This window comes from Aeromicrobium sp. (assembly GCF_037719875.1).
GTDB lineage: Bacteria > Actinomycetota > Actinomycetes > Propionibacteriales > Nocardioidaceae > Aeromicrobium.
Genome location: NZ_JBBJMJ010000013.1, coordinates 1 through 82,271, shown reverse-complemented (window position 1 = coordinate 82,271; position 82,271 = coordinate 1). Strand labels below are relative to the sequence as shown.

The 82,271-nt window shown below is 66.5% G+C and carries 90 protein-coding genes, 1 tRNA gene and 1 riboswitch; of the genes, 26 read left to right on the top strand and 65 right to left on the bottom strand.

All coding sequences use genetic code 11. The annotated features are described in order from the left end of the window. The 3 genes from cysD to cobA form a co-directional block, all read left to right on the top strand. The coding region (gene cysD, locus WKF39_RS12605) for a sulfate adenylyltransferase subunit CysD (protein WP_340388910.1) at positions 1 to 838 on the top strand (838 nt) is incomplete at its 5' end. Then, the gene (locus WKF39_RS12600; protein WP_340388908.1) at positions 838 to 2,148 is read left to right on the top strand and encodes a GTP-binding protein; all 1,311 of its coding nucleotides are present in this window, start codon (positions 838 to 840) and stop codon (positions 2,146 to 2,148) included. The genes cysD and WKF39_RS12600, both read left to right, overlap by 1 nt. After that, positions 2,145 to 3,350, top strand: coding sequence for a uroporphyrinogen-III C-methyltransferase (gene cobA, locus WKF39_RS12595; RefSeq protein ID WP_340388906.1), 1,206 nt, complete (start codon positions 2,145 to 2,147; stop codon positions 3,348 to 3,350). The genes WKF39_RS12600 and cobA overlap by 4 nt, the downstream gene beginning before the upstream one ends. Positions 3,351 to 3,406: 56 nt before the next feature. Here cobA and WKF39_RS12590 read toward each other — a convergent pair whose 3' ends face one another. Continuing rightward, on the bottom strand, positions 3,407 to 4,579 hold the full coding sequence (locus WKF39_RS12590; protein ID WP_340388904.1) for an RtcB family protein: 1,173 nt from the start codon (positions 4,577 to 4,579) through the stop codon (positions 3,407 to 3,409). Positions 4,580 to 4,887: 308 nt separating this feature from the next. On the opposite strand from WKF39_RS12590, the gene WKF39_RS12585 reads away from it, so the two are divergent. Then, entirely contained in the window at positions 4,888 to 5,724 is an 837-nt protein-coding gene (locus WKF39_RS12585; protein ID WP_340388902.1) for a hypothetical protein, read from the top strand. Position 5,725: 1 nt separating this feature from the next. Here the strand turns inward: WKF39_RS12585 and WKF39_RS12580 are convergent, their stop codons facing one another. From WKF39_RS12580 to WKF39_RS12565, 4 genes are all read right to left on the bottom strand, one after another. Further along, positions 5,726 to 6,181, bottom strand: coding sequence for a hypothetical protein (locus tag WKF39_RS12580; RefSeq protein ID WP_340388900.1), 456 nt, complete (start codon positions 6,179 to 6,181; stop codon positions 5,726 to 5,728). A gap of 86 nt (positions 6,182 to 6,267) precedes the next feature. After that, entirely contained in the window at positions 6,268 to 6,657 is a 390-nt protein-coding gene (locus tag WKF39_RS12575; protein ID WP_340388899.1) for a hypothetical protein, read from the bottom strand. Then, the gene (locus WKF39_RS12570; protein WP_340388897.1) at positions 6,650 to 7,015 is read right to left on the bottom strand and encodes a hypothetical protein; all 366 of its coding nucleotides are present in this window, start codon (positions 7,013 to 7,015) and stop codon (positions 6,650 to 6,652) included. The genes WKF39_RS12575 and WKF39_RS12570 overlap by 8 nt, the downstream gene beginning before the upstream one ends. Continuing rightward, positions 7,012 to 7,671, bottom strand: a complete 660-nt coding sequence (locus WKF39_RS12565) for an alpha/beta fold hydrolase (protein ID WP_340388895.1) — start codon at positions 7,669 to 7,671, stop codon at positions 7,012 to 7,014. Before WKF39_RS12565 ends, WKF39_RS12570 begins: the two co-directional genes overlap by 4 nt. Before the next feature lie 352 nt (positions 7,672 to 8,023). On the opposite strand from WKF39_RS12565, the gene sigK reads away from it, so the two are divergent. Together sigK and WKF39_RS12555 are read left to right on the top strand one after the other, a co-directional pair. Continuing rightward, on the top strand, positions 8,024 to 8,620 hold the full coding sequence (gene sigK / locus WKF39_RS12560; RefSeq protein ID WP_340388893.1) for an ECF RNA polymerase sigma factor SigK: 597 nt from the start codon (positions 8,024 to 8,026) through the stop codon (positions 8,618 to 8,620). Further along, positions 8,617 to 9,318: an anti-sigma factor gene (locus tag WKF39_RS12555; protein ID WP_340388891.1), complete on the top strand. Its 702-nt coding sequence runs from the start codon at positions 8,617 to 8,619 to the stop codon at positions 9,316 to 9,318. Before sigK ends, WKF39_RS12555 begins: the two co-directional genes overlap by 4 nt. Positions 9,319 to 9,351: 33 nt before the next feature. On the opposite strand, the gene gcvP is transcribed toward WKF39_RS12555, so the two are convergent. The 10 genes from gcvP to WKF39_RS12505 all read right to left on the bottom strand — a co-directional run bounded on the left by gcvP (position 9,352) and on the right by WKF39_RS12505 (position 17,870). After that, the gene (gene gcvP / locus WKF39_RS12550) at positions 9,352 to 12,180 is read right to left on the bottom strand and encodes an aminomethyl-transferring glycine dehydrogenase (protein WP_340388889.1); all 2,829 of its coding nucleotides are present in this window, start codon (positions 12,178 to 12,180) and stop codon (positions 9,352 to 9,354) included. An 83-nt stretch (positions 12,181 to 12,263) separates the two neighbouring features. Continuing rightward, positions 12,264 to 12,352, bottom strand: a riboswitch (glycine riboswitch). Between the two features lie 150 nt (positions 12,353 to 12,502). Next, the gene (locus tag WKF39_RS12545; protein WP_340388888.1) at positions 12,503 to 13,084 is read right to left on the bottom strand and encodes a MerR family transcriptional regulator; all 582 of its coding nucleotides are present in this window, start codon (positions 13,082 to 13,084) and stop codon (positions 12,503 to 12,505) included. A 181-nt stretch (positions 13,085 to 13,265) separates the two neighbouring features. Beyond that, the gene (locus tag WKF39_RS12540) at positions 13,266 to 13,742 is read right to left on the bottom strand and encodes a bifunctional nuclease family protein (RefSeq protein WP_340388886.1); all 477 of its coding nucleotides are present in this window, start codon (positions 13,740 to 13,742) and stop codon (positions 13,266 to 13,268) included. A 4-nt stretch (positions 13,743 to 13,746) separates the two neighbouring features. Further along, entirely contained in the window at positions 13,747 to 14,466 is a 720-nt protein-coding gene (locus WKF39_RS12535) for a MerR family transcriptional regulator (protein ID WP_340388884.1), read from the bottom strand. 28 nt (positions 14,467 to 14,494) lie between these two features. Next, a complete protein-coding gene (locus tag WKF39_RS12530) occupies positions 14,495 to 14,971 on the bottom strand; it encodes an FHA domain-containing protein (protein WP_340388882.1) in 477 nt (158 codons plus the stop codon). A 102-nt stretch (positions 14,972 to 15,073) separates the two neighbouring features. Next, entirely contained in the window at positions 15,074 to 15,451 is a 378-nt protein-coding gene (gene gcvH / locus WKF39_RS12525; protein WP_340388880.1) for a glycine cleavage system protein GcvH, read from the bottom strand. Between the two features lie 18 nt (positions 15,452 to 15,469). Next, complete coding sequence (locus WKF39_RS12520; RefSeq protein ID WP_340388878.1) at positions 15,470 to 16,174, bottom strand: DUF881 domain-containing protein; 705 nt, start codon at positions 16,172 to 16,174, stop codon at positions 15,470 to 15,472. Then, positions 16,167 to 16,499 carry a small basic family protein gene (locus WKF39_RS12515; protein WP_340388876.1) on the bottom strand — a complete coding sequence of 111 codons (333 nt, stop codon included), beginning with the start codon at positions 16,497 to 16,499 and terminating at the stop codon, positions 16,167 to 16,169. Before WKF39_RS12515 ends, WKF39_RS12520 begins: the two co-directional genes overlap by 8 nt. Continuing rightward, entirely contained in the window at positions 16,496 to 17,293 is a 798-nt protein-coding gene (locus tag WKF39_RS12510; RefSeq protein ID WP_340388874.1) for a DUF881 domain-containing protein, read from the bottom strand. Before WKF39_RS12510 ends, WKF39_RS12515 begins: the two co-directional genes overlap by 4 nt. 1 nt (position 17,294) lies before the next feature. Next, positions 17,295 to 17,870 (bottom strand): CDP-alcohol phosphatidyltransferase family protein, encoded by a 576-nt coding sequence (locus WKF39_RS12505; protein WP_340388872.1) that lies wholly within the window; start codon positions 17,868 to 17,870, stop codon positions 17,295 to 17,297. A 210-nt stretch (positions 17,871 to 18,080) separates the two neighbouring features. On the opposite strand from WKF39_RS12505, the gene WKF39_RS12500 reads away from it, so the two are divergent. Next, complete coding sequence (locus WKF39_RS12500) at positions 18,081 to 18,698, top strand: superoxide dismutase (protein ID WP_340388870.1); 618 nt, start codon at positions 18,081 to 18,083, stop codon at positions 18,696 to 18,698. Positions 18,699 to 18,737: 39 nt separating this feature from the next. On the opposite strand, the gene WKF39_RS12495 is transcribed toward WKF39_RS12500, so the two are convergent. Genes WKF39_RS12495 through WKF39_RS12480 form a run of 4 tightly spaced genes read right to left on the bottom strand, consistent with a single transcriptional unit; the run spans position 18,738 to position 22,443 of the window. After that, complete coding sequence (locus tag WKF39_RS12495; RefSeq protein ID WP_340388869.1) at positions 18,738 to 20,699, bottom strand: cytochrome c oxidase assembly protein; 1,962 nt, start codon at positions 20,697 to 20,699, stop codon at positions 18,738 to 18,740. Next, complete coding sequence (locus WKF39_RS12490; RefSeq protein ID WP_340388867.1) at positions 20,680 to 21,192, bottom strand: copper resistance CopC family protein; 513 nt, start codon at positions 21,190 to 21,192, stop codon at positions 20,680 to 20,682. The genes WKF39_RS12495 and WKF39_RS12490 overlap by 20 nt, the downstream gene beginning before the upstream one ends. Beyond that, positions 21,185 to 21,877 carry a YcnI family protein gene (locus WKF39_RS12485; protein ID WP_340388865.1) on the bottom strand — a complete coding sequence of 231 codons (693 nt, stop codon included), beginning with the start codon at positions 21,875 to 21,877 and terminating at the stop codon, positions 21,185 to 21,187. Before WKF39_RS12485 ends, WKF39_RS12490 begins: the two co-directional genes overlap by 8 nt. A 38-nt stretch (positions 21,878 to 21,915) precedes the next feature. Further along, positions 21,916 to 22,443 (bottom strand): hypothetical protein, encoded by a 528-nt coding sequence (locus WKF39_RS12480; RefSeq protein ID WP_340388863.1) that lies wholly within the window; start codon positions 22,441 to 22,443, stop codon positions 21,916 to 21,918. 108 nt (positions 22,444 to 22,551) lie between these two features. Here WKF39_RS12480 and rocD point away from each other — a divergent pair, with 108 nt between their 5' ends. After that, positions 22,552 to 23,766 carry an ornithine--oxo-acid transaminase gene (rocD, locus tag WKF39_RS12475; protein WP_340388861.1) on the top strand — a complete coding sequence of 405 codons (1,215 nt, stop codon included), beginning with the start codon at positions 22,552 to 22,554 and terminating at the stop codon, positions 23,764 to 23,766. Between the two features lie 23 nt (positions 23,767 to 23,789). Here the strand turns inward: rocD and WKF39_RS12470 are convergent, their stop codons facing one another. Then, a complete protein-coding gene (locus WKF39_RS12470) occupies positions 23,790 to 24,605 on the bottom strand; it encodes a fused MFS/spermidine synthase (RefSeq protein ID WP_340388859.1) in 816 nt (271 codons plus the stop codon). Positions 24,606 to 24,687: 82 nt separating this feature from the next. Between WKF39_RS12470 and WKF39_RS12465 the strand changes: the two genes are divergently transcribed. Next, positions 24,688 to 25,080 (top strand): hypothetical protein, encoded by a 393-nt coding sequence (locus WKF39_RS12465; protein WP_340388857.1) that lies wholly within the window; start codon positions 24,688 to 24,690, stop codon positions 25,078 to 25,080. A gap of 10 nt (positions 25,081 to 25,090) precedes the next feature. Here the strand turns inward: WKF39_RS12465 and WKF39_RS12460 are convergent, their stop codons facing one another. From WKF39_RS12460 to WKF39_RS12450, 3 genes are read right to left on the bottom strand one after another with little or no spacing between them, the layout of a single operon-like run. Next, complete coding sequence (locus WKF39_RS12460; RefSeq protein WP_340388855.1) at positions 25,091 to 26,140, bottom strand: Gfo/Idh/MocA family oxidoreductase; 1,050 nt, start codon at positions 26,138 to 26,140, stop codon at positions 25,091 to 25,093. A gap of 10 nt (positions 26,141 to 26,150) precedes the next feature. Beyond that, a complete protein-coding gene (locus WKF39_RS12455; RefSeq protein WP_340388853.1) occupies positions 26,151 to 27,182 on the bottom strand; it encodes an LLM class flavin-dependent oxidoreductase in 1,032 nt (343 codons plus the stop codon). A 3-nt stretch (positions 27,183 to 27,185) separates the two neighbouring features. Beyond that, positions 27,186 to 27,419, bottom strand: coding sequence for an RNA-binding S4 domain-containing protein (locus WKF39_RS12450; protein ID WP_340388851.1), 234 nt, complete (start codon positions 27,417 to 27,419; stop codon positions 27,186 to 27,188). A gap of 22 nt (positions 27,420 to 27,441) precedes the next feature. Here WKF39_RS12450 and WKF39_RS12445 point away from each other — a divergent pair, with 22 nt between their 5' ends. Further along, positions 27,442 to 27,807: an RNA-binding S4 domain-containing protein gene (locus tag WKF39_RS12445; RefSeq protein WP_340388849.1), complete on the top strand. Its 366-nt coding sequence runs from the start codon at positions 27,442 to 27,444 to the stop codon at positions 27,805 to 27,807. On the opposite strand, the gene WKF39_RS12440 is transcribed toward WKF39_RS12445, so the two are convergent. The 4 genes from WKF39_RS12440 to WKF39_RS12425 all read right to left on the bottom strand — a co-directional run bounded on the left by WKF39_RS12440 (position 27,804) and on the right by WKF39_RS12425 (position 29,911). Then, positions 27,804 to 28,217: an NUDIX domain-containing protein gene (locus WKF39_RS12440; protein ID WP_340388847.1), complete on the bottom strand. Its 414-nt coding sequence runs from the start codon at positions 28,215 to 28,217 to the stop codon at positions 27,804 to 27,806. The two genes, WKF39_RS12445 and WKF39_RS12440, sit on opposite strands and share 4 nt — an antisense overlap. Further along, positions 28,214 to 28,837, bottom strand: a complete 624-nt coding sequence (locus WKF39_RS12435) for a TIGR00730 family Rossman fold protein (RefSeq protein ID WP_340388845.1) — start codon at positions 28,835 to 28,837, stop codon at positions 28,214 to 28,216. The genes WKF39_RS12440 and WKF39_RS12435 overlap by 4 nt, the downstream gene beginning before the upstream one ends. Beyond that, the gene (locus WKF39_RS12430) at positions 28,819 to 29,178 is read right to left on the bottom strand and encodes a hypothetical protein (RefSeq protein WP_340388843.1); all 360 of its coding nucleotides are present in this window, start codon (positions 29,176 to 29,178) and stop codon (positions 28,819 to 28,821) included. The genes WKF39_RS12435 and WKF39_RS12430 overlap by 19 nt, the downstream gene beginning before the upstream one ends. 61 nt (positions 29,179 to 29,239) lie before the next feature. Beyond that, positions 29,240 to 29,911, bottom strand: coding sequence for a putative glycolipid-binding domain-containing protein (locus WKF39_RS12425; protein WP_340388841.1), 672 nt, complete (start codon positions 29,909 to 29,911; stop codon positions 29,240 to 29,242). 21 nt (positions 29,912 to 29,932) lie between these two features. Between WKF39_RS12425 and WKF39_RS12420 the strand changes: the two genes are divergently transcribed. The 4 genes from WKF39_RS12420 (at position 29,933) to WKF39_RS12405 (ending at position 33,041) form a co-directional block, all read left to right on the top strand. After that, the gene (locus WKF39_RS12420; protein WP_340388839.1) at positions 29,933 to 30,241 is read left to right on the top strand and encodes a metalloregulator ArsR/SmtB family transcription factor; all 309 of its coding nucleotides are present in this window, start codon (positions 29,933 to 29,935) and stop codon (positions 30,239 to 30,241) included. Then, on the top strand, positions 30,238 to 30,711 hold the full coding sequence (locus WKF39_RS12415; RefSeq protein WP_340388837.1) for an SRPBCC family protein: 474 nt from the start codon (positions 30,238 to 30,240) through the stop codon (positions 30,709 to 30,711). The genes WKF39_RS12420 and WKF39_RS12415 overlap by 4 nt, the downstream gene beginning before the upstream one ends. Then, entirely contained in the window at positions 30,708 to 31,343 is a 636-nt protein-coding gene (locus WKF39_RS12410; RefSeq protein ID WP_340388836.1) for a maleylpyruvate isomerase family mycothiol-dependent enzyme, read from the top strand. Before WKF39_RS12415 ends, WKF39_RS12410 begins: the two co-directional genes overlap by 4 nt. Before the next feature lie 462 nt (positions 31,344 to 31,805). Further along, on the top strand, positions 31,806 to 33,041 hold the full coding sequence (locus WKF39_RS12405; protein WP_340388834.1) for an IS256 family transposase: 1,236 nt from the start codon (positions 31,806 to 31,808) through the stop codon (positions 33,039 to 33,041). A 136-nt stretch (positions 33,042 to 33,177) separates the two neighbouring features. Here the strand turns inward: WKF39_RS12405 and WKF39_RS12400 are convergent, their stop codons facing one another. Both WKF39_RS12400 and WKF39_RS12395 read right to left on the bottom strand, forming a co-directional pair. Beyond that, positions 33,178 to 33,597, bottom strand: a complete 420-nt coding sequence (locus tag WKF39_RS12400) for a type II toxin-antitoxin system VapC family toxin (RefSeq protein WP_340388832.1) — start codon at positions 33,595 to 33,597, stop codon at positions 33,178 to 33,180. 31 nt (positions 33,598 to 33,628) lie between these two features. Further along, positions 33,629 to 33,856, bottom strand: coding sequence for an Arc family DNA-binding protein (locus tag WKF39_RS12395; protein WP_340388830.1), 228 nt, complete (start codon positions 33,854 to 33,856; stop codon positions 33,629 to 33,631). Between the two features lie 127 nt (positions 33,857 to 33,983). On the opposite strand from WKF39_RS12395, the gene WKF39_RS12390 reads away from it, so the two are divergent. Then, positions 33,984 to 35,432, top strand: coding sequence for a plasmid pRiA4b ORF-3 family protein (locus WKF39_RS12390; RefSeq protein WP_340388828.1), 1,449 nt, complete (start codon positions 33,984 to 33,986; stop codon positions 35,430 to 35,432). Between the two features lie 315 nt (positions 35,433 to 35,747). Then, positions 35,748 to 36,185 carry an alpha/beta hydrolase gene (locus WKF39_RS12385; RefSeq protein WP_340388826.1) on the top strand — a complete coding sequence of 146 codons (438 nt, stop codon included), beginning with the start codon at positions 35,748 to 35,750 and terminating at the stop codon, positions 36,183 to 36,185. Positions 36,186 to 36,241: 56 nt separating this feature from the next. On the opposite strand, the gene WKF39_RS12380 is transcribed toward WKF39_RS12385, so the two are convergent. The 5 genes from WKF39_RS12380 to WKF39_RS12360 form a co-directional block, all read right to left on the bottom strand. After that, positions 36,242 to 37,021, bottom strand: a complete 780-nt coding sequence (locus tag WKF39_RS12380) for an SDR family NAD(P)-dependent oxidoreductase (RefSeq protein ID WP_340388824.1) — start codon at positions 37,019 to 37,021, stop codon at positions 36,242 to 36,244. 1,031 nt (positions 37,022 to 38,052) lie between these two features. Continuing rightward, a complete protein-coding gene (locus tag WKF39_RS12375; protein ID WP_340388822.1) occupies positions 38,053 to 38,889 on the bottom strand; it encodes an SDR family oxidoreductase in 837 nt (278 codons plus the stop codon). Then, entirely contained in the window at positions 38,886 to 40,415 is a 1,530-nt protein-coding gene (locus WKF39_RS12370; RefSeq protein WP_340388820.1) for an aldehyde dehydrogenase family protein, read from the bottom strand. The genes WKF39_RS12375 and WKF39_RS12370 overlap by 4 nt, the downstream gene beginning before the upstream one ends. 277 nt (positions 40,416 to 40,692) lie before the next feature. Continuing rightward, the gene (locus tag WKF39_RS12365; protein WP_340388818.1) at positions 40,693 to 41,313 is read right to left on the bottom strand and encodes a TetR family transcriptional regulator; all 621 of its coding nucleotides are present in this window, start codon (positions 41,311 to 41,313) and stop codon (positions 40,693 to 40,695) included. A gap of 56 nt (positions 41,314 to 41,369) precedes the next feature. Beyond that, positions 41,370 to 42,380: a helix-turn-helix transcriptional regulator gene (locus tag WKF39_RS12360; RefSeq protein ID WP_340388816.1), complete on the bottom strand. Its 1,011-nt coding sequence runs from the start codon at positions 42,378 to 42,380 to the stop codon at positions 41,370 to 41,372. Between the two features lie 124 nt (positions 42,381 to 42,504). Between WKF39_RS12360 and WKF39_RS12355 the strand changes: the two genes are divergently transcribed. From WKF39_RS12355 to WKF39_RS12345, 3 genes are read left to right on the top strand one after another with little or no spacing between them, the layout of a single operon-like run. Further along, on the top strand, positions 42,505 to 42,825 hold the full coding sequence (locus WKF39_RS12355; protein ID WP_340388814.1) for a 2Fe-2S iron-sulfur cluster-binding protein: 321 nt from the start codon (positions 42,505 to 42,507) through the stop codon (positions 42,823 to 42,825). A gap of 22 nt (positions 42,826 to 42,847) precedes the next feature. Further along, positions 42,848 to 44,236 carry a cytochrome P450 gene (locus tag WKF39_RS12350; RefSeq protein WP_340388813.1) on the top strand — a complete coding sequence of 463 codons (1,389 nt, stop codon included), beginning with the start codon at positions 42,848 to 42,850 and terminating at the stop codon, positions 44,234 to 44,236. After that, on the top strand, positions 44,233 to 45,429 hold the full coding sequence (locus tag WKF39_RS12345; RefSeq protein ID WP_340388811.1) for an FAD-dependent oxidoreductase: 1,197 nt from the start codon (positions 44,233 to 44,235) through the stop codon (positions 45,427 to 45,429). Before WKF39_RS12350 ends, WKF39_RS12345 begins: the two co-directional genes overlap by 4 nt. Positions 45,430 to 45,715: 286 nt before the next feature. Here the strand turns inward: WKF39_RS12345 and WKF39_RS12340 are convergent, their stop codons facing one another. The 7 genes from WKF39_RS12340 to WKF39_RS12310 are packed head-to-tail and all read right to left on the bottom strand — an operon-like array spanning position 45,716 to position 54,678. Further along, positions 45,716 to 45,928 carry a cupin domain-containing protein gene (locus tag WKF39_RS12340; RefSeq protein WP_340388809.1) on the bottom strand — a complete coding sequence of 71 codons (213 nt, stop codon included), beginning with the start codon at positions 45,926 to 45,928 and terminating at the stop codon, positions 45,716 to 45,718. Between the two features lie 40 nt (positions 45,929 to 45,968). Further along, on the bottom strand, positions 45,969 to 46,562 hold the full coding sequence (locus WKF39_RS12335) for a CBS domain-containing protein (protein WP_340388807.1): 594 nt from the start codon (positions 46,560 to 46,562) through the stop codon (positions 45,969 to 45,971). Between the two features lie 26 nt (positions 46,563 to 46,588). Continuing rightward, entirely contained in the window at positions 46,589 to 47,317 is a 729-nt protein-coding gene (gene narI, locus WKF39_RS12330) for a respiratory nitrate reductase subunit gamma (protein ID WP_340388805.1), read from the bottom strand. Further along, a complete protein-coding gene (gene narJ / locus WKF39_RS12325) occupies positions 47,314 to 48,024 on the bottom strand; it encodes a nitrate reductase molybdenum cofactor assembly chaperone (RefSeq protein WP_340388803.1) in 711 nt (236 codons plus the stop codon). The genes narI and narJ overlap by 4 nt, the downstream gene beginning before the upstream one ends. Then, a complete protein-coding gene (narH, locus tag WKF39_RS12320) occupies positions 48,021 to 49,670 on the bottom strand; it encodes a nitrate reductase subunit beta (protein WP_340388801.1) in 1,650 nt (549 codons plus the stop codon). Before narH ends, narJ begins: the two co-directional genes overlap by 4 nt. Further along, entirely contained in the window at positions 49,670 to 53,434 is a 3,765-nt protein-coding gene (locus WKF39_RS12315) for a nitrate reductase subunit alpha (protein ID WP_340388799.1), read from the bottom strand. The genes narH and WKF39_RS12315 overlap by 1 nt, the downstream gene beginning before the upstream one ends. Beyond that, entirely contained in the window at positions 53,431 to 54,678 is a 1,248-nt protein-coding gene (locus WKF39_RS12310) for an MFS transporter (protein ID WP_340388797.1), read from the bottom strand. The genes WKF39_RS12315 and WKF39_RS12310 overlap by 4 nt, the downstream gene beginning before the upstream one ends. Positions 54,679 to 54,944: 266 nt before the next feature. On the opposite strand from WKF39_RS12310, the gene WKF39_RS12305 reads away from it, so the two are divergent. Both WKF39_RS12305 and WKF39_RS12300 read left to right on the top strand, forming a co-directional pair. Further along, positions 54,945 to 55,682 (top strand): hypothetical protein, encoded by a 738-nt coding sequence (locus tag WKF39_RS12305; RefSeq protein WP_340388795.1) that lies wholly within the window; start codon positions 54,945 to 54,947, stop codon positions 55,680 to 55,682. Positions 55,683 to 55,690: 8 nt separating this feature from the next. Further along, a complete protein-coding gene (locus tag WKF39_RS12300) occupies positions 55,691 to 56,209 on the top strand; it encodes an SRPBCC family protein (protein WP_340388793.1) in 519 nt (172 codons plus the stop codon). 290 nt (positions 56,210 to 56,499) lie between these two features. Here WKF39_RS12300 and WKF39_RS12295 read toward each other — a convergent pair whose 3' ends face one another. Both WKF39_RS12295 and WKF39_RS12290 read right to left on the bottom strand, forming a co-directional pair. Beyond that, positions 56,500 to 57,375: an alpha/beta hydrolase gene (locus WKF39_RS12295; RefSeq protein ID WP_340388791.1), complete on the bottom strand. Its 876-nt coding sequence runs from the start codon at positions 57,373 to 57,375 to the stop codon at positions 56,500 to 56,502. Between the two features lie 341 nt (positions 57,376 to 57,716). Further along, positions 57,717 to 58,598: a haloalkane dehalogenase gene (locus WKF39_RS12290; protein ID WP_340388789.1), complete on the bottom strand. Its 882-nt coding sequence runs from the start codon at positions 58,596 to 58,598 to the stop codon at positions 57,717 to 57,719. Between the two features lie 2 nt (positions 58,599 to 58,600). Between WKF39_RS12290 and WKF39_RS12285 the strand changes: the two genes are divergently transcribed. After that, a complete protein-coding gene (locus WKF39_RS12285; protein ID WP_340388787.1) occupies positions 58,601 to 58,783 on the top strand; it encodes a hypothetical protein in 183 nt (60 codons plus the stop codon). Between the two features lie 19 nt (positions 58,784 to 58,802). On the opposite strand, the gene WKF39_RS12280 is transcribed toward WKF39_RS12285, so the two are convergent. Together WKF39_RS12280 and WKF39_RS12275 are read right to left on the bottom strand one after the other, a co-directional pair. Next, a complete protein-coding gene (locus WKF39_RS12280) occupies positions 58,803 to 59,066 on the bottom strand; it encodes a metal-sensitive transcriptional regulator (protein ID WP_340388786.1) in 264 nt (87 codons plus the stop codon). Further along, entirely contained in the window at positions 59,066 to 59,374 is a 309-nt protein-coding gene (locus WKF39_RS12275) for a DUF302 domain-containing protein (RefSeq protein ID WP_340388784.1), read from the bottom strand. Before WKF39_RS12275 ends, WKF39_RS12280 begins: the two co-directional genes overlap by 1 nt. Before the next feature lie 259 nt (positions 59,375 to 59,633). Here WKF39_RS12275 and WKF39_RS12270 point away from each other — a divergent pair, with 259 nt between their 5' ends. The 4 genes from WKF39_RS12270 to WKF39_RS12255 are packed head-to-tail and all read left to right on the top strand — an operon-like array spanning position 59,634 to position 64,052. Then, positions 59,634 to 60,572, top strand: coding sequence for an MBL fold metallo-hydrolase (locus WKF39_RS12270; RefSeq protein WP_340388782.1), 939 nt, complete (start codon positions 59,634 to 59,636; stop codon positions 60,570 to 60,572). Then, the gene (locus WKF39_RS12265; protein ID WP_340388780.1) at positions 60,560 to 61,033 is read left to right on the top strand and encodes a rhodanese-like domain-containing protein; all 474 of its coding nucleotides are present in this window, start codon (positions 60,560 to 60,562) and stop codon (positions 61,031 to 61,033) included. Before WKF39_RS12270 ends, WKF39_RS12265 begins: the two co-directional genes overlap by 13 nt. Further along, complete coding sequence (locus WKF39_RS12260) at positions 61,030 to 61,851, top strand: sulfite exporter TauE/SafE family protein (protein WP_340388778.1); 822 nt, start codon at positions 61,030 to 61,032, stop codon at positions 61,849 to 61,851. The genes WKF39_RS12265 and WKF39_RS12260 overlap by 4 nt, the downstream gene beginning before the upstream one ends. A gap of 32 nt (positions 61,852 to 61,883) precedes the next feature. Continuing rightward, positions 61,884 to 64,052, top strand: coding sequence for an MMPL family transporter (locus WKF39_RS12255; RefSeq protein ID WP_340388777.1), 2,169 nt, complete (start codon positions 61,884 to 61,886; stop codon positions 64,050 to 64,052). Positions 64,053 to 64,748: 696 nt separating this feature from the next. Here WKF39_RS12255 and WKF39_RS12250 read toward each other — a convergent pair. From WKF39_RS12250 to WKF39_RS12155, 20 genes are all read right to left on the bottom strand, one after another. Continuing rightward, positions 64,749 to 64,822, bottom strand: a tRNA-Pro gene (locus WKF39_RS12250). Positions 64,823 to 64,931: 109 nt separating this feature from the next. Further along, positions 64,932 to 66,257, bottom strand: a complete 1,326-nt coding sequence (der, locus tag WKF39_RS12245; protein ID WP_340388775.1) for a ribosome biogenesis GTPase Der — start codon at positions 66,255 to 66,257, stop codon at positions 64,932 to 64,934. Continuing rightward, positions 66,250 to 66,942 (bottom strand): lysophospholipid acyltransferase family protein, encoded by a 693-nt coding sequence (locus WKF39_RS12240; RefSeq protein WP_340388773.1) that lies wholly within the window; start codon positions 66,940 to 66,942, stop codon positions 66,250 to 66,252. Before WKF39_RS12240 ends, der begins: the two co-directional genes overlap by 8 nt. Continuing rightward, positions 66,939 to 67,601: a (d)CMP kinase gene (gene cmk, locus WKF39_RS12235; RefSeq protein WP_340388771.1), complete on the bottom strand. Its 663-nt coding sequence runs from the start codon at positions 67,599 to 67,601 to the stop codon at positions 66,939 to 66,941. The genes WKF39_RS12240 and cmk overlap by 4 nt, the downstream gene beginning before the upstream one ends. 34 nt (positions 67,602 to 67,635) lie before the next feature. After that, entirely contained in the window at positions 67,636 to 68,709 is a 1,074-nt protein-coding gene (locus tag WKF39_RS12230) for a prephenate dehydrogenase (RefSeq protein WP_340388769.1), read from the bottom strand. Beyond that, complete coding sequence (locus WKF39_RS12225; RefSeq protein ID WP_340388767.1) at positions 68,706 to 69,440, bottom strand: pseudouridine synthase; 735 nt, start codon at positions 69,438 to 69,440, stop codon at positions 68,706 to 68,708. Before WKF39_RS12225 ends, WKF39_RS12230 begins: the two co-directional genes overlap by 4 nt. Then, positions 69,433 to 70,119, bottom strand: coding sequence for an SMC-Scp complex subunit ScpB (gene scpB, locus WKF39_RS12220; RefSeq protein WP_340388765.1), 687 nt, complete (start codon positions 70,117 to 70,119; stop codon positions 69,433 to 69,435). The genes WKF39_RS12225 and scpB overlap by 8 nt, the downstream gene beginning before the upstream one ends. After that, complete coding sequence (locus WKF39_RS12215) at positions 70,112 to 70,993, bottom strand: segregation/condensation protein A (RefSeq protein ID WP_340388763.1); 882 nt, start codon at positions 70,991 to 70,993, stop codon at positions 70,112 to 70,114. The genes scpB and WKF39_RS12215 overlap by 8 nt, the downstream gene beginning before the upstream one ends. Continuing rightward, positions 70,990 to 71,337 (bottom strand): hypothetical protein, encoded by a 348-nt coding sequence (locus WKF39_RS12210; protein ID WP_340388761.1) that lies wholly within the window; start codon positions 71,335 to 71,337, stop codon positions 70,990 to 70,992. Before WKF39_RS12210 ends, WKF39_RS12215 begins: the two co-directional genes overlap by 4 nt. Beyond that, complete coding sequence (locus WKF39_RS12205) at positions 71,322 to 72,170, bottom strand: AAA family ATPase (protein ID WP_340388759.1); 849 nt, start codon at positions 72,168 to 72,170, stop codon at positions 71,322 to 71,324. The genes WKF39_RS12210 and WKF39_RS12205 overlap by 16 nt, the downstream gene beginning before the upstream one ends. A gap of 55 nt (positions 72,171 to 72,225) precedes the next feature. Next, entirely contained in the window at positions 72,226 to 73,152 is a 927-nt protein-coding gene (gene xerD, locus WKF39_RS12200; RefSeq protein ID WP_340388757.1) for a site-specific tyrosine recombinase XerD, read from the bottom strand. Further along, positions 73,149 to 73,772: an NUDIX hydrolase gene (locus WKF39_RS12195; protein WP_340388755.1), complete on the bottom strand. Its 624-nt coding sequence runs from the start codon at positions 73,770 to 73,772 to the stop codon at positions 73,149 to 73,151. Before WKF39_RS12195 ends, xerD begins: the two co-directional genes overlap by 4 nt. Next, positions 73,769 to 75,445 carry a CTP synthase gene (locus WKF39_RS12190; RefSeq protein ID WP_340388753.1) on the bottom strand — a complete coding sequence of 559 codons (1,677 nt, stop codon included), beginning with the start codon at positions 75,443 to 75,445 and terminating at the stop codon, positions 73,769 to 73,771. The genes WKF39_RS12195 and WKF39_RS12190 overlap by 4 nt, the downstream gene beginning before the upstream one ends. Positions 75,446 to 75,581: 136 nt before the next feature. Next, complete coding sequence (locus tag WKF39_RS12185; protein ID WP_340388752.1) at positions 75,582 to 76,463, bottom strand: copper transporter; 882 nt, start codon at positions 76,461 to 76,463, stop codon at positions 75,582 to 75,584. Beyond that, positions 76,460 to 77,635, bottom strand: a complete 1,176-nt coding sequence (gene steA / locus WKF39_RS12180) for a putative cytokinetic ring protein SteA (RefSeq protein ID WP_340388750.1) — start codon at positions 77,633 to 77,635, stop codon at positions 76,460 to 76,462. The genes WKF39_RS12185 and steA overlap by 4 nt, the downstream gene beginning before the upstream one ends. An 89-nt stretch (positions 77,636 to 77,724) precedes the next feature. Next, the gene (recN, locus tag WKF39_RS12175; protein ID WP_340388748.1) at positions 77,725 to 79,410 is read right to left on the bottom strand and encodes a DNA repair protein RecN; all 1,686 of its coding nucleotides are present in this window, start codon (positions 79,408 to 79,410) and stop codon (positions 77,725 to 77,727) included. Next, the gene (locus tag WKF39_RS12170) at positions 79,410 to 80,324 is read right to left on the bottom strand and encodes an NAD kinase (RefSeq protein WP_340388745.1); all 915 of its coding nucleotides are present in this window, start codon (positions 80,322 to 80,324) and stop codon (positions 79,410 to 79,412) included. The genes recN and WKF39_RS12170 overlap by 1 nt, the downstream gene beginning before the upstream one ends. After that, positions 80,321 to 81,172: a TlyA family RNA methyltransferase gene (locus WKF39_RS12165; protein WP_340388743.1), complete on the bottom strand. Its 852-nt coding sequence runs from the start codon at positions 81,170 to 81,172 to the stop codon at positions 80,321 to 80,323. Before WKF39_RS12165 ends, WKF39_RS12170 begins: the two co-directional genes overlap by 4 nt. Further along, the gene (locus WKF39_RS12160; RefSeq protein ID WP_340388741.1) at positions 81,169 to 81,429 is read right to left on the bottom strand and encodes a hypothetical protein; all 261 of its coding nucleotides are present in this window, start codon (positions 81,427 to 81,429) and stop codon (positions 81,169 to 81,171) included. The genes WKF39_RS12165 and WKF39_RS12160 overlap by 4 nt, the downstream gene beginning before the upstream one ends. Continuing rightward, the coding region (locus tag WKF39_RS12155; RefSeq protein WP_340388739.1) for an HAD hydrolase-like protein at positions 81,426 to 82,271 on the bottom strand (846 nt) is incomplete at its 5' end. The genes WKF39_RS12155 and WKF39_RS12160, both read right to left, overlap by 4 nt.

The window sequence follows — 82,271 nt, the reverse complement described above, 5'->3', positions numbered from 1 at the left end:
GGTCGCGGCGGAGTTCGAGAAGCCGGTACTGATGTTCTCCGGCGGCAAGGACTCGGTCGTGATGTTGCACCTCGCGGTCAAGGCATTCTGGCCATCGCCCGTGCCGTTCCCGGTGCTGCACGTCGACACCGGCCACAACTTCCCCGAGGTCCTCGCCTATCGCGATGCCACGGTCGAGCGACTCGGTCTGCGGCTCGAGGTCGCCAGCGTGCAGGACTACATCGACGACGGCCGTCTGCGAGAGCGCAGCGACGGCACCCGCAACCCCTTGCAGACCCAGCCACTGCTCGACGCGATCACCGATCACAAGTTCGATGCCGTCTTCGGCGGCGGCCGTCGCGACGAGGAGAAGGCTCGCGCCAAGGAGCGCGTCTTCTCCCTTCGCGACGAGTTCGGCCAGTGGGATCCCCGGAACCAGCGTCCGGAGCTGTGGAATCTCTACAACGGACGCCACGCCCCCGGCGAGCACGTCCGCGTCTTCCCGCTCAGCAACTGGACCGAGCTGGACGTCTGGCAATACATCGGCGCGGAGGACATCCAGCTCCCCGAGCTCTACTACGCCCACCAGCGCGACGTCTACGAGCGCGACGGCATGCTGCTGGCCGTCGGCCCGGTCTCGATGCCCCGAGACGGCGAGAGGGTCGAGAAGCGGCAAGTCCGCTATCGCACGGTGGGCGACATGTCCTGCACCGGTGCCGTCATGAGCGAAGCGGTCACGGTCGACGAGGTCATCACCGAGGTCGCCGCGACCCGCCTCACCGAGCGCGGCGCGACTCGCGCCGACGACCGGATGTCCGAGGCGGCGATGGAAGACCGCAAGAAGGAAGGCTACTTCTGATGGCGACTCTCCTGCGCCTCGCGACGGCCGGTTCGGTCGACGACGGCAAGTCGACCCTGGTGGGCCGGCTGCTCTATGACTCCAAGTCCGTGCTGGCCGATCAGTTCGACGCGGTCGAGCGGGTGTCGCTCGACCGTGGCCTCGCGAGCGCCGACCTCGCCCTGCTGACCGACGGCCTGCGCTCGGAGCGCGAGCAGGGCATCACGATCGACGTGGCCTACCGCTACTTCGCCACTGCCGAGCGGTCGTTCATCCTGGCCGACTGTCCCGGGCACGTGCAATACACCCGCAACACCGTGACCGGGGCCAGCACGGCCGACGTCGTGGTGCTGCTCGTCGACGTCCGCCATGGCATCCAGGAGCAGACCCGACGTCACCTCGCGGTGGCCTCGCTGCTCCGTGTCCCCCACGTCGTCGTCGTGGTCAACAAGATCGATCTCGTGGACTTCGACGAGGAGACATACAACCGGGTCTCCGACTCGGTCCTCGAGTCCGCCCGAAGCCTCGGCCTCTACGACGTCGCGACGATCCCGGTGTCGGCCCTCGACGGCGACAACGTCGTCGACCGATCGATCCGTACGCCTTGGTATGACGGGCCGAGTCTGTTGACGTTCCTCGAACAGCTCTCCCCCGTCGGTGAGCCGCAGTCCGAGCCTCTGCGCTTCCCCGTGCAGCTCGTCATCCGACCCCAGTCAGCCGCCGACGAGCGCTACCGTGACTATCGCGGCTACGCCGGTCAGATCGCCTCCGGGCTGGTCCGTGTCGGCGACCCCGTCACGGTGCTGCCGAGCGGTCGTATCAGCGTGATCTCCAGCATTGACACCGCTGCTGGTGAGCTCGCGGAGGCCTTCGCTCCCCAGTCCGTTACTCTGCGGCTCGAGGACGACATCGACGTCTCGCGCGGCGACCTGATCGTGACCTCCCGCAGCGTGCCTCCCGTGACCCAGGACATCGACGGCACCGTCGCCTGGCTCACCGAGCAGAGCCTGGCGCCGGGAGCCAAGGTGCTGCTCAAGCACGGCACCCGCACCGTGCAGGCCGTGGTCAAGGCGATCGGCGGCAAGCTCGACCTCGACGCCGCACGCCTGCTCCCGGCCGAGTCCCTGTCGCTCAACGACATCGGGCACGTCACCTTGCGGCTCGCCGCTCCGATCCCCGCCGAGGAATATCTCCACTCCCGAGGCACGGGCGCCTTCCTCCTGATCGACCCGCAGGGCGGTGGGACCCTCGCAGCCGGCATGGTCGGTGACGCATTGCTCGACACGAAGGCCACCGTGGACGCGATTGCCGAGGCTACAGTTCTCGCATGAGCTCGGGTGAAGGAAGCCTCCCACTCACCCTGCGCGTGACCGGCCGCAAGGTCGTGGTCGTCGGCGGCGGACACGTCGCCACCCGGCGTACGCTCTCGCTGCTCGACGCCGGCGCGCAGGTCGTCGTGATCTCCCCCAGCATCTCGGACTCGCTCGCCTCCTCGATCGGTCGCGGGGATGTCGCATGGATCCAGCGGACCTACGAGTCCGGTGACCTCGATGGAGCCTGGCTCGTGCAGACCGCCACCGCCGATCCGGAGGTCGACGGGCGAGTTGCCGATGACGCCGAGGCCCACCAGATCTGGTGCCTCAAGGGCGGCGCTCACGATCACGCAACCGCCTGGTCGCCCGCCGTTGCCCGCGTCGCCGACGTCACGGTCGCGGTCAGTGGCGGCGGTGACGCCGGACGTGCGGCAGCGCTGCGGGACGGAGTCGCGGCCGCCCTGCAGTCCGGTGACCTGCCGCTGCGTCATCGCACGCATCACCCTGACGGCTTCGTCGCGCTCGTCGGCGGCGGCCCGGGCGATCCAGGCCTGCTGACGACCCGCGGCAGACGGCTGCTCGCCGAGGCCGATGTCGTCGTGATCGACCGGCTCGCCCCCCACAGTGTGCTCGCCGAGCTCCCACCCGACGTCGAGGTCATCGATGTGGGCAAGATGCCCGACCACCATCCGATTCCCCAGGACGAGATCAACGCGATCCTGATCGACCGGGCCAAGCAGGGCAAGATCGTCGTACGACTCAAGGGCGGCGATCCCTATGTCTTCGGCCGCGGCGGCGAGGAGCTCATCGCGTGTCGGGAGGCTGGCATCCCGGTCGAGGTGGTCCCGGGTGTGACCAGTGCAATCGCCGTCGCGGCGGCCGCAGGCATACCGGTCACGCATCGTGGCGTCTCCCGCGGCTTCAGCGTCGTGACGGGGCACGAGTCGCTCGCCGACGTGCCACACAACCGCGCACACACCCTCGTGATGCTGATGGGAGTCAAACGGCTGGCAGAGACCGCAGCAGAGCTGATCGCCGCCGGCCACGACCCCGAGACACCCTCGGCGCTCATCGAGAGCGGGTGCACCGAAGATCAACGTGTCACGGTCGGCACCCTCGCCACGATCGCCGATCGCGCTGAGGCTGTCGGAGCCCGGCCTCCGGCGATCACCGTGATCGGCGATGTCGTGGCGCTGTCACCAGGCTGGCCGCCTGCCTGACCAGCCACCACGACGGTCAAAGCGGGGGCCAGGCATGATCCAGCCCCCGCTCGCCGTCAATCGCCCTTCACGTTGACGATCTGCCGCAACGTGTGCCGCACCTCGACGAGGTCCTTCGCGTCCTCCATGACCACGTCAATGTCCTTGTACGCCGCCGGTATTTCGTCGATGAACGCCGCCGTGTCCCGGTACTCGATGTCGCCCATCGCGACCCGGAGGTCGTCCTGTGTGAACGTCTTCCGAGCCCTCGACCGGCTGTACTCCCGACCCGCCCCGTGCGGGGACAAGTTGAGCGAGACCGGGTTGCCCTTTCCCACGACGACATACGACCGTGTGCCCATCGAGCCAGGAATCAGGCCCGGTGTTCCAAGCGAAGCATCGATCGCACCCTTTCGGGAGAGCCACACATCCTTGCCGAAATGCTTCTCCTTGGACGTGTAGTTGTGGTGGCAGTTGATCTCTTCGATTCGCTCCACCTCATCAACTTCGAGCCAATCCCCAAAGCACGTTGCGACCCGGTCCATCATCTCCTCGCGATTGAGCAGGGCAAACTTCTGCGCCCACCGCAGCTCTCGAATGTAGGAGTAGAATTCCTCCGTCCCGTCCACGAGGTAGGCCAGGTCAGGATCGGGCAGGTCGATCCACCACTGCTTGCACAGCCGTTGGGCGACCGCGATGTGACGCTGAGCGATCTTGTTGCCGACGCCCCGCGAACCCGAGTGCAGGAATAGCCAGACCCGGTCCTCCTCGTCGAGGCTGACCTCAATGAAGTGATTCCCGGATCCGAGGGTGCCGAGCTGCAGCTCCCACGTCGCCGCCCGCGCCGCTGGATCGAAACCCAGCCGCACGGCGTCGGCCGTGAGCTCGTCCAGCCGCGCCCGGGTGTGGTCCCGGGTGATGTCCGCATTGTAGTGACCGGCCGAGAGGGGTATCGCGGCCTCGATCGATTCACGCAGAGCACGCCGGTCAGCGGGCAGGTCCTTTCGCCCGTACGTCGTCCGGACCGCGATCATGCCGCAGCCGATGTCGACGCCGACTGCTGCCGGGATGATCGCACCGAGCGTCGGGATGACCGATCCAACGGTCGCTCCCTTGCCCAGGTGTGCGTCCGGCATTAGTGCGATGTGCGGGTAAACGAAGGGCATCGTGCTGGCTACCTCGGCCTGGGTGCGCGTGTTCGCCTCCAGAATCGAGGCCCAGTTGACAAGCCGCTTCGAGATCTTCTCCATGGTTCTTTCTTTCTCGTGAGTGGATGGAACATACAAAAAGCCCCGGCCGCAGGACGCGGTCGAGGCTCGTGTGCCGGAGCAGGTGGCTAGAAGGCCAGGCCTGTCTCCGGGTACGGGGCGTCGTCCGCGGCGGGCTCGAAACGGCCGTTCTGGCGGCGTTCGGGCATGACGAGGTAGTAGCTCCTGATCGATGCGTTTGACATCTTGAGCCCTTTCCGGTCGTCTGCCCGCGAGGTTCGCGGTACGTGCGAGTGTGGACGATACGCAGGTTCCAGGCGCCGTGTCCACCGTGACGGCACAATGAATCCATGATCCGTGCGTTGGCCGTGCTGAGTGCCACTGCCCTCACGAGCGGCATGGTCGCGTGTGGGGCCGACGCACCCGAGAGGCAGCCGCTGCCGTCCGACGTCACGATGCAGGTCGACCAGACGCGGCTCGAGCGCAAGACCCGCAACGCCTTCGTCCGCGTCGACAACGACTCGGGCCAGACGATGGTGGTCAGCCGATTCGTTCTCTCCTCACCGCGATTCGACGATGTGCAATGGCAGGGCGACGAGACGCTCGAGCCCGGCCAACAGGCAGACCTGGAGTTCGTGATGCCACCCTCACGGTGCGGGAAGGGCGTGGAGGCATCGGTGAAACTGACCTATCGCCTCGGGGACTCTGGCGCTCGGGAGTCCGAGGCCGCGGCCGACGACCCGTTCCAGTCCATCGGGCTCCTGATGGATCGGGACTGCGCCAGGAACACCTTGGCCGAGGCCGCAGATCTCCGCGTCGGCACACCGACAGTGGTGGGATCGGGCGGCACCTCCTTGCTCAACCTGCCCATCACGTTGACCCCGACCGGCAAGCGCGATGACATCCGGTTCGGTGGATTCGAGTCGACACCGCTGTTCCGCCAGGCAGGAGACTCCCCGGTCGACGTCGACACACACATTGACCCCTCCTCCCCGACCGAGATCGTGATGTCGGTCGCCCCGGCACGCTGCGACCCGCATGCGCTCGCCGAGGACAAGGTCGGCAGGCTGTTCGGCATACGGGTCCTGGCCCCCGAGCTCCCTCGTGGGTCGTCGTTCTACCTCCCGTTGGACCGCGATCAACGCCTCGCCTTCTATGACTACATCCGGGCGCGCTGCGGACTCTGAGTCAGTTGTTGCGCGCCGCCAGCCACCGGTTGAAGTGCCTGCCCCCTCGACGCATCACGACGTGGTGTCCGGCGACGAACACTGGGCGCAGGAGCCACGCACTCCAGCGCATCCAGCGCCGGTCGGTGGCGACCCGCCAGTCGATCTCCATCATGGTCCTGTCGTCGTCGAGCTCGACGAAGGTGACCGCTCCCCGACCCCGCAGGTCACCTCGCGAGCTGAACGTCAGCCGGTCGGGCCGGCTGAGCTCAAGGTCCGCCAGCACGAACGACACGGAATACCCCAACCCGCTCGACGCCCGCATCTTGAGGTCGTCGCCGTGATAGTCGGTGACCTGCACCGATGGCCACCACACGAGCGGATCGGTGGTCTCGAGCAACGCCTCCACCACGTCCCACAGCGGCTCACGTCCGAGCTCGACATGCCACCGCGAGACGAGCACGTAGTCCGAATTCATGTGTGCTTCTCCGTGTCGCTACCGGGTCCGGAGGGAGCCCCGGGTTTGAATGGTTCTGGCCCTACGCGGTATGAGTGCGTAGGGCCTTAGCTCTGCCTTGACGAGGCGGTTCGACGCAGCCACCAGAGTCCGAGGATCGGCAGCACGAGCGGGATGAATCCGTAGCCTTCGCCGAATCCGGACCACACCGTCTGGTCCTGGAACAGCGATTCGTCGAGCAGTGACAACACGCCGGTCACCAGCACGCCGATCAGCTCGACACTGATCGTGATCAGGGCCAGCCCACGGTGGCTGCGGGCCAGGGCGATCGTCGCGATGACGTAGACAAGGCCGGCGAGCGCCGACATCGAGTAGGCGAACGGCGCCTCACCAGCCTTGGTCGCCAGCTGGAAGATCGAGCGTGCCGAGGCGGCGAGCGCGAAGACCGCATAGATCGCGACGAGCACTCGGCCGAATCCGTGCGAAGTCTCAGACATACGTGCCCTCCCAGATGCCGAGCAGTCGCACGGACAGCACAGCGACGGTCAGCATCGCGATCACGACGACGCCGGTCCCCCAGCGCGACTTCTCCGCGATGCCCCACAGCACCGCGGCAGGCGGGATCACGACGAGCGTCACCAGGTAGGAGACGAACAGCACCCCATCGACGTCGCGTGAGGTCGAGGCCAGGGCGATCGAGCCACCGACCAGCAGGGCTATCAGCACGACCTCGAGGACGCCGACCGCATAGAACAGCGGGTTGCCGAACGGGAGGCGACGGATCGTGTGCCAGCCGGCGAAGCCGGCGACCAGGACACACGTGATGGCGACGACGTATGCCACGAGGTCGGTCACACAGTGCCTTTGTTCGGGGCCTCCTCGTGCGAGGTGGCATTCAGGATCTCCACGAGCGAGTCTTCCACGAACCTTCTCCACGTCGACGAGCGGCGGAACATGAAGTGCCCGGCACCCTGCAACGCCACCCATGACGCACTCCCCGCGATGGCTCGGCTGCGCTCGACATAGGCCCGACTGGCAGCTGCTGAGGTCCATCTGTCGGCGGTGCCGTGCATGACTCGCAGATGGCGGCCGCTGATCGTCCGTTCGGGCTCACCCGGTGGCAGCCACGGCGCGAGACCAACGACGCCGATGACGTCGGGCGCGTCGGCGGCGCGACATGCCGTCCGCCCGCCCATCGAGTGGCCCACCAGCACGACCGGTGTACCCGGGTGGGCCGTGGTCAGCTGATCCAACGCCCAACGCGCGTCGCGCACGGGCGCGGGATCGGTGTGGGAGTTCCATCCCCGCTCGCGATACTGCAGCAGACTCAGTGCAAGGTCGTTCTTGCGCGCGAAGTGCCTCAGCGAGCTCGCCATCAGTGCCATGCGCCACCAGCTGGCGTGCTTGTCCTCCACCGGCTCGAGATTGCGCTCCTGGCCGCCGTGCAGCATCAGCACGATCGCCCGGGGTGAGTCCGGGGTGCTGTAGTGGTCGAGACGTGGACCTGACATGGGATTGATGCTGACACGCGGCCTGTGAGTCTGCAGGACGAAAGACTGCGGTTTCGGTCACATACGCGGACGGCGGCCGCTTTCGTTCGAGCAGGCGAAGAGCTCGTCCGATGCGGGCCTCGCGGGGTGCGCCACAGCTTGACCGTCGAACTCAACGAGACGCCCGAGCGCCGCGACCAGGTCGCACGTGTGGATCAGCGACTCGGCAACAGGCTCTCCATGAAGCGTGATGGGGCGGGGCACACACTACGATGAGACCGGGAACACGCCGGAAATTCTGGTGGTATGGACCCATCCAGACCAGGAGCAGCGCCGAATGGTTCGTAGAAGATTCCTAGGGCGGGAGAACGACGTGGCATCGAGCGACGCGAGGCTGCGACTGGCCGGCACCGGCGAGACAGCCGATGCCGTCGACCTCAGCGGCCTCTTGGGCCGTGTCGCCCGAGGAGACGAAGCAGCCTTCGCCGCGATCTATGACGCGCTCGGCGCCTCGGTCTACGGATTGGCCCGCCGGGTCGTACGCGATCCTTCACGTGCCGAGGAGATCTCGCAAGAGGTCTTCATCCAGATCTGGCAGTCGGCCGTGCGATTCGACCCGCAGCGCGGCAGCGCCAAGAGCTGGGTGCTGACGCTGGCCCACCGACGGGCGGTCGATGCCGTGCGCCACGACCAGGCCGCGACCAATCGCGAGAACAAGTACGACTGGTCCAACGGCCCCGATTTCGACGAGGTCGAGGAAGCCGTGACGATCAACCTCGAGCACGAGCAGGTGCGGCGTTGTCTGGATGGCCTCACCGCGCTGCAACGCGAAGCCGTCAACCTGGCCTACTACCAGGGCTATACCTACGCCGAGGTTGCTGACGCCCTCGAGGCCAACCCGGCGACGATCAAGACTCGTATGCGCGACGGAATCGTCCGTCTGCGCGACTGCATGGGAGTAGAAGCATGACCACGACCGACCTGCACTCCCTGATAGCGCCCTTTGCGCTCGATGCCCTGGACCCGGACGAACGGTCGCGGTTCGCGGCCCACCTCGACCAGTGCGTGACCTGTCAGGCCGAGCTCGCCGGATTCCAGGCGACCGCCTCGCGCCTCGGCGACGCCGAGACCCTCACTCCACCCGACGGCCTGCGCGACCGCCTGCTCTCGGAGATCTCGCAGACCAAGCAGGAGCGACCCGTCATCGCACTTGCGCAACGCAGTGCCCTGCGGCGTACGCTCCCCCGACTCGCGATGGCAGCGGCGTTCCTCGTGGGCACGGTTGGAGTCGGTGGTTATGCCGTCGAGCATCAGAACGCCGGCGCCGAGCAGGACCGCAATGCCGCGATCACCCGGGTGCTCAGCTCGGCTGACGCCGAGACGGTGGCCAAGTCCATCCCCACTGGCGGCAATGTCCGGATGGTGATGTCCGCATCGAAGGACTCGGCCGTCATCTTCGCCAATGACCTCCCGAGCCCCGGCGACGGCAAGGTCTACCAGGTGTGGATGATCGACGACTCCGGTCCGACCGACCAGGGCACGTTCGTCGAGGACGGCGACATGGTCATGGATGGCATCACCAAGGCCGATCGCATCGCCGTGACGGTCGAGCCAGAGGGCGGCTCTGAGCGGCCCACGACCCCGCCGGTCGCGACGATCCCAGTCTGACCTTCCCCAGCGTGGCTGAGGAGGCCGTTCCCGTCAGCGGGGGGTGGCGAAGGCTTCGAGCGGGGGGCAGGAGCAGGTGAGATTGCGGTCGCCGTACGCCTGGTCGATGCGGCCAACCGGCGGCCAATACTTGTCATCGACCGTCCCGGCGGGGAACGCGCCCGCCTCGATCGAATAGGCGTGCTTCCAGTCGAGCAGCTCTCGCATCGTGTGAGGGGCATGCGCCAGCGGGTTGTCGCCGCTCGGGTAGTCCCCCGCCGTCACGGCATCGATCTCCGCGCGGATCGCCAACATCGCGTCGCAGAAGCGATCCAGCTCGGCCAGGTCCTCGGACTCAGTCGGCTCCACCATCAGCGTCCCGGGCACCGGGAAGCTCATCGTGGGCGCATGGAAGCCGTAGTCGATCAGCCGCTTGGCGACATCGTCGATGCTGAGTCCCGACGCCTTGGAGAGCGGCCGGACGTCGAGGATGCACTCGTGCGCCACCAACCCGTTGTCGCCGGTGTAGAGCACTGGGAACGCGCTCTCGAGCCGCTTGGCGATGTAGTTGGCCGACAGCACCGCGACCGATGTCGCGTCCGTCAGCCCATCGGCGCCCATCATCGCGATGTACGCATAGGGGATCGGCAGGATGCCCGCTGACCCATAGGGGGCCGCGCTGATCGCGCCGACGCCATCACGCTTGGACTCCACAGGATGCAGCGGATGGGTCGGCAGGAACGGCACGAGGTGCTCGGCGACCGCGACCGGGCCGACCCCGGGGCCGCCTCCACCGTGCGGGATGCAGAACGTCTTGTGCAGGTTGAGGTGCGACACATCACCACCGAACTGTCCCGGCGCGGCGTGCCCGAGCAGCGCGTTGAGATTGGCGCCATCGACGTAGACCTGCCCGCCGTGGCTGTGCACGATCTCGCACAGCTCGGTGATGCCGTGCTCGTAGACGCCGTGCGTCGACGGATAGGTCACCATGATCGCCGCCAGGTCGTCGGCGTGCGCGTCGCACTGTGCCTGCAGGTCTGCCAGGTCCACCTCGCCCTGCGCCGTCGACTTGACGATGACGACTCGCATGCCGGCCATGACGGCAGATGCAGCGTTCGTGCCGTGCGCCGAGCTCGGGATCAGACATACGTCGCGATGGTCGTCGCCGCGACTCAGGTGGTAGGCACGGATGGCCAGCAGGCCGGCGAACTCACCCTGCGACCCGGCATTGGGCTGGATCGACACGGCGGCATAGCCCGTGACCTCCGCGAGCCACGACTCGAGTGTCTCGACGAGCTCGATCATGCCGCTGGCGTCCTCGGCGGGCACGAAGGGGTGCAGATCGGCGAAACCGGGCCAGCTGATCGGCTCCATCTCGGCGGTTGCATTGAGCTTCATGGTGCATGAGCCCAGCGGGATCATGCCGCGATCGAGGGCATAGTCGCGGTCGCTGAGCTTGCGCAGGTAGCGCAGCATCTGCGTCTCGCTGCGGTGTTCGTGGAAAACCGGGTGCGTCAGGATCTCATCGGTGCGCAGGAGCGATTCGGGCAAGGACGCCGCCTCTTCACGACCTTCCCCGCCTACGCCGAACGCTTCCCAGACGAGGCGCACGTGCCCGTCAGTCGTGGTCTCGTTGGTCGTCACGCCCACGTGGTCGGCGTCGACCAGCCTCAGGTGGACGCCCGCGGCCCGGGCCCTCTTGACCACATCGGCAGCGCCACCGGGCACGTGCGCGATCACGGTGTCGAAGAATGAGTCTCCGACCAGCTCGATCCCTCCGGCCTTGAGTCCCGCGGCCAGCTGGGTCGCTCTGGAGTTGACGTCTGAGGCGATCTCCCGCAACCCGTCGGGCCCGTGGTAGACGGCATACATCGATGCGGCGACCGCCAGCAGGACCTGCGCGGTGCAGATGTTGGATGTCGCCTTCTCGCGACGGATGTGCTGCTCACGCGTCTGGAGGGCCAGCCGGTATGCCGGTCGGCCTGCGCTGTCGACGGAGACCCCGACCAGGCGGCCGGGAAGGTGCCGCTCGAGGCCGGCACGCACGGCCATGAAGCCGGCGTGGGGTCCCCCATAGAACATCGGCACGCCGAAGCGCTGGCTCGAACCGACCACGACGTCGGCGCCGAGCGAGCCGGGAGAGGCCAGCAGGACCAGCGCGAGCGGATCGGCAACCACGACGGCCAGGCCGCCTGCCGCGTGCGCGGCGTCGATCGCCGGACGTGGGTCGATGATCTGGCCGTCGGTGCGGGGATAGGCGATGATCGTGCCGGCGGCTTCGACCTCGGGCACGCCTGCGGCGAGATCGGCCTCGACCAGCTCGATGCCGAGCGCCTCGGCGCGTGTGTGGGTCACCGCGAGCGTCTGCGGCAGCAGACCCGAGTCGATGATGATCGGGAGCGCGTCCTTGCCCTTGGTCGCACGGCGGATCAGCGTCATCGACTCGGCCACCGCGGTGCCCTCGTCGAGGAGCGAGGAGTTGGCGGTCTTGAGCCCGGTGAGATCGGCAATCACGGTCTGGAAGTTGATCAAAGCCTCGAGCCGCCCCTGCGAGATCTCCGGCTGGTAGGGCGTGTAGGCGGTGTACCAGGACGGATCCTCCAGCACGTTGCGGCGGATCACGGCCGGGGTGACGGTCGGGTGGTAGCCGAGCCCGATCATCGCGACGCCGGGGTTGTTGCGCTCGGACAGTGCCCGCAGCGTCGCGAGCGCCTGGGTCTCGGACTGCGCCTCGGGAAGGTTCAGCGCCGCGCTGCTGCGTATCCCCGAGGGGACGGCAGCGGCCATCAGGTCATCGAGCGAGTCATAGCCGACCCGGCGCACCATGGCATCCTGGTCGGTCGAGGTCGGCCCGATGTGGCGGCTGGCGAAGGCAGATGGCACGAGGATCTCCGGGGGTAGAGGCGTCGAACTACGCCTCCCCTTCTGTCACCCCCGACCGGCATGGTCGAGTGCTTCAGAATCGCCTCGGTCGCGTGGTCCTTGGTGCCTGAGAGGTTCCGGGGAGGAATTGCCCCTTCGGCGCCGCCTGGGCGATCTCTCCCACGCGCGTTCGACAGCTCCCTCAGCCTACCAAGCCCACCCCACCCCCGCTGACGGGTCACTACTTGCGCGCCGGCGGGTCGCTTTTGGTCCTCGTCAGATGGCGTTGTCCGGGAGGAAGTGACCCCTCGGCACGCAAGAAGTGACCCCTCAGCGTTGGGGTTTAGGAGGTGAGGCGGGCACGACGACGGGCGGAGAGCTCGTCGTCGGCGAGCTCGATCTCAACAGCACGCTCGCTCGGGAGCTCGTGGAGCGAGCCCTCGATCTCCTTCCACACACCGCCGATCGCGATGCCGAAGACACCCTGACCACCCTGGAGGAGGTCGATGACCTCATCGGCGGAACGGCATTCATAGACGCTGGCGCCGTCGCTCATGAGCGTGACCTGCGTCAGGTCGTCGGTGCCCCGCACACGCAGATGGTCGATCGCGATCCGGATCTGCTGCAACGAGACACCGGCGTCGAGCAGACGCTTGATGATCTTGAGCAGCAGGATGTCCTTGAATGAGTAGAGACGTTGCGTGCCGGACCCGGTGGCCGAACGAACCGTGGGGTCGACAAGTCCGGTGCGCGCCCAGTAGTCGAGCTGGCGGTAGGTGATGCCAGCGGCACTGCACGCGGTCGGCCCGCGAAATCCGGCGTCCTGCGGAAGCGGGGAGACATCGTCGGTGAACAGCAGGCCCTGGTCGCTGGCCTCAGCCGCCGCCTCGGTGGCGGCTGTGACGTCGTCGCGTGGCTCGATCATCCGGAATGCCTTCCAATGCTGGTATGTAGGGAAGACTACCTCCACGGAACTACATCCGTGTACCTTCGGTAGTTCTCTCAAGGTAAGGGTGAGACTTTGCCGGGTCAACGACCCAGCGTGAGCCTCGGCGTGTCGCGAGCGTCCGCCGACCAAGGGTGAACCCTCAACCTTCACGTAAGACTTAGGGTCCGGCAGGCCCTTCGAAGTCCTCTGGACTGACCTCGTCGAGGAACTCCCGGAACTTCTCGATCTCGTCGTCCTCATCGGTCGTGGCGTGTATGCCCGCAGCATCGAGCACGTCCTCGGTGCACACGATCCGGGCGCCGGAGCGCAGGGCAAGGGCGATCGAGTCCGACGGGCGGGCCTCGACCTCGGCACCTGAGGCGAAGACCAGCAACGCATAGAAGATCCCGTCGCGGACGTCGATGATGCGGACCTCGTCGAGCTCGTCACCGAGTGCCTCGACGAGGTGCTGCATCAGCTCGTGGGTCAGCGGGCGGGCCGTCTCGGTGCCCTGCTGGGCGTACGCGATCGCCGACGCCTCGACCGCGCCGATCCAGATCGGCAGGTATCGGCTGCCCTCGGTCTCCCGCAACAGGACCAGTGGTTGGTTGGTCGGCATCTCGACCCGCACTCCGACAACCTCGACCTCGCGCACGGGTCTAACCGCGCATTCGGCTTCTGACCAGCACGGTCTGCAACCGGATCGAGAGCGCAGCGAGCGATGACACCGTCTGCTCGGCGGCGTCCTTGTCGAGCTGGCGGGCCCGAGGCGTCACGACCTGCTCGAAGAGGGCGACCTCCCGGTCCGCCGCCGCGCGGAAGATCCGCAGATGGCGGGGCTCCAGACCGAGCTCGGCGAACTCCCCGACCAACGACGCGATCTGAAGCGCCTCACCGTCATAGTAGGTCTGCTTGGGGCGGCGCACGATCAGACCGAACTCCTCGATCGCCTCGAGCGTTGCGGAGTCGATGCCGGCCGACGCGAGCAGGTCCTCGCGGGACAGGCGCGCACTGCTCCTGGGCTCAGCGAAGGTCTCATCGGTTGGCAGACCGTCAGCTGCGAGGCTCAGGTGCGGCACCCGGGTGGTCGAGCCCTGTTGGGTGTCGGGGACCACGCCCCGGTCCATGTCGTCGAGGACCTGACGGATGTGGCCGAGTGGCCAGAACTTGTCACGCTGCTGACGCAGGATGAACCGCAGTCGCTCGACATCGCCGAACGAGAACTTGCGGTAGCCCGACGACGTACGTTCGGGCTCCAGCAGTCCCTCGGACTCCAGATAGCGGATCTTGGTGATCGTGAGGTCCGGAAACTCCGGCAGCAGCTCATCGAGCACCTTGCCGATGCCGAGCCGCGAGAGCTCCGGCATGGACTCGGTCACGCCATACCTCGGTTCCCTCGCTGCTGCGTCACGCCTCGCCCCTCGAAGCACCGGCGAAGTAGATCAGGCGGTACTTGCCGATCTGCACCTCGTCGCCGCCTGCGAGGACCACGTCGTTGTCGATACGGTCCCGGTTGACGTAGCTGCCATTGAGACTGCCAAGGTCCGCGATCGCGTAGCCGGACCCGCTGCGGGTGAACGTCGCATGGCGACGCGACACGCTGATGTCGTCGAGGAAGATGTCGCTCTCGGGGTGCCGGCCGACGGTCACCACATCGCTGTCGAGCAGGAACCGGGCACCCGAGTCTGGGCCACGCTGCACCAGCAGCATCGCGCTCCCAGCGGGGAGGTTCTCGACCGCGGACACGTCGGAAGCGGTCATCTCCTCGGTGTCGGCATCGAGGATCGGGATGTGGGTCGTGTCGTCACTCGGCGGCCGGGGGGCCGGTGCACCGCCGCCAACCGCTCCGGCGGTTCCGTCGGGCTCGTGGTCCGGCGTTGACATCGGGTTCACTCCTCGTGGTCGTGGGGCCTTGAGTGCGGGTTGAGACTCCATGGCCAACTTAGCACCCGGCGGTTCACGACACGCCGGGATCTCACGGCTGGATCAGTCGGCGACGAGAGCCGAGTACGCCTCAGCCTCGAGGAGCGAGGCAGTCGGGTCCTCCTCGGTCGGTCGCAGCTTGATCAACCAACCCTCGCCATAGGGATCGGAGTTGATGACCTCGGGCCCGCCGTCGAGGGAATCGTTGCGCGACACGATCTCGCCCGAGAGCGGCGAGAAGATGTCGGAGACCGACTTGGTTGACTCGAGCTCTCCGATGACGGCGCCGGCTTCAACCTTGTCGCCCACGGCAGGCAGCTCGACATAGACGATGTCACCGAGCTGATCCTGGGCGAAGTCGGTGATGCCGATCGTCGCAATGTCCTCATCGAGACGCACCCACTCGTGCTCTTCGCTGTAATAGAGGTCCTCAGGGATCACTGCGTGCTCCTAGCCGGTTCAGGATGTGGGTCGAGCGTACTCGGGGGTCTTGACGTCGGCGAGTGCTGTGATGGCCACCTTTTCCACCTCGGTCACAAATGCTGAGCCGCCTCGCGTCGAGACCCGATCGACGAGTCCGCCGGGAAAGCGTACCGCCCCGGCCAGCGTCGAGGAGTCACCTATCGCTTCGATGCGATAGGGCCGCTTGATCTCGCGGCCGCCCACGAGGATCTTGTCCTCCTCATCGAGGAAGTAGGTCTGCGCGACGACCCGCGCAACACCGTTGATCACGATGGCCTCGGCGCCAGCGTCGCGCAGCTCCTCGACCGCGTCGAGGATTGCAGCAGCGTCGAGGTCATCCTGCGGATCGTTGATGACCACCTCGACGCCAGGGCCTGTGGCGCCCCTGGTGCCGGCGAGGATGCCGAGCTCCTCAGCTCGCTTCTTGGCCTCCTTCTTGGCCTTGTCGGACAGCTGGGTGCTGCTGAGGAGGCCGTTGCGAGTCGCCGTCAGCTCCTCGATCTGGGTGCTGAGGCGCTCGTTGGCCGAGTCGAGCGACTTGAGCAGCTCGACGAGGTCCTCACCGCGTACGCCGGAGTAGTCGTCAGTGCCGTCGTCACGGACCTGCACCGTGATGGCGAAGGCGAGACCGCCGATCAGGAGCGCTACCGCGATCTGCGAGACCGTCGGTCGCAGCAGCGAGCGCCAACCTTGCTCAGGCATGGAAGATCCGCCGCCTGATCGCCGCTGCGTTGGCGAAGATCCGGATCCCGAGCACGACCACGACACCGGTCGAGAGCTGCGATCCCACGCCCAGCTGGTCTCCGAGGTAGACCATGAAGGCCGCGATCACGACATTGGAGATGAACGACACGACGAAGACCCGGTCGTTGAACCGCCGCTCCCCCAAGGCCCTCAGAGCACCGATGACGGCATCGAGCGCCGCCACGATCGCGATCGGCAGATAGGGCTGGAGCTCGCTCGGTACGGTCGGCTGGAGTATCAGACCGGCAAAGATGCCGACCACAAGCCCGATGACCGGGATCATTCTTCCCCCTCGATGGCTGTCGCATGCCGAATGTTCACGCGCCCCTTGGGGGCGGGATCGACGGACAGGTCAGACGATGCTGTCACGCCGAACCCCACTCCTGCTTCCTTTTGGCGTGCCGCCCAGTATCGTCCCGCCGGATTGTCCTCGAACCGCTGCTGGAGCGACTCGCTCGAGCCGATCGCGATGACTCTGAAGGGCGGCGCGATGTCGCGGTAGTTGACGTTGATCACGCCGTTCGCCGCGTGGATCGCGGTGAGTGTGCCGATGCGTTGATCGTTGAGCGACACAGCTTCCGCACCGGCGTACCAGAGCCCATTGATCAGCAGCTGCAGGTCGCTGTCGGTGATGCGGCCCTTGTCGTTGCCGAACTGATTCGGGCTCACGACGACCTTGATCCCCGGGCCCGAGGCGCCTTCGTCCGCTGCCTGGAGACGGAGGTTCTCATAGGCCGGATCGAACCGGTCGACCGACGCCGACAGCGTCTCGACCTCAGCGCGGAGCTTGGCCGCACTCGCCTCGCGATCAGCCTGGAGCTCCTTGCGCGCAGCAACGTCGCTGATGAGAGTGCTGCGCTCGCGCTCCGTCGCCGGCCGGTCGTTGCGGGTCTGAAGGGCCGCGATCGTCACGAGCAACGCGAACACCGCCATCACGAGCGCCGTCAGCACGGTGTTGAACTTGCGGGACGGCGCGAGCTCTCCGGCGCGTACGACGTAGTAGTCGTCGTCAAGCGCGGTGTTGGCGATCTGTTCGAGCAGCCCCTCGGCCCGCTGCGGCGCACCTGGCTCGACCATGTCAGCTCCGGACGACCGGCGACGTCGAGGTCATGAGCCGGCGCACCTGGAAGGCATACAGGACGCCGCCCCACCAATACAGCGCCACGCCCCACACCGTGAACGCCCAGCCGAACACATTGGCGAGGTCGGCGACCGTGCCGGTGGCATCGCCGAGGAGGAGGAGCGGGAACGCATACAGGAGGCTTGCCGTGGCCGCCTTGCCGAGGAAGTGGACCGGCAACGAGCTGTAACCGCGAGTGCGCAGGAATGGGACGAGGCTGAACAAGAAGACATCACGCAGAGGCAGGATGATCGCGAGCCACCACGGGATGATGTCGCGGTAGCCGAGCCCGATCACCACCGCAAGGATGAAGAACCGGTCGGCGACGGGATCGAGGATCGCACCGATCTTGGAGGTCTGGTTGAACTTGCGGGCGAGCTTGCCGTCGAGGTAGTCGGTGATGCCGGACACCATGAGCACGGCAAGTGCGAGCTCGTCGTGCTTCGGGCCCAGCACGAGCCACAGGAAGACCGGGACCAGCAGCAGCCGTACGAAGCTCAGCGCATTGGGGATCGTGAGGATGCGATCCTCCATCTCCAACCGCCTCCTCGCATGTCGTCGTCCCCCGGAATGCCCACAGACAGAGTAGGACATCGCGGTTGTGTCGCCGGGGTCGGACACGGGCCCGGCCGCTCACGAGGTGGCGCCGCCGTTGCGCATGGGAACAGGACTGACAGACTGGCGGTTGAAACCCTCACAACTACACACCGGGCATCAAGAGGTGCCCACGTCCCGAGGAGGATCGTGGCTGACTACACACTTCCGGATCTGCCGTACGACTATGGCGCACTGGATCCGCACATCTCAGGCAAGATCATGGAGCTGCACCACTCCAAGCATCATCAGGCTTATGTCACAGGGATCAACCAGGCGCTCGAGCAGCTCGAGGAGGCTCGTGCCAACGAGTCCTTCGGCAACATCAATCTGCTGGAGAAGAACCTGGCGTTCCATCTGGGTGGTCACATCAACCACTCGATCTTCTGGAAGAACCTTTCCCCCGAGGGCGGCGACAAGCCCACGGGCGAGCTGGCCGCGGCGATCGATGAGCACTTCGGCTCCTACGACGCATTCCGTGCGCAGTTCGAGGCAACCGCGCTGGGTCTTCAGGGCTCCGGCTGGGCGATCCTGACCTGGGACACCTTGGGTCAAAAGCTCGTCGTCGTGCAGCTGTTCGACCAGCAGAACAACATCCCGGCGACGCTGATCCCGATCACGCAGCTGGACATGTGGGAGCACGCGTTCTATCTCGACTACCTCAACGTCAAGGGCGACTACGTCAAGGCGTGGTGGAACATCGTCAACTGGGCCGATGCCCAGGAGCGCTTCACCGCAGCAACCGCAGGCGGCCAGATCATCTTCTGATCGACCGCTGGCGCACGGCGGGATCCCTCCCACTTCGGGCTAGGGGTCCCGCCGTTTGCCGTGCTCGGCGAGATCGCGGAGCCGCGCGTTGTAGGCCTCGAGCTGCTGGTCTCCGGTTCGACTCTCGGAGCGGTCGAACCGCTTGGCCTCACGGGAGTCCGAGCGGTACCACTGCACCAGGATCGCGCCCATCACCAGGATCAGCGGGACCTCGCCCATGGCCCAAGCCATGCCACCGCCGAGATACTGGTCAGCGAGCAGGTCCGTCCGGTAGGGCCGCTCGAGTGAACGCCAGTAGTCACCGGCGAACACCGTGTTGGACGACATCACCGCGATCGCGAAGAACGCGTGGAACGGCACGGTGACCAGGAGCATCCCGAACCGCACGAGCGGCACGATCGCCCGTGGCGCGGGGTCGACGCCGATCAGGACGTAGTAGTAGAGCACGCCGACTGTCAGGAAGTGCAGCTCCATGATCGAGTGGCCCCAGTGATTGCCCATCAGGGTCTCGAACGCACCGCTGAAGTACAGGCCATAGAGGCTGCCGACGAACAACAGCGGACCGACCAGCGGGTGGGTCACGAAGCGGGAGAACCGTGAGTGGACGAACGAGAGCAGCATCGCCCGCGGGGACACCTCCCCCGGCTGGCGCGGGCCCGGCAACGTGCGCAGGGCGAGCGTCACGGGAGCGCCGAGCACCAGGAAGATCGGTGCCACCATCGACAGCAACATGTGGGTCGCCATGTGCGCGCTGAACAGGACGTGCGAATAGACGCCCAACCCGCCGAACGTGGCCCACGAGATGATCGCCATGCCGGCCAGCCACGAGATCGTGCGCCCGATCGGCCACGGATCGCCGCGCCGGCGCATCGCCCGCACGCCGCCGAGGTAGAGAGCGGTCCCGAGGCCCACGATGGCCAGTCCAACGCCGTTGCCCGACCAGCCCCACAACACTCGTAGGAGTGTCGGCGCCACCGGTATCGGACCGCCCAGCAGCTCCTCGATCGGGGTCTTGAGGACGTTCTCACCGATCGGCGTCGGTGTCCGTGACAGGGCGACAGCCAAACCGATCGTGGCGCTCATGATGAAGAGCTCGGTCAACGCGAGCCGGAGGAACCCGGAGCCCTGCTCGACGATCCGGCGGCGTTGCCACACCCCGATCACGCCGAGGGCCGCGAGCGCGGCGACCTTGATCAGGACCAGTCGACCGTACGCAGATCCGAAGACCTCACCGAGTGATCCGAGCCGCACCGCGGCATTGGTCAGACCCGAGACTCCGATGATCACGAACGCCCAGACCGCCAGGCCCGAGAAGCGGGCGATGGCCGGCTCCAGCCGCTTGCTGCCGCGCAAGGCGACCCAGCCCAGGGCAACCAGACCCCCGACCCAGAGGGTCACTCCGACCACGTGCAGCAACAGGCTCGTCGTCGCCAGATCGTGCGAGCCCGACGATGCGGTGTGGCCGGTCAGCGCGATCGGCGCCATGGCTGCCAGAGCGAGACCCAGGATCGCGGCGAGCGGCATGGTGCCGAGAGTCCATCGGGCGGCCACGGCGACAAGTCCTGCCGCCAGCGCCTGCAGCAGGACGGCTCGTCCCTCCGAGGTGTCGGCGTAGCCTGTGATGAAGGCCGAGGTCAGGCCGGTCAGGGGTGCTGCGAAGGTCTCTGCGACCTTCACGAAGAAGTAGAAGATGCTCGCAACGGACCACACGATGGCCCACCGGGCAGCGATGCGTACGGCCTGCACCGACAGCCCCTCGACCTCGGGCCCGGACGACGGCAGCAGGAACACTGCCGCCGCCAGGAAGCCGATCACGATGACCGCAGCCGCATCGGTCAGGACCTTGGTGAGGGGCACGGCCCAACCGACGAACAAGCCGGGATCGGGGATGTCGGAGGACAGCGGCGGCTGCGGCGCTCCTCCCCCGAGCTCGAGGAACAGGACGAGCACTCCGCCGGCCAGCAGGAACGCCAGGATGACGTCACGCGTTGCTCGAGTCATCTCGCCTCCTCAACGGCGCCAGCAACAGCACGATCGCCACGGCTGCCGCAAGAATGCCCCAGAACAGGTGGGCACTGTGCCGGTGGATGAATGCCTCCTGCGTCGGCGGGTCGACCTGCGTCACTGCCCGCCCCGACGTGGCCGTGTAGTCGATCAAGCCCTCGACCGGGTGTCCATCTGCGGAGACGACCCTGAACGTCGCGGTGTAACGGCCTCTTTGATCGGGGTCGGCGAGGGTCGCGGTCACCTCTTTGTCGACCGCCGTCACCTCGCTGACCTCGATCTTGCTGCCGTCCGGCGCGGTGACGGCGACATACGCGGGCGACGCGATGTTCTCGTTGAACGAAAACGTCAGCGCGGACGGGGCGGCGGCGATCGTGGCCCCGTCCGCGGGGTCGGACCCGACGAGCGACGCATGCGCCGACGCCGGGCCCGACCCCATGAGGAGCAGGCTGAAGCTCAGGAGAGCCACACGGAGGAGGACGTTATGCACGATGTCGATTCTGCCGTAGGGCCACCAACAGCGCTCCGACTGCCGTCACCAGCGCAGACCCGGAGAGCCATGTCGCGAGGCTGTTGCCAGCATCATCGGCCTCCGACTCCACCGTGCTGGCGGCAGGCTTGGCGTCGGACGCTCCGTGACCGCCCTCGCTGGCTGCCGCGAGGGCCAAGGACGGGGCAGGGTGCTCCGGCTCCTCGTCACCTGACTGGACGTCGTCCCACCTGACGACCTCGCCGTCGCTGTAGGTCTGCTCCGCGGTGAACGCGATCGCATCGGCGTCGGGAAAGGGGCCGCCGGAGATGGCGAACTCGTCGAACTGGCCGGGTGCGACGCCGCCGCCGGTCGACGTCCAGGTGACGGAGCTGACCGCCTCGGTCAGCTCGAAATCGCCGACCTTGGTCTTCTCGTCCAGCTTCTGCTTGGCGATCGTGACCTTCCAGCCCGGCTTCGCGCCGGCACTGACGAACGCAAGCGGGGTGCCCTGGGGCAAGGTGACGACCAGCTTGGTCGTCGACGCTGTCTCGGACTCGGTGGGCACGCGGAACACCGCCTTGCCGAACCCGCCCTTCGCGGCGTCCGTCGACGAGACGCTGACGTGGGCGGACGCAGGAGCCGCGATGCCCACGAGGGCAACGGTGAAGAGCGCAGCAGACAGCCGCGCGGTCGTGCGAATCATGAAATGGAACCTTCTGTTGAGAGAGATGTCGAAACGGGTCAGCACCCGTTCGGTGGACCTCTCTCGGCGCGCGAGTGCGCAAGGCGTATGTCGTGCAGCGACCGCGGCTCGACCACTGGGCTGAGCGGGCGCCCGTACGGCGCCGGCACTGCGCCGAAGGTGTGCAGGACGACCCGGAGCCCGAGCCGTTCGGCGAGCCGCCATACGAATGCCTCGCCGTGCGCGAGTGCCAACGCGCTGATCGCGGTGGCCGCTGCGTGCCCGGCAACCATCGAGATCGACATCGTCATGTTGCTCGTTGCCGAACCGAGATGAACGCAGGTCTGGCACAGGATCAGCAGCCCGACCATCTGGCCCGGCGTCACGCGGCGCGCCGACAACAGCCAGGCAATGGCCGCAGCTCCGCCGAGGACCAGCAGCAGCGATGCGGTGGGGATCTCTCCACCCGCGCTGGCATGGCCGACCGATGCGGTCAGGGTGCAGACGAGCGCCACGGCAACTGACCGAGCGAGTCGCACGAGTCCACCAGCGGGACGCAGCGCGTCACTGAAGGCGGGTCCGGGCACCGCCACAGGGTATCGACCCGGACTTCGCTCTCGTACGTCAGGCAGGCTCGTCGCCGGGGACCGAATGCACGCACGCCAGCGACCCAGCGGGTATGTACCGTGGCCCTCATGGCAACAACCCCACACGAGACCGCATCTTTCATCACCCTCGACGAGCAGTGGGGCGCCCACAACTATCACCCACTCCCGGTCGTCATCGCCGAAGCCGAGGGTGCTTGGGTCACTGACGTCGACGGCAACCGCTATCTCGACTTCCTGTCCGGGTATTCAGCGCTCAACTTCGGCCATCGTCACCCCGCCCTGATCGACGCCGCACGCGGCCAGCTGGACCGGCTCACGCTGACCTCGCGCGCGTTCCACAACGACCAGTTCGGCACGTTCTGCCGCGACCTGGCCGCGCTGACCAGCACCGAGATGGTGTTGACCATGAACACCGGGGCCGAGGCCGTCGAGTCCGCGATCAAGGTCGCGCGCAAATGGGCCTACGAGGTCAAGGGCGTGGAGTTCGACCGTGCCGAGATCATCGTCGCCGCCGGCAACTTCCACGGTCGCACCACCACGATCGTGTCGTTCTCCGACGACCCGGCCGCCCACGACAACTACGGGCCGTTCACTCCCGGTTTCGTCACGGCCCCGTACGGCGACCTCGACGCCGTGCGCGCCGCGATCACGCCCAACACCGCCGCAATCCTGATCGAGCCGATCCAGGGCGAGGCCGGCGTCATCGTGCCGCCGACCGGATTCTTTGCCGGCGTCCGTGAGCTCTGCGACGCCAACGACGTCCTGCTGATCGCCGATGAGATCCAGTCCGGCCTCGCGCGGACCGGCAAGCTCTTCGCGCTCGACCACGAGGACGTGCGGGCCGACCTCTACACCCTCGGCAAGGCTCTCGGCGGCGGCATCATCCCCGTCTCGGCGGTCGTGGGCCGGGCAGACGTGCTCGGCGTGCTCAAGCCGGGCCAGCACGGCTCGACCTTCGGTGGCTACCCCGTCGCCTGCGCCGTCGGCCGTGCCGTCGTCGGTCTGCTGGAGACCGGCGAGTTCCAGGAGCGCTCCCGGGACCTCGGCGACCACCTGCACGGCCGGCTCGACGGCCTCGTGGGCAAGGGCCTCACGACGGTCCGCGGGCGAGGCCTGTGGGCCGGCATCGACATCGACCCGGCCGCCAAGACCGGACGCGAGGTCTCGATGGCGTTGCGCGATCGCGGTGTCCTGTGCAAGGAGACCCACGAACGTACGCTCCGCATCGCTCCCCCGCTGGTCATCACCCGCGACGAGATCGACGATGCGGTCGACGCGCTGGCCGAGGCCTTGCACGCCTGACGCGCTCTGACGTGCCCTGCCGCTCAGCGGAAGAAGGTCGAGCCTCCCGGTGGCGCCGGCGAGCGCTGGGTGTCGGCGTCGGTGAATGGGGACTTCGCGGCGAACTTCTCGATGACGTCGCTGTATGGCAGCACCCGGTATGGGAACGGTGAGCTCGCAGCACGTCGCGCCAACGCCTGCCACGGCAACGGGTGCTGTGACGCGGTGACGAGCACGTTGCCGAATCGGCGCCCCTTGAGCGTGGCCGGCTCGGCGCTGATCATGACCTGCCCGAAGTGGTCCCGCACACCACGCACGACCCGCCGGACATAGGGGAACGGGGCGCGGTCGGCAAGGTTGAGCACGACGACGCCGTCGCTGACGACGACGCGCGCGAGGTCCGCGAAGAACTCCGACGTCGCCAGCTCAGCAGGGATCTGCGCACCATCGAACGCATCGAGGATCACGACATCGGCGAAGTCCGGCCGCAGGGCGGCGACCCCTGACCGCCCGTCGAGGGGGCGCACCTTGATGCCGCTCTTGCGTGGAAGGGGCACGCTCTCGCGCACCAGTGCGGTGACTCGCTCGTCGGGCTCCAGGACGATCTGCGCCGATGTCGGCCTGGTCGCCGAGACATACCGCGGGATCGTCATCGCGGCTCCTCCGATGTGCACGAATCGCAAAGGTTCGCCTGCAACGCCGAGAGCATCGATCACGTCAGCGATTCGCTGCATGTAGTCGAACTCGAGTCTGGTGGGGTCCTCGAGGTCGACATGTGACTGATCCGTGCCGTCGATCCGCAGGGTGTGCCCCGAAGGGCGGTCCCGGTCCTGCACGATCTCGATCGAGCGCTCGGTCACCGGGCCACTGTATGGGAGTCGACTCGCGGACACCCGCGCCGCACACTACCGTCGTGGTCTGACCTTGGAGGGAAATGCGACGATGACCAGACGCCTGCTCGGCATCGCGGCGTTCCTGGTTGCCCTGGGTGGAGCCGTGTGGGCCGGCACGATCGTGCGCGACCAGCTCGAGGGACCCGGCCCGGTCGAGACCGTCCGCATCGCGACCACGGCGTATGCCCGGGGTGATTGTGAGGGCCTGCGCGCGGTTTCCGCACGTCCCAAGGCCGTCGAGTGCTCGGCGGTGCGTGACGTCCAGCGGGCCTACCGCGACGAGGGCCTCAAGCCGGCTGAGTTCACCTTCGACCTGGCCACCCAGGACGGCAGCACCGCGATGGTCCGCATCTCATACGTCAGCGGCGGCCAACCGCTGTCGGAGCTGGTCCCGGTCGAGAAGGACGGCGGCGACTGGCGGATCAGCGAGGTCAGTCGCTAGCCCACCGGGATCATTCGTGCAGGCCGGCAGCCTCGAAATCGATGCCGAGCTGCCGGCGGATCTCATCGGAGGCCTCCAACGAGATGATCGACGACTCGAGTGTGCGCAGCGGCGTCTGGGTCTCCCCCGCCGTGATGCGACGCGCCGCCTCCGCCGCCTGGAAATGCAGCCCAGCGACCTGATCGCCCACCGGCTCGTCATATGACAACGTCCGGCTGCCGTCGGCAGAGGTGATCGAAAGAGGTCCGGGACCGTTGTGAACCGGCTCGACGGTCAGCACCGCCTCGGTGCCGACGATCTTGACCTCATTGCTCGTCGTGCCGTACAGCGTCGTGGAGATGACCGACTGGGTGCCGTCGGCATGGGTCATCGTGGCGCCGATCTGCCCGTTCACACCGCGTGGATCGGTCTGACCCAGCGCGACCAGGCTCTCGTGCGCGCCGAGCAGCGAGGTCACGAAGGCCAGCGGGTATGTCCCGAGGTCGAGCAGCGGACCTCCGGCCAGGGCCGCGTCGAAGATGCGATGGCCGTCCTCGAAGTACTCGCCGTAGTCGCTGTAGACCGCCTTCACCTCGCCCAGCATCCCCAGCTCGAGAACCTGGCGAAGGACGTCCCACTTCGGGAGGAACATCGTCCAGAGCGCCTCGGCGCAATAGAGACCCGTCACGGCAGCCTTGTCAGCGATCTCCCGCGCCTGTGCCGCACTGAGGGCGATCGGCTTCTCCACCAGGACGTGCTTGCCTGCGTCCAGACACAGCAGGGCGTGCTCGAGATGCGCGGGGTGGGGCGACGCGACATAGACGATGTCGACGTCCTCGCACTGCGCCAGCTCCGCATAGCTGCCTGTCGCCGTCGCGATCCCATAACGCTCGGCGAAGTCCTGCGCCCGGGGCAGAGCCCGCGAGCCGACCGCGACGACCTCCTGGCGAGTATGTGCCTGCAGCGACTCGACGAACTTCTCGGCAATCCACCCCGGACCCATGACTCCCCAACGAAGCGGTGGAGCATCCATCGCGTTCGGGGTGCGCGGGCTGGGGAGCGAGGTGCGCTGGTCTGCCATGTGCAGAACTCTAGGCCCCCAGCTCCTCGTGCACGATCGGCGCGACCTCGCGCCCGTAGAGCTCGATGCTTCTCACCAACTTGTCGTGCGGGAGGGTGCCGTTGCTGAACTTGAGATCGAAGCGATCGATGCCCAAGACCTTGGCGTTGCGCACGATCTTGTCGGCGACGGTCCGCGGCGAGCCGACATACAGCGCACCCTCGGGTCCAGCCGAGGCCTCGAACTCCTCGCGGGAGGCCGGCGGCCAGCCGCGTTCGCGGCCGATCCGCGTGCGTTGCACCTCGTAGTGCGGCCACAGCTCCTCGCGGGCCTGCTCGTCGGTGTCGGCGACGTGCCCCGGTGAGTGCACCCCGATCGGCAACAGCGGCTTGCCGAGCTGCTGGAGTGCCTGGCGGTAGAGGTCGGCCAACGGCGCGAACTGGGCCGGCGGTCCACCGATGATCGCGAGCATCAGCGGTATGCCATAGCGCGCTGCGCGGACGACCGACTCGGGGCTTCCGCCCACGCCGATCCACGTCTTGAGAGAACCCGCGGCTGTTGTGGGAAACACCCGCTGGCCATCGAGCGGTGGCCGGAGACTGCCCGACCAGGTGATGGGACCCTCGTCACGCAACGCCGCGAACAGGTCGAGCTTCTCGCTGAACAGCTCCTCATACTGGCCGAGGTCATAGCCGAAGAGCGGGAACGACTCGGTGAACGATCCGCGCCCCAGGATCACCTCAGCGCGACCGTTGCTCAGTGCGTCGAGCGTCGCGAAGCGCTCATAGACCCGGATCGGATCGTCCGAGCTCAACACCGTCACCGCTGTACCGAGGTGGATGTTGGTCGTTCGCGCCGCGATCGCCGCGAGCACGACCTCCGGAGCCGAGACGGCGAAGTCCTCGCGGTGGTGCTCCCCCACGCCGAAGAACGCCAGGCCCAGCTCGTCGGCCAGCACGGCCTGGTCGACGATGTTGCGGATCACCTGGTCATAGGAGAGCGGCTGCCCGTCGCGACCGAACGTGACGTCGCCGAAGGTGTCGAGACCGAGCTCGAGGGGCATACGTCAACCGACCTTCGCGGCGAGTGTCGTGCTGGGCAGCTGCACCTCGATCAGCATGCCCTTGGCGAGCTGGCGGCCCCGCCTGGTCTCGACCTCGCCGTCGACCCGCACGTCACCGCCTTGGATCAGCTCGCCCGCGGCGGCGCCCGAGTCCGCGAAGTTGGCGAACTTGAGGAACTGACCCAGCCGGATCATGTCACCGGTGATGGGCACGATGTCGATGTCGTCGGAGGCCATGTCGCAAGCATAGAGTTGGGGTATGCACCCGACCGCCCGCGCCGATGTGTGGGTGTCGTCGGTGCGGCTTTACCGGACCCGGTCCATCGCGTCCTCGGAGTGCAAGGCAGGCCACGTGCGCATCAACGGCGCCAAGGCCAAGCCTGCGCAACCGGTCAAGGTCGGTGACCGCATCGAGGCGCTGACCGAGGGCGGAATGCGCATCGTCGAGGTCAAGCGGATCATCGTCAAGCGCGTCGGCGCCGCGATCGCAGTCGAATGCTATGTCGACCACACTCCCCCGCCGCCGGCCAAGGAAGAGATCCCGATCATGCCGAGGCGTGACCGTGGCGCCGGGCGACCCACCAAGCGCGACCGCCGCGCCCTCGATCGCCTGCGCCGACGCTAGCCGGGCAGCTGGCTACGCAGCAGCGGAAGCAGGCTCCTGGTGCTGAGCGGTGCGAGGTCAAGGTCTCCCGGATCGGCCGGATCGACCCAGACTGCCTCCGCGATCTCAGCCCCCACCACTGGCCTCGCAGCGTCGATCGTGAGGCAGAACACCTCGGCGAGCACGCGATGCCCCGGTTCGTTGGCGGCGTCCTCCTCGTATGTCCCGAGCCAGACGAAGTCATCCGCAGCCAGGTCGAGACCAAGCTCCTCGAGCAGCTCGCGACGCACGCAGTCCAGCGGGCTCTCTCCCGGCTCGATCTTGCCGCCCGGCTGCATGAACACTGTGGTCCCGAGTTTGCGCACCATCAGCGCCCGCCCCTGCGCATCGACGGTCAGCGCGGCCGCGACGTGGATGACCGGTGGGATCACGGCTGAGGACTCTCGTCGGTGGCCCGACCCCACTTGTCGGTCCATGACGGCGGGGCCTGGAGCATGTCGAGCAGCTCGTCGAGATCGTCCGAGAACGAGACGATGCCGGACTGCTCCTCCCGGACGAACCCCGCGCCGACCATGCCGGCCAGCTGGTCGCGCATGGGCGCCCAGAATCCTGCGACGTCGAGGAAGCCGGACCGCTTGGCGTGGATCGTCAGCTGGGCCCAGGTCCACTGCTCCGCGATCTCCTCAAGCGTTCCCGCGCCACCCGGGAGGGCGATGAACGCATCCGAGAGCTCAGCCATCAACGCCTTGCGCTCGTGCATCGACTCGACGACGTGCAGCTCGGTGAGCCCATGATGTGCGAGCTCACGGTCATCGAGCTGCCGAGGGATGACGCCGATGACCCTTCCGCCTGCTTCGAGGGCAGCATCGGCCACGGCTCCCATCAGTCCGACGTGGCCGCCGCCATACACGACATCGATGCCCCGCTCGGCGATCGAGCGTCCGGTATGGCGTGCTGCCTCGGCATACACCGGATCGTGGCCGAAGCTCGACCCGCAAAAGACTGCGACAGACCTGAGACGACCAGAGATGCCTAGTCCTCGCGCTTCCACTTGCCCCGGCCAAATGCGCGGCCGAAACGGTCGGCCATCGAGTTGCCGGTGTCGTCTCGCGCATCCGCGCGATAGATCGCTGTGTCGTCGGGCTCTGGCAGGTCCGCCGCCTCGTCTGCCGAGAGCGTCGTGCGTACGTAGGCCGTGGTGATCGTCCCGACGTGGTCGGCGTCGACGAACCGGTTGCCGGAGGCAGTCTCAACCACGATGCCGTCAAAGACACTGACCTCCTCGACCACCAGCACGGCGGTCACCGTCCCAAACGGCTGGCCGTCGCTGGACTGCACCGGGGTGCCCGGCTGGAGCGCTGTGTACGCGATGGGATCTGCTTCGTCAGTCATACCGCAACCCTAGGCCCGACCGTGCCAGCGTGCGCGTCCTGACCACGCGCACCAACTCCTCCTACGGATTGAACCGGCGGCCAATTTCTGGGTAGTCGACCACCAGCCCTGACCGGTCGAACTCCAGAGTGCAAGCGAAATCGAAGGTTGACGACCGGTACTCGAATATGTGTCCGGTCGGCGTCGCTGTCAGATGTCGATATGACTGCTCCAGACGCTGGACACGCAAGTCGTCCGCGCGCACGAAGGCCGCCGGCACGCTCGTCTCCGCTCCCGTTGCAAACTCCAGACGGTGTATCGGCAGGGTGTTTGTCACCACGGAAGATTCGAAATCGATATCGACACATCCGGTCAGGTCGGGCCGATGCGTCCCATCAACATTCCAGCTATCCCCTTCCAACCGCTGGATCATGGTGTTGAGATCGCCGTCGAGAGCCCGCACTGTCGCCTCGGCCGTCAAAGTGCGCCATTGGGAGTCGGTTTGCACCACGTAGCCGACGGACCACGCCGCTTCGGCCTCCCAGGCGCTCGTGTTTCCACGAATCGTCGACCCTCCGGGGTGGGACTCGAAGAAGGCGGTCTCGAATCCACACCTGATGCCCCAGTGATGCCACGCGGCTTGGGATGGAAGTCTTTCAAGATTCATCGGACTCCTGAGTGGGATGTGGCTGACCACCGCAGCGCGTTTCAGTATGCCGTGCGGCAAGGGTAGAGGCTTGACTCGAATCTTCATAAGTTTTAACTTATGTTCGTCATGACTTATGAATCAGACGCAATGTGGGCGGTTCTCGCGGACCGCTCGAGGCGGGCCATCGTCACGGGCCTTGCCGAGGGCGAACGCACGGTGGGCGAACTTGCCGCGGCCCTGCCCATCAGTCAGCCAGCCGTGTCCCAACACCTCAAGGTGCTCAAGGACATCGGGCTGGTCACTGACCGACCCGATGGCACCAAGCGCAGGTACCGCCTGAACGAGGCCGGGGTCAGTGCCCTACGAGACCAGCTCGACACCTTTTGGAGACAGACCCTGTCGAGCTTCGAGCAGCACATGGAGGAGGACCGATGACCGACGACACCCGGGTCAATCGCCAGGTGGTGGTGCGCGGAACACCAGAGAGCGCGTTCGCCGCCTTCACCGAACGCTTCGATGCCATCAAACCCCGCGAGCACAACCTGCTCGGCTCGCCCATCGTCGAGACGCTCTTCGAGCCGCGTGTCGGTGGCCGGATCGTGGACCGTGGACAGGACGGCTCGGAGTGTGCGTGGTCCCGAGTTCTCGTCTTCGAGCCGCCGCACCGGATCGTCTTCACGTGGGACATCGGCCCGATGTGGCAGCTCGAGAACGATGCGAACAACGCCAGCGAGGTTGAGGTGCGGTTTGTGCCTGATGGCCCCGAGCACACGAGGGTCGAGCTCGAGCATCGATTTCTCGACCGGCACGGCCCCGGGTGGCGATCACTGCACGACGGTGTCGGCGATGACCAGGGTTGGTCTCTCTACCTGGCCCGATACGCCGCCCTCCTCGAGCCGGCATGACCAAGCCCGATCTGATGAGTTTCGCCACGGACGAGCGGACCGACCTTCTCGACTTGCTACGGGGACTCACCGTCGCCCAGTGGGAGGCTCAATCCCTGTGTACGGCGTGGCGGGTGCGCGACGTCGCCGTACATGTCGTCAGCTATGACGAGCTCTCTAATCGGGACCTCGCGGCTACGTTCCTACGCGGCGGACCTCGGGTGAGCATGGTCAATCAGGTCGCCATGCGACGGTACGCAGATCTGGATGCTCAGGCGATCATCGACCTGGTTGCCCGATGCCTACGACCTCGAGGGTTGACAGCCGGCTTCAAAGGCGGGATCGCCCTCACGGACAGCACCATCCACCAGCAGGACATCAGACGGGCCATCGGTCTGCCTCGAACGATCCCCCCAGAACGTCTCGCTCGGGTTCTGGACTTCGCCATGACCGCTCCGACTCTGCCAGCAAAGAAGAACGCGCGGGGCCTCCGGCTGATCGCGACGGACATGGACTGGACGACCGGGTCCGGACCAGTCGCGTCGGGGCCGGCCGAGGCGCTGCTGATGACGATCGCGGGCCGACCTGACGCCCTGGCCGACCTCGACGGAGATGGTACAGAAACGCTGCGCCAGCGGATACACACGCGCTAAGACCGACATCACGTTCGGGGAGACATGCGGCGGTGCAAAAGACCGGAGCCATGACGCTGCGCGTCAACGGCAAACTCCACCAGAGCTCACCATCGATCCGATGCGGGACTATCAGCCCCGGAAATAGAAAGTCCCGAACCCACTTCCGCAGGTTCGGGACTTGCCTATCTCTCGCGAGTTCACACGGTCGGGCTGACAGGATTTGAACCTGCGACCCCCTGGAGTGATCAGGGGCTCTGCCGCCGTTACGTCAGACTTCGGGAAAACTAGGAATCTCTTGGAACAACAAGGAATTACTGTGCGTGCTGCTGCCAAGTCTATCGGGTCGGCTCGGAAGAGGTTGCGTCCCACCGAGTGGTGTAGTTCCTGGCTTATGAGCGTCGTTCCGTCGACGTAGTGAGCCATCGTGCGATGGTCAGTGAGAACCGTTCAAAGTTACTCACATTAAGGACACAACACACGATGGCTCTTGACCAGTCTGCCCTGCTTGATCTGCTGGCCCAACTCAAACTCACCGATGTCTCCGATCGGATCCGGTCGGTCACCGAGACGCTCTATCAGGAGCTGATCGACGCCGAAGCCGAGAACGTGATCGGCGCCGGCAAGTATGAACGCACCGACGACCGCACGACCATGCGCAACGGCACCCGGCCCCGGACGTTGTCGACCACGGCCGGGGACCTGGAGTTGAGGATCCCGAAGCTGCGGCGAGGCAGTTTCTTCCCGTCGCTGTTGGAACGCCGGCGCCGGGTCGACAAAGCGTTGTTCGCGGTCGTCATGGAGGCCTACTTGCATGGTGTCTCAACCCGCAAGGTCGACGACCTCGTCAAAGCACTCGGCGCTGACACCGGAATCTCCAAATCCGAAGTCTCCCGGATTTGTGCCGACCTCGACCTCGAAGTCGGAGCGTTCACCGGTCGCGACCTCTCGGCCATGGGCTTCCCCTACGTGTTCCTCGACGCGACCTACTGCAAGGCCCGAGTGAACCATCGGGTCGTGTCCCAAGCGGTCGTCGTCGCGGTCGGTGTCGCTGCTGACGGGCGCCGTGAAGTCCTCGGGTTCGACGTCGGTGACACCGAGAACGAGGTCTTCTGGACCGAGTTCCTCCGCTCCCTGAAGACCCGCGGGCTGGGCGGGGTCCAACTGGTCATGTCGGATGCCCACACCGGACTGAAGGCCGCGATCGGCACGGTCCTGCAGGGAACAGCATGGCAGCGGTGCCGGGTCCATTTCATGCGCAACGTGCTGTCTGTGGTCCCCAAGGGCACCCAGGACATGGTCGCCTCGATCATCCGCACGATCTTCGCCCAGCCCGACAAAGAGCACGTCCGGAACCAGTTCGACGAGGTCGCCAGGATGCTGCAGCGGTCTCATCCGAAGGTCGCGGTCATGCTCGACGATGCCAAGGATGACCTGCTCGCGTTCACCGGGTTCCCGATCAAGCACTGGCGCCAGATCTGGTCGACGAACCCACTCGAGCGGGTCAACAAGGAGATCAAACGCCGCACCGACGTCGTCGGCGTCTTCCCCAACTCCGCAGCCCTACTCCGCCTGGCTGGCGCTGTTCTGGTCGAGCAGCACGACGAGTGGGAAGCCGCCGACCGGCGCTACTTCTCCGAAGCCTCCATGGCCGAGCTCGCCGCCATGAACAACCCGATCGAGGAGGTGAACGTCATGCCCGAGATCACTGCGGCATAAACTGAACCAGCTGACCCGCACGGTGTCGAAAAACTCCACCACTCAGCGGGACGTGACCCTCGGAAGATCCACGAATGTTTGTGGCGAGTAGATGGCGACCTCTCAAGACTGTCGTGCTCCGGCGTAGCGGCAGCGCCTATCCGTCGAAGGCCCACGGGTCGAAGCACGCGACACCAAGTGGTTCGAAGTGTCGGATGTTGCGTGTGGCCACGGTCATGTCGGCAGATTGAGCGATCGCCGCGATGAGGGCGTCGTCGAGTGGCGCATGCTCTGGGACCCGGTAGCCGGCGAGCACCCGGGCGGCCGGAAGATCGAACGGCAGGACCCGATCTGCGAAGGCGGGCAAGACCTGACCGTCGAACCATCGGCGAAGGATCGCGCCTTGAGCGTGGTCGGATCGTTCTTTGGAGATGACGCCGCGTTCGATTTCGCTGATGGTGAGGGCGGTGACGAACTGATCGGTGATCGGGATGGAGATCGCCCAGGCTTCGACCAGAGGGTTGCGGCCTCGTACCCGAAGAGCGGACACGACATTGGTGTCCAGTACGAACCTCACGGTGCCCCGGACCATTCGCTCGCCGCCCAGCTCACAGGTCGGGAGTGCGGACGGTCATTCCCAACCGCTCGGGCTCGAAGTCGATGTCCGCGCCCTCGTCGCTCGCCAATAGGTCCACCAAGGTGAGGGGCTCACGTTCCAGCGCGTCGGCAAGGATCTCGCGCGCCTCTGCCTCGACCGAGCGGCGATGCTGCTCGGCCCGGGCCTTGAGCGCTGCTTTGGTTCCTGCAGGAAGATTGCGGATCAGGATTTGTTCCACGATGATCACCTCCGATATCACATCAACGATATCACTATGACCCAGGATGCGGAACGGTCAGACTTGCCTCTGGACGCCGTGCTGACCCATCCGGCGACTGCCACGGGAGGCTGGTTGACTTGGTGTCGTGAATCAGCCATCCGTTGTAGAAGCCCTCGTCAAGCAGTTGCTGGCCGGAGCGACGCCCGAGGAGGGCCGCGCGCTTCTCGATGGCCTGCTCAGCGGGCAGGTCTCCAGCATTTTTGAGAAGCTGCACACCGACCAGGCACCCACTCTCCGCCCACCGCCGGCCGACGTTCGAGGGTTCCGGGTGCGTCTTGACCTACTCCACGCGAAGCCTCCGGTGTGGCGACGACTCGACCTGCCCGGCGACCTGACACTCCCTCAGGTGCATGACGTGATTCAAGCCGCGATGGGATGGACCGACAGCCACCTGCACCGCTTCCGCACCGGCAGCGACGTCCGGGCGCCGTACTTCGTGACCACCTTTGACATTGAGGAAGGCGAGGACGGCCTGCTCGAGGACGACGTCCGTCTCGACCAACTCCTTGCCGGCGACGGCGACAGTCTCTGGTACGAGTACGACTTCGGTGACGGCTGGGAACACCTATTGAAGGTCGAAGAGGTGCTGGACGAACCGCCTGCGACGGTGCGCTGCCTCGCGGGCAGGATGGCCTGCCCGCCGGAGGACTGTGGTGGCATCGGCGGATTTGAGGAGCTGGCGGCATGGGTTCGCAGCGGGTACGACGACACCCTGCTCCCAGAAAACTTTGACGACGCCGCCCACGCCCGTGAGTGGGCGCCGATGGATTGGCATCCGGACCATTTTGACGTGGACGAGGTGAACAGCGCGCTGCCGTTGGCTTTGGCCGAGCCGGGCGCAGTCACCGGCGAACTCGCGCATCTGCTCGCGCAACGGGGCAGCCAGGGCCTGCGCGAGGTGCTCAGCCGGCCGCTCTCGCACTGGCCGACCGACGTGTCGGATGACGAGGCCGACCGCCTGACCGAGACCTACCGTCTGCTCCTGGAGGTTGTCGGCGACGGTGTGGCTTTGACGTCTGCAGGCTACTTGCCACCCACGGCGGTTGAGCGGTTCGCCGTGGACGCCGGTGTCACCGGGTGGTGGATCGGCAAGGCCAACCGGGAGGACTTGACGCCCCCTGTCGCCGCTGCCCGTGAATCAGCGCGAGCCCTTGGACTGGTGACGGTCCGCAAGGGCCGCCTCAACCCGAGCGCCGCTGGTGCTCGCGCTTGCCAGGACCCGCAAGCATTGCTGCAGCACATCGTGGGGCGACTCCCCCTCGGCACCAAGGACTTCGATCGCCAGTCCGGCTGGATGGCACTGGCCGTTGCCGCCAGCGGAGCACCGGCCGAAGACTGGCACGCGATGATCAGCGACCTACTGTTCGACATTGGTTGGCGAACCAGCCGAGACTCCTACTCACCGCCGACCGCTCACAGCACCACGCTGACCGTGCTGGAAACCCTGGCCGGCGCGACCCGTGCCGGGTGGCGGGTAACAGGCACCGACCTGGCCGTCGCAGCAACCAGTCGCCGGGTGATCCGCGGACGCTGAGGGCGACAATGATCCCGATCCACGGGAAGCACTCGGAGAAATCGGCCACATAGACACACCGTGGGCGAACGCCGGGCCATGATCTGCGCGCCCAGTGCATCAGCCTCATCGGTCCACTGCTTGTCGACCGCCAACACGTCGATGCGGCGTGGCGGCGGTCTGGTCAGGTGGCCAGTCCCGGCGGTCCTGCCTCATCGAGCAGATTGTTAACTGGTCCAACCAGTTCGTTCAGGCTCTCAGTGGCAATGCGCCAGACGGTGAGGTCGTTCACCTCCGCGTACCCGTGGATGAGGATGTCCTCATGCCGACGACCTTGTGAAGGTTCGGCACGCGGTCGGCCGTTTCTGGGTCGATTCGCCGAAGTGCGGTCATCGCTTCGCCAGCAATCTCAAACTGTCGCTCAACACCCAATCGGAGCAGGAGGTCGTTGCTGTAGTCGTCCCAGGACTTTTCTGCCACGAATCCCTGGATCCGCTTCACCTCGATGAGACATCCGTCCAAACTCTCGGTGCCTACGCCCTCACCGCTTTCGGATGCGACTTGGAAACCGGTGCCGGAGCGCTGTCTTTGATTTCGACGACCATCGTCAGCGGTCGGCGCGACCGGCTGGCATCAGTCCGCGGCGGTCGCGCGTTGGCGGGCGCCATCCCCGAATCGACATACATCGAGCTCCCAGCAGTAGGCCACATGATCCAAGTTGAGGCACCCGAACACGTTCACCGACTCCTCGACGACCTCATCTCGTCTGTATGAACCAGTCAGCCGATGTCTGGCGGGGCCTGGCCCGCCAGGCGCTAAAGGACCCGCCGTCAATGCATCACTCGATCGACACGGGCCAAACGCTTCATTGCGTCGGAAGCGCGCGCCGGAAGCACCGTGAAAAGGCGTCCCTGCAGTCCGACCTCCTTGGGCACGTACACCTCCGGCGTGCCCTTACGCAGCGCGGAAAGGATCGCTTCGGCCACCGCCTCCGGGTCCACTACACGAACCCCGAGGGCTGGGGCGAACTCCTGCGTCATCTCGGTGCGGATCACGCCCGGCATGACGATGGTGGTCCGCACAGCGGTGCCTCGCAATTCACCGCGAACTGCTCGGGTGAGGCCGAGAACGGCGTGCTTGCTGGCGGAATAGACCGCGCCGTTCGGCGCCGCGACCATCGAGGCACTCGATGCCATGTTGACGATGTGACCTTCGCCCCGGGCGATGAACCGCTGCATGGCCAGCCGTGTCCCCGTGACAACTCCACGCACATTGACATCAAGCTGTAGCCGGACATCGTCGGCTGTCGCCTCCGCCAGTGGGCCCATCCGTAACACCCCAGCGTTGTTGATCAGCACGTCCAGTGAGCCGAAGTGATCCTCCGCAGCATCCAGAAATGACGCGAAGGAGTCCTCGTCGCTCACATCGACGACCACACCTACGGCATTCGGCCCCAGCTGCTTGGCCACGTCGTCCACAGCCCGCGCGTCGAGGTCTCCGATGACCACGCGCATACCGGCGGCCACGCAACTGGTCGCGACGGCCAGACCGATTCCTCTGGCGCTCCCGGTGACCGCCACGACACGTCCGTCCAATTCAGTGTTTGCCACGTTGGACTCCCCTTTCAATATCTCAACTCAATGATGATCCGAGCCAACGGTTGCCATGAGCTCATGAAGCTCCGACAACCGAACCACGGCCGGTCAATACAACCACCGCCGACCCCACCGACCGTTGCCGCACTAGGCGACTCCGACCGTCTTGTTCGACACCAAGCCCAAAGCGCCGCCCGGCAACTCGAGGGACCCCGACACACACGACCGGATCCGTCACGACCACATCGACAAAACCGGTGCCGTGACGCTGCGCGTCAACGGCAAACTCCACCACATCGGCGTCGGACGACCCACGCTTGAACCCACATCATCCTGCTGGTCCAAGACTTCGAAGTCCGCAGCGTGAATGCCGTCACCGGCGAGCTACTACGGGAACTCATCGTCGACCCAGAACGCGACTACCAACCCCGAAAATAGAAAAAGTCCCGAACCCACTTCTGCAGGTTCGGGACTTGCCTATCTCTTGCGAGATCACACGGTCGGGCTGACAGGATTTGAACCTGCGACCCCCTCGAGTGATCAGGGGCCCTTTCGCCGTTGCGTCAGACTTCGGAAAACTAGGATTCCCTTGGAACAACTGGGAATCTCGTGACTTGATGCTGCCAAGTCTATCGGATCGGCTCGGAAGATCCACGGATGTTTGTGGCGAGTAGATGGCGACCTCTCAAGACTGTCGTGCTCCGGCGTAGCGGCAGCGCCTAACCGTCGAAGGCCCGCGGGTCGAGGCACGCGACACCCGGTGGTTCGAAGTGTTGGGTGTTGCGCGTGGCCACGGTCGTGTCAGCAGACTGAGTGATCGCCGCGATGAGGGCGTCGTCGAGCGGCGCATGCTCGGTTACCCGGAAGATCGAACGGCAGGACCCGATCAGCGCAGGCGGTCAACACTTGACCGTCGAACCATCGGCGCAGGATCGCGCCTTGAAGGGGGTCGGATCGCTCCTTGGAGATGCCCCCCCCCCGTTCGATTTCGCTGATGGTGAGCGCGGTGACGAACAAATCGGCGGCCGGCACAGAGATCGCGCGGGTCAACTCTTACGGACTCGGTCGAGGTAGGCCTGGCGGGCCGCCGTGTCGACGTCCTCGAGAAACACCGAGTCCGCACCGAGCGCTGCGCCGAGCCCGGAAGCCAGTCGCCTGGGAACAAACTTCGTAGCGGCTACCACGCCACCAGCTACCCGCGTAACGCGGACAAAAGGACGGGGGTTCTCGATCAAATTGGCTGTTGCGCGAGCGATCTCTTCTGGCTCTGCGTTGCGCAGCCCCTTGGCTCCGGACGTGCCGGCCACGAGCTCGGTGTTGGTGAACGTGGGCCGGACGGTCGACAGGTGAACGCCGGACTTGCGGTACTCCTGGCGGGCGGACTCGGTAAACCCGATCACGGCGAACTTGGTGCCGCAGTAGGTCGCGAGACCCGGGACGGCAAGCTCCCCGGCCAACGACGCCGTGTTGATGATGTGCCCGGAACGCCGTGGCAGCATTCGTTGCAGGGCGAACTTGGTCCCGAAGATCACTCCGAGGAGGTTGATCTCGACCTGCCGACGAGTCACGTCGTCGTCCTCTTCATGGGTCCTGCTGGTGGGCATGACCCCGGCGTTGTTGACGAGCACGTCGAGTGGGCCGAGTTCGGTCTCGACCATGTCGAGGAACTGCTTGAAGGAATCGGGGTCGGTGACGTCGAGACGCGTGACTACCGTGATCCCGAGCTCGTCAGCGGCTTGCTTGACGCGTGCCTCGTCGATGTCGCCGATGGCTACGCGGTGGCCTCGTCGGATCAGTTCCTCTGCAGTCCGGTAGCCGATGCCTCGGGCTCCGCCGGTGATTGCCACTGTCTTGGCAGTGGTTGATCTGGTGCGAATTCTCATGTGCGGTACTCCTTGATAAGTCCGAGGCGCTGACGTAAGCCGCGACCGGCGACCGCGCGCAATACCGTCTCGGCGATGGCCGTACGCCGGGTGGAGTACGGGTACCACGTAATTTCTCTTGTCAGAACGGGGACTCGCGGCTCGGTGACAGCCTGGACGCGGCAGTACTTGTGCATCCCGTAGGCGCCTCCCAGTCGGGACCCGATCCCCGAGGCCTTCCAACCGCTGTGGGGCAATGATGTGGCGAAGAGGTTGCTGAAGACATCATTGATGTTCACCGCACCCGCCTGCAGGTGGCGGGCGATTCGCTGGCCCCGTGCGTGATCACGGGTCCACACCGTCGCCGACAATCCGTAAGGGGAGTCATTTGACAGGCGAATAGCCTCGACTTCGTCAGCGACCCGCATGACGGGAATCGTGGGACCGAACGTCTCGTCGGTCATGCACGCCATCGTGTGGTCTACGTCGACCAGGACGGTTGGGGCGAAGAAGTTCCCGACCGCACCCCGGGCGCCGCCGGTCGTGACCTGAGCGCCTGCCGCCACCGCCTCGCTGACGTGTCGGTTGGTGATCTCGACCTGTCGTGCGGTCACCATCGCGCCGACGTCGTCGCCCGGCGCCGTGCCGTTGGTCAGTGTTTGCACTCGCTTGGTCAATTGGGCGACAAACTCGTCGTAGACCTCAGAAACCACGTAGACCCGCTCGACGGAGATACACACCTGACCTGCGTTGAACAGGCCGCCCCACGCGATACCTTGCACGGCGCGACTGAGGTCAGCGTCCTCGAGCACGATGGCAGGGTCCTTGCCGCCCAGCTCCAGGCTCACGGGCTTCAACTGTTCGGCGCAACGCACCGCAACGGCGCGCCCCGTCGCCGTTGAGCCGGTGAATTGCACGTAGTCAGCAACATCGACCAGCGAGGCACCGGTGTCGCCCGCGCCCACGACATGGGCCAGGACGTTCGGAGCACCGATCTCCCGCCAGCCTTCGACGACCCGCGCACACGTCAGCGGCGTCTCCTCTGAGGACTTCGCAAGGACCGCGCACCCTGCGGCCAACGCGGGTGCGGCGTCCATGAGGAACAGGGTGATCGGGAAGTTCCACGGCGTGACCAGGCCGACGAGCGGGTACGGGTGGTAGCTCTTCGAGAGCCGCTTCGGGACACTCAGCAGGCCCGAGGGCCGGACCTTCTCGTCGGCGAGGAACTCCGCGGCGTGGTCTGCGTAGTAGGTGATGAACTCGCACGAGGCCGTCGTCTCCACCACTGCGTCGGGTCGTACCTTGCCCGTCTCGGCCTGGAGCAGCTCGGTGAGCTCGTCGGTGTGAGCCAGGATCCAGCCCCGCCACCGGCGCAGCCAACGTGCCCGCTCTTGGGGGCCGGCCTCTGCCCACGCGACCTGGGCGCTGCGCAGTTCTGCCGCGACGCGGTTGACGTCCTCGCGATTGTCCACAGGGACAGTCCGGACCAGTCGGCCGTCCGACGGGCTCCTGACCTCCAGGGTGCTGACGGTGGGCATGGTGCTCATCGGTTCTCCTGTCGAGGTCGGGGCTGCGCATCACGTGGTCGGCTGGCGGCCCAAAGGTGACCGACCATCGGCCCGCGGTGCTTCCACGTTCGGTGCGGGCCGTGGCCCACGACAGGATGGCGACAGTGAACCGGTATGAGCATCGTCAAACAAAATGGGTCATTTTGTCAATAGCGCGACAATTCTGCCATTTTGATAGAACCTCGTCCCTGAGCGGTGGAAGGCGTCTGCCCGGCTCGGCGCCGGACGCGTCGAGCGCCGACGAGGTGCCTTGACCTTAGTCCTGACCGGGCACGTGACCGCGGAGACCGAGGTACCGCAAGGCCACCTCGGTGATCCGTCGGCCGGTGTCGTCAGCGTCGGCACCGGGGAGGGCCAGGTGGCTGACGGTGAGGCGGACGAGGGCATCTGTTGCGTCCAGCACGTCAGCGCTGTCCAGCTCGGGGAACTGCTCGTGGATCCAGGCCGCCAAGGTGTGGCTCGCGACGTGGAGCAGCCTCGACGAGGTGGTGATCAGTGGCAGCATCCCGGAGGCTGAACCAGGAGCGGGGTCCCGGGGCGACACGAGCACCGCCCGCAGTAGGGGGCTGTCCTCCGCTTCGGCGAGCGTGTAGCGGACCGATGCCTGGATCCCTCCGGCGGCATCCTCGCGGTACTGGCCGAGGACGTCGCTGATGCCGGCCAGGAAGCGGTCGGCCTCGTTGAGGACGAGTGCCTCGCCCAGCCCCTGCTTGTCGCCGAACTCCGTGTACAGCATGGCGCGGGGGACACCGATCGACGTCGCGATGTGTCCAACGCGGACCTTGTCCCACCCTTTTTCGACGGCTTCTTGAAATGCGAACTCCAACGCCTGTTGCCGCAGGTGCGCTCGGAAGGAGTCCCTCAGCGACGTCGTCATCGGCAAATCGTATCGCGCTGTCGCGGCTGCGACAGTGTCCAGAAGTTGTCCGAGCGTCAGGTCCGTTGCACGTGCCGGAACTGGCTCGGCGACTGGCCGGTCCATCGCTTGAACGCGTGGGAGAAGTTGGTGAGGTCGCCGTAGCCGAGGTCGGTGGCGATCTGGCTCACTGACATCGACCGGTCGACGAGCCGCAGCATCGCGCGCTCACGCAGCGACGACTCGCGCAACTCGCGAAAAGTGGTCCCGTCCTCGCCGAGGCGCCTCTTGAGAGTGCTGGCGGAGACGGACAGCTCGTCGGCGACCGACTGGCTACTTCTCAGTCCGGGGCCCTCGTCCAACAGCCGTTTCACGTTCCATGAGAACGACTGGATCCCGCTGCGGTGTTCAAGGGTTTGCTGCAGATCGGCAATCGCCAGGCGATACGAGGTGGGATCGGAGAATCGGCAGACCTCGGTGAGGGTCGCAGCCGGAATATGTAGAAAGGCCATGGGTGCATCGAAGACCAGGCGCCCGGCAGGCAGCTCCTCATCGGGGGGTCCGGAAGTGGGCGCTGGCCAATTTGTGTGCAGTGTGACGGGAGACATATCACCGGCGAGCAACTCAAGCAGCCGTAGCAAAGTCGCGCCGCCGTAGGTGACGACGAGACAGTCCAGATCCGGATCGCCTGTGTGTCCGGTCAAACCGATAGTGAGGCCGACTTCGCTTGGATGAAACTGCGGACTGAGAGCTGTCGAGATCAACGGGAGATAGGTGAGCAGCTCCACGATCTCGGCTACCGACCCGGCGCTGACCAACGGGAGGCTCAGCTGGCCGAAGGACGTCAACTGGGCGTGTTCTGCCCACGCTTGCCCGAGCTGGACCGCCTGGGCGGTGTCGAGCTCGGGGTAGACCTCCCCGAACCACCGCAGAGGCGCCTGGGCGTCGAGCCGGATCATCGTGGCCTCGTCGGTCCGTTCGCGGGCCATGATGCTGCGGAACCGCGCGATGGCACATGGGTCGAGTGCCTCGCTCTCGAGCAGCTGCACGAACGTGAGCGGGGGCACGCCCGCGGTACTGATGTTCACTGCACCTGTCTTCGCTGAGCCGAATTCACAACATGTTGACTCGGGCAACCATAGCCACACTGCTCACCGGCGACAAGAGTTGAGTCACGTTCTCACGCTCAGGTCACTGCATCAGGAGTTGGATATGTCAGTAGTCACATTTGTCTCGCACGACGGCGAGGAGTACGAAGCGCCTATGGAAGAAGGACAGTCGCTGATGCAGGTCGCCACCAACAACGTGGTGCCCGGCATCGATGGCGACTGTGGGGGTGAAGCCGCGTGCGGCACCTGCCACGTCGTCGTCGACCCGCAGTGGTCCGAGCAGGTCGGCCTCTCCGGGTCGGTCGAGGAACAGATGCTCGCGATGAACCCGGAGCGCGAACCGACGTCGAGGCTCTCGTGCCAGATGGCGGTATCTGCCGCGTGGGACGGACTCACCGTCCGGCTGCCTGAATTCCAGCTGTGACGACGAGAGACCGGTAGACGCGATGAAGATTCCTGATGCCATCACCGCCAAGGCCCAGGCGGCCATCCCGATGGAACGGCTGATCCAGGGGGCGCACCTCTACGACAAGTCCCGCCGGTGGGTGACCCGCACGAACGGGCAGAAGCTGTTCGTCGAGCAGCACATCCCCCCGGTGGAGGACGTAGGACTCGCTGACATCGACGTCAGTAACCCGTTCCTCTACCGGCAGGGCCGATGGAAGTCCTACTTCGCGCGCCTGCGTGACGAGGCCCCGGTCCACTACCAGCCCACCAGCCCGTTCGGGCCGTTCTGGTCGGTCACCCGGTACGCCGACATCGTCGCCGTCGACAAGGACCACGAGCTCTTCTCCGCGGAGCCGCTCATCGTCATCGGGACTGCGCCCCGGTTCCTCGACATCGAGATGTTCATCGCGATGGACCCGCCACGGCACGACCTGCAGCGGCGGGCCGTCCAGGGGGTGGTCGCACCGAAGAACCTGCGCGAGATGGAGGGGCTCATCAGGGAACGCGTCCGAGAGGTTCTGGACGACCTCCCCGTGGGCGAGACGTTCGACTGGGTGGAGCGCGTCTCGGTCGAACTGACCGCGCGCATGCTCGCGACCCTGCTCGACTTCCCGTTCGAGCAGCGCCGCAAACTCGTCGAGTGGTCCGACCTCGCGTCCTCGATGGAGCAGGCCAACGGTGGTCCGTCCGACAACGACGAGGTGTTCCTCGGGATGCGCGACATGGTGCGGGAGCTTGGTTCCCTCTGGCACGACAAGGCCGCCCGGAACTCCGCCGGGGAGGAGCCTGGCTTCGACCTCATCACGATGCTGCAGAGCAGCGAGCACACGAAAGACCTGATCGACCGCCCGATGGAGTTCATCGGCAACCTGTTGCTCCTGATCGTCGGCGGCAACGACACCACCCGGAACTCGATGAGCGGCGGTGTCCTCGCGTTCAACCAGTACCCGGATGAGTTCGAGAAGTTGAAGGCCCATCCCGAGCTGATCCCGAACATGGTCTCGGAGGTCATCCGGTGGCAGACGCCGCTGTCCTACATGCGTCGGATCGCCACTGCTGACACCGTGCTGAACGGGCAGTTCATCCGCAAGGGCGACAAGGTGGTGATGTGGTACGCCTCGGGCAACCGCGACGAGCGCCAGTTCGAGCGGCCCGACGAGCTGATCATCGACCGGAAGAATGCACGGAACCACGTGTCCTTCGGCTTCGGTGTCCACCGTTGCATGGGCAACCGATTGGCCGAGCTGCAGCTGCGGATCCTCTGGGAGGAACTGCTGACGCGCTTCGAGGACATCGAGGTCGTCGGCGAGCCCGAGTACGTGCAGTCGAACTTCGTGAGGGGAATCAGCAAGATGATGGTGCGTCTCACGCCGAAGCCCGGCGCATGAGCTCCCAACGCGCGGTCGTCGTCGGTGCCAGCCACGCGGGGGTCCAGCTCGCGGCCAGCCTGCGGAGCGAAGGGTGGGTCGGCGAGATCGTGCTCGTCGGTGACGAATCGGTCCTGCCCTACCAGCGTCCCCCGCTGTCGAAGGCGTACCTGTCCGGCAAGAGTGCGCTCGACCAGATCGTGATCCGCAGCGCGGAGTTCTACGCCAAGCAGGGAATCGTCCTGCGGGACGCGAAGGTGGAGGAGATCGACCGCTTGGCAGGGAACCTTCGTCTGAGTACCGGCGAAGCGTTGCGGTACGACAAACTTGCTCTGTGCACCGGGGCCCGTCCCCGCCAGCTTGCCGTCCCGGGAGCCAAACTTCGCGAGGTCTACTACTTACGCACAGCCGCAGACGTCGAATTGATCAGAGCTGCCGCGACCCCGGGACGGCGAGCGGTGATCGTCGGCGGCGGCTACATCGGGTTGGAAACAGCGGCCTCGTTGACCGCTCTGGGCGTGGACGTGGTCGTGCTCGAGGCAGCCGAGCGGGTTCTAGAACGGGTCACCGCACCTGACGTGTCAGCGTTCTTCACCCGGATCCACCAAAGTGAGGGAGTCGAGATCCGCACCGGCGCCATGGTCGAAGCCTTGACCGGCGAAGGCACAGTCCGCGAGGTGGTCCTGGCCGGCGGCGAATCCATCCCCGCTGACCTGGTCATCATCGGCATCGGCGTGGAGCCGAACACGGAACTCGCGGCTGCAGCAGGCCTGATGGTAGACGACGGGGTGCTCATCGACTCAGGCGCGCGCACCAGCGACCCGGAGATCGTGTCCGCCGGTGACTGCACGCGCCAGGAAGTGACCCGTTATGGCACGAGTGTTCGCCTGGAGTCCGTCCCCAGCGCTGGCGAGCAGGCGAAGGTGGCCGCCGCGACCATCTGCGGCAAGTCCAAGGAAGTATCGGCGCTCCCGTGGTTCTGGTCAGACCAGTACGATCTCAAGCTCCAGATCGCCGGTCTTAACACAGGTTATGACGAAGTCGTGCTGAGCGGGGATCCCGAACAAGACCGTGACTTCAGCTGCTTCTACCTCCGATGTGGTGAGCTGATCGCCGCAGACTGCGTCAACAGGCCACGCGACTTCATGTTCTGCAAGCGGGTCATTGCTCAACGAACGCCGTTCGAGCGGTCTGAGCTGGTTACTGCCAACTGACTTGGCGAGTGCACGGCCGTGACGAAGGTGGTCTGTGTGTCAACCGAGGTCGCGACAGGTCGGTCAGTTCGGCCAGTAGATGGCGACCTCTCGAATCTCTACTGGGATCGGAGACGACGAGTCGGCACTGCTCTTCACCAGCTTCAATCTTCCGGCATGTGCGGCTCAGACGCCTGCGCTGAATCAGGGTCGGAGACTTAACTGCCTTGGGTGCGACCACAAGTGCCCGAGCGAGTCGTGACTCTCCGCCAACGTCGATCCGCAACTGCAATGGCGGACTGCACGCTCAGAGACGTTTGGCAACCGTCAACAGGACCACGGAGTCCTCGACAGCATCGAGTGCGTGGCGGGCGTCGGGAACAAGCAGCAGGTCCCCGGGTGATCCGTTCCATTCGACGTCCCCCGAGGACAAAGTGACCCGACCCATGAGAACTTGGATCGTTGCTTCGCCGGGATTCTCATGCTCGCTCAGCTGCGTGCCCGCACGCAGGGCGATCATGGTCTGTCGGAGAACGTGTTCGTGTCCGCCATGGATCGTTTCAGCGCTCCGACCGCTCGCCGCTCCCTGGGCAATCTCCAGCTGGTGCCTCATCATGGCTGTCAGCGATTTCTTCTGCACGCGTGGCCCTTTCATCGATTCGCCTGCCAGATCGCCGTGTCGGCATCCGGAACTGTCCACTCTCGTTTGCATCCGCCACCTGGGCCAGAGACTTTGGTCCTTGGAGAATATGAAGAACGTCGCCGGCCAGCTGAGAGGTCTTGCCGTGATGGCTTGGGGATCGCGACTCGATGTCGACGTCGGAGCAGAATCCCGTTCGACGTTGCTTGAGGCACACCAGGCCGAGCAAGGATCCGTCGACTGCGACCACTGCTACGCGCCGAACTCCTTGGTCCATCAGGAGGGCGTGCACGGCAACTGTCGAAGCATCTGGTGAGACAGTCCTGCCCACCAGCTTGGACCAATTCAGTGCCGGGTCCAGGTCGTCAGCCTGTGGAAGATCGCTCCGCGTCAGAGTTCCGACGAGAGCTCTGCCTTCGGTCAGCAGCACCATGTGCATGTGATCGTCGCTGAACGCTGCACGCGCTTCGCCGATCGAAACGTCGGCGGACAAGGTCTTCGGCTGCCGGAGCATGACGTCGCTGGCCGTTGTGCGGGGGCTCACTTTGAAACTCGGTCCCAGCCGCGCCGTGGCCGGTGGCTGCCCAGCTGGTCGTCGCGGCTGCGGTAGACGATGTATGGCCGAGTCACGTAGCCCACCGGCGCGCTGAACACGTGCACGAGTCGGGTGAAGGGCCACACCGCGAAGAGGCCGAAGGCGACCAACGCGTGGAGCTGGAAGCCCAGCGGTGCCTCGGCCATCAAGCTGGCGTCGGGCTGAAAGGCAAGAAAAGAGCGGTACCAGACGGAGACTCCTTCGCGGTAGTTGTATTCACCTCCGATTGTCATGATCGATCCGGCAATGGTGTTCCACATGCCCAGGACGATCGCTGCGGCTAGGAAGGCGTACATGACCTTGTCCATGACCGTGGTGGCGGAGAAGACCGGGCCGACGGTTCGGCGGCGGTAGATCAGAATCGTCATGCCGACAACGGTCGCGAGGCCCGCAAGCAGACCGCCGGTCACCGCGACCACGTGGTAGAGGTGCTCACTGACTCCGATCGCGTCCGTCCACGACTGTGGCACCAGGAGCCCGATGATGTGGCCACCGATGACCCCGAGCATCCCGAAATGGAACAGGGGGCTACCGATGCGCAGGAGCCGGTTCTCGTACAGCTGAGAGGAACGTGTGGTCCACCCGAACTTGTCGTATCGGTATCGCCACGCGTGCCCGACGACAAAGCTGGTCATGCAGATATAGGGGAAGACAACGAAGAGGAATTCGTTCATGCGCGTGCTCCGGGAAATGACGGCATGGGCAGGAGCGTGGCCTCCGGAGCGGCGCCGCTGGAGGCACCCGGGCTGAACTGAGGGTTGGCGAAAGGCGCGAGCCCGACCTCCTCCTCCGGTGGGCCCTCGGCGGCCAGCCGACGCACGGCATCGCGCTCGTCGCCGCGCAGAGGCGGCAACGTCGCAGTGACGGCGTCGATCAGGCTCGCCCACGGTGATCCCATGTCCCGCAGAGACAGTCGGAGCAGCTCGAGTCCCGCGCGGTGGTCCAGCATCAGGTCCCGGCCGAGATTTCGGTCAATCGTGGCCGCGAACTCGAGCACGACGCACAAGTGGTCGGGCAGCTCAGCGTCGTCGAGCACGAACCCGGCCTGCAGGTAAGTCTGTTTGAAACGCAGCAGTGCCATACCTCGCTTCCGGGTGTCGCCGTGGGCGAAGTACGTCAGGAACAAATTGCAACGCCTACGGTTGTCGAACGTCTCGACGTAGTCGGCCTGGATGTCCGGCAGTGGCGTCGACTCGAGGTGCGTCAAGAAGTCCCGGATCGAGTCTCCAATCGTGACCGGCAACGCCCGGGAGGCTGATCCGACCAGAGCTGTGTGACCGAGCAGATGTTCATCGGGGTAGTCCAGGAGCAGGGACACCGACTGCCACACGGTGGTCAGCTGATCGGGTGACAGGGTCTGCTTGGTTCGGCGGCCGCTCACGAGCCTGGATCCTTGGGTGGGAACATCCCGGCCGGCGGCACCTTGCCATCCCAGTTGAGCAGGTTGATCCGGCCGTCCTTGTTCTCAGGCCCGGCGACCGAGTCGGCGGTCTGGCGTTCCTGCAGCATCTGGAAGTTCTCGACCGCGATCGGCGTCGGCGTCCCGGATCCCTCGCCGAAGACGTCTTGCTGACCGCCACCGTAGTTGGACACTGAACACTCAGTGGACAGTTCCTCCAGCGAATGCGCCTGCTCGAGGTGTGCCGGGGGGATGACGTAGCGCTCGTCATACTTGGCTATCGCGAGGAGGCGGTACATGTCGTACATCTCCTCCTCGGTCATCCCGACCGCCGCGGGGATGGAGGCATCTGGATCCCGCCCCATGTTGATGTCGCGCATGTAGCAGCGCATCGCAGCCAGCTTCTTGAGCACCAGGTCAACCGGTTCGACCTCTCCGGCCGTGAAGAGCTCGGCAAGGTACTCGACGGGGATCCGCAGCGCGTCGATCGCGGCAAACAGGTTGCCCTTGTCCTCGGCGTCCTCGCCGGTCTCCTGGACCACCTCGACCACGGGCGAGAGCGGGGGGATGTACCAGACCATGGGCATCGTGCGGTACTCCGGATGCAGTGGCAGCGCGACCTTGAAGGTGTTGATGAGCGCATAGATCGGTGAGCGTTGGGCCGCATCGACCCAGTCACGGGCGATCCCGGCAGCTTCTGCCTCGCGCATGACCTCCGGGTCGAAGGGGTCGAGGAACACGTCACGTTGGGCCTCGTAGAGCCCGTGCTCGTCCTCGGTCGAGGCGGCCTCGAGCACCTTGTCGGCGTCGTAGAGCATCAGGCCGATGTAACGCAGCCGGCCCACGCAGGTCTCAGCGCAGACAGTCGGGAGTCCTACCTCGATGCGCGGGAAGCAGAAGGTGCACTTCTCGGCCTTGCCCGTCTTGTGGTTGAAGTAGATCTTCTTGTAAGGGCAGCCCGACACGCACTTGCGCCAGCCGCGACACGCGTCTTGGTCGACCAGGACGATGCCGTCCTCCTCGCGTTTGTAGATCGCGCCGCTGGGGCAGGACGCCGCACACGAGGGGTTCAGGCAGTGCTCGCAGATCCGTGGCAGGTAGAACATGAAGGTCTGCTCGAACTCGAACTTCACCTTGTCGGCGATCTTCTTGAGCATCGGGTCGAGGTGCGCGGTCTCGGTGGATCCCCCGAGGTCGTCGTCCCAATTGGCCGACCACTCGATCTTCATGTTCTTGCCGCTGATCAGGGACTTCGGCCGAGCGACCGGGGTGTGCTCCTGGGCGGGGGCGTCGGTGAGCGTGGCGTAGTCATACGTCCACGGCTCGTAGTATTCGCCGATCGAGGGCAGCTTGGGGTTGGAGAATATCGTCATCAGGTTCTTGAAGCGGCCACCGGCCTTGAGCTTGAGTCGGGCACGCTTGGTGAGCTCCCAGCCGCCCTTCCACTTCTCCTGGTCCTCGTACGTCCGCGGGTAGCCGAGACCCGGCTTGGTCTCCACGTTGTTGAACCAGATGTACTCCGTGCCGGTCCTGTTGGTCCACGCCTGCTTGCACGTGACCGAGCAGGTATGGCAACCGATGCACTTGTCGAGGTTCATCACCATCGCCATCTGCGCCATGACCTTCATCAGTACGTCACCTCCTGGGAGCGCTTGCGGATGATGGTGACCTCGTCGCGCTGATTGCCTGTGGGGCCGAGGTAGTTGAAGGCGAAGGTCAGCTGGCCGTAACCACCGATCAGGTGCGACGGCTTGACCAGCAGGCGGGTCAACGAATTGTGGATGCCACCGCGCTTGCCCGACGTCTCGGCGATCGGTACGTCGATGAGCCGGTCCTGTGCGTGGTACATGTACACCGTTCCTTCGGGCATGCGGTGCGAGACGATGGCCCGGGCCACGACGACGCCGTTGCGGTTGACCGCCTCGATCCAGTCGTTGTCCTTGATGCCGACCTTGACGGCGTCGCGGTCGCTCATCCAGATGTTCTGCCCCCCGCGGGACAGTGACAGCATGAACAGGTTGTCCTGGTACTCCGAATGGATCGACCACTTGTTGTGCGGGGTCAGGTATCGCACGGTCAGTCCCTCGACCTGCCCGGCCGAACCGTCCGACAGATTTCCGAGCTTGGGCTCGGCGAAAAGCGCCGCCATGTTCAACGGAGGCCGGTAGACCGGCAGACCCTCGCCAAGCTCGGTCATCCAGTCGTGGTCGAGGTAGAAGTGCATCCGGCCGGTCAGCGTGTGCCACGGCTTCTTGCGCTCGACGTTGATCGTGAACGGCGAGTAGCGCCGTCCTCCGGTTTCGGAGCCTGACCACTCCGGCGAGGTGATCACCGGCACTGGTGGACCCTGGGTGTCGGCGAACGTGATCTGCTTGCCCTCGTGCTCCGCGGCCAGGTCGGCCAGCTTGACGCCCGTGCGCTTCTCGAGGGTCTTGAAGCCCTGTGTGGCCAGATGACCGTTCGTCGTGCCCGACAGGGCAAGGATCGCCTCGCAGACGTCGACGTCCTTCTTCAGTGACGGCCGACCACCGGCCACCCCACCGCGGACGGCGCCGTTCTTGCGTCGCAGGTACTCGACCTGCTTGCCCAGCTCGAAGGTGACCCCCTTGGTGGTGGCGCCGAGCGTGTCGAGCAACGGGCCGAGCGCGTTCATCTTCTCGGCCACGGCACCATAGTCACGCTCGACCTCGACCAGCCTGGGCATGGTGACGCCGGGGATGGGTTCGCACTCACCCTTCTTCCAGTCGCGGACGACGCCGTGCGGGTTGGCCATGGCGTCGGGGGTGTCGTGTGTGAGGGGCACGGCGACCACGTCCGTGCGCACCCCGAGGTGGGTGGCCGCGAGCTCGCTGAACTTCTCGGCGATCGTCTGCCACGCGTCCCAGTCGGTCCGGGTCTGCCACGGAGGCGCGATCGCGGGGTTGAAGGAGTGCACGAACGGGTGCATGTCGGTGGTGTTGAGGTCGTGCTTCTCGTACCAGGTCGCCGCGGGCAGGACGACGTCGGAGAAGATCGTCGTGCTGGTCTGCCGGAAATCGATCGTCATCAGCAGGTCGAGCTTGCCTTCGGGTGCCTCGTCTCGCCAGGTGACGTCGACCGGCCGCTGGTCTTCCGGGGTCTCGGTGGCACGTACGGACGAGTCGGTGCCGAGCAGGTGTTTCAGGAAGTACTCGTTGCCCTTGCCGGACGACCCGAGCAGGTTGGCGCGCCAGATCGACAGGATCCGTGGGTAGTTCTGTGGCGCGTCAGGGTCCTCGCCAGCGAAATCGAGCTCGCCGGACTTCAACTGGTCGACGATGTACTCCCCCGCCGGTTTACCGGCAGCAGCAGCGTCATCACTGAGGTCGAGTGGGTTGCGGTCGAAGGTGGGGTAGGACGGCATCCAGCCCATCCGGGCGCTCTGCGCGATCACGTCGGCGGTGGACTTGCCCGCCAGCTGGCCGCTGCCAGTGGTCGCAGAAAGCGTGTCGGCGCCGAACTGGTCGTAGCGGAACTGGTTGGTGTGCAGATACCAATAGGCGGTCTGGATCATGTTGCGCGGCGGGCGGTTCCAGTCAAGCGCATTGGCCACCTGGTTGTAGCCGGTGAGCGGGCGGACCTTTTCCTGGCCCACGTAGTGCGCCCAGCCGCCGCCGTTGACTCCCTGGCAACCCGTGAGATTGGTCAAGGTCAAGAATGCGCGGTAGATCGTGTCGGAGTGGAACCAGTGGTTGGTGCCGGCCCCCATCACGATCATCGATCGTCCGTGTGACTCCTCCGCGTTCGCGGCGAACTCCCGCCCGATGCGGGCCGCGGTTGAGGCCGGGACACCGGTGATCGCCTCCTGCCATGCGGGCGTGTAGGGCGACTCGGCGTCGTCATAGCTGCTGGCCCACTCCCCCGGCAGTCCTTCGCGGCCCACGCCGTACTGAGCGAGTAGGAGATCGAAGACCGTCGTGACCAGGTGTCCGTCGATCCGACGAACCGGGACACCGCGAGGCAGGTCGGCCGCCGCACCGTCCGGGGTGTCAAAGCGCGGCATCCGCACCAGTACGGTCTCGTCCGCGCCGTCGAGCAGCGAGAGCTGCGGGGCGATGTCGCCGAGCTCGAGGTTCCACTTGCCGACGCCTGCATCGCCGTAGCGGTGACCGAGTGAGCCGTTGGGGACGACGGGCTCGCCGGTCGCCGCGTCGATGAGAACGGTCTTGAACTCGGCGTTCTCCTCCGCTGCATCCGTCGAAGCCAGGTCGGAGGCCGTCAGGAACTTACCTGCGGTGAATGCGCCGCCGCCAACGTCGTCGAGCTTCACGAGATAGGGCAGATCGGTGTAGCTCTTGACATAGTCGGTGAAGTACGGCGTCTGCCTGTCGATGAAGAACTCTCTGAGCACGACGTGCCCCATCGCCATGGCAAGGGCAGCATCGGTGCCCGGTTTGGCCGCCAACCACTCGTCGGCGAACTTCACGTTGTCGGCGTAGTCGGGGGCAACCGCGACGACCTTCTGGCCGCGGTAACGCGCCTCTGTCATCCAGTGCGCGTCAGGCGTGCGGGTGACTGGGAGGTTGGACCCCCACATGATCAGGTAGCCGGCGTTCCACCAGTCGCCCGACTCCGGCACATCAGTCTGGTCGCCGAAGACCTGTGGGGAGGCGACGGGCAGGTCGGCGTACCAATCGTAGAAGCTCAGCATCGAGCCGCCGATCAGGTTCACGAACCGTGCACCCGACGCATGCGAGACCATCGACATGGCCGGGATCGGCGAGAAACCCGCGACCCGGTCAGGCCCGTACTTCTTGATCGTGTGGACGTGCGCGGCCGCAATGATCTCGCTGGCTTCCTCCCACGTGGCACGGACCAAGCCACCCTTGCCACGGGCCGACTTGTAGGCCTTCGCCCGCTGCGGGTTCTCGACGATGTGCTCCCACGCGCGCACCGGGTCACCGTCGTGCTGGGACTTGGCCTCACGGAACATCTGCAGCAGGACACCGCGCACGTACGGATAGCGCACCCGGGTCGGCGAATAGGTGTACCAGGAGAACGCCGCACCGCGTGGGCAACCACGGGGCTCGTACTCCGGGGAGTCCGGGCCGACCGAGGGGTAGTCAGTCTGCTGGGTCTCCCAGGTGATGATCCCGTCCTTGACGTAGACCTTCCACGAACAGGACCCGGTGCAGTTCACACCATGGGTCGAGCGCACCACCTTGTCGTGGCTCCATCGGTCCCGGTAGAAGTCGTCAGCCTGGCGACCACCCACCTTCGACAACGTCCGGAGGTCCTCTGAGACCGTGCCGCGGGTGAAGAACCGGCGGCTACGCACGAAGGCGTCGCTCAATGGGCCGTCCAGACCCGGCGGACCGGAGCGTCCTGAGCTGTCCGCATCGCCGGATGCGGGGCGATCCCGGGCGGTCGTCATGCGTTTGCCATCTCCTCGTCGTGTCGATGGGCAGTCCCGCGCACCGTGGTCACGGTCAGCAGCAGCGTCAAGGCAGCGGTCACCGCCAGCATCACCAACCCGATGGCGTACGAATCGGTGCGGCCGTAGATGTAGCCCATGACCAGTGGCGGGACGAATCCACCCAATCCACCCGCGGCGCCCACCAGGCCGGTCACGCCGCCGACCCGGGACGGGTCAGTCACCTGGGCGATCAGCGTGAACGTGGCACCTGTACCAGAACCCAGTGCCATCGCCATGACCAGAAAGGCGACAGCTCCCACCGGTTCGAGGACCGGCGTCGTGGACGCGACAGCGGCACCAACCACGACCACCCCGTACCCGGCGGCCAGAACCGGGATCGGGCCAACCCGGTCGGCAAGCCACCCTCCGACCGGCCGCATGATCACCGCGAGCACCACGAAGCCAGCCATCCGGTTGGCCGCGGCGGCAGGCGTGAGCTCATACGCCGTCTTGAGGTAAGCGGGCAGGTAGACGGAAAACGCGACGTACCCGCCGAACGCGACGGCATAGAGGATGCTGGCCTGCCAGGCGATCGGCAGGCGCGCATTCGCCTTGAGACGAGACGTCAACGACGTGGTCGGCGCCTGCCGCCCGGGTGCGTCCTCGAGGAGAAACCACGCCACGACTGCAAAGATCGCCAGGCCCGCAGCCGCGAGCAGGAACGGGGCCTGGTCGTCGACGGTGGAATAGAGCCTGACCGTCGTGAGCGCGCTGATCGCGGTGCCGCCCATGCCTGCCCCGAATATCCCGATGGCCAGTCCTCGCCGTTCCGGGGGGAACCACGCATTGACGAACGGCACCCCGACCGCGAAGGAGGTTCCGGAGATGCCGAGGAAGAATCCGCCGAGCAAGAGGGCCGGGTAGCTGGTCTGGCCGTAGACACCGATGAACAACACCGGCACGATGGTCGCGATCGAGACAGCCACGAACATCTCACGTCCGCCGTACTTGTCGGTCAGGGCGCCGACCGGGATCCGTCCGAGTGAGCCCACGATCACCGGCACTGCCACCAGGAGAGAGATCTGGCCCTCACTGAGGTCCCCCAATGTGCCGTTGTCGCCGAGCAGCGGTCCGAGCGGGCTGAGGAGTGCCCACGCCCAGAAGTTCACCGCAAAGCCCACGGTGGCGAGGACGAGCATCAGCCACGGTCGGCCGGCGTCGACGCTCAGTTGTTGCTGCGGCTCAGTCACGGAGTCGTTCACCGCTGTTCTCCCAGTCCTCGATGACCGGCGCAGCACATGACATGTCGCGTTCGGTGACCTGTTGACATGTCGCGTGCCTTCCGTCCGGACTTCTCACCATCCGGGAGCCCCTTCCGTGGTAGCCAGAGTCGAAGGTCCCTTGACGTCGTGGATCCGCCGATCACGAAGTCGTCAGCCACGACGATCCGGAGGCCTAGAGGCGTGGCAGCGCCGACTCGGCGCCGGGCCCAGCCGGCACGTCTGGTGGCCCTGCCTACGCTGGCTGCATGGACGCCGACATCAACTTCTACTTCGATCCGGTCTGCCCTTTCGCCTGGATGACCAGCAAATGGGTGCGACAGGTTCAGGACCAGCGCGCCTACACCGTGGACTGGCGATTCATCTCGCTGCGGCTGATCAACGCCGAGGTCGACTACGACGCCCAGTTCCCACCCGAGTACGAAGCCGGCCACACGGCAGGACTGCGACTGCTTCGCGTGGCCGCACGCGCCCGCGCGGAGCACGGACGTGAGGCCATGGCACCGCTGTATTCCGCCTTCGGGGCCCACATCTTCGACACCGCCGTCCACCCCGACGACCATCACGCCGAGGGCGAGGTGCGGGAACGGCTTGGGACACCAGAGTTCGCGGAGCAGATCCTCGCCCAGGCCGGTCTGCCCCTCGAGCTGGCGCAAGCCGTCGACGACGCTTCATGGGACGCCGAGATTCGGGAGGAGACCGACGAGGCGCTCGGGTTGACCGGCAAGGACGTGGGCACGCCTATCATCCACTTCGAGCCTCCGGCTGGCGTCGCCTTCTTCGGGCCCGTGATCAGCCGGCTGCCAAGGGAGGAGTCGGCAGCCGAGCTGTGGGATCACGTGGTCGGGCTAGCCCGGTTCCCCGGTTTCGCTGAGCTCAAGCGCAGTCTGCGCGAGCAGCCTCAGCTGGCCGCGCTGGGCGGCGACCCCGACACGGCCGGCAAGCAGGAGGACTGGCACGGCGGTAGCCGGCGCCAGAAGAAATGACCCCGCCCATGACGCCTACGGACATGAGCGCTCCGGGTCCTCGCCGTCACGAGGCGTCCATCGGCGTCATCGCGCCGGCCGAGACCCTCTACGACATGGTCTCCGACATCACCCGCACCGGGGAGTGGAGCCCGGTCTGCGCATCGTGCTGGTGGGACGACGCCACCGAGGCGGGCCGGGTCGGCGCCTGGTTCACCGGGCGCAACGTCCTCCCGAGCCGGACCTGGGAGACCCGTTCGATGGTGGTGGCGGCCAAACACGGACGCGAGTTCGCGTGGACCGTAGGCGGCAATTTCGTCCGGTGGGGCTTCACCCTGGCCCCCGCAGGGACTGGGACGACGCTGACGGAGTCCTGGGAATTCCTCCCGGACGGGATCGCCATGTTCGAGGAGAAATTTGGCGATCAGGCGCCCTTCCAGATCTCAGATCGAACGCAACAGGCCCTCCACGGCATCCCCTCGACCCTCGCCGCAATCAAGCGGATCGCCGAGTCCTCGATCGAGGTTGGTGACGAGGCTGGGTCATGACTAGACCCGTCGGCGACATTGATCTCCAGTACCGACCGCCGACCACGTTGGTCCAAGCCTCCTGACGGAAGTGCTCTTGCCCACTCACTGGGTTTCCGAGTCAAGATCGCGGCCACGCGTTTCGATGTGGAACCTTGGATCGAGCCAACCGCCGCTCTCGCTCGGCTCGTACAAACCTCGTCGATGCGATTGTCCCGATCCTCGTGGGCTCCGTGCTGGCCGTCGGGGGCGCGCTCGCTGCCCTGTCGCTCTACGTCCAGCTGGGCTTTACCGACCCGTCCCCGGCGGAGCTAGCTGGCGGCGCGACCCTCCGCGAAGGTGGCGATCTGCGCCGCGAGGGGTCCAGCCTGGTCCTCCTGAAGGAAGTGCTTTCCGGGGAGGGTGACCGCGGAGCTGAGCCCCGCCGCGCGCAGTGCGATCTGGCCGTGCTCGTGCAGTTTCAATGCGGGGTCCAGCTCGCCCCACACGACCTGCACGGGGTAGCGGTCGCTGCCGACCACCGTGCGATACAGCGCTTGCTTCTGCGCTGTGCGTTCAAAGCCGCGCATGATCTTGAGGAATGCGACGCCGTTGTCCTCGCGCTTCAGCAGGTCGACATACGCGTCAAGCTCCTTGCCGGGCACGGCTTTCATGTCCGCCACCCCCTGCAGGCGCATGAGGACTCGGAACAACGGCTTGTTCAGCAATGAGAGGTAGGGGCGCCCGACGTATCTGCGTGCAAAGGGCTCCATCGACCACGGCCGCTTGAAGTCGTCGACGTCGATCAGGGTGTTGAGCACCGTCAATGAGGCCACGCGCTCGGGCAGCGCCGCAGCCAGCTCGAACCCCACCGGGCCGCCGATGTCGTGAACGACAAGATGGAAGCGCTCCAGACCCAGCGTCTCGACCGCGGCAACACTCCACCTCCCCAGTCCCGACCAGGTGTAGTCGAAGTCGACGGGACGCTCCGCCAGCCCAAGGCCGGGTAGGTCGAAGGCGATCCCGCGGAGCCCACGCGCAGCGAGCTCGGGGACGACCTTGCGATAGAGGTACGCCGACGCGGGCACGCCGTGCATGCATACCACCGGGTCACCGGTGCCATGGTCGAGCACGAAGCTGCCCACTCCGTTTGCGCTGAAGCGTCGTCCGGTTGCCTCGTAGGCCTCGAGAATGCTGGGGCTGGTCATGCGCTCACTCTCCCATCCGTGCTTCTCCGCGAGGTCTGGAAGGACTGTGACGGCCGAATCGGTCAGGCCTGGGGCTTGGAAGAGTCGGGCACATCGGAAGAATGCCCGCCCCTGGGTTCCGCGCGTTGCCTGGCCGGCCACGACGTCTCGGATCACGTCGAGGACATGCTTCATCGGCAAGGGCGTGGCGGCCACCCTCAAGTGTCGATTGGTCACGGCCGCGGGGTGCCACCAGGCGCCATCGGCGGTCAGAGTGGGCGCGGGTTCGACGGAGTCCAGGGTGATCTCGACACCATTACATTCCCGACCGGTGGTCCGTGAGCACCTCGATTGGACTGCCCTCAGCTGGCCAACCAATCAGCGATCACGCGCCCGATCTCGTCGCCTCTGTCCTCTTGGAGGAAGTGACCAGCGCCTTCGATCAGGTGCAGCGGCTCCTTGAGCGGGAGCAGCTCCTCCATCTGCCGTCCCGGGCCGTCGAGTGGGAGGACGGTGTCGTGCTCGGCCCACAGCAGCAGCATTGGTCGGGTGTCGGCCGCCAGCGCCGCGATCACGGCGCGGCCCTCGGCTGCGCCGGGAGCGTCGGGGGTTTGCGGGATCAGCCCGGGCAGAGTGCGCGCGCCGCCCTTCGCGTCGACGGAGTCGAACGGCGCCTCGTACGCCGCGACGACCTCGTCGGCGAGGTCCTCGTGGACCCCGGCCTGCACGAGGAACCCAATGGGAAGGTCGGGTGTCGCATCGACGAAGGAGCGGAACGCCTGCCATGTCTCCCCCATCGGCTGGGTACCGGTGAACACCCCGGAGTCCATCACGACGATGCGGCTGATCCGATCGGCGATCTCGGTGGTGGCCACGCGCAGGCCGACCGGGCCGCCCCAGTCGTGCACGACGAGGGTCACATCACGCAGGTCCAGCTGCTCAAACAGGTCAACGACCGAGGCAACCAGGTGGTCGTACGTGTACCAGTCGTCGGCGGGCTTGTCGGAGCGGCCGAAGCCGGGCAGGTCTGGTGCGATGCAGCGGTTCCCGGCCGGCACCAGCTCGTCGATGACCTTGCGCCACAGGAACGACCACGTTGGCTCGCCGTGCAACAGCACCACAGGACGACCGTCGCCCACATCGATATGGGCGAGACGCATCCCCTCCCAGTCGCGGTAGTGGGGCTCGTGCGTGAACCCGGGCAGGTTGGCGAACGATTCGTCAGGGGTGCGGTGGACCGTCATGGATGGGACTCGCTCTCGTCTGGATGGTGACCAGCCCGGCCGAGCGCGCGGCGTCCGGACTACTCACGCACCCATCATCGCAGTCGCACGCGGTGGGCGTCCTCGCGAGGATCGTGCGCTTCGTGCTGTCACGACGCATTCGTGCCCTGGAGGGTGATGTGCTGATTCTCGCGACCCCGAAGTGACCTCCCGGGACTGCAGCCCTCAAGCCAGCGACAGGAAGAGCTTCTCCATCTTCTTGACATTGACGCTGCCCGCGCCCTCGCCGGTGGAGAGGCACTGCTGGAGGCCGGTCGCGACGATGGCGAAGCCGGCCCGGTCCAGCGCTCGAGAGGCGGCCGCAAGCTGGGTCACCACGTCCTCGCAGTCGCGACCGTCCTCAATCATGCGTAGCACGCCCGCCAGTTGCCCTTGGGCGCGTTTGATGCGGTTGATGACAGGCTTCATGTCCGAAGGATCGAGCTCCATCAGTTCTCCTCATTCAGGGCGGCGAAGGCCGCATTGATGCGCTGCTTGGCGTCCGTTGCGATCACGTGCAGCGCCTCGTTGTCCGCAAGGCCCATCATGGCGTCGGGATCAAACGCCTCGACCACCGTGGCGCCTTCATCCACGGACCTGACAACGACGTTGCACGGCAGGACTGCCGCGATGGACGGTTCAGCCTGGATGGCTTCATAGGCCAACGCGGGGCGGCAGGCACCGAGGATGATCTGCGGCGCGATGTCGACGTCGAGTTTGTCCTTCATCGCAGCCTTGAGGTCGATCTCGGTGAGCACGCCGAATCCTTGGTCTGCGAGCGCGACCCGAACGACCTCCACCGCCGCGGCGTACGGCTGGTTCAAGGTCGTGGTGATCGTGTAGCTGCTCATCATTGGCTCCTTCGCTGGTCGATGGTGTCGACAGGGTCGACAGGGCACGTGAGCTCAGTTCCCAGTATACCCCCTGGGGTGTTCTTGCGAAATGGTCAAATACCCCCTACCGTATAAATGAGGCGAGGATCCACTTGCGAGAACGACACGTCGGAGGAGTACTGACATGACCACGACCGATGTGAAGATCGTCCCCATCGAGACTCCCACTCTCGGCAATCGCACCTACGTCGTCCACGATGGCGAGGTTGCCTTCGTCGTCGATCCGCAGCGTGACATCGATCGAGTCCTGGGCATCCTGGACGAGCATGGCGTTCGATTGACTGACGTCTTCGAGACGCACATCCACAACGACTACGTCACGGGAGGCCTGGCGCTCGCGAAGCGAACCGGCGCGGCGTATCACGTCAACGCCGATGACGACGTCTCCTTCGACCGAACGCCGATCCGTGACGGCGACACGGTGCAGGTGGGGTCGCGCATGCTTGTCACCGCGATTGCCACCCCCGGCCACACCTTCACCCACCTGTCGTACGGCCTCAACGAGTTGGCCCCCACCGAGACCGCCACCGGGATCGGGTCCTCGGTATGCGTCTTCTCGGGCGGCTCCCTGCTGTTCGGAGCCACGGGTCGACCAGACCTCCTCGGCGAGGAGCACGCCGACACCCTTGCACGCCACCAGCACGCCTCGGCTCACAAGCTGGCCGACCTGCTCCCCGGCGACGCAGACGTCTTCCCCACCCACGGCTTCGGCTCGTTCTGCGCGGCCACGCAGTCAGATTCCACCGAGTCCACGATCGATCAGGAGAGGGAGTCCAACCCGGTCCTGACCCAGGACGAGGCGGACTATGTGCGCGAGCTCCTCGACGGCCTGGGCGCATGGCCGTCCTACTACGTGCACATGATGCCGATGAACGCCGAGGGCCGTCCCAACCGGACCTGTCCCCGCCGACGTCTGCCGACGCCGTCGAGCTGCGCCGCCGCATCGAGGCCGGGGAATGGGTCGTGGACCTGCGCAACCGTACGGCCTTCGCGACCGGACACGCGCCGGGTACCCTCAACTTCGGGATCGAGGGTGCTTTCGCCACCTACGTGGGTTGGCTGATTGTGTGGGGCACCCCAATCACCCTGCTCGGTGAGACTCCTGACGACATCGCCGCGGCTCAGCGCGAGCTCGTCCGGATTGGCATCGACCGCCCGGCGGCGCAGGCCACCGGCGCCCCACAGAACTGGTCCGATCGCGACCTGGCGAGCTTTCCCACGGCCACGTTCGCCGATCTCGAGCAGGTCCGCCACCATCGCGACGTCGTGATTCTGGACGTTCGCCGCGCCGACGAGCACGAGGCGACCCGCATCAAGGGTGCCCACAACATCCCCATCCACGAGCTTCCTGGACGTGTCGCCGAGGTGCCGGCGGGTGAGGTCTGGGTGCACTGCGCTTCTGGCTACCGCGCCTCGATCGCCGCTTCGTTGATCGACACGGCAGGTCGAACGCCCGTCGCCATTGATGACTCCTTCGACAATGCCGAGAAGGTCGGACTGCACCTGGTGGGTGACGACGCTTGACGATCGACCTTGTCCTCGCGCTCGTCGCTGGTGCCCTCATCGGGCTCAGCCTCGGCGCACTGGGCAGCGGCGGATCGATCCTGGCCGTCCCCGTGTTGGTCTACGCCCTCGACCAGAGTCCCGGTCAAGCAACGACCGGCTCGCTGGTGGTGGTCGGCGTGACCGCCCTGACGGGGGCTGTGACCGCGAACCGCGCCGGCAACGTCCTGCTTGGGCGGGGCGTGCTTTTCGGGCTGATCGCCATTGGCGGAGCCGCCGCCGGGGCACTGGCAGCCGCGCGCGTCTCCGACCCTGTGCTCCTGTCAGCGTTCGCGGCGCTGATGCTGCTCGTCGGCGCGCTGATGGCCGTACGCCTGCTCCGTCCGGGCATAACGCAGCCGCACACGGCGGCCACGCTGGACGATCCGATCATCACCTTCAGCCCGACCTTCGCGTGCGCGTGCCCGAGAGCCCTGAAGGTACTGGTCACCGCCACTGTCGTCGGCCTGCTGACCGGCTTCCTCGGGGTGGGCGGCGGCTTCCTCGTCGTCCCTGCCCTGATGCTGGCACTGGCGCTGCCCATGGAGTACGCCGTCGGCACCTCCCTGCTGGTCATCGCGCTCACCAGCACATCTGCCCTCGCCGTGCGCGCCGGCTCTGTGGCCGAGCCTGACTGGTGGCTGGTCATCGTCCTCACGGGAGCCTCGGCCGCAGGAGCCTTCGCCGGCGCCCGGCTCGCCACCCGCGTCGATACCCGCAAGCTCACGAGCGCCTTCACCGTCCTGGTGGTGGCGACAGCGGTCTACACCGCTGTCCGCGCCATTCCCGCCTTGATCTGATCCCCTTGCCCTCTGCACCGAAAGAGACCCCCATGACATCAACGCACAACCCACTGCGCCTGGCGCCGACCTCCAGTCAGCCACACGCGACCCGTCCCGGCTCACTCGGCCGGGTTGGCGTCTGGGTCGCCGATCACGCCCGCCTGACCAGCGCGGTCTGGATCCTCGTCATCGTCGTTCTCGGCGCATTCGCGCCGCGGGTCGAGTCCGAGCTGTCCGGCGCCGGCTGGCAGGCCAACGGCTCCGACTCGGTCACCGCTCGTGAGCTTGCCACGGAGCACTTCGGCGGCAATGCGTCCACTGCGATCCAGGTTGTGGTGCACTCCGACGACGGCTCGGTCACCGAGGGTGACGGCAAACAGGTACTTGCCCGCGCGAAGAGCATTCTCGCCGACGACCCCCGCATCGCCGACATCGTGGACCCCCAACCAGGCGCAACGCTGAGCAATGACGGCACGACGGCGGTCCTGATCGCGGGCGCGAACGCCGACCCGAACGAGATGGTCCGGGTGGCCGACGACCTCAAGGGACCTCTGGAAGACCTCTCGACGCCGCAGATCCAAGTCAATCCGACCGGGGCGTCGCTGCTGTGGTCGGACTTCAACGAGGCAAATCTGTCCGCGATGCTGAAGTCCGAGATGATTTCTTGGCCCGGGACTTTGGCCATCCTGGGCCTGGCCTTCGGCGCCCTCGTCGCGGCCGGGCTGCCGCTGATCCTCACGCTCGCCGGCCTCGTCGCCTCCGCCGGCTCGCTGGTGCTGATCACCCACCTGGTGCCGGTCTCCATCTGGGCCATGAACTTCGCCATGATGTTCGCCCTCGCCCTGGGCATCGACTACGCCCTCTTCATGGTGGTCCGCTACCGCGCCGCGCGAGCTCGGGCTGGTAGCTCGCCCCGGCTCGCGGTCGCCGAGACCATGGACACCGCGGGCAAAGCTGTGCTCCTCTCAGGCGCGACGGTGCTGATCTCGCTGTCGGCCGTGATGCTCGTGCCCTCGCCGTCATTTCGGTCGATGGCCGGCGGCATCATGCTCTCGGTCGTGTTCGTCCTCGCCGCGACGCTCACCCTGTTGCCGCTGGTCCTCGCCAAGCTGGACATGCGCATCAACAAGCTGTCCCTGCCCTGGTCTCGTTCCAGCGAGCACAGTTCGCCGAAGTTTGCCGCCTGGGGTGAGCGGTTGTGGAGGCGTCCACTCGCGTTTGGTCTCGGGGCGCTCGTCGTGCTGCTCGTGCTGGCCGCGCCCGTCCTGGGCCTGAAGACCGCTATGCCGTCCATCAAGGTCCTTCCCGATGACGCCAGTGCCCGCGTGGGCTACGACCGCGTCCAGACGAGCTTCGGCGCAGGCGCTCCCGGAACCCTCACCGTCGTCATGGACACGTCCGACGCCCAGGCAGCCTCGGCCGTGCTGTCCGATGACGCCGGAGTCAGTGGTGCTACGCCAGCAATGCCCGCGTCCGATGGTTCGTCGTACACGCTGATCCAGGCGGTGCCAACGGTCGACCCGTCCGATCCGGGCCTGAGCGACACCGTCGAGAGGCTCCGCGCCGACCTGCCGTCCTCGGCTTATGTCGGAGGTGCGGCCGTCGAGAACCTCGACCTCAAGACCCAGCTCGACGACTCGACCCCGTTGGTCATCGGCGTCATCCTCGTGCTCGGCTTCCTGTTGCTGCTCATCGCCCTGCAGGCCCCGCTGATCGCGCTGCTGGGGACACTGGCAAGCCTGCTGTCAACCGCTGCCGCCTTCGGCGTTGCGCGGCTCGTGTTCCAGGAAGGCTGGGGCGCAGGCCTCATGGGATTTGAGTCGCAGGGCTTCCTCGACGCCTGGGCACCTGTGTTCTTCTTCGCCATGATCTTCGCCATCGCGATGGACTACACGGTCTTCCTGCTGGCCTCGGCCAAGGAGCACTTCGAGCACAACGGCGACCCGAAGGAGGCGATGATCGGCTCGCTGGCCCACTCCGGGCGAGTGATCTTCGCCGCCGGCGCGGTGATGGTCGCGGTCTTCTTCACCTTCGCGCTGTCCGGCCCGCTGCCACCCAAGGAGATGGGCATCGTGCTCGGCGTGGCCGTCCTGCTCGACGCCTTCTTAGTACGACTCGTGCTGCTGCCGGTCCTGCTTCGGCTCACCGGCCGAGCGGCCTGGTGGGCGCCCGCGTGGCTGACACGCGTCCTGCCCCACATCCGATTCTCACACGCCTGACCAGACCCGCCCGCCCCGACAGAACGGAGATCCATCATGTGCCGAGCTATCCGCTGCACGACCTGCGGCAAGACCACCTGGGCCGGCTGCGGCCAACACGTCGACCAGGTCCTGAACGGTGTTCCGCGCGCCGATCGTTGCTCTGGCCACCCGAAGCAGGAGCAACAGCGAACCGGCTTCCTCGCCAAGATCTTCGGCAGCCGCTGACTCCAGCCGACCAGCGCCAGTTCCGACTTCGCCAACAACAGCACTCACCGGTTTTTGGTGAAAGTGTGGCCTCACGATCATTCCCCTTGCTGCGTGGGTTACCGAGCTCGGTGCCGTCAGGCCGTCACCGCGAGATGCCTTTACTGAATCGCGGGGTAAGCGCACGATCCCCTCCACAGGCAACGACTTCGAGACCGTGGCAACGCTGCTCCTTGTCGCGTACGCCGCTACGTCGCCCAACGCTCCCATCCCCCAGGAGCAGGTGGCCGCTTCTCTGTCGGACCTTGGCTGGCGCCACCGCGACGGACGGCCACTGACGTCATCATGCTCATCGACGACCTCCACGTCCGAATCGTCAACGCCATCACCGGTGAACTCCGGGGCGAGCTCACCATCGACACCACCCGCGACTACCACCCACGCAAACAAAGACACCCGAACCTGCTTCCGCAGGTTCGGGTGTCTCCTATCTCTTGCGAGATCACACGGTCGGGCTGACAGGATTTGAACCTGCGACCCCCTGACCCCCAGTCAGGTGCGCTACCAAGCTGCGCTACAGCCCGTTGTACCGAAGAGGAACTTTACCGCAGTGCGCCGCACCTCAGACACGCGGGACGTCATCACAACAGTGCTCGATGAAACACGGTTGTGATGACGTAAGCCAAGCCGGGATCAGCGGCGCTCGCGCTTCTTGCGTGGGCGCTGCTGCAGGTGGATCGGTGTACCGACGAAGCCGAACTCCTCGCGGAGACGGCGCTCGATGAATCGCATATAGGACGCCTCGAGCTTGCCGGTTGTGAACAGGACGAACGTCGGCGGTGCCGTGGTGGCCTGTGTGCCGAACATGATTCTTGACTGCTTGCCACCGCGAACCGGGTGCGGGTGCTCGGCGACCAGACGGCCGAGGAATGCGTTGAGAGCACCCGTGGTCACGCGGGTCTCCCAACCCTCCAGAGCGGCGTCCAGAGCGCGTACGAGCCGGTCGACATGCCAGCCCGTGCGGGCGGTGATGTTGATCGTGGGAGCCCACGGGACCTGGACGAGCTCGCGCTCAATCTCCCGCTCCAGATAGAAGCGACGCTCGTCATCGACCAGGTCCCACTTGTTGAACGCGACAATGAGCGCGCGACCAGCCTCGGCGACCGAGCTGATGATGCGGGTGTCCTGCTCGGTGAGCGGCTGGCTGCCGTCGATGATGACGACGGCGACCTCGGCACGGTCGATCGCCGAGCTCGTACGCAGGCTCGCGTAGTACTCGTGGCCGGACGCATCACGTACGCGCCGACGGATGCCCGCGGTGTCGATGAAGTTCCAGGTGCGACCGCCCAGCGTGACGATCTCGTCGACCGGGTCGACCGTCGTGCCGGATGCATCGTCGACCACGACCCGCTCCTCACCCGCCAGGCGGTTGAGCAGGCTGGACTTGCCGACGTTGGGCTTGCCGACGATCGCGACTCGCCGTGGGCCCTGCGGAGCATCGAAGTCCTCAGGCGGCGGGTCGGGCAACGCCGCGAGCACGGCGTCGAGCATGTCGCCACTCCCCCGGCCGTGCAGGGCCGAGACGGGCCACGGCTCGCCCAGCCCGAGGTTCCAGAGCCCGGCGGCCTCGGCCTCGGCCCGCTGGTCGTCGACTTTGTTGGCGGCGAGCACGACGGGCTTCTTGGCGGCGCGCAGGATGCGGACGACCTTTTCGTCGACGTCGGTGATGCCGACCGTGGCATCGACCACGAACAGCACGGCATCGGCGACCTGGATGGCGATCTCGGCCTGCGCGGCAATGCGCTCGGCGAGTCCACGGGCGTCGGGGTCCCAGCCACCGGTGTCGACGACCGTGAAGGCCCGGCCATTCCAGACCGCGTCGTAGGAAACGCGATCGCGGGTCACCCCGGGCACATCCTCGACGACAGCCTCTCGGCGCCCGATGATGCGGTTGACCAGAGTGGACTTGCCGACGTTGGGGCGCCCGATCACTGCGAGAACGGGTACGGCCTCAGCCATCAGTTGATCCTGTCGGAAGGGGGCCCGGGAGGTCGCGCTCGAGCGCGGAGGTGGACCAGGAGACATGGGAACGCAGATGATCGTGGATCTGATCGGCTGCGTCTGCCATTGTCCCACGATCTCGCGGCCAAACCTGCATCGGGAACTGGATGGGTGGCCCGTAGACGACATCGAGCCGCGCCCCCTTGTCCGGCCGGGCGTCCGCAGCTTCGCCGGCGCGACGGGTCCCGAGGATCGCCACCGGCACCACCGGTGCACCCGAGACCAGCGCGAGGTATGCCACGCCGGCCTTGAATGCCGTGAAGTCACCCGGGCCCCGCGTGGCCTCGGGATAGATCAGCACGACCTGGCCGGCTGCCAACGCCTGCACTGCCCGCCGGACGGCCCCGGTGTCGTTCCGGGACCGGCTGACCTTGATCTGGCCGACGAAACGCAGGAGGCGGCCGGTCCGGCCGGCGAACTCCTCCTCCTTGACCAATGCATGCGCGGGTCGGGGGGACGTGACGAACAGCAGCGGACCGTCGAGCCAGCCGATGTGGTTGCTCGCGAGGATCACCGGGCCCTTTGCGGGCACGTGCTGACGGCCCTGCTCGTGAACGTCCCAGCGGCGGGTGAGATAGGGGCGCGCCAGACGACGCATCAGCCGCAGGCCGCCCTCCGGAAGCCCGTTCGCCGCGTCGCTCATCTCGCGGCGTCGACGATTCCGACGATGGCCTCGATGACCTCTTCGAGGGTCAGGAACGTGCCGTCCACCACGACGGCCCCCTCGGACCTGACCAAGGGAGAGGTCGAGCGGGTGGAGTCGATCTCGTCCCGACGCGCCAGCGCCAGCTCGGTGGCGGCAGCATCAGGAGAGCCGGTCTCCGCGGCACGGCGAGCCGCGCGAGCCGCGGGATCGGCGACGAGATAGATCTTGACCGGCGCATCCGGCGCGACGGTCGACCCGATGTCCCGACCTTCGACGACGATGCCACTGGACCCGCCGATGGCTTCGCGTTGCAGATCGACCAGCAGCTCCCGCACACGCGGCACCGCGGCGACCAGGCTGACCGAGCCGGTGACCTCGTCACTACGAATCGGTTCGGCGACATCAGTGCCGTCGACGTGGATCGTGGGGTTGGACGGATCGGTCCCGGACGTCAGCCGTATGCCTTCGGCTGCCGCGACGATCGCCGCGGGGTCGTGGAGGTCGACGCCACGCTCGAGCAGGGCCCACGTCATCGCGCGATATATCGCACCGGTGTCGAGGTAGTCCAGCGACAGCCGATCCGCGACGCCGCGAGACGTGCTCGACTTGCCCGAACCAGAAGGTCCGTCGATCGCCACGACCAGGGACTTGCTCACGTGTGCCACTCCTCGATGCTGATGTTGTGCGGTGCTAGCTGTATGCGGACCAGCCGCGCGCGGTCAGGGCCTCAACGAGCGTATCGGCCGCCACCGGCAGAACCGCGATCTCGACCTGGCCGACGGGGCGTCCGAGCTCGTGGTCAATGCGCATGTCCTCGATGTTGACTCCGGACTCGCCGACGTGCGCCATGAGCCGCGGGATCTCGCCGGGCTGGTCCGGCACCGACACGAACACGGTTGACAGGTCCACGACCCTGTCGCCGTGCTTGCCCGGGATCAGGCGTGTCCCGTCCTGTCCGGACTGGAGCACCTCCCCCAGGGAGTCCGCATCGGCGCCGATCGAGACGATGACACGGTCGAGGTCCTCGCGAACGGCCTGCAGCACGGCACGTACCTGCTCGGCATTGGCACCCAGGATGTCCTGCCACAGCGCGATGTCGCTGCCGGCGATGCGAGTGACATCGCGCAGCCCCGGACCGGCCAGCGCGAGGTGCTCGCCGGGAGCGCCGTTGAGCTGTGCTGCGGTCAGCACCGACAAGATGTGGGGGACGTGAGAGACCAGCGCCACGGCCTGATCGTGCGCCTCGGCATCCATCACGAGTGGCACCCCGCCGACGAGCTCGGCAAGCCGGACGACGAGCTCGACGACGTGCTGGTCGGTGTCAGGACCCGTGGTGACGGCCCAGGGTCGGCCCTCGAACAGCCGCGCGGAGGCCGCCATGGGGCCCGAGCGCTCGCTGCCTGCCATCGGGTGACTGCCGACGTAGCGGGCATTGCCGCTCAGCGATCCGATCCGCACGTGCAAATCGGCCTTGACGCTCGCGACATCGGTCACCGCCGCTGCCGGCCACTCGCTCAGCACCCGCTGCACCGTCTCGACGACCTCGGCCGGTGGTACGGCCACGATGACGAGGGCCGGCGACTCAATCGGGTCGGACGACCCGGCCCCCCGGGAGACGGCGAGCTCGAGATTGGCCGAGCGGATGTCCTCGAGATGCACCACGACCCCCGACTCGGTCAGCGCAAGCGCCGCGGAGGTGCCGATCAGCCCACAGCCGATGACCAGGACGGGACCAGGCAGTGCTGTCTCAGCGGAGACGGTCATGCCTGCTCCACGCTGTCGAACAGGGCCCCGAGCTCGTCGCGCTTCAGGTCGCGCATCGTGCCGGCCGCCAGCCCGCCAAGGCGCAACGGGCCGAATGCCGTACGGGTCAGCTCGCGCACCGGGTGGCCGGCCGCGTCGAGCAGCCGCCGGACGATCCGGTTGCGCCCCATGTGGATGTCCAGCTCGACCAGCGACCGCCCCCGCGAGGTGTCCTTGACGAGGAATCGGTCGACCCGGGCCGGGCCGTCGTCGAGCTCGATGCCCGCCTTGAGCTTGGCCCCGAGCCCATCGGGCACCGTGCCGTCGACGAGTGCCACATAGGTCTTGGTGACCTCGAACGACGGATGGGCGAGCTTGTGCGCCAGGTCCCCGTCGTTCGTCAGGATCAGCAGTCCGGAGGTGTCGGTGTCGAGGCGCCCGACGTGGAACAGTCTGACGGGATCCTCGCGACCTGCCACGATCGACGAGAGGTCAGGACGGCCGCGCTCGTCAGCCATCGAGGTGACGATCCCGCGCGGCTTGTTGAGCAGGACGTAGGCATGGTCGTTGGGCGGGGGTATGCGCGACCCGTCGACCCGGATGATGTCCGTGAGCGGGTCGACCCTGGCGCCCATCGTGTCGATGATCTCGCCGTTGACCTCGACCCGTCCGCCCGCAATCATGTCGTCGCAGCGCCGACGGCTGCCGAGGCCGGCCTGCGCGAGGACCTTCTGCAGCCTGATCTCAGCCACGCGCGTCGTCGCCCGGCTCGGGCGCAGCACCGGACTGCTCATCACCGATCGGTTCCTGCGGTTCGAGCGCGCCCGCGACCTCATCGTCGCCGGACCCGATCTCGTCGTCCATGTCATCGAGATCCGGCAGGTGGCCGGCGATGTCAGGCAGCTCGCTCAGGCTGCCCAGGCCCATGCGCTCGAGGAAGTAGCTCGTCGTGCGATAGAGGATCGCGCCGCTCTCGGCGTCGACACCACCCTCTTCGACCAGACCGCGGGTCACGAGCGTACGAACGACTCCGTCGACGTTGACCCCACGGATCGCCGAGATGCGGGTGCGGCTGATGGGCTGCCGATAGGCGACGACAGCCATGGTCTCCAGCGCGGCCTGCGTCAGCCGGGCCTGCTGTCCGTCGAGGATGAACCGCTCGACCGCTCCGGCATACTCCTCCCGGGTGAAGAAGCGCCAGCCGCCGGCGATGTTGCGCAGCTCGAAGCCACGTCCCTGGTCGGTGTAGTCCTGAGCCAGCTCGGCGAGCGCATGCTCGACATCGACCGGCGGGTGACCGACGGCTTGTGCCAGGGTCAGGTGATCGAGCGGCTGGTCGGCCACCATGAGCACCGCCTCGAGCGCCGGTGCGAGGTCGAGCATCTCCAGCTCGAGCTCGTGCGGTCCGGTGGGAACGTGCTGGTCAGTCATCGCTGCTCTCGGGTTGGTCTGGATCGGGGGCGCCTCCCGCAGGAACCTCACGTGCTGGATCGTCGGGCGCCACCATCGGCACGTCGAACTCGTCACCGACATCGATGTCACCGTCATCGGTGCCGGTCCAGCGTACGTGCAGGTCACCCAGCGGAGTGGCCTGCTCGAACGCGATGACCCCCTCGCGGAACAGCTCGAGGACAGCAAGGAAGCGTGCGACCTTGGTCATCAGGTCGGGAGCATCTGCCGTCAGCGCCCGAAAGGTCATCTCGCCCCGACGACGGAGCTGGTCGACCACGAGGTGCGCCTGTTCGCGCACGCTGACCTGAGGGGCGTGAAGGTGAGCCAGGGACAGGATAGGCACGGGTTTGGCCTCGAATGCAGAGGCTGCGAGCTGTGCCAGCTCGTCCGGACCGACCGAGATCAGGACCTCAGGCAGGAGCTCGGCAAATCGGGGTTCAAGCGTGACGATGCGCGCGAAACGCTTCTGCTCATGGGCGAGGCGCTCCGCAATGACGCCGGCCACCTGCTTGAACGCGCGATATTGCATGAGCCGGGCGAACAGCAGGTCGCGGGCCTCGAGCAACGCCAGATCCTCCTCGTCCTCCACCTCGGCCTGCGGCAGCAGCCGGGCGGTCTTGAGGTCGAGGAGGGTCGAGGCAACCAGCAGGAAGTTCGTCGTCTGCTCCAGGTCGTCGCCGAGCACCTTGATATAGGCGATGAAGTCGCCAGTCACCTTGGAGAGGGCGACCTCGGTGATGTCGAGCTGATGCTTGGAGATCAGCTGCAGAAGCAGATCGAAGGGGCCCTCGAAATTGGTGAGATCGACCGAGAAGCCCGCGGGCGCAGATGCGTCGACGTCTGCGACCGTCACGACTCGCTCAATCGCCGGGCCACGTCGCTCTGCGTGCCGCGGGCCTCCAGGTCGGCAAGGGCGACGGACAGCGCAGCACGTACGAAACGTCCCCGGTCGACGCTGCGGCCGAGGTCGCTGCGCAGCTGGAGCCTGGCCTGCTCCACCGCGAGCAGCTCGGCGGCCGTGACGTAGACCGTCATCTTCTCGTCGTGCTTGACCCGGCCGCTCGTAGAGGCGGCCGGTTCGGGCGCCTCCTCCTCGGGGGCGGCCGCAGGCACCGTGGCCCGGAAGAGCTCATCGGCTCCGGGCATGGTGGGCCGTTTGCCGGGCCCGCCAGCCGGAGAGGTCACGCGTCGGGGCATCGAACGAGGACCTCCCGCGCGAGCTGACGATAGGACTCGGCGCCCGGCGACGTCGTTGCGTACTCGGTGATCGGCTCTCCGGCAACGGTCGAGTCCGAGAACTTCACGGTTCGCCGGATCACGGTGTGAAACACCAGGTCGCCCCAGCCCTCGACGAGGGTTGCGAGCACTTCCTTGCCGTGCAACGTTCGGCTGTCGAACATCGTGCCGAGCAGCCCGATGATCTGCAGCTCGTCGTTGGTCCGGTCGCGCACCTTCTCGATCGTGTCCTTGAGCAGCGCGACACCACGAAGCGCGAAGTATTCGCACTCCAGAGGCACGAGCACGCCGTGCGCAGCGGTAAGCGCGTTGACCGTCAGCAGGCCGAGGGACGGCTGGCAGTCGATCAGGATGACGTCGTAGTCCATGCGGATCGGCTTGAGCACCCGCGCGAGCACCTGCTCACGGCCGACCTCCGTGACGAGCCGCATCTCGGCGGCGGAGAGATCGATGTTGGACGGCACCAGGTCGAGGCCGTCGACCGCGGTCGGCATGATCAGGTCCTTGATCGAGATCTCGCGGTCCATCAGCACGTGGTAGATGCTCTGGTCGAGCTCGTGGGCGCTGACACCGAGACCCACGGTCATCGAGCCCTGCGGGTCGAAGTCCACCAACAGGACCTTGCGGCCGGTCTCAACCAGTGCCGCGCCGAGGTTGATGGTCGTCGTGGTCTTGCCGACGCCACCCTTTTGATTGCACATCGCGATGATCGTCGCGGGCTTGCCCTGCTTGCGCGGCCCGGGCATCGGGAAATTCGGAAGTGGCCGTCCGGTCGGTCCCAGTTCCTTGCTCATCAGCTACCCCTGCACTCGACCGTCGGACAGCGTCACTCTACCGCCAGAAGTCGACTTATCTCGACGCCCGAGGATGGGCCGTCGCATAAATCTCCCGCAGCTTCTCCACGGTCACGAGGGTGTAGATCTGGGTCGTCGTCACGGAGGCATGACCCAGCAGCTCCTGGACCACACGGACGTCAGCCCCACCGTCCAGCAGATGCGTGGCAAACGAGTGGCGCAGGGTGTGCGGCGACACCTCTGCGGTCACTCCGGCTCGATGCGCGGCCTTCGTCAGGACGGTCCACGCGCTCTGCCGCGAGAGCCTGCCACCACGGGCATTCAGGAACACCGCGGGGGTGCTGGTCCGGACCGACATGAGAGCCGGCCGGGACGCAGTCAGATAGTCCAGCAGCGACTGTCGTGCGTACGACCCCAGGGGGACGATGCGCTGCTTGCCGCCCTTGCCCCGCAGGAGCACCGTCGACTCCTCCAGATCCAGGTCGTCGACGTCGAGGCCGACTGCCTCGGAGATGCGCGCCCCCGTGCCGTAGAGCACCTCGAGCAAGGCGCGATCGCGCGATGACAAAGTCGTGCCGGGTGCGCCTGCCGCCTCGAGGATCGCCTCGATGTCCGACAGCGGGAGTGCCTTGGGCAGCCGCGATGCCGGCCGCGGGGGCTTGATCGCCGAGGTGACATCGGTCGGCACGACCTGCTCCCGCAGGAGGAAGCGGTGCAGGCCACGAACAGCCACGATCGTGCGGGCCGCGCTGGCTGTCCCGAGTGACACGTGGTCGGTACTCCCCGTGCGTAGCGAGCCGAGGAAGGCCACGATGTCGTTCTCCGTGATCGTCGCCGGATCGGCCAGGTCGCGGGAACCCAGGAACTCGAGATAGCGCCGCAGGTCACGACGATAGGAGTGGAGCGTGTTGGCAGCGAGGCCGCGCTCGACGCTCAGGTGACTCAGGTAGTCCTGAACCCCCCGCTCCACATCGGTTGTCATCTGGTGCGAAGCACCTGCGCTGCGAGAATGCCAGCCACGGTCAGTGAGTCGGTGATGCGGCCGGCGAGCACGGCGTCGACCGCTTCGTCGAATGGCAGCCACCACTGCGCCATGTCGGCCTCTTCGGCCTCGCGGGTCGTACGCTCGTCGTCGGGCACAGCGCTGAGCTCGGTTGCCTGGAAGACCTCCCAGGCTTCTGTCGAGTAACCCGGGGTCGCCAGCAGGTGCAGGATCGACTCCCATTGCACGGCCACCACGTCGGCCTCCTCGGCGAGCTCCCGCGCCGCAGCGTCCGCAGCCGACTCGCCGGCCACATCCAAGGTGCCGGCCGGGAGCTCGAGCAGCCGGCGGCCGACGGCGTGCCGATATTGCTCGACCAGCAGGATCCGGTCGCCCTCATCGATCGCCAGGATGCCGATGGCACCGTTCGGCTGCACGATGGCTCGCGGGTGCTCCCCTCCGGTCGGGTCGACGATCGTGTCGACCCGCAGGCTCACGTAGGCGCTCTCGTACTTGGTGTCGCTCGAGCTGACCGGCCACGAGTGGTCGGTGTCGCTCAACAACCCGTGCGCAAGCTCACCCGGCAGTCGCGGATGAGCCGTCCGCGGACGCTCGCTCATGCCTCGGCTCTCGACTGCTCGTCGACCGGGAGCCTCATCTCCATCTGCCGGGCCAGTGCAGCACCGATGAGGCCGGAGAACAGCGGGTGCGGCCGGGTCGGGCGCGAGCGCAGCTCGGGGTGAGCCTGGGTGGCGACGTAGTAGGGGTGCACCTCACGCGGCAGCTCCACGAACTCGACGAGGTTGGCGTCCGGGGAGGTCCCGCTGAACACCAGTCCGGCAGCCTCCAGCTGCGGCCGATAGGAGTTGTTGACCTCGTAGCGGTGCCGGTGGCGCTCCTCGACCTTGTCGGCACCGTAGGCCTCGGCGACGATGCTGCCGGCCCTCAGCTGGGCCGGATAGAGTCCCAGGCGCATCGTGCCGCCGAGATCGCCTGCACCGTCCACGATCTCGAGCTGCTCGGCCATCGTCGCGATGACCGGGTGGGGTGTCTGCGGATCGAACTCCGACGAGCTCGCGTCCTGGATCCCGGCGACGTTGCGGGCGTACTCGATGACCATGCACTGCAGGCCGAGGCACAGACCGAGCACCGGGATGCCGCGCTCGCGGGCATAGGTCAGGGCGCCGAGCTTGCCCTCGATGCCACGGATGCCAAAGCCACCCGGCACACAGATGCCGTCGACATCGTGCAGGTTGTGAGCAGCGCCAGATGGCGTGGCGCAGTCGTCCGACGGGACCCAGCGAAGGACGATGCGGGCGTCGTGGGCGAAGCCGCCGGCCCGCAGCGCCTCACCGACCGAGAGATAGGCATCGGGCAGGTCGACATACTTGCCGACCAGCGCGATCGTGACCTCTTCGGCGGGGTGGTGGACACGCCTCAGCAGCTCGTCCCACTGAGTCCAGTCGACATCGCGGAACGGCAGGTCGAGGCGCCTCACGACGTAGGCATCCAGGCCCTGGCGGTGCAGCACCTTCGGGATGTCATAGATCGACGGGGCGTCGCTCGCAGTGACGACGGCTTCCTCGTCGACGTCGCACATCAGCGAGATCTTGCGCTTCATGCTGTCCGGGATGTCTCGGTCGGCGCGACAGACGATCGCATCCGGCTGGATGCCGATCGAGCGGAGGGCAGCGACCGAGTGCTGGGTCGGCTTGGTCTTGAGCTCGGCCGACGGGCCGATGTAGGGCACCAGGGAGACGTGCAGGAAGAAGACGTTGCCGCGCCCCACGTCATGGCGCACCTGTCGCGCGGCCTCGAGGAACGGGAGGGACTCGATATCGCCGACCGTACCGCCGATCTCAGTGATGACGACGTCGACGTCGGGGCCGGCCATCGCCCGGATGCGGGACTTGATCTCGTTGGTGATGTGTGGAATGACCTGGACAGTGTCGCCGAGGTAGTCACCCCGCCGTTCCTTGGCGATGACCTCCGAATAGACCTGCCCGGTGGTCACGTTGGCCTTGCCGGACAGATCGAAGTCGAGGAAGCGCTCATAGTGCCCGACATCGAGGTCAGTCTCCGCGCCGTCGTCGGTCACGAACACCTCACCGTGCTGGAAGGGGTTCATCGTGCCGGGGTCGACGTTGAGATAGGGGTCGAGCTTCTGCATCGTGACGCGCAGGCCACGTGACTTGAGCAGCCGCCCGAGGCTCGACGCGGTCAGGCCCTTGCCGAGCGAAGAGGCAACCCCGCCGGTGACAAAAACATGCTTGGTTACCGCGCTACCTGCCAAGGTGACTCCCGTGGTCGAAAACCGATGTCGAGCGCTCGTGATGCACAAATTGCATCAGGCCTCCACGGGATTCCAGCCTACCAACAGGAAGGGGGTTATGGACAACGACACACGTGTCGGGTCTCCCACACCGGTGCTAGTTGGGCACGGCCCCGCTCGCGCTGCGTGAGGTGCCCCACGCGCCGGGTTGCCCATCGGCCTGCGCGGCAGCGACGAGCGCGGACACGACACGGCCCGCTGAGGTGTTGGTGACGTCCACGGTCGAGACCTCGGTCGCCGAATCTCCGTCGCGTACGGCCTTGACCGCTCCTCCGTCAGTGCTGGCCGACGACGGCCCCGCGACCACGACGCCCTTGCCGCTGCTGTTGAGGGCTCCTGCCAGGGCAGCGATCACACTGCTCTGATCCGCTCCGCCTGCGCGCTCGGGCCCGGTCACGAGCACCGCGAGGGTGGCGACCTTCTTCGGGGCGGTGTTCAGCGTGATGAGCTTGCCCTCGGTGAACGCCGATCGAATCGTGCCGGCCGTCTGGTCCGGGGCGCCTGCTTTGTCGGCAATGAAGGCTCGACCGAGCGCCGCGCCGATACGGCCATAGCTGTCACCAGCCTCACCGACACCCGCAACATCCTCAGCGGACTGCTGGGCGACGCCTTCAGCGAACTGACGCCCCGACGAGTCGAGGAGCTTGCTGGTCAGGGCGACCTCCCCGGTGACCTCGGCGCCAGCGGCCTGCAGGTTGGACGCGACACCCTTCGCCTCGGCTGCGCTGGTGCCGGGCACCGTCATGATGACGACGGTCTGCCCCTTGAGCTTGCCCTTGAGCAGCGCCGCCGACGTACGGCCGGCATAACCGGACTCGAATGCCGCCAGTGCGGGGTCGGCGATCTCTCGTGTGGTGCCCTCGTCGCCTCCCAGCGCGGCGCCCGTGTCGTCGAGGGGGCCGGAGCCCAGCGCGACGCCGGCCGCCAGGGCCAGCAGGATCGCCGCGATGGAGACGAGGTGGAAGCGGAAGTTGATCATGAGCCAAGTCCTTTGATCCAGGTGCCGAGGTCGGCGAGCTGATCGCCGAGAGATCCGAACCAGTCGCTGCCGACAGGCGTGACAGCCACCGCCGCCGCGACGGCGATGACGCCGGCTGCGAGCAGGAGGAGGACCGGCCACAGAGCAAAGCGCTGAGAGGTGAAGTGATGGACGGCCTTGGCGTCGACGATCTTGGCACCGGCGCGCAGGCGCGCCACGAACATCCGCGCGGCCTCGGTCGGCGGACGCTCCAGGAACTCCGACAGTGTCGCCGGCGCACCGACGTGCACGATCACCGCGGCGTCATTGGTGTCGGCCAGCACCAATGCCAGGTCGTCGTCCGAGCCGGTCGACACGAAGGTCACGACCTCCTTGCCCTGACGCTCGAGTCGCTCAGGCATGTCGAGCTTGCCCGACGACGTCGTCACGACAACCTCACCAGCGGCCCTGATCGCGGCGTCCGACAGGTTGTCGAGGGCACCGACGACGATGGCCGGCACGTGCCCGGCTTTCAACAGGGTGTCGGCGCCGGGGCCGGCGCCGATCAGGATGGGGTCGTTGTCGCTGATGTAGCGGCGCAGGCCGCGCAGGTCCGCCACATCGTCATACGCCCGGGAGACCACGACGACGGCCCGGCCGCGCAGCTTGGTGCGAAGCCGCGGCACGTGGGCTCCGGCGAGCAGCATCGCGTGCTCGCGGTGGATGTGGTCGGTCGCATTGGCCGCGAGTGAGTCAAGCCGTGTCGCGAGGCCTGACTTGGCCTCTGCCAGGTCTGACGTCGTGCGACTCTCGTCGAGCTCGACTCCGCTGACGACCAGGATCTCGTCGCGGAAGACCCGGCCGTCCTCGATGCGTACGCGATCACCGCTCTTGAGCTTGGACCAGACATCCGTGCCGGCGATGTCAACCAGCAGGATGCCGGCGCGAGACAACATCTGGGGGCCCACATTGGGCACCCTTCCGCTGCTCGACGGGGTCGCATTGAGCACCCCGCGCACTCGGCGGTCGATCAGGTGCTGGGCCTGCCGGGCATCGAGCTCGGGGTGATCAACCACGGCAATGTCACCCTCACGCAGGGACGCGACATCACTGTCACGCCGCGCGAATCTGACGGTGCCGACGATCCCCTTCACGTCTCCTGAGACAGGAGTCTTGCGCTTCCAGATGGCCATCGCCGACCATGCTTCCCGCTGACCCTGACGCATTTGTGCGCAGCGTCGGCGTGTCGGCGCAAAACCGTAACTCTCAGCGGGGGCTCAGGTCAGGATCGGGCGAGGTCAAGAAGCTCGCGGGCGTGCGCCTGGGCGGTTGCCGAGTCTTCCTGGCCGGCCAGCATCCTCGCCAGCTCGTCGACTCTGCTGTGCTCGTCGAGCCCGATGACCGAGCTGCTCGTGACGGTGCCGTCATCATCCTTGGACACCACGAAATGATGGTCGGCGAACGCAGCCACCTGGGGCAGATGTGTCACGGCGATGACCTGGGCATGCTCGGCAAGCCGCGAGAGCCGGCGACCGACCTCGACCGCGGCCTTGCCGCCGATGCCGGCATCCACTTCGTCGAAGACCAGGGTCGGCACGGTCGTACGATCGGCCAGGACGACCTCCAGAGCCAGCATCAACCGGGAGAGCTCACCGCCGCTCGCCCCCTTGTGCAGGGGCCGGAGACCGGTCCCGCTGTTGGCCGCGAACAGGAGCTCGACGTCATCCAATCCGTGCGGCCCGGGCACCGCGTCGGTGTGAGTCGTCACGTGAACCTCGAGGCGGGCCGAGGGCATCGAGAGCTGCGCGATCTCCTGGTCGACCAGGCTCGAGAGCCGGTCAGCGGCCTCGCTGCGGATCGACGACATCCGGGCTGCCAGACGCCGGACCTCGGGCACGAGCTGGGCCTGCTCGGCCTCCAGCTCGGCAACCGACTCGTCGTCATGGCCGAGGTCACCGAGCCTGGCCGAGCTCTTGTCGGCCCAGGCCAGGACATCGTCGAGGGTCGGACCGTACTTGCGCTGCAGCCCGGCCAACGCCGCTCGCCGATCCTGCAGGGCCGCGAGTCTTTCGGGATCGAGCTCGACTCCCGCGGAGTAGGCGCCGAGCTCGGCGCCGACGTCATCGAGCAGGATGCCCAGCTCCAGCACCCGCTCCCCCAGCGCGTCGAGCGAGGGATCGTGTCCCGCTGCCTCGCGGAGTGCAGCCGATGCCGCCGCGACCTGAGTGCGGGCTGCGTCGAGGTCGGCCTCGCCGACGAGGGAGCGATGGGCCTGATCGGCTGCAAGGGCCAGGGACTCGGAGTGCGCGAGCCGGCTCTCCTCGATCTTGAGATGCTCGTCCTCACCCGCCTGCGGCTCGACCTCGTTGATCTCATCGAGTCCGAATCGCAGGACATCAAGCTCGCGGGCGCGCTCCTGGGCGTGGGTGCGCAGGTCGTCGAGGGTACGTTCGACCGTGCGCCATCGGACGTAGGCGGGTGCATATGCCGCTGCAGCCGCGGCGAAATCATCCCCGGCGAAGCGGTCGAGAGCGGCGCGTTGTTCGCCGGCTCGCAACAGTCTGTGCTGGTCGGACTGCCCGTGCACCGCCACGAGCTCGTCGGTGACATCTGCGAGCAGGGCCGCCGGCACCGTGGCGCCCCCGGCCAACGCTCGCGATCGCCCCTGCGCGGACAGCACACGTCCGAGGATGACCACGTCATCGTCGATCCGGCCTCCCGCCTCCTCGACCGCGGCGGCGGCGGCCGCGCCGGAGGAGACGCCGATGCTGGCCTCGACCCGTGCCTGGTCAGACCCACGGCGCACAAGACCGAGATCAGCCCGCTCTCCGCGCAGCAGGCCGAGCGCCGTCACGACCATGGTCTTGCCCGCCCCGGTCTCCCCGGTGATGACGGTGAATCCTTCGGACAGCTCAAGCTCAGCCGATTCGATGACACCCAGAGAGGAAAGTCGCAGGTGCTGCCACATCAGCCGTCGTCCCCACGCCGACGCTCGGCTGCCCCACGCCAGCCCGTCACTGGCAGGTCGAACTTGCGCACGAGCCGGTCCGCGAACGATGCCGGACGGATCCGAGCCAGCCGGACCGGCGTCCTGCCCTTGACCACCTCGACCCGAGCACCGACCGGCAGCTCTGCAGCCCGGCGACCGTCGCACCACAAGACACCGGTCGACAGCTCCCCCACGATCTCGATCGCCAGGGTGGAGTCCGGCGAGACCACCAGTGGCCGCGCGAACAATGCGTGTGCACTGATGGGCACCATGAGCAGCGCCGAGACCTCTGGCCACACGATCGGACCGCCTGCGCTGAAGTTGTATGCCGTCGAGCCGGTCGGTGTCGCACACACGACTCCGTCGCAACCCCATCGGGACACCGGCCGGTCGTCGATCTCGACGACGATCTCGAGCATCCGTTCGCGCGCAGCCTTCTCGACGGAGGCTTCGTTGAGGGCCCAGTTGGTCGCCACGATCTGGCCTGCCACGGTCACGGACACGTCGACGGTCAGGCGTTCCTCGACCGTGTAGCTCCCGTCGACGACGCCCCGCACGACGTCATGGAGGTCCTCGACATCGGCCTCGGCCAAGAATCCCACGTGGCCGAGGTTGACGCCCAGGACTGGCGTGCTGGTGCCGCGGCACATCTCGGCAGCCCGCAGGATCGTGCCGTCACCGCCGAACACCACGGCGAGCTCGCAACCGTCGGCCGCCCCCGGCGCAGCCTCGACGACGCCCGGACTCTCCAGACCGGCCGCCTGGAGGGTCTCGGCCTCGGCATCCAGGACGCAGACCTCGACACCTTCAGCACGCAGGTCTGCGGCGAACGCGACCGCGACCTTGCTTGCCTCGTCTCGGGCGATGTGGACGATCAGCAGGACTTTCCTCATGTGGTCGCCTCGGATTGTTGGGTCGCCCCGTCCAGAGGTCCGGCGGCCACAACCGCGTGCGCGGCAGCCTCGCTGGGCGGATCGGCGTCGCTGCGCAGCCAGCAGAAGTATTCGACGTTGCCGGCCGGGCCGGGCAGAGGACTCGGCGCGAGCGCCTTGGTGCCCCACCCGAGGTCGAACGCCGAACGACATACTCGGTGCACCGCGTCGGCGTGCAGGAGCGGATCGCGCACCACGCCGTTCTTGCCGAGGTTGCTCCTGCCGACCTCGAACTGCGGCTTGATCATCAGCACGATGTCACCTCCGCCTTCTGGGCCGCTCGGCTCGCACACCCGTGTCAGGGCGGGCATGACCACCGTAAGGGAGATGAACGACAGATCCGAGACGATCAGCTCCACCTGGCCGCCGATGTCCTCCGGACGAAGGTTGCGGACGTTCGTGCGATCGAGCACCACGACCCGATCATCGGACTGCAACGCCCAGACGAGCTGTCCATAACCGACATCGACGGCACACACCTGGCGCGCACCCTTGCGGAGCAGGACGTCGGTGAATCCGCCCGTCGAGGCGCCGGCGTCAAGGCACCTTCTGCCCTCGACCGTCAAACCCATCGGCTCGAACACCGAGAGCGCGCCGAGCAGCTTGTGGGCGCCGCGCGAGGCATATGTCGGTTGGTTGCTCGCTCGCACGACGATGGCCTGGTCGGTCGTGACACCGGTTGCCGCCTTGGTGGCAACCGATCCCGCCACCTTGACCTGGCCCTCCTCGATCAGGGAGGCAGCCTGCTCTCGGGACCTGGCCAGCCCGCGACGAACGAGCTCGGCGTCGAGCCGGAGCCTTCTGGTCATGCCGGTCCCGGGAGGTCTCCGTCGCGGCCTGCGTTGGCGAGCGACTCCCGCAGCACGCGATGGATGGCGTCGAACTCCGCGGGATGGTCGGTGATGTCTCGCTCACCCAGCCCGTCCAACCGCTCGAGCGCCTCATCGATCCGTGGATCGCCGGTCGACTCCGCCGTTGGCGCCACGATGTCGGGCAGGTCGTCAGTCGACCCCTCGCGGATATCCTCAGGATGCTCGGCTCCCGAGCTCGTCGAAGGTGCACTCATGCGTCCAGTGTCCCATCCAGGGTCACCGACGTGCCGGAGCGATCACGCAACGACCAGGCGAGTCCGACCGCAGCCCGCAACGCATCCGTGCTCCGGCCAGCACCTTCGCCGACTCCCAGCAGTCCGTCGCGCACGACGGCTTCGGACTCGCCACACCTGGCCCGGTCACCGTCGATCTGGATCTCCGCGTGCGCCTCGTTGAGGCCAGCCAGGTCGGCCGACACGAACGTCGGTCGATGACCGGGGGCGGCGTCGATGATCTCCTGCAGCGTGCTGACGCCGGTCAGCACCGCCAGGCTGTCGGTGCCTGCGCGGATCGCGCCATCGATGTCGGTGTCCAGACGATCGCCCACCATCAACGGCCGCTCGCCGCCGACCCGCTCGATCGTCTCGTCGAACAGCGCCTTCTCCGGCTTGCCCGCAACGATCGGCCTGGCCCCCGTGGCGTTTCGGACCGCCTGGACCAGTGACCCGTTGCCCGGGGCAATCCCACCCGTCGTGGGGATCGTGAGATCGGTGTTGCTGGCAAACCACGGCAGTCCCGCCTGAATGGCGAACGAAGCCTCCGCGAGCTGTCGCCATCCGACGTCGGGATGGAACCCCTGGACCACCGCGACCGGGCCCTCACCCATGGTCGACACGCACCGCAGCCCACGTTCCTCCAGAGGTATGCGCAGGCCCTCACCGCCCACCAGCAGAACCGGCGACCCAGCCGGTACCGCATCGGCGACGAGGTGCGCGACCGCCTGCGCCGAGGTCACGACGTCGTCGTCGCTGACCTCAGGCATCGACAGCTCTCGAAGGTGATCGGCGATCTCCCGCGGAGTCCGCGATGCATTGTT

Bases quoted from the DNA above. Each gene is read 5' to 3' on its own strand.
- WKF39_RS12410 (WP_340388836.1), top strand. From the start codon at position 30,708: ATGACCAAGCCCGATCTGATGAGTTTCGCCACGGACGAGCGGACCGAC.
- WKF39_RS12555 (WP_340388891.1), top strand. From the start codon at position 8,617: ATGACCACGACCGACCTGCACTCCCTGATAGCGCCCTTTGCGCTCGAT.
- WKF39_RS12485 (WP_340388865.1), bottom strand. From the start codon at position 21,877: ATGATTCGCACGACCGCGCGGCTGTCTGCTGCGCTCTTCACCGTTGCC.
- WKF39_RS12430 (WP_340388843.1), bottom strand. From the start codon at position 29,178: ATGACTGACGAAGCAGATCCCATCGCGTACACAGCGCTCCAGCCGGGC.
- WKF39_RS12565 (WP_340388895.1), bottom strand. From the start codon at position 7,671: ATGTCAGGTCCACGTCTCGACCACTACAGCACCCCGGACTCACCCCGG.
- steA (WP_340388750.1), bottom strand. From the start codon at position 77,635: ATGGCCATCTGGAAGCGCAAGACTCCTGTCTCAGGAGACGTGAAGGGG.
- WKF39_RS12585 (WP_340388902.1), top strand. From the start codon at position 4,888: ATGATCCGTGCGTTGGCCGTGCTGAGTGCCACTGCCCTCACGAGCGGC.
- WKF39_RS12455 (WP_340388853.1), bottom strand. From the start codon at position 27,182: ATGCCCCTCGAGCTCGGTCTCGACACCTTCGGCGACGTCACGTTCGGT.
- WKF39_RS12295 (WP_340388791.1), bottom strand. From the start codon at position 57,375: ATGACCAGCCCCAGCATTCTCGAGGCCTACGAGGCAACCGGACGACGC.
- WKF39_RS12520 (WP_340388878.1), bottom strand. From the start codon at position 16,174: ATGCCTGAGCAAGGTTGGCGCTCGCTGCTGCGACCGACGGTCTCGCAG.
- WKF39_RS12210 (WP_340388761.1), bottom strand. From the start codon at position 71,337: ATGCCCCGACGCGTGACCTCTCCGGCTGGCGGGCCCGGCAAACGGCCC.
- WKF39_RS12280 (WP_340388786.1), bottom strand. From the start codon at position 59,066: ATGGAGCTCGATCCTTCGGACATGAAGCCTGTCATCAACCGCATCAAA.
- WKF39_RS12460 (WP_340388855.1), bottom strand. From the start codon at position 26,140: ATGGCAGACCAGCGCACCTCGCTCCCCAGCCCGCGCACCCCGAACGCG.
- narH (WP_340388801.1), bottom strand. From the start codon at position 49,670: ATGAAGGTCATGGCGCAGATGGCGATGGTGATGAACCTCGACAAGTGC.
- WKF39_RS12545 (WP_340388888.1), bottom strand. From the start codon at position 13,084: ATGATCGAGCCACGCGACGACGTCACAGCCGCCACCGAGGCGGCGGCT.
- WKF39_RS12510 (WP_340388874.1), bottom strand. From the start codon at position 17,293: ATGGTCGAGCCAGGTGCGCCGCAGCGGGCCGAGGGGCTGCTCGAACAG.
- WKF39_RS12315 (WP_340388799.1), bottom strand. From the start codon at position 53,434: ATGACGACCGCCCGGGATCGCCCCGCATCCGGCGATGCGGACAGCTCA.
- WKF39_RS12415 (WP_340388837.1), top strand. From the start codon at position 30,238: ATGACCGACGACACCCGGGTCAATCGCCAGGTGGTGGTGCGCGGAACA.
- xerD (WP_340388757.1), bottom strand. From the start codon at position 73,152: ATGACAACCGATGTGGAGCGGGGGGTTCAGGACTACCTGAGTCACCTG.
- der (WP_340388775.1), bottom strand. From the start codon at position 66,257: ATGGCTGAGGCCGTACCCGTTCTCGCAGTGATCGGGCGCCCCAACGTC.
- WKF39_RS12365 (WP_340388818.1), bottom strand. From the start codon at position 41,313: ATGACGACGTCGCTGAGGGACTCCTTCCGAGCGCACCTGCGGCAACAG.
- recN (WP_340388748.1), bottom strand. From the start codon at position 79,410: ATGTGGCAGCACCTGCGACTTTCCTCTCTGGGTGTCATCGAATCGGCT.
- WKF39_RS12405 (WP_340388834.1), top strand. From the start codon at position 31,806: ATGGCTCTTGACCAGTCTGCCCTGCTTGATCTGCTGGCCCAACTCAAA.
- WKF39_RS12530 (WP_340388882.1), bottom strand. From the start codon at position 14,971: ATGTCAACGCCGGACCACGAGCCCGACGGAACCGCCGGAGCGGTTGGC.
- WKF39_RS12445 (WP_340388849.1), top strand. From the start codon at position 27,442: ATGCACCCGACCGCCCGCGCCGATGTGTGGGTGTCGTCGGTGCGGCTT.
- WKF39_RS12165 (WP_340388743.1), bottom strand. From the start codon at position 81,172: ATGACCAGAAGGCTCCGGCTCGACGCCGAGCTCGTTCGTCGCGGGCTG.
- rocD (WP_340388861.1), top strand. From the start codon at position 22,552: ATGGCAACAACCCCACACGAGACCGCATCTTTCATCACCCTCGACGAG.
- WKF39_RS12185 (WP_340388752.1), bottom strand. From the start codon at position 76,463: ATGATCAACTTCCGCTTCCACCTCGTCTCCATCGCGGCGATCCTGCTG.
- WKF39_RS12270 (WP_340388782.1), top strand. From the start codon at position 59,634: ATGACCACGACCGATGTGAAGATCGTCCCCATCGAGACTCCCACTCTC.
- WKF39_RS12515 (WP_340388876.1), bottom strand. From the start codon at position 16,499: ATGATCCCGGTCATCGGGCTTGTGGTCGGCATCTTTGCCGGTCTGATA.
- WKF39_RS12290 (WP_340388789.1), bottom strand. From the start codon at position 58,598: ATGACGGTCCACCGCACCCCTGACGAATCGTTCGCCAACCTGCCCGGG.
- WKF39_RS12450 (WP_340388851.1), bottom strand. From the start codon at position 27,419: ATGGCCTCCGACGACATCGACATCGTGCCCATCACCGGTGACATGATC.
- WKF39_RS12285 (WP_340388787.1), top strand. From the start codon at position 58,601: ATGGGACTCGCTCTCGTCTGGATGGTGACCAGCCCGGCCGAGCGCGCG.
- WKF39_RS12340 (WP_340388809.1), bottom strand. From the start codon at position 45,928: ATGATCGCCCTGCGTGCGGGCACGCAGCTGAGCGAGCATGAGAATCCC.
- WKF39_RS12495 (WP_340388869.1), bottom strand. From the start codon at position 20,699: ATGACTCGAGCAACGCGTGACGTCATCCTGGCGTTCCTGCTGGCCGGC.
- WKF39_RS12240 (WP_340388773.1), bottom strand. From the start codon at position 66,942: ATGAGCGACGCGGCGAACGGGCTTCCGGAGGGCGGCCTGCGGCTGATG.
- WKF39_RS12355 (WP_340388814.1), top strand. From the start codon at position 42,505: ATGTCAGTAGTCACATTTGTCTCGCACGACGGCGAGGAGTACGAAGCG.
- WKF39_RS12465 (WP_340388857.1), top strand. From the start codon at position 24,688: ATGACCAGACGCCTGCTCGGCATCGCGGCGTTCCTGGTTGCCCTGGGT.
- WKF39_RS12575 (WP_340388899.1), bottom strand. From the start codon at position 6,657: ATGTCTGAGACTTCGCACGGATTCGGCCGAGTGCTCGTCGCGATCTAT.
- WKF39_RS12425 (WP_340388841.1), bottom strand. From the start codon at position 29,911: ATGAAGATTCGAGTCAAGCCTCTACCCTTGCCGCACGGCATACTGAAA.
- WKF39_RS12370 (WP_340388820.1), bottom strand. From the start codon at position 40,415: ATGAGCACCATGCCCACCGTCAGCACCCTGGAGGTCAGGAGCCCGTCG.
- WKF39_RS12195 (WP_340388755.1), bottom strand. From the start codon at position 73,772: ATGAGCGAGCGTCCGCGGACGGCTCATCCGCGACTGCCGGGTGAGCTT.
- narI (WP_340388805.1), bottom strand. From the start codon at position 47,317: ATGAACGAATTCCTCTTCGTTGTCTTCCCCTATATCTGCATGACCAGC.
- WKF39_RS12375 (WP_340388822.1), bottom strand. From the start codon at position 38,889: ATGAGAATTCGCACCAGATCAACCACTGCCAAGACAGTGGCAATCACC.
- WKF39_RS12350 (WP_340388813.1), top strand. From the start codon at position 42,848: ATGAAGATTCCTGATGCCATCACCGCCAAGGCCCAGGCGGCCATCCCG.
- WKF39_RS12590 (WP_340388904.1), bottom strand. From the start codon at position 4,579: ATGGAGAAGATCTCGAAGCGGCTTGTCAACTGGGCCTCGATTCTGGAG.
- WKF39_RS12205 (WP_340388759.1), bottom strand. From the start codon at position 72,170: ATGAGCAAGGAACTGGGACCGACCGGACGGCCACTTCCGAATTTCCCG.
- WKF39_RS12170 (WP_340388745.1), bottom strand. From the start codon at position 80,324: ATGAGGAAAGTCCTGCTGATCGTCCACATCGCCCGAGACGAGGCAAGC.
- WKF39_RS12345 (WP_340388811.1), top strand. From the start codon at position 44,233: ATGAGCTCCCAACGCGCGGTCGTCGTCGGTGCCAGCCACGCGGGGGTC.
- WKF39_RS12335 (WP_340388807.1), bottom strand. From the start codon at position 46,562: ATGCTCCGGCAGCCGAAGACCTTGTCCGCCGACGTTTCGATCGGCGAA.
- WKF39_RS12600 (WP_340388908.1), top strand. From the start codon at position 838: ATGGCGACTCTCCTGCGCCTCGCGACGGCCGGTTCGGTCGACGACGGC.
- WKF39_RS12160 (WP_340388741.1), bottom strand. From the start codon at position 81,429: ATGAGTGCACCTTCGACGAGCTCGGGAGCCGAGCATCCTGAGGATATC.
- WKF39_RS12420 (WP_340388839.1), top strand. From the start codon at position 29,933: ATGACTTATGAATCAGACGCAATGTGGGCGGTTCTCGCGGACCGCTCG.
- WKF39_RS12305 (WP_340388795.1), top strand. From the start codon at position 54,945: ATGGACGCCGACATCAACTTCTACTTCGATCCGGTCTGCCCTTTCGCC.
- cobA (WP_340388906.1), top strand. From the start codon at position 2,145: ATGAGCTCGGGTGAAGGAAGCCTCCCACTCACCCTGCGCGTGACCGGC.
- WKF39_RS12255 (WP_340388777.1), top strand. From the start codon at position 61,884: ATGACATCAACGCACAACCCACTGCGCCTGGCGCCGACCTCCAGTCAG.
- WKF39_RS12505 (WP_340388872.1), bottom strand. From the start codon at position 17,870: ATGGAGGATCGCATCCTCACGATCCCCAATGCGCTGAGCTTCGTACGG.
- WKF39_RS12580 (WP_340388900.1), bottom strand. From the start codon at position 6,181: ATGAATTCGGACTACGTGCTCGTCTCGCGGTGGCATGTCGAGCTCGGA.
- scpB (WP_340388765.1), bottom strand. From the start codon at position 70,119: ATGACTGACCAGCACGTTCCCACCGGACCGCACGAGCTCGAGCTGGAG.
- WKF39_RS12230 (WP_340388769.1), bottom strand. From the start codon at position 68,709: ATGACCGTCTCCGCTGAGACAGCACTGCCTGGTCCCGTCCTGGTCATC.
- WKF39_RS12300 (WP_340388793.1), top strand. From the start codon at position 55,691: ATGACGCCTACGGACATGAGCGCTCCGGGTCCTCGCCGTCACGAGGCG.